The sequence below is a fragment of the Lentzea sp. NPDC003310 genome, assembly GCF_040610935.1.
Lineage (GTDB): Bacteria > Actinomycetota > Actinomycetes > Mycobacteriales > Pseudonocardiaceae > Lentzea.
Map to the genome: position 1 here is coordinate 1 of NZ_JBEXNC010000006.1, position 110,292 is coordinate 110,292.

Consider the following 110,292-nt stretch of genomic DNA (forward strand, 5'->3'; position numbering starts at 1 on the left):
TGACATCCCTACCTGGCTGTGGCCCGCTCTTGGTGCGGCTCGTGATGGGACCCCACCGCCGAGGCGCCCAAACTACGAAACAGGCAGCCGCTCTACGCAACAGGCGTGCCATCTACCCGCCCACAGCGCGGACCCCCTGATCAGATTGCCGGGGTCTGGGGCAGAGCCCCAGGGGAAGCACGCAACAGAAACCCGCCGCACGCAACCCGAGCCAACAACGGAACCGGCGCGTCAGACCAGCCCAAGCGCAGCCGGAGCCTCAGCATCAGACTCGGCGAGGAACTTCGAGCACCGCTCCCACTCCTCGTCCTCCCCAATCTCCCGAGCAGCCCGCGCAAGCGCAGCAAGCGCCCGCAGGAACCCCTGGTTCGGCCGGTGGTTCCACGGCACAGGCCCAAAGCCCTTCCACCCAGCCCGACGCAACTGGTCGAGCCCCCGGTGGTACCCGGTCCGCGCATACGCGTAAGCGGCCACAGGGTCCCCGGCATGCAGCGCACGCTCGGCCAACAACGCCCAAGCCTCGGAGAAGTCCGGATAAGCCCGGACGATCTTGGCGGGATCGGTGCCACCGTCAGCGGCGGCCTGCGCCTCAGGACGTTCGGGAAGACGGGTCGGCTCCGGCCCGAGCAGGTTCTCAACCATGTGGACCATCGTGCCGCATCACCCGGACAAGCTCAGACGAACATCCGCATGACGGTCGCCACCACCGCGAGCATCAGCACGGTGACGAGCACGCCGGCGATGATCCGCTGGCTCCTGGTGGCCTTGTGGCTCTCGGGAATCTGGTTGCTCATGGCCGTGCACCTTGCCGAGACGCGGCACGGAACTTCAACTTCGTTCACTCCATCGTGCACACGAATTGGAAACATCAGGGTAAAACCAGGGGCATTCGCCCTACCTGGACACCTGAGCGCGGCTCATGATGTGCGGATGATCCAGGGGGTAAGGCAGTTCCGGGACCAGTACTGGGAGCGGGGCGCGCCCGGCCGGGAGACACCGGCGGCGCTCACGAAGCAGCTCTACCAGCTGTGGCTCGTCGGTCTCCTGCTCAAGTTGATCGGGTCGTCGTGGGACGTCTCGTGGCACTTCAAGTGGTTGCGCGACGACCTCGCGCCGCCGCACCTGATCAACACGGTCGGCACGGTCATCGTGGTCGGGCTGACGTTGTTCCACACGTTCACCGGGTACGGCGGCGACAAGCTGACGATCCGGTTGATGCAGGTCGGGTCGGGGATCTTCCTGATCGCGCTGCCGATCGACGTCATCAACCACCGGGTCAACGGGCTCGACATCACGAGCTGGAGCGGGTCGCACGCGCTGCTCTACCTCGGCACGGCCGTGATGCTCGCCGGCGCGATCCGCGGCTGGATGAAGCTCTACCCGCAGGGCACCGGCCGCACTCTCGGGCTCGCGGCGTTGTGGTTCTTCTTCCTGGAGAACGTCTGGTTCCCCAACCAGCACCAGGAGTACGGCGTGCGCGCGTTGCAGGCCTACGACAGCGGCCGGCCCGAGGCCGAGCCCATCCTGCTGCAGTTCGCCGCGGACCAGCTCGGCATCCCGGTCGGGCGCGAGGCCGTCGTGAACTTCGCGCTGCCCATCGCGGACTGGGTCTACCCGGTCTGGGGGCTCGTGGCGGCGGCGATCGTGCTGGTCGTCGCGCGGCGGACGATCGCGAAGCCGTGGGCGGCCACGGCCGTCGCCGGCGGGTACGTCGCGTACCGGTGCCTGATCTGGCCGTTGCTGGCCGGGATCGACTTCCCGAAGTCCGCGGTGCCGTTGTTCCTGGTCCTCGTCGGGCTCGCGATCGACGCCGCGCACGCGCTGGACATGCCCACGCCCGCCAAGGCCGTGCTCGGGTCGGCCGCGGTCACCACGGTCGGGTACGTCGGGATCTGGTTCCAGCAGGAGTACCTGTGGGGTCCGCCGATCGCGTTCGCGTCGGCCGCGGTCACGGCCGTGCTGCTGGCGGTGCTGTGGACGGTCGGCGACATGGCGATCCGCCGGCCGCAGGCCCGGCTGCTCGCGTCACGCCTCGAGCTGGGCTGACAACCTGCTGGTGATCCGGCCGAACAGGTCGGACAGCGGCACGCCGACGTCCCGCCCGAACTCGGTCAACCCGTAGGTGACCTGGGGCGGGGTCGTCGGCTCCACCCTGCGCCAGATCAGGCCGTCCTGGACGAGCCCGCGCAACGTCTGGGAGAGCATCTTCTCGCTCACGCCCTGGATGCTGTCGCGCAGTTCGAAGAACCTCAGGTCGTTGCTCTGCAACGAGATCAGCACCCAGATGCCCCACCGGCTGGTGACGTGGTCGACCATCTCACGCGCGGGGCAGTTGGTGTGAAACACGTCATACCGCCCGTTGTTCTCGGGGCGCGTGAACTGAGCTCCGACTGCCATGTCCGGAGCTTACCCAGAGGTACGTCCTTACGAAATGTAAGCCCGGTTCCTAGCGTCGCCTCCACCAACGACGAAGGAGCTGGACATGATCGTGGTGACCGGGGCGACCGGGAACATCGGACGACCCCTCACGAAGGCACTCGCCGAGGCGGGCGAGCAGGTGGTGGCCGTGTCGCGGAACGCCGCCGAGGTGCCGGACGGCGTGCGCCACGTCCAGGCCGACCTCGCCCGGCCGGACACCCTCCCGCTGGACGGCGCGAAGGCGTTGTTCCTGCTGCTGTCCGGCGACCTGCACGCGGTCGGCGCCGGCCCCACCGCGCTGATCGACCGCGCCGCCGCCCAGGGCGTGGGCCGGGTGGTGCTGCTGTCGTCGCTGGGCGTGCGGACCAGGCCGTTCGGCACGACGCGGATCGAGCTGCGCGGGCTGGAGGACGTGCTGCGCGGGTCCGGTCTCGACTGGGCGGTCCTGCGTCCGGGCGGGTTCGCGTCCAACGCGCTGTGGTGGGCCGAGTCGGTCCGCACCCGGCGGACCGTCGCCGCGCCGTTCGGCGACACCGGCGTGCCGATCATCGACCCGGCCGACATCGCCGAGGTCGCGGCCGTCGCCCTGCGCAGCGACCGGAACGGCGTCCTCGAGCTCACCGGGCCGGAGGTGGTCACGCCGCGGCAGCAGGCGGCGGCGATCGCGGACGCGCTCGGCGAACCCGTGCGGTTCCACGAGCTCAGCCGCGCCGAGGCCAAGGCGGGCATGGAGCAGCTGATGCCGGGCGAGCTCGCCGACGACACCCTCGACATCCTCGGCTCGCCGACCGCGGACGAGCTGGTGGTGAGCCCGGACGTCGAGAAGGTCCTCGGCCGCGCCCCGCGCACCTTCGCCGACTGGGTCGCCCGCCACGTCGAGGCGTTCCGCTGACACGACGAAGGCCCCCGGCGGACACCGGGGGCCTTCGCTCGAAGCCGTGGATCAGCCCGCGATCATGCGGCCCGACGACTTGAGGTGCTCGCACGCCTGCGCGATGCGGGCGCCCATGGCCGTCTCGGCGGCCTTGAGGTAGCTGCGCGGGTCGTAGGTCTTCTTGTTGCCGACCTCGCCGTCGATCTTCAGCACGCCGTCGTAGTTCGCGAACATGTGCGCCGCGATCGGGCGGGTGAACGCGTACTGCGTGTCCGTGTCGATGTTCATCTTGATGACGCCGTACGACACGGCCTCGTGGATCTCCTCGAGCAGCGAGCCGGAGCCGCCGTGGAAGACCAGGTCGAACGGCTTCGAGCCGGCCGGGAGGCCGAGCTTCTCCGCCACGACGTCCTGACCCTGCTTGAGGATCTCCGGGCGCAGCTTCACGTTGCCCGGCTTGTAGACGCCGTGCACGTTGCCGAAGGTCGCGGCCAGCAGGTAGCGACCCTTCTCGCCGGCACCGAGCGCGTCGACGGTCTTCAGGTAGTCCTCGGGCGTCGTGTAGAGCTTGTCGTTGATCTCGTTGTCGACGCCGTCCTCCTCGCCACCGACCACGCCGACCTCGATCTCGAGGACGAGCTTGGCCTTGGCCGAGAGGTCGAGCAGCTCGGAGGCGATCTGGAGGTTCTCCTCCAGCGGCACGGCCGAGCCGTCCCACATGTGCGACTGGAAGAGCGGGTTGCCGCCCTTGTCGACGCGCTCCTGGCTGATCGCGATCAGCGGACGCACGTACCCGTCGAGCTTGTCCTTCGGGCAGTGGTCGGTGTGCAGCGCGATGTTCACCGGGTACTTCGCGGCAACGACGTGCGCGTACTCCGCGAGCGCGACGGCACCGGTCACCATGTCCTTGACCTTGGTGCCCGAGGCGAACTCGGCACCGCCGGTCGAGACCTGGATGATGCCGTCGCTCTCAGCCTCGGCGAAGCCGCGCAGAGCCGCGTTGAGCGTCTCCGACGACGTGACGTTGATGGCGGGGTAGGCGAACTCGTTCGCCTTGGCCCGGTCCAGCATCTCCGCGTAGACCTCGGGAGTTGCGATGGGCATCGGTGGTCCTCCTCAGGCGCCCTGAACGGGTGTCAGCCCGCATCCTACGAGTCGGTGTCACGGGGCCGTAACAGTGGCCGCCCTCACAGAGGGATCGATCAAGTACGAGCTGACCAGCCGATCTGCACTACTCGCCGGTAGGGGGATAGTGGAAGGCATGGCAACCGCTGAGTGGAACGGCAAGATCATCGCCTCGAGCGACGACACGGTCGTCGTCGAGGGCAACCACTACTTCCCGCTGGAATCCGTCGACCCGGCCGTGCTGAAGCCGACCGACCACACCTCCCACTGCCCGTGGAAGGGCGACGCGAACTACTACTCGTTGCACGTCGACGGCTCCGAGAACACCAACGCGGCCTGGTACTACGCCGAGCCCAAGGACGCGGCGAAGGAGATCAAGGGCCGCGTGGCGTTCTGGAAGGGCGTCGAGATCAGCGCCTGAGCCCGAGCGCGCCGGCCAGTTCCGCGTAGTGGCCGTTCAGAGACTGGACGGCCACGTGGTCGGCACCCGCGTCGACGTGCGCCTGCAGCTTCGCGGCCACCTGGTCCGGGCTGCCGTGCGCGACCAACGCGTCGATGAGCCGGTCCGAACCCTTCACGTCCTCCTCGGAGAACCCGTACCGGCGCCAGTTGTTCACGTAGTTCGTGAGCGTGAAGTAGAGCGCCAGTTGCTCACGCGCGATGGCCCGTGCGGTTTCCGGGTCCTCCTCGACGACCACGGTGACCTCGGGCGCGAGCAGCTTGTCGCCGAGCGCCTTGCGGGCTTCGGCGGTGTGCTCGACCGGCACGAGGTACGGGTGGGCGCCGGCGGTCCGGTCCGCGGCGAGCTGCAGCACCTTCGGGCCGAGCGCGGCCAGCACGAGCCGGTCGGCCGGCACGTCGAGGCGGTCGAGGTAGCCGACGAGCTTGGCGTACGGCTTCTCGTAGGCCTGGTCGAGCTGCCGGTGGCCGATGCCGACGCCGAGCAGGAACCTGTCGCTCGCCAGCCGGTGGAACTCGGCGGAGACCGCCTCGGGCTCGGTCTGCCAGACGTTGGTGATGCCGGTCGCGACGGTGATCGACTCCGTGGCGTTCAACGCCTGCTCGACCAGGGCGATGTCCGGTGAGGCGCCGATCCAGAAGGCGCTGTAGCCGAGGGCTTCGAGCTCCGCGATCTCACCGATCTTCGGCGCCCACTCGTAGTGCGAACCCCAGACTCCGAACGTTCCCAGCATGCGAACCCCAATCGTCGCGGCGGACTACCTTCGCAGTATGCCGATCTTGAGCACCACGGACCTCGAAATCTCACGCCTCTGTTTGGGTGGCAACGTCTTCGGCTGGACCGCCGACGAGGAGCAGTCGTTCGCCGTGCTCGACGCCTACACGGCGGCGGGCGGGAACTTCCTCGACACCGCCGACGTGTACTCGGCCTGGGGCGAGGGCAACTCCGGCGGCGAGTCGGAGACGATCATTGGCCGGTGGCTGGCCGCGCGCGGCAACCGCGACGACGTCGTGGTCGCCACCAAGGTCGGCATGCTCGCCGGGTTCGACAACCAGCGGCGCGACACCGTGCTGACCGCCGCCGAACGGTCGCTGAAGCGGCTCGGCGTCGACCACGTCGACCTCTACTACGACCACCGCGACGACCCGGGCACGCCGCTGGAGGAGACGCTCGCCGCGTACGACCAGCTCGTCCGCGACGGCAAGGTCCGCTACGTCGCCGCGTCCAACTTCTCCGCCGAACGGCTCGCGCGGGCGCTCGAGATCCAGGAGCGCGAGGGCTTCGCGAAGTTCGTGGCACTGCAGCCCGAGTACAACCTGGTCAGCCGCGCCAAGTTCGAGGGCGACCTGCAGGCGGTCGTCGCCGAGCACGGTCTGGCCACGCTGCCGTACTGGGGTCTCGCGCGCGGCTTCCTGACCGGCAAGTACCGGCCGGGCGTGGAGGTGGACAGCGTGCGGGCAGGCGGCGCGGCGCAGTACCTCGACGAGCACGGCCTGCAGGTCCTCGAAGTGCTCGACGAACTGGCCGAGACGCACTCCACGACCGTCGCCGCGGTGGCCCTCGCGTGGCTCGCGCAGCAGCCGACGGTGGCCGCGCCGATCGCGTCCGCCCGCACGTTGGAGCAGCTCAGCGACCTGCTGCCGGTGCTCACGCTGGAGCTCACCCAGGCAGAGGTGGACCGCCTGAGTGCAATTTAACTTGCCAGTAGCTTACTGGGAGTAGGTTGCGTTACCGTGACGGCATGGACGTCACGGGCAAGGTGGTACTGATCACCGGCGCGGCCAGGGGCATCGGCGCCGAGGTGGCGAGGCAACTGGCCGGGCGAGGGGCTCGTCTCGCGCTCGTCGGGCTGGAGAAGGCCCAGCTCGACGAGGTCGCGCGGGAGACCGGCGGCAAGGCGTGGGAAGCCGATGTCACGGACTGGGACGTGCTCGACCGCGTGATGAGCGAGGTCGCGGACCACTTCGGCGGCATCGACGTCGTGGTGGCGAACGCGGGCATCGCGGCCACCGGGTTCGTGCGCTCGATGGACCCGAAGGCGTTCGAGCGGGTCATCGAGGTCAACCTGCTCGGCGTGTGGCGCACGGTCCGCACGGCGCTGCCGCACCTGATCAAGAGCCGCGGCTACTGCCTGGTCGTCTCGTCGCTCGCGGCGATCGTGCACATCCCCGGCAACGCGGCCTACTCGGCGGCGAAGGCGGGCTGCGAAGCGTTTGCGGACAGCCTGCGCGCCGAGGTCCGGCACCTGGGCGTGGACGTCGGCACGGCGTACTTCTCGTGGATCTCCACGGACATGGTCAACAGCGCCGACGAGCACCCGGTCTTCGGGAAGCTGCGCAAGGGCATGCCGGGCGTGGCCGGCAAGAAGTACCCGGTCCGCAACGTCGGCCGCGCCGTGGTGAAGGGCATCGAGAAGCGGGCGAAGGCGGTCCACGTCCCCGGCTGGGTCGGCGCTCTCAAGTACTTCCGCGCGTTCACGCCGGTGGTCGTGGACCGCCAGGCGGTCGAGGAGATCAAGGCGGCCGACCTCGAGATGGCGAAGTCGGACACGTCGGGGCTGGTCGGGCCGGGCGGTCAGGCCGCTAGTCGGTGATCGCCGCGCCGGAGGCGCGGCCACGTCACAGCCAGGAGCCCATCAAGGCGTTCCACTCGCGGATGCGCCACTCGGCGACGTTCGCGGGCGTGTACGGGTCGGCGGCGATGATCTCCTTCAGCGAGGCCTCGTCCGCCGCCTCGTAGACGATCAACGCGCCCGTGTCGTCCGCGTACGGGCCTGAGGCGAGGACCACGCCCTTCTCGACGAGGGACGCGATGTACTCGCGGTGCTCGGGGCGTACTGCGAGACGCTTCTCACGGTCGGGACCGAACACCAATTCGACTGCAAAGCGGGCCATGGCTCCACCGTAGTGAAGCTGACCGGTACCGTCCTACCTTGTGGTTGGCGAAGAAACCCCGCGCACCGTGCAGGACACCCTGACCAACCTGCGAATCAAGGACGGCGTCGCAGGACCTCCCACAGGGCCGCTCACGCTCGAAGACCTGTACAAGCAGCACCGCATGCGCCTCATCAGGCTCGCGCTGCTGCTCGTGGACGAGCCCGCGACCGCCGAGGACGTGGTCCAGGAGGCCTTCACCGGCCTGCACCGCAACTGGAAGGGCCTGCGCGACGCCCAGGCCGCCGTCGGTTACCTCCGCACGGCCGTGGTCAACGGGTCGCGCAGCGTGCTGCGTCGCCGCAAGACCGCCCGCGACTACACGCCCCCGCACGTCGCGAACGCGCGGTCGGCCGAGTCGCTCGCGATGCTGACCGCGGAGCACCAGGCCGTGGTCAAGGCGTTGCAGCAGCTGCCGCCGCGCCAGCGCGAGGTGCTCGTGCTGCGCTACTACGGCGACCTGTCGGAGGCCGAGATCGCCGAGGCCACCGGCATCTCGAAGGGCACCGTGAAGTCGACGGCCTCGCGCGCGCTCGACGCCCTGCAGAAGATCATGGCGGGCTGAGCGGGCCTGCCGCACGCAGCGGATCACCACCCGTCGTGACGGGTGGTGGTCGAACGCGGGCTCGTCCGGGTCCGCGTCGCCTCGCGTGCCGCCGGTCGGACCGACCACGCCAGGTCACCGAGCCGACCGTCCCAGTAGTGAGGGAACTTCACCGTTTCAGCTGGTGACGCCGTTTTGTCCGGTGCGGGCGGTTTCAGCTCGTAAGACCACGCGCCCAAATCGGTACTTGGTATAGACCAATAGGCCTCCCATGCCGCAGGATCAGATCCCGTGGCACGCAGACACGTGGTAGCCGTCGACATCGGTGGCACCGAGACCAAGGCGGCGCTCGTCACCGGCACCTCGGACGCGGTGGCGGCGGTGAAGCACGCGCGCAGGGCGACGCCCGGCGAGCTGGAGCCCCTCCTCGACGTCATCGCCGAGCTCGTCGAGGAGCTCGGCAACGCCTCCGAGCACGAGATCGACGCCGTGGGGATCGTGGCGCCGGGCATCGTGGACGAGGCGAACGGCGTCGGCGTGTACACGACGAACCTGCCGTGGAGCCGGTTCCCGTTCAGCGCCGTCATGACCGAACGGCTGGGCATCCCCGTCGCGTTCGGGCACGACGTGCGCGCCGCGGGCCTGGCCGAATGCCGCATGGGTGCCGCCAGGGACCTGCGCAACGCGGTGATCATGCCCATCGGCACGGGCATCGCCGGAGCACTGCTGCTGGACGGGAAGATCTTCAGCGGCGACGGCTTCGCGGGTGAGATCGGACATGTGAACGTCGGCCACGGCGTGCCCTGCGCCTGTGGCCAGATCGGCTGCGTGGAGACAGTGGCGTCCTCCGCGGCGATCGCCCGCCGGTACACCGCACGTACCGGCACCCCCGTCCACGGCGCCGCTGAGGTCGCGCGCAGGGTCCGGGACGGGGAGCCAGACGCCGTCGCCGTGTGGCACGAGGCCGTGGACGCGCTCGCCAGGGGGATCCTGGTGTTGGCGACGTTGCTCGGACCGGAAGCCGTGGTGCTCGGCGGTGGGCTCGCGCTGGCAGGAGATCTGCTGGTGGAGCCCCTGAGGGAACGGCTGGACGGCCTGATCGCCTTCCAGCGCCGACCGGAGCTTCTGCTCGCGGCGCTCGGCGACGAGGCGGGCTTCCTCGGCGCGGCGCTGCTGGCCATCGACACGCTGGAGGCGTGATGAGCACGTGGGGTGGACCAGTCGACGTGACCCTGACCGGGGGTCGGGTCGTCACGCCGGGAGGGGTGCTCGAGAACGGGTGGGTGAGCGTCCGCGACGGCAGGATCGCCGCGGTGGGCGAGGGCGCCGCGCCCGACGGCCCGACGACCGACGTCGCCGGCGGCACGATCGTGCCCGGCTTCGTCGACATCCACTGCCACGGCGGTGGCGGTGCCGCGTTCACCAGCAGCGACCCGGCGAAGGTGCGCAAGGCCGCCGCCGCCCACCGCAGGCACGGCACCACGACGGTGCTCGCGTCGCTGGTCACCCGCCCGGTGCCGGAGCTGGCGGACCAGGTCTCCGCGCTCGCCGAGCTCGTCCAGGAGGGCGTGGTCGCGGGCATCCACCTCGAGGGCCCGTTCCTGTCCGCCGCCCGCTGCGGCGCGCACGACCCGGCGATCCTCTGCCCGCCGGAGCAGACGGCGGTGACGAAGCTGCTCGACGCGGGCAAGGGCACCGTCCGCATGATCACCATCGCGCCCGAGCTCGAAGGTGCCGTGAACGCCGTGCGCCAGCTCGTGGACTCGGGCGTCATCGCCGCCATCGGCCACACCGACGCCACCGAGGCGCAGGTCCGCCCCGCCGTGGACGCCGGCGCGTCCGTGGCGACGCACCTGTTCAACGGCATGCGCCCGCTGCACCACCGCGAACCGGGCCCGATCGGCGCGCTGCTGGACGACGAGCGCGTGACCGTCGAACTCATCTGCGACCTGGTCCACCTGCACCCGACGGCGGTCCGCCTCGCCGCACGTCACGCCGGTCTCCAGCGCACCGTCCTCATCACCGACGCCATCGCGGCGGCGAGCGTCGGTGACGGCGTCTACGACATCGGCGGCCTCGAGGTGCGCGTCGTCGACGGCGTGCCGACGTTGGCGGGAGGCGCCTCCCTCGCGGGCAGCACGCTCACGATGGACATGGCGTTCCGCAACGCCGTGAACGCCTGCGGCCTGTCCCTCGTCGAGGCCTCGTACGCCGCCTCCACCCGCGGCGCCGAGCTCCTCGGCCTCGACACCGGCAAGCTCGAGGCGGGCCTCGCCGCGGACATCGTCGTGCTGGATGCAGAATTGAAGCCGCAGGACGTGATGGTCAGGGGCGAGTGGGTCAAGGACTAGGTGCATGGGCGACGATCCGGAACGACTGGTGACCGACGCCCTGCGCGCGCAGGCGACCAGCACAAATGCCGGATTTGTCGCACATGTCCCAATCGCCGACGAGCCCCCCGCACGCATGCCGGTGTGGTGGATCCTGGGCCTCGCGCTGTTGTTGGGCCTGGCTGCGGGCACGGTGGCCGCAGTGATCACGCTGAGCTGACCTGTACCGTTGTCGCCGTGACTGTTGCATTGGGCCCTGACTGGCTGGACCCCACCGTTCTGCTGAACGGGCTCGGCCCGTACATGCTCATCGGGTTGTGCCTCATCATCTTCGCGGAGTGCGGGCTCCTCGTCGGCTTCTTCCTGCCCGGCGACTCGCTGCTGTTCACGGCGGGTCTCTTCGTCGCGGCGGGCACCATCGACACCCCGCTCTGGCTCGTCTGCGTGCTGCTGACGATCTGCGCCTTCGTCGGCAACGTCGTCGGCTACTACATCGGCGCCAAGGCCGGCCCGGCGCTGTTCGCCAAGCCGGAGTCGAAGATCTTCAAGAAGGAGTACGTCGACAAGACGCAGGAGTTCTTCGACAAGTACGGCGCCCGCGCCATCGTGCTCGCGAGGTTCGTGCCGATCGTCCGCACGTTCATCACGGCGATGGCCGGTGTGGGCAAGATGGACCCGAAGAAGTTCTTCACCTACTCCGCCATCGGCGGCGTGGCGTGGGCCGCGGGTCTGACGATCCTCGGCTACTTCCTCGGCCAGGTGTCCTTCATCAAGAACAACCTCGAGATCACGCTGCTCGCCATCGTCTTCCTGTCGATCGTGCCGATCATCATCGAGGTGATCAAGGCGCGCAAGGAGAAGAAGGCGCTGCTCGAGACCGAGGCGGACGACATCACGCAGGTCATGCAGGAGATCCAGGACGACTCGACGCAGATCATCCCCCGCGTCGAACGCTGACCACGCACCACCGAAGGCCCGTCTGCCCCGGCAGGCGGGCCTTTCGCGTCGGGAGGACCGGTATCCGCCGGCGGTCTTGCGGCGGACCCGGCGCCACCCCTAGGTTCGAGTGGTCTGGACCACCGACGAGATCCACCGGGGGCTGCGATGTCGTTGTTCCGCAAGGGATTGGCGGTCGCACTGGCCGCACTTTCCGTCTCAGTTGGTATCAGCGGCACAGCCGAAGCCACACCGGGCAAGATCGTCGGCGCCTACTACGGCAACTGGTTCAGCGGGTCGAAGCCGATCTCGTCCATCCCGACGACCACGCCGATCACGCACCTGTTCTACGCGTTCTCCACCATCGAGAACGGCAAGTGCACGATGACCGCGCCCACCGCGGCCGAGGACTTCGCCGACATCCGCGACCTGAAGAAGCGCAAGCCGAAGCTCAAGGCCCTGATCTCGCTGGGCGGCTGGGGCGCGGGCGGTTTCTCCGACGCCGCACTGACCCCTGCCTCGCGCAAGGTGCTCGTCCAGTCCTGTGTGGACCTCTTCTTCCGCGACGGCACGTTCGACGGCATCGACATCGACTGGGAGTTCCCGGTCCACGGCGGCCCGGTCGAGATCACCGACCGCCCGGAGGACCGGCGCAACATGACGTTGCTGACCAAGGACTTCCGCAAGGCGCTGGGTCACCGCAAGCTCGTCACCGCCGCCCTGCCGGCGGGCCGCCTGCAGACCGACGGCCCGTACGACCCGGCGAAGTCGTTCGAGCTGCGCGAGCTCAGCCAGGTCATGGACTTCATCAACGTCATGACCTACGACCTGGGCACCGGCTTCTCGCCCGTCGCCACGTTCAACGCCGGCTTCCGGCAGGTCGCGAACGACCCGATGCCCGCCGCGGACCGCAGGTGGAACAACGTCGTGGGCGCGATCGACTACTACCAGCGGCACGGAGTCTCGCCGCGCAAGATGGTGCTCGGCGTGCCCTTCTACGGCCGCGGCTTCAACGTCAAGACCGAAGGACCGCAGCACGGGCTCTACCAGCCGTACGACAGCGCGTTCTGGGTCGACGGCTACGACGAGGCGCTGAAGCTCAAGGCCACTCCGGGCTGGCGGGAGTACTGGCACCCGGTCGCGCAGTCGCCGTGGCTGTACAACGCGGCGGAGAAGAAGTTCGTGTCGTACGAGAACCCGCGCTCCATCGGCATCCGCGCGGACTTCGCGAAGTCGCGGGGGCTGCTCGGCACGTTCATGTGGGAGCTCGGGCACGACGACGCCCAGCACTCGCTGCTCACCGCGATGTCCCGTTAGGTGGCGCACGACCAGGACCGCCTCGTGCTGCTGCGCCAGGCCTTGCGCAGCAGGGACGCGTGGCAGGTGGCGGCCGCGCTGAAGTACGTCGGCGAACGGCTGGAGCCCGAACACCGCGCGGCGCTTATGCCCGAGCTCGTCGAGCTCAGCGCCAGCCCGCTCTGGGCGGCCGACGCGCGCCGGGTGCTCGAAAGGATTTGAGTCTCACGCAACGTCAAGGTGTTGGTTGAACAGCATGACCGAGACCACTCGACGTGAACTGCTGGGATGGCTGGCCGGACTCGGGGTGGCGGGCCTGCTCGCGCCCGGCCGGGCCGAGGCCTCGACGGGCGTCACCGCACTGCGCGGCGTGACGCTCGTCGACTCGTCCGGCACCCGGCCGGACACCACCGTCGTGCTGGCGGACAACAGGGTCCTCGCCGTCGGCTCGCGCGACCTGCCCCTGCCGCGCGGCTCGACGTGCCTCGACCTCGCCGGCAAGTTCGTCGTCCCCGGCTTGTGGGACATGCACGTGCACGGCGCGTACCTGGACCGGATCACGTTGCCGCTGTGCCTGGTCAACGGCGTGACGGGCATCCGGGAGATGTGGGGCTTCCCGCCGATCTACGAGCTGCGCGAACGGATCGAGCGCGGCGAGGTGTTCGGGCCTCGGCTCGTCGTCGGGAGCACGATCATCGACGGACCGGGCTCCACCCTGCCCGGCGCCCTGGTCGTCGCCACGCCCGACGAGGGCCGCCAGGCCGTGCGGGACGCGAAGGCGCAGGGCGCGGACTTCGTGAAGGTCTACTCGTACCTGGACCGGCCGACGCTCGCGGCCATCGCGGACGAGTGCGCGCGGCAGGCCATCACGTTCGCCGGCCACTGCTCGAACCACGTGGCGCTGGGCGACGCGAGCGACCTCGGTCAACGCACGTTCGAGCACATGTACGGCCTGCCGCTCGCCACGAGCAGTCGCGAAACCCAGCTGCGCCAGGCGATAGCGGACCTGCCGTTCGACCCGGCGAACTCGTTCGCGTGGTTCAAGCAGGTGCTGGAGTTCGAACGCCAGGCCACGCTCTCGCACAGCCGGAGCAAGGCCGTGCACCTCGCGAAGCGGTTGCGGCGCAACGGTTCCGCGCTGTGCCCGACGATGGTCGCGATGCGCGTGTACGCCAGCCCGGCCGACCGGTTCGCGAACGACCCGCGGCTCAAGTACATGCCGGCGTTCTACCGCGACTACTGGCGGGACGGCCTCACGCAGTGGGTTCCGGTGACACCGCAGGAGATCCGGCAGCAGGCCGACTTCTTCCGCCGCCGCCAGGACCAGGTCGCCGAAATGCACGAGCTCGGCGTCGAGGTCCTGCTCGGCACAGACGCCGGCAACCCGTACTCGTTCTCCGGCTTCTCCGTGCACGACGAACTGGAGCTGCTGGTCGAGGCCGGTCTGTCGACGACGGCGGCGCTGAAGGCGGGCACGCGCGGTGCCGTGATCAAGCCGGGGGCGGAGGCGAACCTCGTCGTGCTGGACGGCAACCCGATCAGGGACATCCGCAACACGCAACGCATCCACACCGTGCTGACCCGAGGGCGCGTCCTCGGACCGGCGGAACGGCAGCGGATGCTCGCGGACGTCGAGAAGGCCGCGCAGGAGCCGTTCCCCGCGGCCGTCCAGACCTGCTGTTAGAACATCGAACCGGGGTTGAACAGGTTCTCCGGGTCCAGTGCTCGCTTGATCTCGCGGTGGACCCGGAGCCCGACCGGCCCGATCTCCTTCGCGAGCCACTCGCGCTTGATCTTGCCGATGCCGTGCTCGCCGGTGACCGTGCCGCCGAGCGAGAGCCCCACGGCCAGGATGTCGTCGAACGCCTTCTGCGCCCGCGCGAACTGGTCGGCGTCGGTGGGGTCGTAGACGATCGTCGGGTGCATGTTGCCGTCGCCCGCGTGGCCGACGACGGCGATCTTGAGGCCGACCTCCTTGGAGATGTCCTCGCAGCCCTGGATGAGCTCGGCGATGCGGGTGCGGGGCACGCACACGTCGTCGGTCAGCCACGAGCCGTAGATCTCCAACGCGGTCAACACCGCCCTTCGTGCCGTGAGCAGGTCACGGCCCTCGTTGACGTCGTGGGTCGCGTAGACGAGGTCGGCCTCCAGGCAGATCTCCTCGATCTTGCGCAGTTCCTCGCGGGCCTGCTCACCGCCCGCGTCGGACTGGCAGATCAGCAGCGCCGCGCAGCCCGGGCCGGCGCCCAGCTCGGTCTTCAGGTACTGCTCGACGGCCTCGATCGACGTGCGGTCCATGATCTCCATCAGCGACGGCACCAGGCCCTCGCGGACGATCCGGCTGACCGCGGCACCCGCGAGGGCGGTGCTTCCGAACGCGGCGACCAGCGTCGCCGGAGCCTGCGGCAGGGGCTTCAACGCCAGCGTGGCCTTGGTGATCACGCCGAGCGTGCCCTCGGAGCCGATGAAGAGCTTGGTGAGGTCGTAGCCCGCGACGCCCTTGACGGTGCGACGGCCGGTGCGCAACACCTCGCCGTCGGCCAGCACGACCTCCAGGCCGAGCACCGAGTCCGTGGTGACGCCGTACTTCACGCAGCACAGGCCACCGGCGTTGGTGGAGAGGTTGCCGCCGATCGTGCACCAGTCGTAGCTGCTCGGGTCCGGCGGGTAGAACAGGCCGTGCTTCTCGACCGCGCCGCGCAGGTCGAGGTTGACCACGCCGGGCTCGACGACGGCGAGGCGGTTGTCCGCGTCGATCTCGACGATCGCGTCCATCTTGGTCGTGACCAGGACGACGCAGCCCTCGATGGCGTTCGCGGCGCCGGACAGGCCGCTGCCCGCGCCGCGCGGGACGATCGGGACCCGGTGCCGTGCACAGGCCCGCACCACCGCCTGGACCTGTTCGGTGTCCATCGGGAACACCACGGCCAACGGGCTGCCGTGCGGCGCCAGCGGCATCATGTCGCGCTGGTAGCTCGCGGTGACGTCGGCGTCGGTGAGGACACCGGAGTCACCCACTGCGGTGCGGAGTTCGGCGAGCAGGGTCTCCATGCCCACCACGCTAGTCCCACGATTTCGGCCGGTGAAGGTGTTCTCGACCGAACGGAGTTCACGCGGTGACCGAGCGTGCTCAACCGAGATTTCGCCCGGCCGTCAGCCCGAAGTCGCCCTGCCGCCCGGACGGCACGACGTAGGCTGGTTCACCGTGGCGCATGCTTTCGCCTCGCTGGAGACCGCCGGACCGGTGGCCGTGTGGGTCATCGTGCTCAGCTTCATCTTCGTCGAGTGCGCTTTCATCTTCGGGCTCTTCCTGCCCGGCGACTCGCTGCTGTTCGCGGCCGGCGTGGTGCTGGCGACGCACAACAGCGAGCTGTCGGCGTGGCTGCTGTCCCTCGCGGCCCTGGTCATCGCCGTCGTCGGCAACCTGGTCGGGTACTACATCGGCCGCGGCACCGGCACGCGCGTGCTCGCGCGCAAGGGCGGCAAGGTGCTGAACCGGCAGAACCTGAAACGCGCGGGCGACTTCCTCGACCGCCGCGGGTTCTGGGCCGTCGTGCTCGCCCGCTGGATCCCGTGGATCCGCACGCTCGCCCCGATGATCGCGGGCGCGGCGCGGATGGACCTGCGGCGGTTCACCCTGGCCACGACCATCGGCGCGATCGCCTGGGTGCCGACGCTGGTGCTGGCCGGCTACTACGGCGCGGGCATCCTCGAGAGCCTGCCGTGGCTCGAGACGGCGGCGATCGTCGTCAGCGTCGGGTTCTTCCTCGGCGGCACCGGCTGGGGCATCTGGCGCTACCGCCAGGAGATGGCGAAGCCGATCGACGAAACGGTCGAAGTCGGCACGAACTGAGGACGGTTCGACCCAAACGATGCTTACCTGATCTCTCACCTGAGAGGGCGGGGAAAAGCATGAGATCCATGGTTCTGCTCGGCGTGCCGGCACTGCTGCTCGCCGTCGTCACCCCAGCGCAGGCTGCGACCCAGCCGGCGTGCGGTGACGAGATCACCACCAGCACCACCCTGACCGCCGACCTGGTCTGCGAGGACGTCGGCCTGGTCGTCGCGACCGACCGGGTCGTGCTGGACCTCGGCGGTCACGCGCTCAGCGGCAAGATCGCGCTGAGCGTCGAGGGGGCGTCCCGCGCGGTCGTGCGCAACGGCTCGATCAACGGCCACCGGACCGGCGGCGTCAGCCTCCGCGGCACGCGCGACCTGGTCTTCGACACCGTCACGCTGTCGGCCGGGATCGATGCCGCCGACGCGCGCGACACGACGTTCCAGCGCGTCCGCCAGACCGGCCGCAGCGCCGAGATGCTGTTCACCGGCTACTCGCAACTGCGGGCGCAGGACTCGGCGTTCGAGGCCTACGCGTTCCGCTGCACCGACCGCTCCACCTGCCGGCTGGTCCGCTCGACCACAACGATCTCGGACTACTTCACCTGCGACGACACCTCGCAGTGGCACGTCACGGGCGGCAAGCTCACCGCGACCTGGATCAGCTGCGCGACGCTCGCGGTCACCGGCGCCGACCTCACCACGTTCCGCGTCACGACCAAGGCGCTCACCATCAGCGATGCCCGCGTGGGCGGCGGGATGATCCTGCAGACGAACACGGCCCGGATCGTCCGCACCCGGTTCTCCGGCGGTCAGGCCGCGCTGATGATCGTCCGGATCGAGGGCGGCACGATCCGGCAGAACACCTTCGCCGACGGGCGCGCCGCCGGGTTGTTCGTCAACGTCGCGACCCCGGCGAAGCTCGCTGTCGAGGCCAACGCGTTCACCGCCAACGGCCACCTGTCCGAACTGGTGGACCTCGGCGGCAACGCGGTGAAGGACGGCGCGCACCTCCACACCGGTGAGGGCTCGTCGGTCGAGGTCACCGGCAACCGCGCCACGGGCAACGCCCGGTACGGGATCTGGGCTCAGCCCTGGGTCGTCGACGACGGCCGCAACACCACGCACGACGACCCGCTGGGCTGCCTGAACGTCGCGTGCATCCCCGTCTAGAGGACCTCGGTGATCAGCAGGTCCGCTGATCCCTTGGACGAGTTCACCATCAGCGCGTTGACGTGATCGGTGCCGTGCAGCACCCGCTCCTCCGCCTCCGACAAGGTGCGCCCGTACCGCAGGTGGCGGTCGATCAGGCGCTGCACGCGCACGTCCTCGTCGATGAACAGGAACCACGCCTCGTCCAGGATGATCCGGACGCGCTTCCACTTGTCGTAGTTGAGCAGCAGGTAGTTGCCCTCGGTCACGACCAGCGGGACGTCCGGGTGCACCGGCACGGCGCACGCGACCGGTTCCTCGATCTCGCGGCGGAACTCCGGCGCGTAGATCATGTCCGGCCCGCACGCCTTGATGCGCCCGAGCAGGTCCACGTAGCCCGGGATGTCGAACGTGTCGGGCGCACCCTTGCGCTCGACCAGCCGCAGCCGTTCGAGCTCGCTCTGCGCGAGGTGGAAGCCGTCCATCTCGACCAGCACGGCCTGGCCGTCGAGGGCCTCGACGAGCCGCCGCGCGAGTGTCGACTTGCCCGAACCGGGTGCACCGCCGATGCCGAGAATCTTGCGCTCACCCTGATCGGTGAGCACTCGAGCCCGTTCTAGCAGCTCGTCGAACCTGACCTGCTGTCCTGCCACCGCGCCAGCCTCTCAACCCAGTCCCCGACCGCACCGACGCGAACGGCGGCCGCCTCCGACGCGAAGCCGATGGCCTCCACCGGTTCCGCTCCCGACGCCAGCGCGAACGCGTAGGCGCCGTGCCAGACGTCGCCGGCACCGTTCGTGTCCTTCACCTCCACCGCGGGCACGGGCAACGCGCCGGCCGAGCCGTTCCGCGACCAGGTGACCGGCTTCGCACCCTGCGTGCGAATGACCAGCGGCACCCCGTAGGAGTGCACCTCGGCCTCGGACCGCTCGAACCCGGCAGCGCAGGCGGCCACGTCCACCAGCGGCAACAGGTGATCGAGGACAGGTTTCCAGCTCCCGGCGTCGAGCACCACAGGCAATCCCAGTGCTTTCGCCTGCCGGGCGACGGGGATCGCGAGTCCTTCGTGGTGTCCGTCCAAGAGAACGACGTCCGCGGCGGCCAGGAGATCGGTCAAATCCGGCGCCTCGACGGGCACCGACGCGTTGCGGGAGACGACCGTGCGCTCCCCATCAGCGTCTCTGACGACGACCATGCTCACCGGCGTCGTGCCTGGCACGGCGGTCACGTGAACGGGATCCAAGGACGTGCGGACGAAGTCGCCCAACGCGTCGGTACCCAAAGAGGTGAGCAGCGAGGCCCGGCCGCCGAGCGCCGCAACCGCCCGTGCCGCGTTCGCCGCCGGACCGCCCGGTGAGAGCTCCGCGCCGAGCGAGCGGATCTTCTGCCCGGGATCCGGGAACTCGTCCACCCGTTGGGTCACGTCGAGAGTTGTGAGCCCGACACACAGCACGGCTGCCATCAGGGCTTCCTCCAAACGGGTATGGTCCCAGGTCATGGTCACCATGCGGGATGTCGCGGCTCTCGCGGGGGTCTCCATCACCACGGTGTCACACGTGATCAACGAGACGAGGCCGGTCGCCGGGGACACGCGCGAGCGCGTCCAGAAGGCGATCGACGAGACCGGGTACACGGGCGACGCCATCGCGCGATCGCTGGTCATGGGCGGCACGAAGTCGCTGGGCCTGGCCGTGTCACTGGTCTCGCACCCGTATTTCGCCGAGCTGATCGCCGCCATCGAGTCGGAAGCGACCCGAAGCGGCTACTCGCTCGTGCTGATCGACACGAGGGACACCCCCGAGTCCGAGCAGGCCGCCGTCAGAATGCTGCGCTCGCGAAGAGTCGACGGGCTGCTGCTCACACCGTCCGCCGGCGGCGGGAGCCTCGTGCTGCCGGAGCTCAAGCGGCTCAACATCCCCACGGTGCTGGTGGACCGGCTGACCGTGGCCAAGGACATCGACCAGGTCGGCCCGGAGAACGTGCAGGCCACGTCCGGTCTGGTGAAGCACCTCGCGGAGCTCGGCCACCGGCGGATCGGCATCGTCTGCGGCAAGGCGGGCGTGGCGACGACCGAGGAGCGGATCCTCGGCTACCGCCTCGGTCTCGGCCGCGCGGGCCTCAAGTGGGACGAGGCCCTGGTCTCGCAGAGCGGCTGGCTCGCGCCGCTGCTCGACCAGGAGGACCCGGCCACCGCCGTCGTCGCCGCCGACCACCTCGTCACGGTCGGCATGCTGCACGAGATGCGCGCCCGCGGCCTGAAGCTGGGCACGGACCTCGCCGTGGTCGCCTACGACGAGGTCGAGTGGGCCACCCTGATCGAACCGCCGCTCACCACCCTCGCCCAGCCGGTCGAGGAGATCGGACGGACCGCGGTGAAGCTGCTGCTCTCCCGCATCGCCGACCCGCAGCGGCCACCGGAGACGATCCGGCTCGCGCCGTCCCTCATGCACAGGCAGTCCTGCGGATGCTGATCCCGGGGCTCGTCTCGGTGACGTTCCGCCGCCTCACCGTCGAGGAGATCGGCGACCTGGCGACGGAGTGCGGGCTGCAGGCCGTGGAGTGGGGCGGCGACGTGCACGTGCCGCCCGGTGACTTCGCGGCGGCCCGCAAGGCCCTCGACACCGGCCTGAAGGTGGCCGCGTACGGGTCGTACTACCGCGCGGGCGTGTCCGATCGCGCCGACCTGGCGCCGGTCCTGGAGACCGCGGCCGAGCTCGACGCGCCGTACGTGCGGGTCTGGGCCGGCACGGCCGGATCGGAGGAGACGCCCGACCGCGCTCCCGTGGTCGAGGCGCTGCAGCACGCCGTGGAGCACGCCGAGGCGATGGGCACGAAGATCGCCCTGGAGTACCACCGGAACACGCTGACGGACACGCTGGACTCGACCGTGCGGCTGCTGGACGAGGTCGACGGCGTGGTGTCGTACTGGCAGCCCAGCGGCGGCCAGGACGTGTTCTCGGCCGTGCACGAGGTGCGGACGCTGGAACCGGTGACGGCGCACGCCTTCTCGTGGGGTCCCGGCGGCTTCCAGGACCGCCTCCCGCTCGCCGAGCGCCGCGACCTGTGGAAGCCGGTGCTGAACGAGCTGGGGCGCGACGGCGTCGACCGCAACGTGCTGCTGGAGTTCGTGCGGGACGACTCGCCCGAGCAGTTCCGCGAGGACGCCAAGGCGTTGCTGGGCTGGCTCAGGTCGTAGCGACGTCGAGTCCGCTGCGTTCGAGCAGGGCGGCCGCCTCCAGGCACATCCAGCCCCCGAGCTGGACGGACAGGTCGCGGCCCTCCGCCTCGTCGGCCGGCATCGTCCACTCGGGGCCGAACAGCGGCCCGCTCACCGCCATCACGCGGTTCGCCCACGCCGCCTCCGCCGACTGCACCACGAGCTCGCGGGCGAGGTCCGCGGCCTCGTGCCGGTCGGGGTCGAGGTCCGGGATCGTCAACGCGGCCTGGGCGAGGTAGCGGGTGAGGATGCCCGCGAACAGGCCGCCGTCACCACCGCCCTGACCCCGGATCACGCCGTTGGTGGCCAGGTCGTCGTGCACGGCGGTGATCGTGCGGGCGGCCTTCTCGATCCACTTGTCCGCCTGGCCGTGCTGCGCGAGCTCAACGCACGCGCCGATGAGAACTCCTTGGCAGTACGTGTAGATGTTCTTCTCGTACTCGCGGATCTCGCCGTTGGGGTGGACGTGCAGGCCGTCCCACGCGAGGCCGTTGCCGGGGTCGACGAGGTGCTCCTCGACCCAGTCCACGATGGACCGGGCGCGGGCGAGGTCGGTCCGTTCGTTCTGGCGGGCCAAGAAGATCGCGGCCGGGCCGTTCGCCGGGACGTTCTTGAAGTCGTCGTTGCGCTTCCACCAGATGCCGCCACCGGCGTGGTCGGTCCAGCCGTCGCGCAGCCGCTCGGCGATCGCGCTCAGGGCCTTCGGCTTCGCGATCCCGACCTCGCGCTCGGCGCGTTGCAGGGCGAGGCCGAGCCACGCGATGTCGTCGTAGAAGTCGTTGGTCCAGCCCAGCACGTTGCGGACCCGGATGCCGCGCACGACCTTGCCGATGGCCGTTTTGCGCAGCTCGTTGGGCGCGCGCAGGTAGCCGTCGATCATGCAGTCCAGCAGGTGGGCCTGCCACCAGTAGTTGAAGCTGGTGTGGATCTTGTCCTTGAAGAGCGGGGGCCACGCCCTCGCCCCGAGGAGCGTGCCCGGCACACCCCAGACCCGCCGCAGGTGCCTGGAGTACACCGCGCGCTCCGCGACGCCCGCGCGCGCCGCCAGCAGTTTCGCGATCGCCACAAGGTCATCGTGCGTGCTTGACCGGTCAAGAAGCTCGGTGAATCGCCCAGTGGTACAGGCCCATGGCCACAGAAGTTGTCAGGTTGTAACTGCTGATCGTCTCCCGCATGGGCAGGCTGACGATCCGGGAGGCCCTAGCGCGCACCTCGTCGGAGATGCCGTGGCGTTCCGAGCCGAACGCCAGCACGGCGTCGTCCGGGATGGGGCCCTTCAACAGGTCACCATCCGCGTCGAACGCGATGAGCTCACCGGAGAAGTCGAGGCTCGTGGCCCTGGCGACCGGCAGCGCGAAGTGCAACCCGGCCGATCCGCGCAGCACGGCGGGGTGCCACGGATCGACGTCACCGGTGGCGATCACGCCACCCGCGTCGAGCCCGGCTGCCACGCGGATGGCCGCACCGAAGTTGCCGAGGTTGCGCGGGTTGTCGAGCAGGACGATCGGAGCTTCGCGGTCGAACGGCAGCTCGGGCCGGTTCGCCAGCCCGGCCACGCCCGTCGGGTGGATGCGCCCCGTCAGGAACCTGCGTTTGAACTGATCCTCGGAGACCTCCTGGGCCGCCGCGAACTGCTCGCAGAGATCCGGTGCGTGCGTCTCCGCGAGGCGGATCGTCGCAGCGAGGTCTGTCGTGGTCAGCTTGTGCACGTCGGCGCCGAAGCGCAGCGCGTGCTTAACAGCGTGAAAGCCTTCGAGCAGCACGGTGACCAGCATAGAAGCCGATCCAGGACACGATCACGATCGTCCCCAGCACCAGCTGGACCAGCGTCGACGAGCTCTCCGGGTACCAGACGCCGTCGATGTAGTGGTCGATGAACCCGGTCTCGAGGACCGGCATCCCGGCCATCTCCCGGAGGTCGTTCTCCCAGGTCGTCAGGGGGCAGACCGTCGGCGTCACGATGCTCAGGACGGCCCACGCGCCCAGGGCGAGGTGCGGGTAGATCACCCAGCGCCACCGCCAGGCGAGGAACCCGCCCACGAGCAGGAACGCCAGCACCGTGAAGTGCAGGAGCATGACCGCTTCGGCGAGCAACCTGGCCATTCGCACCACCCCGTCCTCCAGACTAGGACGGGGTGGCTCGAACCGCTCTGGATAAAACCTCAGGCCAGGCCGAGGTCGTTCAGGTCGAGCAGGTACCGGTACTGCAAGCCCTCGGCCTCGATGGCCTCCTTGGCGCCCGTACCGCGGTCGACGACCGTGGCCACGCCGATGACCTCGGCACCGTGCTCACGCAGCGCCGTGACGGCCGTGAGCACCGAACCACCCGTGGTGGAGGTGTCCTCGACCGCGAGCACGCGCTGGCCCCGCACGTCGATGCCCTCGATCTGCCGCTGCATGCCGTGGGCCTTGCTGGCCTTGCGCACGACGAACGCGTCGAGCACGTCACCGTCGTTCGCCGCGGAGTGCATCATCGCGTAGGCGACGGGGTCCGCGCCGAGGGTCAGGCCGCCGACCGCGACGAAGTCCCAGTCGGACGTGAGCTGGCGGAGGAGCTTGCCGATCAACGGGGCCGCGGCGTGGTGCAGCGTCGCCCGCCGCAGGTCCACGTAGTAGTCGGCTTCCTTGCCGCTCGAGAGGGTCACCTTGCCGTGCACCACGGCCAATTCGCTCACCAGACGAGCGAGTTCCGACTTCGCGTTCGCGTCCAAGACCACTTCAGTTCGCACGGGTCGTCAGCTTCGCACATGCAGGCGGCCGACGCCTCGTACGCTGCATCACCGTGAGCACCCTGTACGTGGAACAGCCGTGGACGTTCTTGAGCCTGTTGGCCCGGCCGCACTACCGCGTGGAGGTGTTCGACGAACGCGACGTGCCGGTCATGGTGGTGCGCGAACGCAGCGGCCCCGGCGTCCAGCGACCGTTGCGGCACACCGGGTTCTCCGGCTGGACGACGTTCGACCTCGACGTGGTCGCACCGAACGGCCAGCCGCTCATGCGCATCGAGAAGGGCTTCGGACGCCGTCCGCACGTGCGCGTGACCACGCCGCAGGGCCAGCTGATCGGAACCATCAAGACGCACGGCGCGTGGCAGCAGTCACTGCACGACGCGACCGGGCAGCAACTCTGCTTCTTCGGTGACGTCGCGCGGATCCAGACCGGTGGCCGCGCCAAGCGGAACGGCTCGCGGGTGCGCCGGGACGTCGTGCAGATCAACCCCGCGGTGACCGAGCCGGTGCGCTCGTTGGCGACCGCCTGCGCGGTCGCCTTCGACGTCGTGCGAGGTACCGGGACCAGCCACACCAGCAGTGGCGGCGTGGACTGGCCCGTCTGACCTGACCTACCAGGCGTCCTTGCGGAAAACGCTCGGGCCGTCATCATCGTCGTCAGGCGGAGGCGTGGGCGTTCCCGAGGCGACGACGTCGGCGGGATCCTGACCTTCTTCGAGCGCCTGGTAGGCGCGCTGCAGGTCGGGCACGCCGACGGCGAGTGCCTGTTGCACACCGGGATCGTGGATGGCCCGTCCGGCGGCGACGTCGGCCCACGACAGCTCGCCGGCGTCCACCCGCCGTTGCAGGTCCTTGAGCTCCTGCGGTGCCTTCGGCGACTTCGCGAACCGCTCGATCTCGGCGAGGTCCTGTTCGGACAGTCCACGCGAACGACGCTGCACCTGGGACGCGGCCGTCGCGACCTTGCCGAGGTCGTCGACCCTGGAGTCGACCTCGGAGAAGAGCGCCTGCAGGCGTGCCTGGTCGTAGGGGAACGTCACTGGCCACCGCCCGAAGGCGCCGGGGCCGGTGCGGGAGCCGGTGCGCCACCGCCGGCACCACCACCGCTGCCGGTGCTCGGCGTGCTGTACCGGCCGGAGGCGGCGGAGCCCGCCTTGCCGAGGCCGTAGGCGCCGAGGCCGACACCGATCGCGCCGGACTTGGCCGCGGCCACGCCGTTGTCGTACTTCTGCTTGCCGTCCTGCACGCCGTCGACGACGTCCAGCGCGTCGTTCACGTCCCGGACGTCCTTGAGCTTCATCAGCGCCGTGCCCATCGCCACGATGCCGTCGACCATGCCCTTGACGCCCTCGATCAGCGTCATGATCGACTGGATGATCTTGCGGATGGCGTCGACGATCTGGATCGCGTCGTAGACCATCCACACCGCGCGGCCCCAGCCGACGACCGGGATCACCGCGGTCATCGCCGCTTCGAGCAGCATGGTGCAGAGCTTGTCGAGCAGGAACAGCGCGACCTTCGTGGCCGAGCGGCACGCCGACGCCATCGACTGGAACTTGTTGCCGATGATCCGGGCGACCTGGGAGTCCGCCTCGATCGCGATGACCCACATGGTGTCCATGCGGCGCTCGAACGCGGAAGCGGCCGCGCCGTCCCAGTGCGGGCCGAGTTGGCCGACGCCGTCACCGACGTTGTGCCGCACGGAGTCCAGCGCCTTGGCGACCTGGTCCCACGCGTTGGCGTTGGCGTCGATCTTCTCGAAGTCGCCGACCAGCGGGCTGATCAGCGACTCGATCAGGTTCTCGCCGGTGACCTTCTCGTAGATCCAGTTGACGCCCTGCAGCTTCCACCCGGCCGCTTCGATGAGCTCCTTGGTGGTCTGCCGGCCGGGACGGTTCTCGGCGGCCGCGTTGAGCGCGACCGACGGGTCCTGGACGTCCGCGTACGCCGTGGTCATCGGCCCCCCTCGGCCCTCTGCAGCAGCTGGATGCCGTGGAGGTCGACCTTCTCGTAGGAGTCGGCCGTCTGCCGCAGCGCCTCGGCGTCCTTGGTCATCATCTTGTTCGCGAAGTCCAACGTCTCCCCGTACAGGCTCGCGACGCCGGTCACGACGGGGTGCAGCAACGTCAGCAGGCCGGTGAACCCGCTGGTGTCACCGCCCTTGGAGATCGCGTGGTCCTTGATGGTCAGGAAGTGCCGGGCGTTGCGGTCCAGCAGCTCGCTGTACCCGCGCAGCTCGTCCGGTTCGACCTTGAACTGTTCGCTCACGACGGCTCGGACGCGGCGTTCGGCCGAACGGTTCCGATCAGGTGCGGCCGCGGCCGCCCGCGAACCGCGACGCCATCCGGCGCACGAGCGCCCGCGGCAGCACCTTCGTGATCGTCACGATGGCCTTGTACTGCAGGCCGGGGATGGACAGCGGCTTGCCGCGGCGCAGGTCGCGCAGTCCTTCGTGGACCAGCTTGTCGATGTCGACGTAGAGCCAGCCCGGCGTCTTGGACATGTCGATGTTCGCGCGCTTGTGGAACTCGGTCCGCACGAAACCGGGGGCCAGCGCCATGATCCGCACGCCGGTGCCCTCGGCGGCGAGAGCGGAGCCCTCGGAGAACGCCGTCACCCACGCCTTGTCGGCGCTGTAGCTGGTGCCGCGGCCGGGCAGGAAGCTCGCCACGCTCGACACGTTGATCACGTCGCCCTTGCCGCGCGCGATCATGGCCGGGACGGCGGCCCGGCACAGGCGCAGCACGGTGGTGACGTTGACGTCCAGCTGGGACTGCAGCTTCTCGACGTCGGTGGCGTAGAGCTCACCGCTGTTCGCGAAGCCCGCGTTGTTGACCAGCAGGTCCACGGCCTGCTCCGCCAGCCTCTTCTCGACCTTCAGGCGGTCCTCGTGGTCGCTGAGGTCGGCAGGCAGGACGTCGACGTTCACGCCGTGGCGGTCGTGCAGCTGCTTCGCGAGCTCTTCGAGTGCGGACGCGGTGCGCGCGACCAGCACGAGGTCGTATCCCTCTGCCGCGAGCCTGCGGGCGAAGGCGGCCCCGATCCCGACGGTCGATCCGGTCACCAGTGCGGTTGGCATACCGCCGCACGGTAGTCGGAAAAGCGCCGGGGTCGAAGGCCGCCGATGATCACACTTCGTGCTTCGCCGGGCGGCGGAGCACGAACAGGCGCAGCGCGAGGCCGGACACGACCATCGCGACCCCGCCGAACAGCAACCACCCGACCGACGCACCGGTGTTGGCCAGCGTCACTACGGACGCCGTGCCGGCGACGGCAACAGGTGCAACTGCCTTTCCTCCGTACATCGTGGATCCCTTCCGGGGGTTCGGGGACACGACGGTCTTGCTGCACGGACTATCTGAATCACGCCCTGATGTTTTACACGGAGCGAAGTGTGATGTGGGTCACAGCACTTTGGATGCGGTCTGGAATAGTGCTGGTTGGAGTGCGACGAGCGACGGTACATACACCGCCTGATCACCGAACGTGACGTAAGTCGACGGCATCCAGGCGTGGCCGGTGGCTCTACGGATGTGGTCGAGCACACGCCGCGTTCGGCCGTTCGGAAGACAAAAAAGCCGCCGCCGGAGCATCCGGCGGCGGCGTTCGCGAGTGTCGGGTCAGGTCTGCTTGCGACCGAACGACGGGCGGTAGACCTCGCCGCCCTCGTCCTCCTCGGCCGCCGGCTCCTCGCGCTCGGACGGGTCCGGGTCGAACGGGTCGATGACGTCCGCGAGCTCACCGACGTCGCGCAGCAGCCGCTCCAGGCGGGCGGGCGACGAGTTCGGCGGCGCGGCGGCCAGCACCCAGTCGTTCTCCATCCAGACGACCGTGACGTCGCCACCGATCTCCTCGGCGGCGTCGATCAGGTCCGGCGTGATGACCTTGCGGGCGGCCGGCACGTCCGTGACGAACGCGTACCGCGAGCCCACCGGCCCGAGCAGGTCCGGCATCGGCATCTTGTCGTTGTCGCGCTGGAACGGCACGGTCGACAGCCACAGCTCGATCACCACCGACAGCGCCCTGCGGCAGCGCACGCCGACCAGCACGGAGTTGACCTTGCCGCCGGTCTCGTGGTCGAGCACGTAGACCTGCCTGCGGCCGTCCGCGGTGAAGGTGGAGCCCGCGACGACGTCACGGGCGAGGCCCGTGCCGTAGTACGCGATGGCCCCGGCTTCCCACCGGGTCGGCAGCACGTGGTCTGTCTCCTCGAACTGCCAGCCGCGCAGGGCAGCCCAACGGCGCCGTTCACGATTACGCGCGGTTCGTTGCGCCCGGTCGGTCGCGAGCAGGGCGAACCCCGCCACGCCCGCCACCGCGGCGACGGTGAACCAGACCCACGCCGGTATGCCCACAGCTGAAGCGTAGTGGGTCGGAGGCGTGGAACGAAGATCACTTCCGCGCGTCGTGACCGGGACGTGCCTTTCCTCAGGTCAAGACGCCGCACGAGTGCGGCACAGCGAGTCCACCGCCTCCTGGCTCCGGACGTCCGCCGCGCGGTAGATCACCAGCAGCTGGTCGGGGTCCTGCTGCGGGGTGAGCGTCTCGAACCGCAGGGCGATCTCCCCGGCCAGCGGGTGCCGCAGCACCTTGGCGCCGCGGGCGTTGAGCCGCACGTCCCGCGCGGCCCACAGCCGGGCGAACTCCTCGTCGCTCCCGACGCACTCGGCGATCAGCCCGGCCAGCACCCGGTCCTGCGGGTGCGCGGCCCACGCGGCCCGCAGGTGGGCGACCCCTTCCCGGACGACGCGGTCGCGGTCGACGTAGAACTCGCGGATCTCCGGGTGCAGCAGGCACAGCCAGATCGCGTTGCGCCGCCGCACCGGCAGCGTGGCGAAGTCCAGCAGCACCGCCGCCATCTCGTCGTTCCACGCGAGGATGTCGAACCGGTGGTTCATCACCATGGCGGGCCGCGGCGACAGGTCGGCCACCAGCTGCACCAGCGAGGGCGACGCCCGGACGGCTGCTCTCCTCCCGGTGCTGGGACGGGCGAGACCGGAGAGGTAGGCGCGTTCGTCGGAGTTCAGGCGCAACGCGCCGGCCAGCGCGTCCACCACGTCCGCCGACGGCCGCAGCCCGCGGGCCTGCTCCAGCCGCACGACGTAGTCGACGCTGATCCCGGCCAGCTCGGCGACGTCCTCCCGGCGCAGGCCGGGCGTCCGGCGGCGGCGCGGCAGGCCGAAGTCCGCCGGGTCGAGTCGCTCCCGCCTGCTCCTCAGGAACGCGGCCAGCTCCTGCGGCACGTCGGTGACCATGGCCGTTCCAACAGTCCGGGTAGGACCCGTGTTCCCAGGAAGCCGCTTCCCTTACCCCCGGCGCGTCCGGCTCGCAGGCTGGCTCCCGACCACGAACCACGGGAGAGAACACGATGTCGCTCGACACCTATCGGCTGCTCGGCCGTTCCGGACTGCGGGTGTCCCCGCTGGCACTGGGCACGGCGACCTTCGGCAACGAGTGGGGCTGGGGCTCCTCGCCCGACGACGCGCGACGGTTGTTCGAGATCTACCTGGAGCGCGGCGGCAACTTCGTCGACACGGCCGCCTCCTACGGCGGTTCCGAGGAGTTGCTGGGCTCCCTGATCGGCGACCGGCGCGAGCAGCTGGTGCTGTCCACGAAGTACTCCACCCTGCGCACCCCCGGCGACCCGAACTCCGGCGGCGCGCACCGCAAGAACCTGTTCGCGTCCGTGGAGACCAGCCTGCGCCGCCTGCGCACCGACCGCGTGGACCTGCTGTACCTGCACGTCTGGGACTTCGCGACGCCGTTCGAGGAGGTCCTGCGCGGCCTCGACGACCTGGTCCGGCAGGGCAAGGTGCTGCACGTCGGCATGTCCAACACGCCGGCCTGGGAGATCTCCCGCATGCAGGCCGTCGCCGACCTGCGCGGCTGGTCCCCGCTCGCCGCGCTGCAGATCGAGTACAGCCTGATCAACCGTGGCGCGGACCGCGACCTGCTCCCGATGGCCCGAGCGCTGGGGCTGGGCGTGTCGCCGTACTCGCCGCTGGGCGGCGGGGTGCTGTCCGGCAAGTACTCCGGCCCCGCCGAGCCCGGCAGCACCCGCCGGAGCTTCAACGCCGGGCTGGGCATGGTCACCGACCGCACGCTCGCGATCGCCGACGTCCTGCGTTCGGTGGCGGAGGAGTCGGGCCGGACGTCGGCGCAGGTGGCGCTGGCGTGGAACCTCCACCGGCCCGGCGTGACGGCGCCCGTCGTCGGGGCGCGCACGCCGGAGCAGTTGCTGGGGAACCTGGAGGCGGTGGAGGTGGTGCTCACCGACGAGCAGGTGGCGCGGCTCGACGAGGTCAGCGCCGTCGAGCTCGGTTATCCGCACGACCTGCTGGCCAGCGACCACATCCGCGCGGTGACCTCGGGCGAGTTGAAGGTCGAGAGCCGGTGACGGGTGAGGGGGATCCGCACGGATCCCCCTCACCTCGGCTCACGCGGTGCGGCCCACGATCAGGCCGCTGTTGTCGTCCAGCACGTCGACCCGCACGGTGTCGCCGTCCCGCACCTCACCGGCCAGCAGCTCCTTGGCGAGCTGGTCGCCGATCGCCGACTGCACGAGCCGCCGCAGCGGCCGGGCGCCGTAGATCGGGTCGAAACCGTTGAGCGCCAACCAGTCGCGGGCCGCCGTCGTGACGTCGAGCGTCAGCCTGCGGGCCGCGAGCCGGTCCGCCAGGCGGGCGATCTGGATGTCCACGATGGACGTGAGCTCCTCGGTGGCGAGCGCGTGGAACACCACGACGTCGTCCAGCCGGTTCAGGAACTCCGGCTTGAAGTGCCGCTGCACGACCGCCAGCACGGCGTCCTTGCGCTCGGCGTCGGTCAGCGTCGGGTTCACGATGTTCTGCGAACCCAGGTTCGACGTGAGGACCAGGATCGTGTTGCGGAAGTCGACCGTGCGGCCCTGGCCGTCGGTCAGGCGACCGTCGTCGAGGACCTGCAGCAGCACGTCGAACACGTCCGGGTGCGCCTTCTCGACCTCGTCCAGCAACACGACGGAGTACGGGCGGCGGCGGACCGACTCGGTGAGCTGGCCGCCCTGGTCGTAGCCGACGTAGCCGGGAGGGGCACCGACCAGGCGGGCCACCGAGTGCTTCTCGGAGTACTCGCTCATGTCGATGCGGATCATCGCCCGCTCGTCGTCGAACAGGAACGCCGCCAACGCCTTCGCGAGCTCCGTCTTGCCGACGCCGGTGGGGCCGAGGAACAGGAACGAGCCGGTCGGGCGGTCCGGGTCGGCGACCCCGGCGCGCGTCCTGCGCACCGCGTCCGACACGACGCGCACGGCCTCGGCCTGGCCGACGACGCGACGGCCGAGCTCGTCCTCCATCCGCAGCAGCTTGGCGGTCTCGCCCTCCAGCAGGCGGCCTGCCGGGATGCCGGTCCACGCCGACACCACGTCCGCGACGTCGTCGGGGCCGACCTCCTCCTTGAGCATCGCGGCGTCCTGTGTGGACTCCGCGGCGACCGCGAGTTCCTTCTCCAGCTGGGGGATCCGGCCGTAGCGCAGTTCGGCGGCACGACCGAGGTCGCCGTCGCGCTCGGCCCGTTCGGACTCGCCGCGCAACGACTCCAGCTGCTCCTTCAGCCCGCGCACGCGGTCGATGGAGCCCTTCTCGTTCTGCCACCGGGCCGTGAGCGCCGACAGTTCCTCGCGCTTCTCCGCGAGTTCGGCGCGCAGGGCGTGCAGCCGTTCGACCGAGGCCGCGTCGGACTCCTTGGCGAGCGCCATCTCCTCGATCTCGAGGCGCCGCACGGCACGTTCGACGGTGTCGATCTCGACGGGCCGCGAGTCGATCTCCATGCGCAGCCGGGACGCGGCCTCGTCGACGAGGTCGATGGCCTTGTCCGGCAGAAAGCGCGCGGTGATGTAGCGGTCCGACAACGTGGAGGCGGCGACGAGAGCGGCGTCCGTGATGCGCACGCCGTGGTGCACCTCGTAGCGCTCCTTGAGCCCGCGCAGGATGCCGACCGTGTCCTCCACCGACGGCTCGCCGACCAGCACCTGCTGGAAGCGGCGTTCCAGGGCGGCGTCCTTCTCGATGTGCTCGCGGTACTCGTCCAGGGTCGTGGCACCGACCATGCGCAGCTCACCGCGGGCGAGCATCGGCTTGATCATGTTGCCGGCGTCCATCGCCGACTCACCGGTCGCACCGGCACCGACGATGGTGTGCAGCTCGTCGATGAACGTGATGACCTGCCCGGCCGAGTCGGTGATCTCCTTCAGCACGGCCTTGAGCCGCTCCTCGAACTCACCGCGGTACTTCGCGCCCGCGACCATCGAGCCGAGGTCCAGGGACACGACCCTCTTGCCGCGCAACGACTCCGGCACGTCACCGGCCACGACGCGCTGCGCCAGGCCCTCGACGATCGCCGTCTTGCCGACACCGGGCTCGCCGATCAGCACGGGGTTGTTCTTGGTGCGCCGCGACAGCACCTGCACGACCCGGCGGATCTCGGCGTCACGGCCGATCACGGGGTCGAGCTCGCCCTTGCGCGCACGTTCGGTCAGGTCGACGCCGTACTTCTCCAGCGCCTTGTAGGTGCCCTCGGGATCTGCCGACGTCACCCGAGCCGACCCGCGCACCCTCGCGAACGCCTCCGTCAGCGCGTCCGGCGTCGCACCGTGGCGCCGCAGCAGGTCAGCCACCTGACCACCGTGCTGCGCGAGCCCCACGAGCAGGTGCTCGGTGGACACGTACTCGTCGCCCATCTCGGTCGCGAGCTCCTGCGCCTTGTTCAGCACCCGCACGGCGTCGCGCGACAGCTGTGGAGCGGACACGGTCGACCCGGAGGCGCTCGGCAGCGAGCGGGAGAGCTGCTCCAGCTCCTTGCGCACCTGCGCCGGGTCGGCGCCCACCGCTTCGAGCAACGGCGCGGTCAACCCGTCCGTCTGCGCCAGCAGGGCACTGAGCAGGTGCACGGAACCCACGTCCGGGTTCCCGTTCAGCGTCGCGGCCTGGACCGCCGCGGAAACGGCCTGCTGCGTCTTGGTCGTCGGGTTGAAAGCGTCCATTCCTCCACCTCGTGGTCAGCCTCCAGCACGGAGCATCATCCCGCACAACGTCAGAAAAGTTGAGCGTGTTCCGCTCAACCTTGAAATCGCTCCAGATCACACGCGGACTAGGCGATGATCGGCCCCATGACGTCCATCATCCACAGCATCACGATCGACACGCGGAACTCGTACGAGATGGCCTCGTGGTGGAGCAAGGTCCTGGACCTGCCGATCCACCCCGACGACAACCCCGGCGACCCGGAGTGCCTGATCGAGCTGCCGAACGGCATCCGCTACCTGTTCATCGACGTGCCGGAGGGCAAGGACCTCAAGAACCGGCTGCACCTCGACCTGCAGCCGGTCGGCAACACCCGCGACGAGGAGGTGGAGCGCCTCGTCGGCATCGGCGCGACGGTCTTCGACGATCAGCGCAGGCCGGACGGCACCGGCTGGGTCACGATGCGCGACCCGGAGGGCAACGAGTTCTGCGTGGAACGCAGCGCATCCGAACGAGCAGCGACGTCCTGACCAGCGTCACTCGAAAGCACCAACAGCTTGTCCACAGCGGGCACCGAGTTGTCCACAATCCGCTGTTCAGTATCCACAGGTGAATCAAGCTCAGTGGCGACCGTCTGTGCACCAGAACCCGTTGGGGTGACAACTTCGTCGTCCACGGAGTCCCGCAGCGGCTGCTCCTTGATCAGCAACACCGCGATGACCGTGAACACCGCGAGACCAGCGGCGATGAGGAACAACTCACCCATCGCGTCGCCGTAGGAGTCCCGCACCACTGGGGAGAGGGAACCGCGGTCGAGCGTCTTCGTGCTCACCTGGGCGGCCAGCACGGCCCCGAGCACCGAGACGCCGGCCGTCCCGCCCAGCGACCGCAGGAACGTGGCCGTGGAACTGGCGGCCCCGAGGTCGGCCATCCCGACCCCGTTCTGCACGGCCAGCACCAGGTTCTGCATGGTCAGCCCCACCCCGACCCCGACCAGCGCCAGGTAGGCCCCCATCAGCACGAGGTTGGTCCGGTGGTCGATCGTCCCGAGCAGCGCCAACCCGGCGACCAGCGAGAACGCTCCCCACACGAGGTAGCTCTTCCACCGCCCGCTCTTGGCGATCAACTGCCCGCTCACCGTCGACGAGATGCTCAGCCCGAGCACCAGCGGCACCGTCAACAGCCCGGCCTTGGTCGGCGAGAACCCGCGCGCGATCTGGAAGTACTGCCCCATGAACACCGAGGCCCCGAACATCGCCGTACCGACAGCGACCCCACCGAGCATCGCGAGCACCACGGTCCGGTTCCGGAACAGGTGCAACGGGATGACCGGCGCACTGGCCCGCCGCTCCACGAAGTAAGCGCCGATGATCGCCACCAACGCCCCACCCACGAACAGCGCGCTCTCGCGGCTGACCCAGGCGAAGTCCTTCCCGGCGAACGACACCCACATCAACACCAGGCTCACCCCACCGGTGATCAACGTGGCCCCGAGGTAGTCGATCTTCACGTGCTGCTTCTTGACCGGCAGGTGCAGCGTCTTGTGCAAGACGGCCAGCGCCACCAGCGCCAACGGCACGCAGACGAAGAAGCACCACCGCCACCCTGGCCAGTCCACGAGGAACCCACCGACGAGCGGCCCGCCGACGGTCCCGGCGGAGATCACCATGCCGGTGTACCCGCTGTACCGCCCGCGCTCCCGAGGACTGAGCAGCGCACCGACGACGACCTGCCCCAGCGCCTGCACCCCACCCATCCCGAGCCCCTGCACGACCCGGAACCCGATGAGCTGCTCCATGTTCTGGCTGAACCCGGACAACACGGACCCGACGACGAACAACACGATCGCCGCCTGCAGCAACTTCTTCTTGTCGAACAGGTCAGCGAGCTTCCCCCACAACGGCGTGCTGGCCGTGGACGCCAGCAACATCGCCGTGATGACCCACGTGTACTGGGTCTGCGTGCCCTTGAGCTCGGCCAGGATCGTCGGGAGAGCGTTCGAGACGATGGTGGAACTCAGGATCGCGACGAGAAGCGCCACCCAGATACCGGACAGCGCTTCGAGGATCTCCCGATGAGACGAGGGCCGACTCAAACCGGCACACCTCCAGCAATTAGTTGATGTCATACAACTATATCTGGAGATAGTTAGCTAGGCCAACTAATCCGGCGACTGATAGGTCACACCAAGTCAGACTCCGCCGAGCAACTCAAGCCGAGGTCGGAGCAGATCCGAGAAGCCCGCCCCACAGCGAAGCCGAAGGCGAGCCGTCCTTACCAAGCGACCCAGGCGGTGGGGTCCCATCACGAGTCGCGCCATAGCTCTTGCTGCAGCCAGGAGGGGATGTCAAACGGGCACGCTTTTCGCCCGTTTGACATCCCCTCCTGGCTGTGGCCCGCTCTTGGCTCGGCTCGTGATGGGACCCCACCGCCAACGCAACCTTCTAAGCAACGGGCAGCCGCTCTACGCAACAGGCGTGCCATCTACCCGCCCACAGCGCGGACCCCCTGATCAGATTGCCGGGGTCTGGGGCAGAGCCCCAGGGGAAGCACGCAACGCAAGGTCGCCGCACGCAAGGTGACCACGATGCAAGGTCGCGACTCGCAAGGCGACACGAGCCAGGTCGCGACAAGCCGCTCACCCCTCAAAGGCTCCCCGCAACGCCCCAGCCACGTCCCCCTCGACCACCCACCCGGACCGCCCCTCCGGCCAAGCGAGAAAAGGATCGTCCTCCCACTGCGGAACCACGTGAAAGTGCAGATGGGCGACACTCTGCCCAGACCCGGGCCCAGAAGCGTTCAACACGCACACCCCGGAAGCCCCCAGAGCGGCCTGAGCAGCCAGAGCCACCCGCCGCACCATCCCCATCGCAGCAGCCAGCACGTCCCCAGCCGCGTCCTGCACCCCCACGCAGTGCACCCGAGGCACCACCAGCGTGTGCCCAGGAGCCAGCGAACTCCCCGGCAAAGGCAGGAAGGCCACGACGTCCGTCTCCTGCGCCACCCACTGAGCGGGCAGGTCACCGGACATCAGCGAGCAGAACACACACCCGTCAGCCACAGCCGTCAGCTGTCGGCCCGCCCGGCCCGCCCGGCCTTGGCCTCGAAGAAGTCCCCACCCTTCCGCCGAACGTCATCCGTCCCCCAGTCCCGGATCCGATCAACGGGAACCATCCGCGGGATGTGCTTCCGGCAGTGGATGTAGGCCTCCCGAACCGTCACCACCACCCACCGCTCGACCTTCCGGTCGTCCTCCGACACCAACCCGGCGAACTCCTCGAACGGAGCGATCCGGGCAGACCCGTTCACGTGCAGCCCGATCAGGTCCTCCGTGAAGTCCACCATCAGCATCCCGACGTGCGGGTTCTCCATGATGTTCCCCAAAGAAGCCATCACCCCGTTCCCCCGGTACTCGGGGTAGACGAGGGTCCGCGAGTCGAGCGCCCGGAGGAACCCGGCCGGCCCCGCACGCAGCGAGGAGTCGCACTCGCCGTCGGCGTCGGCGGTCGAGATGAACGCCATCTCCATCTTGGCGACGAACCCCATCATCAGCGGGTTGAGGTGGTCCAGCACCTGGTCCTGGTAGAAGCGCGTAGCGCGATCGGTCGTCTCCAGGGCACATTGGAGGAAGTGCTCACCTCGTGAGCCAGGCAGCTCCACACGGTCGGGTGAGGTGGTTTCAGTCAGCTCAGGCAGGGACACGCGCCCAACCCAAGCACGCAAGCGCGCAACCCGGTACAGACGGATCCTCACATTCACACTGTTGCGGTAACAACTAAACACGTAGAGTGACGATGCTTCGCTCGAAGGTGGCATCAAGGAGTCAAAGGGCCCGATCAGGGGTTAGTGTCCACTCTGTCGGGGGACGGATGCTTGACGAGTAACGACAGCGCCCCAGCCGGCGCTACTCAGAAACACCCAATGAGAACGTGGAGACTGCGCGCGGACCATGACTGCGAACGCTGTGCTGAGCCCCATCCCAACCCCGCCACACCGGGAGCCTCCACCCGGCGTCACCGCGATGGTGCGCATGATCCGGGAGAGCTTCGCGGTGGTGGAACCGCACGCCGAAGAAGTGGCGAAGTTCTTCTACGGCATGCTCTTCTCGCTCTCGCCCGCCACACGCGAGATGTTCCCCGCGAACATGGAGGTGCAACGCAGCCGCCTGCTGCGCGCCCTCGTGCACGTGGTGCAGATGGTCGACCGCCCGGACGACCTCATCCCCTTCCTCCGTCAGCTGGGTCGTGACCACCGCAAGTTCGGTGTCATCAACGTCCACTACGAGGCGGTCGGGACGGCACTGCTGTCCGCGGTGAAGAAGTTCTCCGGCGCCGCCTGGACGCCCAAGGTCGAGATGGCGTGGGCCGAGGCCTACACCCTCATGGCCAGGGCGATGCAGGAGGCGGCCGACGCCGACAGCGGCCCCGCCTACTGGCACGCGACGGTGCTCGAGCACCAGCGCGTCTCGTGGGACCTCGCCGTCGTGCGCCTGCAGCCGGACCACCCGGTGAGCTACAAGGCCGGTCAGTACGTCAGCGTGGAGACCCCGCAGCGCAAGCGCCTGTGGCGGTACTTCTCGCCGGCGAACGCACCGCGCGAGGACGGCGTCATCGAGTTCCACATCCGGTCCGTGGACGGCGGCTGGGTGTCCCGCTCGGTGGTCGGCCACACGCAGGCCGGTGACACGTGGCGCATCGGACCGCCCATGGGACGTCTGTCGGTCGACCGCACGGCCGGCAAGGACATCCTGATGGTGGCCGGCGGCACCGGTGTCGCGCCGATGCACGCGATCATCGACGAGCTGTCGCAGTACGGCGAGAACCCGCGCGTGCACCTCTTCTACGGTGGCCGCACCCGCGAGGACCTCTACGACCTCGACAACCTGCAGCGCATCGCGACCACGAACCCGTGGCTCACGGTCGTGCCGGTGCTGGAGTCGGACCCCGGCGTACGCGGTGTCGAGCAGGGCAGCCTCGCCGACGTGGTCACCCGCTACGGCGCGTGGGAAGAGCGCGACGTCCTGGTCTGCGGCAGCCCCGCCATGATCAGGTCGACGGTCTCCCGCATGCTGGTCGCCGGAACGCCGCTCGACCGGATCAAGTACGACCCGTTCACGCTGGACTAAACTCGGCACGTCGAAAGCGACTGGCGTGCCGAGGGTGGAACTGACCACCGGGAAGCGACGGCCGAGCGCACCGAACGCCTGGGTGCCCGGCACGGAGTGATGCCGTGCTGCGCGAAGTCGATCCCGAGATCGCCACCCTGATCCAGGCCGAGGAACGCCGTCAGGCCAGCAAGCTGCGCATGATCGCGTCCGAGAACGACGTGTCGGCCGCCGTGCTTGAGGCAACAGGCTCGGTGCTGACCAACAAGTACTCCGAGGGCTACCCCGGCAAGCGGTACTACGAGGGCCAGCAGGTCATCGACCAGGTCGAGCAGCTCGCCATCGACCGGGCGAAGTCGCTGTTCGGCGTGGACCACGCGAACGTCCAGCCGCTGTCCGGCGCCCCGGCGAACCTCGCCGTGTACCTCGCGTTCCTGCAGCCCGGCGACACCGTGATGGGCATGTCGCTGCCGATGGGCGGCCACCTGACGCACGGCTGGAGCGTGTCCGCGACCGGCAAGTGGTTCAACGCGGTCCAGTACGAGGTCCGCAAGGACACCGGCGTCGTCGACCTCGACGAGGTCCGTGCGCTCGCCCTCGCCGAACGCCCGAAGGTGATCTTCTGCGGCGGCACGGCCATCCCGCGCACGATCGACTTCCCCGCGTTCGCCGAGATCGCGAACGAGGTCGGCGCGCTCCTGGTGGCCGACATCGCGCACATCGCGGGCCTGGTCGCGGGTGGTGCCCACCCGTCGCCCGTCGGGCACGCGCCGGTCATCACCACGACCACGCACAAGACGCTCCGGGGTCCGAGGGGCGCCATGATCCTGTGCGACGCCGACCACGCGAAGGCGATCGATCGCGCCGTTTTCCCCGGTCTGCAGGGCGGCCCGCACGACCACACGACGGCCGCTATCGCCGTGGCGCTGCACGAGGCGTCGCAGCCGGAGTTCCGCGAGTACGCCCACACGATCGTCAAGAACGCGAAGGCGCTCGCCGACGCCCTGCTGGACCGCGGCTTCGACCTGGTCTCCGGCGGCACCGACAACCACCTGGTGCTGATCGACCTGACGTCCAAGCTGATCGGTGGCAAGCCGGCCGCGCGGGCGCTGGACCGGGCGGGCATCGAGCTGAACTACAACGCCGTCCCGTTCGACACCCGCAAGCCGTTCGACCCGTCCGGCATCCGCCTCGGCACGGCCGGCGTCACCACCCGCGGCCTGAAGCCGGAGCAGATGCCGTTGATCGCGGACTGGATCGACCGCGCGATCGCCGCCCACGACGACGAGCAGGCGCTGGACCGCATCGCCGCCGAGGTCGGCGAACTACTCGGCGCTCTCTAGCCCCGCCACCGCCGCACGCACGTCGCCGAGCGTCCGGCGGGCGACTTCCGCGAAGTCCCCGCCGGTCGGCAGCCAGCGCTCGTAGGCGCGGTCGAACGCCAGCACGCCGAGTTCGGCGGCCACCGCGGCCTCCAGTTCCGGCAGCCCGCGCCGCTTGAGCGCGTCCGTCATCGCGACCGCGAAGCCGACCATCTTCAACGCGGCCCGCTCGCGCAGCTCGTCGTTGCTCGCGATCACCTCGAGCCGCTGCGGCCCGTGCGCCCGCCGTTCGTCGGTGAACGTCACGGCGGTCGCCACCAGCGCCGCCTCCACGACGTCGAACGGCAGCGCGTCCGCAGGAGCCTCCGCGATCGCCGACGTCATCAGCTCAGCCAGCACGTCCTGCCCGCCGAACAGCACCTCGCGCTTGTCCCGGAAGTGCCGGAAGAACGTGCTCTTCGTGAGGCCCGCGCGCTCGGCGATCTGCGCGACCGCGGTGTTCTCGTACCCCTGCTCGCCGAACAGGTCGAGTGCGGCGCGCACCAACCGCTCCCGCGCGTCCGGCTCCCATCGACCCATGACGCACATCCTAAGTGATGCGACTTGGTCCCATCACTCTGCTACGGTTGATGAGACCAAGTCCCATCACTTCGAAGGACACGCACATGAAGGTCTTCGTCACGGGAGCCAGCGGCCACGTCGGCTCCGCCCTGGTCCCGGAACTGCTGAACAACGGTCATGAGGTCGTCGGCCTGGCCCGCTCCGACGCGTCGGCCGCGAAGCTCGAAGCCCAGGGCGTCACCGTGCGGCGCGGCGACCTGGACGACCTCGACGGCCTGCGCAAGGGCGCGGCCGAGGCGGACGCCGTGATCCACCTGGCGTTCAAGCACGAGGAGATGTACGCCGGCGACTACCAGGGCGCGTCGGAGGCCGACCTCGCCGTGGTCCACGCGTTCCTGGACGAGCTGGCGGGTACCGGCAAGGCCCTGGTCGGCACCGGCGGCACGCTGTCGTACTCGGGCCTCGGCCGCACGGCCACCGAGGAGGAGCGGATCCCCAGCGAGGGCCCGCGCGGCGCCGCCCGCAACGCGATCCTCGACGCGACCGGCCTCCGCGGCTCGGTCGTGGTGCTGCCGCCGACCGTCCACAGTGAACTGGACACGGCGGGCTTCATCCCGATCCTGGTCAGGACCGCCCGCGCCACGGGCGTCTCCGGCTACCCCGGTGACGGCACGAACCGCTGGTCAGCCGGGCACACGCGGGACGCGGCGCGGCTCTACCGGCTCGCGGCGGAGAAGGCGCCGGCGGGGTCGGTGCTGCACGCGGTCGGCGAGGAGGCCATCACGATGCGGGAGATCGCCGAGGTCATCGGCCGGAAGCTGGGCGTGCCGACCGAGAGCATCCCGGCGGAACGCGCGCAGGAGCACTTCGGGCCGTTGGCGTTCATGGTGTCGCGGGACGCGCCGACCTCAGCCGAGCGCACGAAGGCGTTGCTGGGCTGGGAACCGAAGGAGCCCGGCCTCCTGGAGGACCTGGAGTCCGGGTTCTACTTCGACGAGAGGTGAGCTTCGAGCTCGGCGTGCGCGTCGGAGAGCGCGCCGCTGGGATCAGGCTCCGTCAGCGCCATGCCTTCCAGCACGGCAAGGGTTTCCGGTGTGCGGGACCACTCGGTCAACGGGCCGGCCTTCGGCCCCTCGCGCACCAGGCCGGCCAACGCGACGGGCGTGCCGAGGAAGTAGTCGTGCAGGGCCGCCCGCACGCCCGGCTCGTCCTCCGCGTAGGCCTCGGACACCAGGCGCAGCCAGAAGAAGTCGGCGTCGAGGTCACCGGCCGCGATCAGCTCCAGCACCCGCGGCAGCAGGTACCGCACGAACGCCTCGTCCCCGATCGTCCCGGACTTCAGCCAGAACTCGCCGAGGTGCTCGGAAGTCAACTGGCGCAACGGAACGGTCGTGAACGGCTCCACGCTCGCCGCGTCCACGCAGTGGTCGCAGAAGTCGACCACACGGGGACGCGGCGTCGCGAAGACGTCGTACAGGCGCTCGATCATTTGCGGGGCTTGGGCTTCCAGACGACGAGGGCGGTCTCCTGCCTGATCGGCACGAGGTCACGACGGTAGGAGGCGTGCACCGCGGCGGCCGTCGAATCGGCCGCCGCCAACGCTTGTGCCAGCTCCTGCTGGAGTTCTACAACCCGCGATCGCAGGGCGTCCACCTGGTTTTCCAGGTCGATGATCCGCTTGATGCCGGCGAGGTTCACGCCCTCGTCCTGCGAGAGGCGCTGGACCTCGCGCAGCAGCACGATGTCGCGCATCGAGTAGCGGCGGCCGCCACCGGACGTGCGGCCCGGCGACACCAGGCCCATGCGGTCGTAGGACCGCAGCGTCTGGGCGTGCAGGCCCGACAGCTGGGCCGCCACCGAGATCACGAAGAACGGCGTGTCCTCATCGGTCCCGGGAGGGAACGGAAAACCCACCGAACTCACCGCCCTTCAAGGAGTGCGTTCAAGTCTCCGCGCGGGTCGTGGTCCTCGGTCGCGTCCGCGTAGGCCTCGAGGGCCTTGCGCGCCTCGGACGACAGGTTGTTCGGCACCGCGACCTCCAGGGTGATCAGGAGATCGCCCGCGGACCCGTCCCGCTTCGTGATCCCCTTGCCCCGCGCCCGCAGCACCCGGCCGGAGGCCGTTCCCGCGGGCACCTTCAAAGAGACCTTGCCGTCCAGGGTGGGGACGGTCAACGTGGTTCCGAGCGCGAGCTCGGAGAACGTCATGGGCGCCTTCAGCGTCAGATCGTTGCCCTGGCGGCCGAACACGCTGTGGGGGTTGACGTGCACGCGCACGAACAGGTCGCCGCTCGGACCACCGTTGCGCCCCGGTTCGCCTTGTCCCGCAAGGCGAATCCGCTGTCCGTCGTCGACCCCGGACGGGATCCGGACGGTCAGCGTGCGGGTGCGGGTGCTGACGCCGTCGCCACCGCACTCGGGGCACGGGTCGTCGATGATCTTGCCGGTGCCGCGGCAGTCGCGGCACGGCTCGCTGAACGCGAACGCGCCCTGCGACCGCGTGACGAGGCCGGAACCCGAGCAGGTGGCGCAGGTGTGCGGCGTGGTGCCGGGCTTCGCGCCGGACCCGTTGCACGTCGTGCAGGCGGCGGGGGACGAGAGGCGCAACGGCACCGTCGCCCCCTGCACCGCCTCGGTGAAGTCGATGCGGACGTCGGTCTCGACGTCCTCGCCGCGGCGCGGGCGCGTCGGCGAACCGGCCGTCCCGCCACCGCGCCGGTTGAACAGGCCGCCGAGCAGGTCGCCCAGGCCGCCGCCACCGGTGCCCTGCGCGGCACGGCCGAACAGGTCGTTGACGTCGAACCCGCCGGAGCCGAAGCCACCGGAGCCGGGGAACCCTCCGCCCGCGAACAGCCGGCGGGCCTCGTCGTACTGCTTGCGCTTGGCCGGGTCCGACAGCACGCCGTAGGCCTCGGAGACCGCCTTGAAGCGGGCCTCCGCCTTGGCGTCACCGGGGTTCGCGTCGGGGTGCAGCTCGCGGGCGAGCTTGCGGTAGGACTTCTTGATCTCGTCCGCGGACGCCTCTGAGGAGACGCCCAGCTCGCGGTAGAAGTCCTTTTCGATCCAGTCCCTCTGACTCACCGGACGTCTCCTCCTTCCCTTAGAGGGATTTGCTCAGGCTTCCTCGGACGGCGCGGCGGGCTCGTGGTCGGTCACCGCGACGAGCGCGGGCCGCACGGGCTTGTCGCCGAACCGGTAGCCGCGCCGCAGCACGGCGGTGACGGTCGGGCCCTCGACGTCCGGGGACGTACTGTGCTGCACGGCCTCGTGCACCGACGGGTCGAACGCCTCGCCCTCGTGCGCGAACGGCTCGAGGCCGCTCTTCTGCAGCGTGGACACGAGCTTGTCCGCCACGGCCTTGAACGCACCGGTCAGGTCGCCGTGCGCGGCGGCCCGCTCGATGTCGTCCAGCACCGGGAGGAGCTCGGTGACGACGGACGCCTTCGCGTTGTTGATCACCGCTTCCCGGTCGCGTTCCACCCGCTTGCGGTAGTTCGCGTACTCGGCGGTGAGCCGCTGGAGGTCCGCGGTGCGCTCGTCGAGCTGGGTCTTCAGCTCGGCGGCGACCTCGTCCACGACCTCCGCGACCAGGGGTTCGTCAGCCGGAGCAGCGCCTTCCTCCGGTGCCGCGTGGGCCGGCGGCCGGACCTCGCCCGTTTCGGGGTCGATCCGGCGCCGGTCGTTCACGACGACCTGAGGCTGCTCCTCGTCAGGGGCGGCATGCCTCGGTTCGGTCACTTCTTCTCGTCCTCGTCCACGATCTCGGCGTCGACGACGTCGTCGTCCTTCTTGGCGCCCGCACCCGCGGCACCCGGAGCCTCGGCACCGGGGGCCTCGGCGCCGGCGGCACCGGGGGCGTTCGCGTAGATCGCCTGGCCGATGGCCTGCGACTCGGTCGCGAGCTTCTCCACCGCGGCCTTGATGGCGGCGATGTCGGTGCCCTTGAGCGCCTCGTTCGCCTCGGCGATCGCGGCGTTGACCTTGTCCTTGATCTCGGCCGGGAGCTTGTCGTCGTTCTCCTTGACGACCTTCTCCGTCTGGTAGACGAGCGTCTCGGCCTGGTTGCGGACCTCGGCCTCCTCGCGGCGGCGCTTGTCCTCCTCCGCGTGGGCCTCGGCGTCCTTCACCATGCGGTCGATGTCGTCCTTCGGCAGCGCGGAGCCACCGGTGATCGTCATCGACTGCTCCTTGCCGGTGCCCAGGTCCTTCGCCGACACGTGGACGATGCCGTTCGCGTCGATGTCGAAGGTGACCTCGATCTGCGGCACGCCACGCGGGGCGGGCGGCAGGCCGGTCAGCTCGAACATGCCGAGCTTCTTGTTGTGCGCCGCGATCTCGCGCTCGCCCTGGAAGACCTGGATCTGCACGGACGGCTGGTTGTCGTCGGCCGTCGTGAAGGTCTCGGAGCGCTTCGTCGGGATCGTGGTGTTGCGCTCGATCAGCTTGGTCATGATGCCGCCCTTGGTCTCGATGCCGAGGGACAGCGGGGTGACGTCGAGCAGCAGGACGTCCTTGACCTCGCCCTTGAGGACACCGGCCTGCAGGGCGGCGCCGACGGCGACGACCTCGTCCGGGTTCACGCCCTTGTTGGGCTCGCGGCCGCCGGTCAGCTCCTTGACGAGCTCCGCGACGGCGGGCATGCGGGTCGAGCCACCGACGAGCACGACGTGGTCGATGTCGCCGACGGAGACGCCGGCGTCCTTGATCACGTTGTTGAACGGCGCACGGGTGCGCTCGAGCAGGTCGTTGGTGATGCGCTGGAACTCGGCGCGCGACAGCGTCTCGTCGAGGAACAGCGGGTTCTTGTCCGCGTCGACCGTGATGTACGGCAGGTTGATCGACGCCTGCGACGAGCTGGACAGCTCGATCTTGGCCTTCTCCGCAGCCTCACGGATGCGCTGGAGGGCCATCTTGTCCTTGGTCAGGTCGATGCCGTTCGCCTGCTTGAAGCGCTCGACCAGCCAGTCGACGACGCGCTGGTCCCAGTCGTCGCCACCGAGGTGGTTGTCACCGGAGGTCGCGCGGACCTCGACGACGCCGTCGCCGAGCTCGAGCAGTGAGACGTCGAACGTGCCGCCACCGAGGTCGAAGACCAGGATGGTCTGCTCCTTCTCGCCCTTGTCGAGGCCGTACGCCAGAGCGGCGGAGGTCGGCTCGTTGACGATGCGGAGCACGTTGAGACCCGCGATCTGGCCGGCCTCCTTGGTGGCCTGGCGCTGCGCGTCCTCGAAGTAGGCGGGGACGGTGATGACCGCGTCGGTGATCTCTTCGCCCAGGTACGCCTCGGCGTCGCGCTTGAGCTTCATCAGCACGCGCGCGCTGATCTCCTGCGAGGTGTACTTCTTGCCGTCGATCTCGTCGGTCTGCCAGGTCGTGCCGACGTGGCGCTTGACCGAGCGGATCGTGCGGTCGACGTTGGTGACGGCCTGGTTCTTCGCGGGCTGACCCACGAGCACCTCGCCGTTCTTGGCGAACGCGACGATGGACGGGGTCGTCCTCGAGCCCTCCGAGTTGGCGATGACCGTCGGCTCACCGCCCTCGAGAACGGCGACGACGGAGTTGGTCGTCCCCAAGTCGATGCCGACTGCACGCGCCATTGGAGTTCCTTCCGCTAGTACTTGTTGAGCGTTGCTGGCTCAAGTTTGCCATCCGCTCAAACCTGAGCCTACCCGACTCAAGCTTCCTGACTGGCTCAACGGCCGAAGATGTCCCGTTGTTCCCTCACAACGCACTGAGGGCCACCCCTTGTGGAGTGGCCCTCGACACAGCGCGCAGGCTCAGATGCCCACGACCCGGATGTCCCCCGACCCGGTGTTCAGCTTGAGCTCGGTCTTCGCGACCGGATCGGTGGGCACGTTGATCATGCGTTCACCGCTGCCCGACTCCCCGATGATCCGGAACGGACCACCGGGGATCCTCAGGTTGATGTCGCCCGACCCGGAGTTCGCCCGCACCGGCCGCTCCGAGAGGAGCGTCAGCGAGACGTTGCCCGAGGACGCGTCGGCCACGATGTCGTTGCCGATGCCGGTACCCACGATGTCCCCGGAGTGGGTGACGAGCATCGACTTGCCCTTGATCAGGTCGAGCACCAGGTTGCCGGAGCCGACCTCCACCGTCACGCCGCCGTCGATCCGCCCCGCCGCGAAGTTGCCCGATCCCGAGGTGGCGCGGACGTCCCCCTTGACGTCCCTGACCGTGATGTCCCCGGACCCGGTGCGGTAGTCGACCGCGGCGAGGCCCTCGAAGACCGCGTCCCCCGACCCGGTCTCGCCCTGCACGGCGACCGCGGCGTCGGGCACCAGGACCTCGTAGTTGATCTCGCAGTCGTCGCCGCAGCCGTCCAGCACCAGCACGTCCCCCTCGACGCGGTGCTGGACGCCCGACGGCTTGTTGTTCTTCCGGTGCTCCACTCTGCGGTGGATCTTCGTCTCGGTCAGCCCCTGCTGGTACCGGATCGTCACGTCCCCCGAGTGGCCGTCGTGGTCGCCCCCGCGCACCTTCACTGTCGTGTACTTCTCGTCGACGACGTGGTCGTCGGAGAACTCGTACTTCTCGATGCGGATGCCACAGCCGGCCGACGCCGCGAGCACCGCCCCCGCCACCAACGTCACCAGCGCCGTCCTCATCATGAGCACAAAACTAGAGGTGGCGAGGCTGGGGGACACGGCAGTTGGCCCCCGAAGCGGGGGTGGGGCTGGCCCTACCCACGCCGGTTCGGCGGGAGTCCGGCGGAGAAGAACCACCGAAAGAGGTGGACCCGCCGCCGATCGGGTGCGCCGGAACGACGAACCGGCCGAATACCGTTGCAGGCTCGAATTCGAGGGATTCCCGGAATGCGAGGACGGATTCATGGCGGCACTCTCCCGGCGTTCCGTGCTGAAAGGCCTCGCGGCGGTGACCGGAACGGGCCTGTTCACGTCACCGACGGCGAGAGCACTTCCCCGAACGCTGAGCCGCACCCGCGACCTGCGCCCCGGGGTCCAGCTCCTGCCGGCCGGGCTGCCGGCGCCGACGCACCTCGGCGTCAGCGGTGGTCCCGCCCGGCTGCGGACCCGCACGGCGGCGGGGTGGGGCCGGTGGCGCACCCTGGACGGGTGCGGCGGCGGCCGTGACGCCGACGGACGTCCGGCCTCGCTCACCGCGTTGCCCGCCGGGGTTCTCGAGTACGAACTGGACCTGCCCGCGGCCGCGAGGGTGTCGGAGCTCGACGTCGTGAGCGGCCCGGCCGGCGAGCGGGTCGCCCCCGTCGCGGTCGAGGCGCCCTACCCCTACCTGCCCCGGCACGTCTGGGGAGCGGACGAGAGCCTGCGGTTCACGGAGAACGGCGAGGACCGCTACCCCCAGGAGCACTTCCCGGTCCAGGCGCTGACGGTGCACCACACGGCGCTCACCGCCTCGTCCGACCCGGCCGCCGACCTGCGCGCCATCTACTACGACCACACCGTCAGCCGGGGCTGGGGCGACATCGGCTACCACCTGCTGATCGACCCGGCCGGGCAGGTGTACGAGGGCCGCTACACGGGAGAGGACGACGTCCCGGTGTTCGCCGGGAGGAGGTCCGACGGCCGCCCGCACGTGGTCAGCGCTGCCCACGTCGGCGGCTTCAACGCCGGCAACATCGGCGTCTGCCTGCTCGGCGACCTCACCTCCGGCATCCCGTCGGACGCCGCGCGACGATCGCTGGTCACCGTTCTCGCCGCCCTGGTCGAGGAGTGCGGTCTCGACCCCCTCGGCCGCACCGAGTACGTCAACCCCGTCGGCGGCGCGACCAAAGCGGTCGACACCATTTCCGGGCATCGGGACTGGAACTCCACGCAGTGCCCCGGAAACTCCTTCTACCCCTACCTCCCGGACGTTCGCGCCCAGGTCGCCAAGGCCCGCTGAGCTTCAGACCAGGTCTTCGAGGACCGCGCGCAATGCCGGGGCCGTGCGCGCCGGGTCGTTGAGGAACCGGGTGGACGCCAGCACGTGCGCGGGCGCGATGCGTTCCCACAGCAGGCCGTCGACGGGCACCTCGGCGATGTGCAGCTCGACGCTCTGCGCCCACCGGCCGATGCGCGACTCGATGCCGCGCAGCACGTCCCCGATGGGCAGCGCGGCCGGGCTCTGCACCCGGTGCAGCTGCTCGATGCCGGGCTTGAGGGCGAGCACGGCGGCGCGGCTGGCCGGCCTCGTCAGCAACGCCGGGGCGTCCTCGGGCGTCGGGGACTCGGCGCCGCGGGTGCACGCGTCCAGCGCGTCCGCCCACCAGCCGGGCCACTCGGCGGTCACGGCGGCGCGGTCGGTGCCGAGCGGCACCTGCACCGGTAACGACGGGTCCAGGCCCGGCACGTGCGGCTCGACGTCGACCGACAACGCCAGCGAGTCGCGCACGTAGAGCGCGGCGAGCAGCCCCAGGCTGACCCCGTGGCTGATGCCGGACACCTCTCGCGCGAACTTCATGACCTCATTCTTCCCGCGCGGCGGCCGGGGAATCGTCGCGGCCGCAGATCAAGAAGGACACGATTGGCTCCAACTCGGCCTCGTTCGGAGCAACGTCGGCGATCAGGCCCTGCATCAGCAGGCCGTCGATGGCCGCGAGGAACGCCCGGAACGCCACCGGGTCCGCGGGCTTCGCGACCTCGGTGGCCAGGTCGAGCCACCGGCGCGCGGCGGGCTTGAGCTCGGGACGGCGGCCCGCCAGCAGGTAGAGCTCGTACTCGGCGAGCGTGCGGCCGCGGTTCTCGTCGACGGCCTTCGCGAGGCTGCGCGCGATCTCCCGGGGCGTGCCGCTGGCGATGATCTTCAGGACGTCGTCGCACATCGCCTCGGCCGACCACAGCAGCGTGGCGATCAGCAGGTCGTCGAGCGTCGCGAAGTAGTAGGTGGGCGCCGTGGTCGGTACGCCCGCCTCCCGCGCCACGCTGCGGTGGGTCACGCCCGCGACGCCGTCGCGTTCGATGACGCGCAGCGTGGCCTCGACGATGGCGCGCCGCTTCTTCTCGCCGCGCGCCTTGCGCCCGTCGACCTTCTGGATGTCAGCTACCGCGGTCAGTGCGTCCTCCCGAGTTCGAGCGTCACCACACCCCCGATGATCAGAGCCAGACCGACGACCATCGTGGGGTTGAGGGTCTCACCGAGGAACTTCCAGCCGATCAGCGCCACGGCTGCGACACCGATGGCGGACCACACGGCGTAGGCGACGCCGACGGGCATACCCAACTTCAACGCGCGCGAAAGTGCCGTGAAGGCGATGGCGTACCCCGCCACGACGACCACAGAGGGCCACAGTCGGGTGAAACCCTCGGACAGTTTCAGCGACACCGTGGCGGCGATCTCCGCCGCGATGGCTGCTGCGAGATACACGTATAACACGGCGACCCCCGGCCTGCTCAGAACTACTACTTGAACGATTGTTCCATAAGTTTTTGATCAACATCCGGATACTTGACCGGTACGCGAGGAGACACCGGCCACGTCCAAGTGGTTACTGAGTAGTAACCTGGCCTAGACTCCCGCCATGACCCTCCAGCTGGTTCTCGGACTCGTCGCCGTGGCGGTGAGCGTCGTCGCCTGGGGCGTGTTCGTCGCCGCCGTGCTGAAGCAGATCAAGATCATCCGGCTCGGCCAGCCCGACGGCACCCGCATGGGCCCGTTCGTGCCGCGCATGAAGACGATGATCGTCGAGTTCGTCGCGCACACCAGAATGGCGAAGTTCCGCTCGGTCGCCCCGTGGCACTGGATGGTGATGTGGGGCTTCCTCATCGGCTCCGCGGTGCTGTTCGAGGCGTACGGCGAGGTGTTCGACCCGCACTTCCACTGGCCGATCATCGGCACATGGTCGGTCTGGCTGCTGCTGATCGAGCTGCTGGGTCTCGGCACCGTCGTCGGTGGTGTGGCCCTCGCGGTCATCCGCCAGCGCAACCACCCGCGCCGCGCCGACCGGGTCTCCCGCTTCCAGGGGTCGGACTTCAAGTCCGCGTACTTCGTCGAGGCCGTCGTCATCATCGAGGGCATCGGCATCCTGCTGGTGAAGGCGTTCAAGCAGTCGAGCGGCCTCGAGTCGGCCCCGCTGTGGACGTCGTTCGTGACGCAGCCGCTCGCGCAGATCCTGCCGTCCGCGCCCATCTGGGTGTCGGTGATGGCGCTGGTCAAGCTGCTGAGCGGCATGATCTGGCTGATCGTGGTCGGCCGGAACCTCACGATGGGCGTCGCCTGGCACCGGTTCTCGGCGTTCTTCAACATCTACTTCAAGCGCGAGGACGACGGTGGCGTCGCGCTGGGCGCGCTGAAGCCGATGATGTCGGGCGGCAAGGTCCTGGACCTGGAGGAGGCCGACCCGGACAAGGACGTGTTCGGCGTCGGCAAGGTCGAGGACTTCAGCTGGAAGGGCTGGCTCGACTTCTCCACCTGCACCGAGTGCGGCCGCTGCCAGTCGCAGTGCCCCGCCTGGAACACCGGCAAGCCGTTGTCGCCCAAGCTGGTCATCACGCAGCTGCGCGACCACGCGTACGCCAAGGCGCCATACCTGCTGGCCGGCGGCTCGAAGGACATGGCCGGTGACGAGGTCGGCCTGACCGAGGACAAGTACGAGGACTACAAGAAGCGCCTCGAGTCCATCGACGTGCTGGCGATGGCCGAGGCCGAGCGCCCGCTGATCGGCGGCCCGGACGAGCTGGGCGTCATCGACCCCGAGGTGTTGTGGTCCTGCACCACGTGCGGCGCGTGCGTGGAGCAGTGCCCCGTGGACATCGAGCACGTCGACCACATCGTCGACATGCGCCGCTACCAGGTGCTGATCGAGTCGAACTTCCCGACCGAGCTCGGCGGCATGTTCAAGAACCTGGAGAACAAGGGCAACCCGTGGGGCCAGAACGCCAAGGACCGCCTGGCGTGGACCGAGGGCCTCGAGTTCGAGGTGCCGGTGTTCGACGGCGAGCTGGGCGACGCGGAGTACCTGTTCTGGGTCGGCTGCGCCGGCGCGTTCGAGGACCGCGCGAAGAAGACCACGCGTGCCGTCGCCGAACTGCTGCACACCGCGGACGTGAAGTACACGGTGCTCGGCCCGGAGGAGACCTGCACCGGTGACCCGGCCCGCCGCGCCGGCAACGAGTTCCTGTTCCAGATGCTCGCGCAGCAGAACGTCGAGGTGCTCAACTCGGTGTTCGAGGACCGGCCCGCCGGTCAGCGCAAGATCGTCGTGACGTGTGCGCACTGCTTCAACACGCTGGCCAACGAGTACCCGTCGGTCGGCGGCACGTACGAGGTCGTGCACCACACGCAGCTGCTCAACAAGCTGGTCCGCGAACGCCGCCTGGTGCCGGTCGCACCGGTCACCGAGGACGTCACGTACCACGACCCGTGCTACCTGGGCCGCCACAACAAGGTCTACGAAGCACCGCGCGAGCTCATCGGGGCGTCGGGCGCGAAGCTGCGCGAGATGCCGCGCCACGAAGAGCGGTCCATGTGCTGTGGTGCCGGTGGCGCGCGCATGTGGATGGAGGAGCGGATCGGCAAGCGCATCAACCTCGACCGCGTGGACGAGGCCCTCGGCACCGCACCGTCGAAGATCGCGACGGGCTGCCCGTTCTGCCGCGTGATGCTGACCGACGGCGTCACCGCGCGTCAGTCCGACGGCCAGGCCGGTGCGCACGTCGAGGTCGTGGACGTGGCGCAGATGCTGCTGGAGTCCGTCCGCCGCGGCACGGAGAAGAAGGACACGCCGACCGACGAGGTCCCGACCGGCACGCCGCTGCCGGACGAGGACAAGGCGAAGGCGTAGCCGCAACAAGCGGAAAGGCCCTCGGTCCGTTGTGGACCGAGGGCCTTTCTCGTTGGTACGACTAGTCCTTGTCGGTGACCTTGTCGTAGATCACGTCCAGCACCCAGCCGGTCAGGGCGACGATGATCGCGCCCCAGAACGCGGGCCAGAAGCCGTCGACGCGGAACGGCAGGTCGAGCTGCTCGGCCAGCCACCCGGTGAGCATGAACAGCAGCGCGTTCACCACGAGCCCGATGAGGCCGAGGGTCAGCAGGTAGAACAGGCAGCCGAAGAACTTCACGAGCGGCTTCACGATCGCGTTGACCAGGCCGAAGATCACCGCGACGCCGATCAGCGTGAGGATTCTCGAGCCGGTGGAGCCCTCGCCCAGGTCGATGCCGGGGAGGGCGGTCGACACCCAGACCGCCACGGCAGTCAGCAGCACATGCACCAAGATGCCCATGCCGCAGACTAACCGTGGCGAGTCCTCAGTGGTCAGGACCGGCGGCGGCGCGCCACGAAGAACGCGCTCACACCGGCCGCGAGCAGCAGCGCGCCGAGACCGAGGAAGCCGAGCGGCGAGGCGCCGGTGGACGCGAGGCCGGACTTGCTCCCGGCCTGCGCCACGGCCTGCGTGGTGGTGGTCGTGACCGGCGCGGTCGTGGTCGTCGTCGTGGTCGGCGCGGTGGTCTCGCCCGCCTTCTCGACGACCTTGATCGGGGTGCTGACGACGTTGTTCGTCGGGTCGACGTCCTGGAAGCCCTCGGGGACGAAGCGCACCATCGCGTGCACCTCGTCGTACCGGACGTCGTTCAGCTCGATCTTCAGCGTGATCTCGCCCTGCTTGCCGGGGAGGATCCGGTCCATGAAGGTCAAGACGTCGTCGTCCTCCACGAACACGTGGGGGCTGTGCGACAGGAGCTTCCCGGCGAACGAGCCCAGGACGACGGTCGGCGCCAGCGCGATGTTGCCCTTGTTGGCCACCGTCAGCTTCAGGTCGATCTGGTCGCCGACGGTGTAGGTCTCCTTGACCGGCGTGATCATGGAGGCCAGTGCGAAGTCGGCCTTGGCCTCGACGTAGCGCAGGTCGACCTGGAGCCGGCGGCTCGCCGGGTCGCCCACCGCGCGCGTGCCGGTCAGCCAGTCGATGTCGGTGGCGGACTTCGGTTCCGCGAGCACGAGGCGGCTCTTCCTCAGGTCCGGCGCGGTGATCGTCAGGTCGCCGAGCGGGAGGTCGAGCACGTAGGCGCCGTTCGCGTCGGCCTCGGTCTCCGCGGTGAAGTTGAGGTTCGCCCGCGTGAGCCCGCTGACCTTGACCTTGCCGGTGTGCGTCTTCTCGTCGGCCTGCTTCACGCCGTCACCGTTCGAGTCGACGAAGGTGAGGCCGCTCAGGAACGTGCCGGTGAACGCGAAGTCGGCGTGCGCGTCGTCTTCCGACACGATCAGCTCGGTGCGCTCGGCGGTGTAGGCGCCGAGGTCTACGGTGATCGAGTACCGCGGGCCCTTCCCCAGCTCGACGTGGTAGCGACCGCCGCGGTTGGCGTGCGAGTCCCACACGATCTGGCGGGTCTCCAGGTTCCGCACCTGCATGCGGGTGTCCGCGCGCAGGGTCTCGCCCTCGTCGAACTTGCCGTTGCCGTTGCGGTCGAGGAAGTTCGCACCCTCGATGGTGATCGTCTCGTTCGCCGCCGCGGCCGAGGTGGCCGCGACGGGCAGCGCGAGAACAGCCGTCATCGTGACGGCGAAGAGCTTCTTCACTTGTCCCCCAGGAACTTTCTTCTTCAGGAGCGGCGACGGCGCGCGAAGAAGAACGCGCTGGTGCCCGCCGCGAGCAGCAGTGCGCCGAGGGCCAGGAAGCCCAGCGGGGACGCACCGGTCGACGCGAGGCCGGACTTGTTGCCCGCCTGCGCCACGGCCTGCGTGGTGGTGGTCGTGACCGGCGCGGCGGTGGTGGTCGTCGTGGTCGGGGCGGTGGTCTCCGCACCCTTCTCGACGACCTTCGCGGCGATCTGCAGGAGGTTGTCGGTGGTGTCGACGTCCTTCAACCCGCGCATCTCGTTGAACACGACCAGCATGAACGCGGTGAAGATGGTGCCGGTGGCGGTGAACGTCAGCTCGACCTCCTCCGTCGCACCGGGAACGATCCGGTGCTTCAGCTCGAACTGCGTGCCGCTTTCGGCCTCGAGGTTGTCGCTGTGGCGCAACACCTTCGCGTGGAACTGGCCCAGTCCGATCGTCGGCAGGACCGGTGCGTTGCCGGTGTTGACGAGCTGCACCTTCGCGGTGATCTGCTCGCCGACGAGGTAGGTGTCCTTGGCCGGCACGAGCGCACCCTTGACGGTGATGTTCGCCGCTGCGGTGATGTAGCGCAGGTCGACCTGCTCGGTCTGCGCGGTGAGCTTGCGGGTGTAGGTGGCCCAGTCGATGTCCTTGGCGGCATTGGGCTTGCCGAGGACGAGACCGTCGCCGTTGAGCAACGGCGCCGTGAGCGTGACGTCGCCGAGTTCCAGGTCGAACCGGTAGGCACCGTTCGCGCCCGCGGTCCTGGTGATGTCGATCGGCGAACCGTCCCTGGCGGTGCCCGTGACCCTGATCCCCTGCGTGACGGCGTTCTCGTCCGCCTGCTTGGTGCCATCACCGTTGGCGTCGACGTACGCGATACCCGTGACGACCTGGCCGACCAGCGCGAAGTCGCCCGCGGTCACCGTCTCGGACGTGGTGTACGAGCTCTTGGCGGTCGTGTAGTTGACGACGTCGAGGGTCTCCACCTTGTACGTGGACTTCTTCAGCTTCTGGACCCGGTACATGCCGCTGGGGCCCACCGGGAGGTCCGTCGTGAACCCGTCGTCGCCGGTGATCCGGACACCGGGCCCGCCGACTCGGACGCCGTCCCCCTCGTCGAAGACGCCGTTGCCGTTGCGGTCGACGAAGACCCGGCCGGTGATGCTGATGGTCTCGTCCTGCGCGAGAGCGGGTGTGCCCGTCGCGGTCAGCACGAGGGCAGCCGTCGTCGCGACGGCGAAGGTGTTGCGCACTGATTCCCCCAGTGTCCGAATTACTCCATTTAGGACATCGGAACACCGGGGGTCAGCGTTGCGTGTTCTAGGTCACTCCGACAGCGGATAGCCACCCATCTCGCACCCCTCCCTCTCGTGCCATTTAGCACGATATCGGATAGTACGAGTTCGTAGCAATTACTCCTTGCTGTCGAGGGCGAGCCGGGTGCGACGGTGGGCCGGACCGAGCTCGCCGGACAGGACCTCCATCACCTGGCGCAGCAGCTCGCGCAGGTTCTCCAGGTCGGCGCCGGGCAGCGCGGTGAAGAGGTCGCGCTCCCGTTCCGCCTGGCCCGCCACGATCTGCAGGAAGATCTCGCGGCCCGCGTCGGTCAGCGTCGCGGGCAACGACCGCCGGTCGCTCGGGTCGAGCTCCCGGACCACCAGACCCGCCTTCTCCAACCGGTCGAGGCGGCTCGTGATCGTGGTGGCCGGGCTCAGCGTGCCGTTGGCGAGCTGCTTCGGCGTGAGCCGGTGCGGCGGCCCGATCCAGAACAACCGGGCGAGGATCTCGTAGTCCGCGCGGTTCAGCCCGTGCGGCGCCGCGATCTCCGTGGCGAGGAAGTCGAGGTACTTGCTGATCTGGTGCACCCGGTCGACCACACCTTCGACCACCGGATCGATCGCCGGCACCATGGCCCTCCACGCTTCGACCTCGGCATCGGTGTCGTCCGCACCACGCTCGCCCATGTCGAGATGGTAGTTCCGTCAGCCGATGACGGAGACGTACCCGTGCGCGACGTTGTTCCTCGGGTCGGAGTCGCCCTCGATGTCGGCCGGAACGGCGAACTCCACGCTCAGGTCACCCGGCCCCGTCGCGACGAAGGTGGCCAGCGCGTACTGCGCGCCCGCACTGGGAGCGACCGCGCCGAGCAACGTGCTCGCCTCGTTGTCCCAGATGTGGTGGACGGCACCGGAGATGCTCTCCAGCCGCAACCCGGCGCCCCAGCGGGCGTCGAGCTGGATCTGGTCCGCGACGTTGCCGATGTTGCCGTAGAACACCTTGAACGTGACGCGCTCGCCGACCGCGATCGTCGTCCGGTCCGCTTCGACGACGCCGACGCTCTTGTTGTGGTCGGCCTTGCGGTAACCGGCGTCCACGCGCTGCCGCGAACCGTGCTGGACCACGACGGAGTGCTTGCCGCTCTGCAGCCAGTCGACGTCGGAGTCGACGCCGGGCTTGGTGAGCCCGTGCCCGAACGGCCTGGCGAACTCGATCTCGTAGGTGCCGTCCGCGAGCCCGGTGAACCGGTACCGGCCGTGCGCGTCGGTGGTGGCGTTGGCGGGCTTGCCGGGCAGGCCGACCAGCACACCCGCCATCGGCGGCTCGCCGGCCTGGCGGACGCCGTCCTCGTTGACGTCGAGCCAGATCTCGCCGTTGATGGTGTTGGGCCGCTCGGCGAACGCCGGCGAACAGGCGAGCAGAACGGACGCGGCCGCGAAGAGGCCGATGGTGAACTTGTGCATTTCTCCCCCAGGAGATCGGTGTTCCGAAGCTCTCCCCAGAGCCTCCGGAGGTAGATCGCCCGAGGAGGCACATCCGGTTGCCGCCGGTGACCGGATCGTGATCCTGGCGGGGCCGGGAAACGCAGAACGGCCCGCGTCTCTCCCGGACGCGGGCCGTTCCGTCTTACCCCCTGGTGATCAGCGTCCCCCCGGTGCAGATCCCGCCCTTAAGACACCGCAGGGGTTGCCGATGTTGCCCCAGCCCCCGAATGTCACTCGAATGCAGTAGTGAACGGGTGCCGCGCGCCCTGCGGCCTAGGCTGATCGACATGAGCGAGAAGCCGCAGGGCTCGGGCGAAAGCACGCTGACCGTCGTCCTCGCACTGCTGGTCAACCTGGCCATAGCGGTCATGAAGGCCATTGCGGGCATAGTGACCGGATCGGCCGCGATCCTCTCCGAAGCCGCGCACTCGGTGGCCGACACGTTCACCGAGGGACTCCTGCTCACCGCGCTGCGCCGTTCGGACCGACCGGCCGACCGCCGCCACCCGTTCGGCTACGGCAAGGAGCGCTACTTCTGGTCGCTGCTGGCCGCGGTCTCGATCTTCGCCTCGGGCGCGGTGTTCGCGTTCTACGAGGGCTTCCGCACGGTGTTCGGCGAGCCGGAGGAGCAGACGAGGCCGCTGGTCGGCTACATCGTGCTGGGCCTCGCCTTCGTGCTGGAGTCGATCTCGTGGACGCAGGCGTTCCGCCAGGTCCGCTCCGAGTCGGCCGCCCACGGCCGCGGGTTCTGGGACTACCTGCGCGTCTCCGACGACCCGACCGTGAAGACGGTCTTCCTGGAGGACTCGGCCGCGCTGACCGGCCTGCTGCTCGCGTTCGCGGGCCTCGGCCTGCACCAGCTGACCGGCTCGTCGATCTGGGACGGCCTCGCGTCACTGGCGATCGGCGCACTGCTGGCGGTCGTCGCCTACGTGCTGGCGCGCACCAACCGCGGCCTGCTGATCGGCCGGCAGGCGGACCCGGTGGTGGTGAAGGCGATCTGGCGGCGGCTCGGCGAGGTGGCCGAGGTCGACGCCGTCGTGGACGTGCTGACGATGCTCATCGGCACCGACCGCGTGCTGCTGTGCGCCCGCCTCGACTTCGACGACGCGTTGACCGCGCACCAGCTGGAGGACGCGTGCGTGCGGATCTCCGCGGAGCTGCGGGCGGAGTTCCCGGACCTGGACGAGATCTTCCTCGAACCCGTGCCGCGCACCGATCCGGAACTGCGCCGGCGGGTGCTGGAGCGGTACGGCGACCTCGGCTAGCGCCGCGTGTCGGTCTGGTGGAAGTTCAGGTGGGCGCGGCTCGGCGTCGGCCCCCGCTGCCCCTGGTACCGGCTGCCCGCCTGCTTCGAGCCGTACGGGTGCTCCGCCGGGCTGCTGAGCTTGAACAGGCAGAGCTGCCCGATCTTCATGCCGGGGTGCAGCGTGATGGGCAGGTTCGCGACGTTCGACAGCTCCAGAGTGATGTGGCCGGAGAAGCCGGGGTCGATGAAGCCCGCGGTCGAGTGCGTGAGCAGGCCGAGGCGGCCGAGGCTGGACTTGCCCTCGAGACGGCCCGCCAGGTCGTCCGGCAGCGTCACCATCTCGTAGGTGCTGCCGAGCACGAACTCGCCGGGGTGCAGCACGAACGGCTCGCCCTCGGGCGCCTCGATGAGGCTCGTCAGGTCGTCCTGCTGCTGCGCGGGGTCGATGTGGGTGTACCTGGTGTTGTTGAAGACCCGGAAGAACCGGTCCAGCCGCACGTCGATGCTCGACGGCTGGAGCATCTCGACGTCGAACGGGTCGAGGACGAGACGGCCGGACTCGACCTCTTTGCGCAGATCCTGGTCACTCAGCAGCACGCGGACAGGCTAACCGAAGACGGGGCCACCGCTCGCGTGGCCGCTCTGTGTATGATCGGCGACGAGCTTGCTCCTGCGGGTGTAGTTCATTGGTAGAACGACAGCTTCCCAAGCTGTAGAGGCGGGTTCGATTCCCGTCACCCGCTCCACGCCGGAGGCCCCGGCGAGTCACCTCGACTCGCCGGGGCCTTCGCTTTTGTCGGCACCGGCACGTACCGCGACGTCACGCCCTGTTTTCGCGCTCCGGCCGAATCATTTATCGCGCATGAAATGCTGGCCGCGTGCCGTGGAATGCTTCACTCGATGGAGTGATGCCTGACCCGGATTCGTGGTTTCGGCGGGTAAGAAGTAGCCCTGGCGGTCGCTCTTTCGATTCGAGTTCCGCACTCGATCGGATGATCTTAACCGCCAGTCAGTCCCGCTCTGTAAGTCCGAATTAACCCGGAGTCACCCCTGAGACGCGACAATCGAGCCGCATTCGACGTTCTCGCGCAGGCCCTGGCGCAGTGTCATGCGGATCGAATCACCGGCGCTTTGCGCATCGTGGGCAATGCGGGTGGTCTGTTCCATTTGCGCGACGGCGTGGTGGTCTCCGCGGAAAGTCCCGGTTCGCCCGGGGCCGAGGTGTTGTTGCTGAGTTCGGGCCGGATCGAGGAGGGGGACTGGACCGCGGCTCTGGTGGAGAGCGTCGAGACGCGGTCCCTGCCGGCGGCACTGGTCGCCAGGGGGATCGTCGGCGCCACCGAGCTCCAGGGCCTGGTGCTGGCCGCCGTGCACGACGGGGCGTTCGCCGCGGCCGTGGGCGAGATCGAGCGGTACGTCGTCGACGAGCGCATCGATCCGCCGCTGCTGCCTGCGGACGAGGGGTTGAGACCCGACGTGCTGCTGGCGGAGACCGCGCGCCGGCTGGACGCGCTCGCGTCGTCCTCGCTGTCGCCGTACCGGGACCGGGTGGTGCCCGCTCGCGGCAGGCAGCCGGCCGGGCTGGGGGCGGAGCGGCGGGAGATCCTCGCGCACGCCACCGGACGGCGCACCGCGCGGGACCTGGCGTTCGCGCTGGGGCGGAGTCTGCACCCCGTCACCGTCGAGATCGCCCACATGCTCGCCGACGGACTGCTGGAGATCGCTCCGGCCGCTACGTCGTTCAAGTGCACGCATTGGGGGTTGGCCGCACTGCGTCCACGAGTGGAAATCAAACCGGATACCCAAGTCTCCCTGAGGTCGTCGGAGGTGTGATGTTTGTCCTGAGCGGTTCTACATTTCCGATTCTGAAGGGGAGTGAATTGGACTACGACGCTCTGAGCGCCGAACTGCGAAAACTTCGCGAAAATGTCGCCGGAGTGACCGACACGGTCATCGCCGCGTCCGACGGCATCCCCATCGTGGCCGACGTGGCGAAGAACATCGACCCGGCGCACATCTCGGCGCTGGCCGCCGCCGACCTCGGCATCGCACGTCAGGCGGCCGAGGTGATCGGCCTGGGCACGCTCAGCCAGACCGTTGTGTTCGGCAGCGAGGGCTACATGGCCGTGTACGCCATCGGCAGGTTGTCATTGATGGTCGTGCTCGGGGACAAGGGGCTGAACCTCGGCCGTCTCCTGCACGAGACCCGCCCCGTGATCGAGCGAGTCGGCGTGATCCTTTCCTCGTAGAAGCACCAGTGCGAAAAATGGTCGCTGCCCATGCCCACGCTTGGTTCACGACTCTCGGCAATGTTCTCGTCCGCCTGGAGACACGTCCGCACACGACCGAGCGACGGCAATTCGGATGAGCCGTCCCGCTCACCAGTCGACACAGAAAAGTGGAGTTTGATGAACATCGATACCGCGTTGAAAGAAGCCATGTCCATCTCCGGCGCTGTCGGTGTCGCGCTGGTCGACTACGACAGCGGAATGTCGCTCGGCACGAGCGGCGGAGGCGACTGGCTGAACCTCGAGATCGCGGCCGCCGGCAACACCGAGGTCATTCGCTCCAAACTCCGGGTGATGCAGTCGCTCGGCCTGAGCGACAGCATCGAGGACATCCTCATCACCCTGCACCGGCAGTACCACCTGATCCGCTTGATGAGCGGCGTGAAGAACAGGGGATCGCTGTTCCTGTACCTCGTCCTGGAAAGGGACAACGCGAACCTCGCGCTGGCCCGCCACCAGCTCAGGCGAATCGAAACCGACCTGATCGTCTAGGCCGCCGCAGGAAATGCCGATCGTCCTCACTCTCGGAGGACGATCGGCATTTCCTGCTGCTCGTCAGTCGACCGGAAGACCCCACGGCCGGCGGTCCAGTTCCACCCAGCCACCACCGCGTGCGAGCGCAGCGCGCACACCCGCAACGTGCTCGGCGAACGACGCCAAGTCCCCGTGCAGCAGTTCGGCGCGCTCGACGTCCAACGGGTGCGTGTCGTCGTGCCACAGGTCGACCGCGAACGACGCGACGAACGACATCGACTGCAGGAGTTGCAACAGCGCCACGGACGGCCGTGCCGTCTCCGCGAGGTACGCGAGCCGGATCTCCTCGCACACGGCCAGCAGCGACCGCACCTGGCGGATGGCGTCGGCCGGTGTGCCGTCCCACGAGGGGTCCGGCCAGACGCGATCGCTCAGCTCCAGCCAGAACCGCCAGCCCGTGGCGAGTTCCGCGTCGTCTCCAGGAGACCACTTACCCATGCATCCACTGTGCATGCGGGAGGGGGAAGAGTCTCGCGACGATGACGCACGCCACGGAACCGATGCGCCACACGGACGTCCTTGGCTCGCGGCGGCGACCCGGTTCGGGTGCGCCGCCGCGAGGACCATGCAGGACGGAAGGCTTACGCCTTCACCTTCTCCGCTTCCGGCTCGTCGGAGTTGAGCGAGTCGAGCAGGATGTCGCGCTCGCGCGACGGCTCCTTCTTCAGGAAGCCGATCGTCAGGTAGAGCACCAGCGAGACCAGCAGCGGCCACGAGACGAGCACGCCCTTGGTCACCCAGGCGGCCTTGCTCATCTGCTCGATGTACAGGAACGCCCACACGCCGAGACCGCCGACGACCGAGGCGATGGCCGCGGTCGAACCGATCCTGCGGAACCACGGCAGCAGGCCGAGCATCAACGGGATGGCGATCGGTCCCATCGTGGCGGCGACCAGGTCGACGACCACCTTGAGCACGAAGCCCTGGCCTCCGGACGCGATGGCGATGATCATGCTGACGCCGATGAAGAGGAACGTCGTGACGCGGGCCAGCACGAGCTGGTTGTCCGCGGAGAACGTCTTCACCTTCTTCCAGATGTGCGGCAGCATGTCGCGGTTGATCACGGCGGCGATGACGTTCGCGTCCGACGACACCATGGCCATCGTGTGCGAGAAGAAGCCGGCCAGGACCAGACCGATCATGCCGGCGGGCAGCATCTGCTTGCCCATCTCGATGTAGGCGTTCTCCGCCTGGGCGCCTTCGAGGCCCGGCACGATCAGCGGTGCGGCCCACATCGGGAAGAACAGCACGAGCGGCCACACGAGCCACAGCGCGGACGAGAGCAGCGCGGACCGCTTGGCCGCGAAGCCGGACGGCGCGGCCATGTAGCGCTGCGCCAGGTTCCACATGCCGCCGTTGTACTCCAGCGTCTTGATCAGGAAGAGCGCCATGAGGAACGTCGAGGTGTACGGGCCGGCGAGCGGGTCGCTGTGGCTCTCGGGGAGCTTGTCCCAGATCGTCACCGGGAAGCCCCAGCCGAGCGTGCCGGCGACGGCGATGAACATCGCGAAGCCCGCGGCCGCCTGGATGATGAACTGGCCGAAGTCGGTGAGCGCGTCGGCCCAGAGGCCGCCGAGCACCGAGTAGACCATCGTGACCAGGCCGATGATGACGATGCCCCAGGTGATCGGGACGCCCGCGAAGCCGCGCAGCAGGATCGCGACGGCCGCCCACTTGGCGGCGATGTCGACGACCTTGAGCAGCGCGCCCGCGTAGGCCATCACCTGCTGGGTGGGCAGGTTGTACCGCTTGGCCAGGTACTCGAGCGGTGACTTGACGTCGTGCTTGGAGCGCAGCCGGTTCCACCGCGGTGCGAACAGGAACGCGCCGATGCCGACGCCGATGCCGATCGTCAGCGACCACCACACGTAGACGGTGAGCCCGAGCCGGTACGCCTCGGAGGCGAACGCCACGAACATGACCGCGCTGTAGCCCGACATGTGGTGGGAGATGCCGGACAGCCACCACGGCATCTTGCCGCCCGCGGTGAAGAAGTCGGCGATGTTCTGGACCCGCCCGCGCGACCAGAGCCCGATCGCGACCATCACGAAGAAATAGCCGACAACCACGATCCAATCGAGGGTGCCCATGTGACCTCCTTGCGTGCACACACGTGTGCCCGCGAGAGCACCAGGCCTCATGGCGGCGGGAACCTGGCACATCCGCACGGGATATGTGACGTAGGTCTTACGAGACTGTTGCCCCGCGGCGGAAGACCTTCGGCCGTCTTGAATCACATTCGTGACCCTTGTTCATAAATATGAACAGTCTGGGCCGAGAATGGTCCCGGTCCCATTTACGGCCCGATTCCGCGTCACACGGACGGAGGACGAACGTCACTCATCCGGATGCACGAACGGAGGTGCTGATGCTCCCGACCGGCCGGCCTGCTCCCGGCGTCGCGCTGATCGACCCTGTACCGCTCTACCGCGAAGGCCTGTCCGCGCTGGTCAGGCGTACTCCCGGCCTGCGCTGGCTCGGGTCGACCGGTGAGGCGAACGCGGCCGTTCGGCTGCACGAGAAGCTGCGCCCCGACGTGCTCCTCATCGACTCCGTGCTCGACCCGCTGGGCCACGTGACCCGTCTGCTGGTCGAGCGCGACCCGACGCTGCTCGTGATCGGACTGGTCCGCGACGCGCACTCGCATGCGAACTACGTCACCACCGCACTGGAGTCCGGTGTCCGCGGTGTCGTGCCGCGCAGCGCCCAGCCGGAGCAGATCGTGCGGGTGATAGCCGAAACCTTCCGTTCACGCGGCTACGTGCACCCCGACCTCCGGCCGAAGGAACGACCGACGCTGTCCCGGCGGGAGTACGAGGTGCTCACGCTGATCGCGGAGGGCCTGGAGAACCAGCAGATCGCGGGCGAACTGGTTGTCTCCGTCGAGACCGTGCGCACCCACGTGAAGGGAATCCTGCGCAAGCTCGGCGCACGCGACCGGACGCACGCGGTCTCGCTCGCCTACCGGTCAGGCCTGCTGATCGGCCGCCCAGCCGTGCTCGAGTAGGCCGAACAACTCCTCGGCCGCCCGCTCGCGGTCCGGCCGTCCGAAGATCACGTCGCGGGACTCCAGCGCGAACCGGGCGAGCCCCGCGCACCGGACGTCGTCCGGCGGCGCCCCGACGTCCTCGGCGATGGCCCTGGCCAGCGCCTTTTCGTGCCGCGTCCACATCGTGCGCTGGTACGCGCGCAGCGCCGGCGTGCTCTCCACCAGCCGGGCGAAGGTCCCGAACAACGGGTGGTCGGCGTGCCCCCTGGCCGCGCCGACGAAGTGCTGCCGCAGCGCCTGCGGGATCGACTGCCCCGCCGGCCGTTCGCGCACGGCCGCGACCAGCGCGGACTCCATCTCCGAGTCCTCGTCGAAGAGCAGCGCCTCCTTGCTCGGGAAGTGCTTGAACAGCGTCGTCACCGACACGTCCGCGCGGTCGGCGACCTCCTTCACGCCCACGTCGTCGAACCCGCGCGCCAGGAAGAGCTCCAGCGCCGCGTCGGCGATCGACTGACGGGTCTGCAGCTTCTTGCGCTCACGGCGGCCGAGTTCGGTCACGGCCGAATCCTACCCTGGGAGTTGAGCCACTTCAAAAGTGTAGTGATTGCACTTTTGTAGTTGATCCGCTTTCATCGATGGCATGAGCACACCACGCATCGCCATCGCGGGAGCCGGCATCGGCGGCCTCACCTGCGCTCGCGTCCTCCAGCTGCACGGCTTCGACGACGTCACGGTCTTCGAGCGGGAGAGCTCGCCGGACGCGCGCCAGCAGGGCGGGACCATCGACCTGCACGCCGACAGCGGCCAGGAGGCCGTCCGCGCCGCCGGGCTGTTCGAGCAATGGCGCGCCCTCGCCCGGTTCGAGGGCCAGGAGCAGCGCAAGGTCGACCACGTCACGGCCGCGCTGGTCGAGCACGAGCCGGCGGAGGGCGACTTCCGGCCGGAGATCGACCGGGGTCAGCTCCGCGGGCTCCTGCTCGACTCGCTCGCGCCGGACACCGTCGCCTGGGGGCTCGGCGCTGCCTCGGCACGGCCGGGCGAGATCACGTTCCTCGACGGCTCGACCGACAGGTTCGACCTGGTCATCGGCGCGGACGGGGCCTGGTCGCGGGTGCGCGGGGCCGTGTCCCCGGCCCAGCCGCACTACACCGGCGTGCTGTTCGTCGAGATCAGGCACGACCACGACGAGGCACTGCTGGAGCTCACCGGCCAGGGCACGATGGTCGCCGACGGCGACGGCCTGATGATCTGGTCGCAGCGCAACAGCGGCGACCAAATCCGCGCGTACGCGTGCATGCGCGCGCGTGAGGACTGGAGGCCGTCGCACGCCGAACTGCTGGACCTGTACGCAGGCTGGCACCCGTCGCTCACGGCGTTCCTCGACGGAGAGCCGATCCACCGGCCGCTCTACTCGTTGCCGGTGCCCCACACCTGGGAGCACACCCCCGGCGTGACACTGCTCGGCGACGCCGCCCACCTGCAGCCCCCGCTGGGCGTCGGCGCGAACCTCGCCATGCAGGACGCGGCCGAACTGGCGCTCGCGATCGCCGAGCACGGTGTCCGAGACGGCGTCCCGGCCTACGAATCGGTCATGCTGCCGCGCGCCGTCAGCTTCGCCGAGCGCACGAACCCCGCGTTGCTCAAGATGGTCCCGGAACGCCCGATACGCGTCTGACCGGCACTCATGCCCGATTCAGGTCACTCGGAGGACTGTCTACTTCGCCACCAGTGGGTGGTCGGCCTTGCCGGGGTTACTGTCGAGTAATACTCTGTTGTTACCGGTCAGTAGGCGACCCCGCCGCGACCCTGAGGAGTGAGCTGACGAGATGGGCCACTACAAGAGCAACGTCCGGGATCTCGAGTTCAACCTGTTCGAGGTCTTCAACGTGCAGGACCACCTCGGCACGGGGCCGTTCGAGCAGTCCGACGAGGACACCGCGCGCGGCGTTCTGGCCGAGATGAAGACCCTGGCGGAGGGTCCGCTCGCGGACTCGTTCGCCGACGCGGACCGCAACCCGCCGAAGTACGACCCGACGACCTTCTCGGCCACGCTGCCGGAGTCGCTCAAGAAGTCGTACAAGGCCGTGTGGGACGGCGAGTGGTACCGCATGTTCCTGCCCGAGTCCCTCGGCGGCTTCGGCACCCCGCCCTCCGTGGCGTGGGCCGCGTCCGAGCTGATCCTCGGCGCCAACCCGCCGATCTACATGTACCTCGCGGGCCCGAGCTTCGCGACGGTCGTCTACAACAACGGCACCGAGCGCGACCAGCACTGGGCGCAGCTGATGATCGACCGCGGCTGGGGCGCCACGATGGTGCTGACCGAGCCGGACGCCGGTTCCGACGTCGGTGCCGGTCGCACCAAGGCCATCAAGCAGGACGACGGCTCCTGGCACATCGAGGGCGTGAAGCGCTTCATCACCTCGGCCGACCAGGACCTGACCGAGAACATCATGCACATGGTGCTCGCGCGTCCCGAGGGCGAAGGCGTCGAGTCGAAGCCGGGCACCAAGGGCCTGTCGCTGTTCCTCGTGCCGAAGTTCCACTTCGACCCGCAGACCGGTGAGCTGGGCGAGCGCAACGGCGCCTTCGTCACCAACGTCGAGCACAAGATGGGCATCAAGGCGTCCACGACGTGCGAGCTGACGTTCGGCCAGCACGGCACGCCCGCCCAGGGCTGGCTGCTGGGCGAGGTGCACGACGGCATCGCGCAGATGTTCGACGTCATCGAGTACGCCCGCATGATGGTCGGCACGAAGGCCATCGCGACGCTGTCGACCGGCTACCTGAACGCGCTGTCCTACGCCAAGGAGCGCGTCCAGTCCGCCGACCTCACGCGCATGACGGACAAGACCGCCCCGCGCGTCACCATCACCAACCACCCGGACGTCCGCCGCAGCCTGATGCTGCAGAAGGCGTACGCCGAGGGCCTGCGCGCCGTGTACCTCTACACCGCGACGTTCCAGGACAAGGTGATGCTCGGCGGCGACGACGCCAAGCTCGCGGCCCAGGTCAACGACCTGCTGCTGCCGATCGTCAAGGGCGTCGGCTCGGAGCGCGCGTACGAGCAGCTCGCGCAGTCGCTGCAGACGCTCGGTGGTTCGGGCTTCCTGCAGGAGTACCCGATCGAGCAGTACATCCGCGACTCGAAGATCGACTCGCTGTACGAGGGCACCACGGCCATCCAGTCGCTGGACTTCTTCTTCCGGAAGATCATCCGCGACAAGGGCCAGGCGCTCGCGTTCATCAACGGCGAGATCCAGTCCTTCCTGGACAACGAGGGCGGCAACGGTCGCCTGAAGGAGGAGCGCGCGCTCCTCAAGCAGGGTCTCGAGGACCTGCAGGGCATGCTCGGCGCCCTGGTCGGCTTCCTGACCTCGTCGCAGGAGGACGTCCGCAACCTCTACAAGGTCGGCCAGAACTCGGTCCGCCTGCTGATGACCGCGGGTGACGTGCTCGTCGGCTGGCTGCTGCTGCGCCAGGCCGAGGTCGCGCTGCAGAAGCTCGGCGGCACGGTGTCGGCCAAGGACAAGGCGTTCTACGAGGGCAAGGTCGCCGTGGCGTCGTTCTTCGCGAAGAACGTGCTGCCGGAGCTCACCGCCCGCCGCAAGATCACCGAGTCCACCGACAACTCGCTGATGGACATCGACGAGAACGTCTTCTAGGACGCTCTCGCAGGACTACGGGTCCTCACACCTCCTGCCCGAGGTGTGAGGACCCGTTTTTCGTGCGCTCACAGGGAAAGCAGCACCGGTCCGACGGCGGCGCCGACGTTCAACGCGGCCGTCGCGTAGGAACCGGCCATCGTGGGCGCCCCCGACGCGTGGTGCAGGACGCGCGCGATCAGCGTGCTGCCGACCAGCACCGCGGCCGTGGCGATGAGTCCGCGAGCCGGCCACCGAAGGTGGCCTCCGAGGAACGAGCCCGCGCCGACCAGCATGAGCGCGACCGGCACCCACCACTCGTCCAGCCCCGCGACGCCGGTGACCACCGGGGCGAGGAACGTGAAGTGGCCGAACGTCACCGCGTTCACCACGACCGCGAGCATGATCACCAGGACGAGCCTCGGCTTGGCGAGCTGCCGCCCCAGCGCGGGTGGCGCGACCCGTTCCGGTGGGACGGGATCCCCGCCAGCACACTGACCGTGGCCGGCACGCAGAGCACGGCCACCGCGAGGAACGTTGCGCGCCAACCGAAAGCGGTGCCGAGCAGCGCACCCCCGGAACCCGGCGTTCGCGAGGGCCGCGAGCACCCTGGACACCAGCAACACCGCGAACTCCGTCGTGACGGCACCGACGACGTGCGCGGCCAGGAAGACGGCGACGAACGCGAACAGGCTCCGGCGCGGCGGCCAGTCGCGGGCGAGCACCGCCATCAGCGGCGCGCCCACGGCCATGCCCGCGGCGAACGCGGAGGTGAGCAGACCGGCGGTGCCGAGGGAGACGCCGGACTCGGCCGCGATCGACGGCAGCAGACCGGCCAGCATGAATTCGGAAGTGCCCATGGCGAACACGGCCAGGGCGAGCAGGTACAGCGAAAAGGGCACGGAGGGACTCCGAGGGCTGAGGGGGTTTTCGGGGCTGACGGCTACACCGCAGACCCGGCCCTGTCCGCCTCAGGAGTCGACATGGACCGCACGCTAGCGTGAGCGACTCACGTCACGCATCTTGATTTCGTTGTCAGTTGACAGGCCTTCGTTCGGAATCAAAGATTGGGCCGTGTTCCTGTACCTGCTGATGACGTGCGCGTTCGCCGGCGTCGTGGCGCTCGCGGCGATCGTGCTGCGACGCCTCAAGAACCGGCAGGTGCGTCAGGACCGGCTGTGGTTCGGCTACCGGCAGCACATGGACGAGCTGCAGGCCTCACCGGAGGCCGAGCTCGCTCGGGTAGCGCAGGTGTCCCAGAAGACGAAGCACGGCGCCAAGGCCGTGATCGTGTGGGAGCGGACGGGAGTCGAGCAGGAGTCGTGGTTCGAGGGCATGAGCCCGAACCCCGGCGACCTCCTGCTGCTGCGAGGCAGCCCCGGCTGGGGTCCGGACACCAGCAGCCCCAACGTCTTCTACGTCGCGCCGGGGCTGGTCCTCTCCTCCATGACGGTGCAGGCCCAGGAGGCCGCGGACCGCCATCACTCCTTGAGAGCGCGCGCCGCCGCGAAGCAGTAGACGCCGAACGCGGCGATGCCGATCGCAACGGCGGTCAGCAGGAACATGCCGTAAGGCTGTGCTGCCAACGTCTTCAGCGCCTTGTCCATGCCGCCGGACTGCTGCGGGTCGGCGTTGATCGCGGCGAGCCCGACGAGCACGCCGATGACGCCGTACGCGCTGCCCTTGCCGATCCAGCCGATCCGGCCGACGGGCTCGATCCACTTGGGCGCCCGGCTCATGTCGAGGTCCTTCTCGAAGGACTTCTTGATGCCCTTGTAGATGATCACGCCGGCGATGCAGAGGATGCCGATCGCCACGGCGCCGACGATGAACTGCCCGCCGGGCCACGAGAGCACCTGCGCGGTGAGTTCCTGCTGCTGCTGGTTCTGGTCACCGCCGCTGCCGGAGCCCGTCGCGTACTTGAAGGCACCGAGGGCGATACCGGTGGCGGTGACGGCACGCGCGGCGGAGCCGATGCGCTTCGAGATGCGCTTGCGCTTCTTGCCGATGTACGTGTAGCCCACGAACGCCAGCAGCAACTGCCACAGCGCGAAGCACACGAGCCCGATGGCGAGCAACCACAGCAACCACGCGCCGCCCTGGGCGATGTCGCTGACCGCACCCTTCGAGTCGGCCTGTTCGGAGTCGCCGAACGCGACCTGGATCGCGAGCCACGCCACCAGGACGTGCACGACCCCGTACAACACCATTCCCGCGCGACCCAGCGTCTGGACGACGGGGTGTCTTCGCGCCTCATGCGCAACAGTGGCCACGAACGGGTGAATACCCGCGCGTGGCCACTGTTGAACCAGCAATTGTGTCAGCCGCCGGGCGGCGGCTCGCACACGATCTTGAACTGCGGATCGTACTTGACGGTCCGCGACTCGCTGCGGGACTGGCCGCTGCGGCGGTCCGTGATCGTGCGGGTGTCGGTCACCGAGAAGCCGGGGGCGCCGTTGCTCGGCGTGCAGCCCGCCTTGTTGACCTTCTTCTCCTGCGGCTGCGTGGGCGCGAAGTCACCGCTGGTGGAGCCGCTGACGTCGTAGTTCTTGGTGCCCCAGAGCTTGATCGTGATCGACGAGCCGGTCCAGATCGTCTGGATGGCCACGCCCGTGTCGTCCGGGTTCGTGAACGAGATGTCGATCAGGCTGTTGCCCGCGCCGTCCATGAACACGGTGGCCTCGCGGCCCTTCGGGTACCGCGTGATCCAGTAGCTGTGCTCGCGGTGGCCCGCGTCCTTCATACCCGCGTAGTAGTACGCGTTGTAGAGCGTGGTCGCGAACTGCGAGATGCCGCCACCGACCGCCATGCCGGGGATGCCGTTCTCGATGATGCCCGCCTCGACGTAGCCCTGCGCGGTGCCGCGCGGACCCGTGTACTTGTTGAGGCTGAAAGTCTCCTTGGGCTTCACGATCGCGCCGTTGACCTTCTCGGCCACGACCCGGATGTTGACGCCGGAGGCGGGGGCGAAGCCACCGGTCGTGAACTCGCCGATGACCTCCTTGATGCCCATCTTGTTCGCCTGCTCGGTCGTGACCTTCGCGGGCGTGTGCTTGTACTCGAACTTGACCTCGCGGGCGTCCGTCTTCTTCAGGGTGTCGAAGTACGGCTGGAGGTTCTTGTCCCAGTCGAGGTCGAGGCCGTCGACCGAGGGCTTGACCGTGGGCTTGCCGCCCTCGAAGACGATCTCGGCGTCCTTGCCCTGCTTGACCGTGTCCTTGAGCTGCGGCGTGGTCACCTCGGCGAGCTTGTCCTTGTTCGGCGTGACGTTCAGCGCGCCACCCTCACCGGGTGCGAAGGCCAGCGTGGACCCGATCTGCTCCGGGGTGAGCGTCGCGTCCTTGCCCTCGCCCTTGATCACGACGGGACCCGACACCGCGGTCTTCACGATGTCGTTGAGCGCCTTCTCGACGCCCTCCTTGGTCGTCTTGACCGGGGTGAAGTCCATCGGGACCTCGACCGGGCTGCCGGACGCCCAGTTCGCGACGACGGCGCCGACGGCCTCCTCGGCCTTGAGCTTCTGGCCGTCGTGCGGCTCGACGGCGACGGGGTTCGCGCCCTCGAACTTGATGGTGCCCTCGATGGGGTCGTGGTCGAGCTTGGGGCGCAGGGCCTCGAGCGCGCTGGAGACCTTCGCGTCGTCGGCCTTGGTCGCGACGCCGACCTCGCGGCTCGTGAAGAACGAGGTGACGCGGGTGAACGGGCTGAGCGGCTGGCTGCCCGCACGCTCGATCGTGCCGTTCCAGTCGAGCTCCAGGCCGGCGGCCTTCGGGTCGAGCTCGGACGTGACGTCGCCCGCCTTGAGCGCGACGGGCTTGCCGAGGCGCGGGCCGATCTCGTCGCGCAACTTCTTCTCTGCCTCGTCGTGGCTCATGCCGCCGACGTCGACGCCCGCCACCAGCACGCCGCGGGGCACGTTGCCGCTGGAGACGAGCATGTCGAGGCCGTAGAGCAGACCGAAGGCGCCGACCACGGCCGCGGCCACGATCAGCGCCTTCTTCTTCGTGTTCTTCGGCTGGGCCTCGTCCTCGCCCGGCTCGATCATCACCGGGCCGTAGACGCCGGAGTCCTCGGGCTGGGGCAGGGGCTGCGGCTCGGGCGGCGTCACCGGCTTCATGTACTCGGTGGCCGCGTCGGCGGCGGGGAAGCCGACGTTGGGCACGGCGGCCGTGACCGTCGGCTCGTTCGCGTCCGGCTCCTCAGACGGCCACGCCTCGGTCGAGGCGTCCACCTGGACCGGCGTGATCTTGGTCGTCTGCTCCGAGGCCGTGCCGCCGGGACCCACCGGAGGCATCGCTCTCGTCTTGTCAGCGTCGTACGGCACAGCTCTCCCCGTTGCCCTGTCTCTCCTGAGGTGGCATATGTGTGTAGCTATCAGGCGCAGATCACGAACCGGCGGCTCATAGGTACAGACCAGTACCGTGCTCGGTGAGCTCCGTCGCAACCGCGTGCAGATCGCGTTCCCTCATCACGAGATACGTGGTGCCCTGCACCTCGACCTCAAGCTGATCTTCCGGGTTGAACATCACCCGGTCGCCGACCTTCACGTGGCGCACGCTGGTACCGACTCCGAACACATCACCCCACGCCAACCGCTTCGCCATCTGGGCCGTAGCGGGGATCACGATGCCTCCGCTGGAACGCCTCTCCCCGTCCTCGGGCGAGATGCGGACCATCACACGGTCGTACAGCATCTGGATCTCGAGCTTGACATCAGGCACCAGCAGAGTCTACGTGCCCTGCTGACCTTCCTCGTCCATGCCGCCCATGAGCAACGGCAGACGGGTAGGTGCATCGGCAACGACTCGAACCGGCACACCCCAGTCCTGCCTGGTCAGACGGCAGACCGGGTGTTCGTCGGCAGGATCGTCACTGCAACTGGCGGCCTGCGCTACGACGTGCAGAACGCCGTTCGTGACCTGATCGTTGATCCGCAACGCGCGTACCAGTTCAGTGCTGATGCCCGCGCCCTCGAGGATCAGCTCCGGAGGCGAGCTGGTGATCTCCAAACGCGTTGAGGGGCCATACCTTTCGTCCAGTTTCGTCCCCTTCGGTGGGGTGAAGACGACGGCCAGTTCGAACGCCCCGGACCCGATGTCGGTCGACGGCCGCTTCACCTCGTGGGCGGCGCCGTCGATCTTCGTGGCCGAAGCGGAGAACCGTTCGAGCCGGTGCGCGGCACTCGCGACGACCACGAGCTCACCGTCCACGACGAGCGCGTCGGACGGCTCGGCGATGTCCGAGGCGATGGTGGTCAGCGTGTTGGTCTCGGGGTCGAAGCGCCGGACCGCGCCGTTGTAGGTGTCGCTGATCGCGACCGAGCGGTCACCGAGGACCGTGACGCCCAGCGGGTGCTGCAACAGCGCCTCGTCCGCGTCACCGTCCTTGTGCCCGAACGCGAACAGCCCCTTGCCGACGACGGTGTGGACCTCGCCGTGCTCCAGGTAGCGCAGCGCGCTGGTCTCGGAGTCGACCATCCACAACCGGTCGCCGTCGGCCGCGAGCCCGGACGTCTGCGCGAAGAAAGCGCCTTCCGCCGGCCCGTCGTTGATGCCTTCGACGGTCGTGCCGGCGAGCCTTTTCACGGTGTTCGAGGCGGGGTCGTAGAAACCCAGCGTGTGGTTGCCGGCCATCGCGATCGCGACACCGCCGTTCCACCACGCGACGTCCCACGGGCTGGTGAGGTCGATCTTGTCGGCGGGCCCGTCGGTCTCGCCGTCGCGCCACTGCTCGCCGGTGCCCGCGAGCGTCGTGACCTCGCCGGTGTCGAGGTCGAGGCCGCGCAGCAGGTGGTTGACCGTGTCGGCGACGACGACGCGGTTGGTGCCGGGGACCAGCGTCAGCCCGGCCGGCTCGGAGAAGGTGGGCTCGAGGCCGTCCTGCCTGCCGCGTGCGCCGGTACCGATGCGGCGGATCAGGGTCTCGCCGTCGGCTTCGAGCTCGACGATGCTGTGGTGGGCGGAGTCGCTGACCAGGATGGTGTTGTTCGGCGTGACGATCGCCTTGGCGGGGAACCGGAGCGTGGTGCTCGCGGGCTCCGGCGCCTGGTACGGACCGCTGCCGCGGTGCAGCGTGCCCTTCTCGTCGTGCTCCTCGACCAGTTCCCTGATGATCGTCCTCAGCGCCTCGACGTGCCCCTCACCAGCGGCGACGTGCACGACGTAGCCCTCGGGATCGATGAGGTTCAGCGTCGGCCACGCCTTGACGGCGTAGTTCTGCCACGTCGTGAGCTCGGGGTCGTCCAGCACCGGGTGGTGCACCTCGTACCGTTCGACGGCGGCCTTCAGCGCGTCGGCGTCGGCCTCGTGGACGAACTTCGGCGAGTGCACCCCGATGGTGACGAGGACGTCCTCGAACTCCTTCTCCAGGGGGCGCAGCTCGTCGAGGACGTGCAGGCAGTTGATGCAGCAGAACGTCCAGAAGTCGAGGAGCACGATCTTGCCGCGCAGGTCCTTCAGGCTGACCGTGGCGTCGCCGGTGTTCAGCCAGCCGCGTCCGACCAGTTCAGGGGCACGGACACGGGCTCGGCGCTTCGCAGTCGTCACGGCCGTATCCAACACTGTGGACGGTCGCGCTGTTCCGCGGTCCATCAGGTGAGAAAGACCGCCCTGTTCGCGGTTCACACTCAGCCGTAACGCTGTGTCAGCGCCACACGATCTTTCAGGCACCACTACTACTGCAGCGTCACCAGCGAAGGTTGGCTCCCGTAATGCGCGAAGCGCGTGCAGAGTTTCTGAAGGACGCGGCAAGCCGCGCACTAAACGACCGTGTTCGCTTGACGGTTCGCCAGCTACTTGCACACTGGGGAGCCAAACGCCGCGGATACTGGATCGTTGAACAGATTGAGCGCGAACTCAAGGAAGCCGGCCTGACAACGACACCTGAATTCACAGACTGCTGGATCGACAACGAGGTTACGCTGGTTCCCATCAGCGTCACGAAGCAGCTTGCGCCGGTCAGCCCCAGCCTCGAAAGCACGGAGATCACAGACCATGCACTACCTGATGTTGCCTTAAGAGTCGATAACCTTCCATCAGCGAACATAAGTGTTATCAGTGTTGCGCCAGACAGCAGTTTGGCTACGGCACAGTCACTCATGATGCGACATGACTTCTCGCAACTAGCCGTCATGTCCGGCTCTCGCAACCTACGCGGGGCAGTGAGCTGGGAGTCGATCGCCCAGGCCCGCATCAGGAATCCTCATGCACCGCTCAGAGAAGCCATCACCAGAGTAGAAACGGTTTACGGACGAGACAACCTGCTGGCCCGCGTGCCACTGATCATGAGTGCCGGATTTGTCTTCGTTCTTTCAAAGGACAAGACAATCCAAGGAATCGTGACCACAGCAGACCTGAGCCAACAATTCGCCGATCTCGCAAACCCTTTCTTTGTACTGGCGGAAATCGAACGAAGGCTTCGCAGAAGAATAAACTCGCAATTCACCTGCGAGGAAATTGCGGCATGCAAGAACCCCAGGGACACTCAACGACAGGTCTCTTCCGCAGACGACCTGACGCTTGGCGAATGTGTCCGCCTGCTAGATGAGCCGAGCCGTTGGGAACAACTCGATTGGAAGCTCGACCGGCAGGTATTCATCGAAGCACTGAACGACGTCCGATCGGTTCGTAACGAAGTCATGCACTTTAGTCCCGACCCATTGGACTCCGGCCAGCTGACGCACCTCGACAACTTCGTCCGGTGGCTGCGCAAGCTGGAGCCGGACGCCTGATCGGCGAGGAGTGTGGCGCTCCACCGGTTCTGCAACCGTCGTGACGCATCCAGAGCTGCGGCTTTCGCCGCAATCAGGTCAGAAGGACCGCCTTCAGGTCGGCCACGCTCTGCCGCCACTGCGGCCCGTACTCGGTCTCGTCCCACAGCTCCAGCAGCTCCGACTCGGGCGTCAGCACGCGGTCGAGCGCCTGCACGGCGAGCGGCCGCAGCTCCGGCGAGAAGGTCGGCAGCGGCTTCTTCGGGGCGTACGAGGTGGTGATCGGGGTGCCTCCGGGGAGCTGCGCGGCGATCAGCGCGGCCGAGGCCACCGCCTTGCAGGCCTCGTAGCTGTCGAGGAAGTCCTCGGTCTCGATCGTCTCGACCAGTGCCTTGCGCACGACGGCTTCGCGTTCGGTCTCCAGTGCGTCGTCCAGGTGGCCGGAGAAGTCCGCGGCCGTGTCGTTGTCGAAGTGTCCGATGTCCCAGGTGCCCATGGCGGCGATCATGACATCCGGCACCGACAATTCACGGCAGCCTGAGTCCCGGCTTCTCGCCCTCGTCGAAGATCGGCGCCACGGTGATCACCGCTTCCGACAGGTCCACCTCACCGCCGAGGAACCTCGCCCCGCGGAACGACACCTCGCCGCCGTTGAAGCCGGCTCCCTCGAACCTCACCTTCCCGGCGCGGAACTCGGCGCCGTCGAACGTCACCCGCGCACCGTTGAAGCTCGCGCCGCCGAACCACACCTCGCCGCCGTTCACGACCATCCCGTCGAACGAGATCCAGCCGGCCGGGAACCGCGCCAGGCTCAGGAAGAACTTCCCGGACGGGAGGTGGATGCCGGAGAAGTCGGCCGAGCGCAGGACCGCGCGGACCAGGTCGAAGTCGTGGCCCCGCCAGCTGACCGGGGCGCCTTCACGCAGGTGGCGGGAGATCACCGACGTGATCGCGAGGCGCACCTCGGACTCCGCGTCGAGGTACCACTCGGACTCCAGCGACGGTTCGTACGGGATGCGCAGGTACGAGCAGAGCACGTCGATGCAGACCTGGCGCTGTTCCGGCCACTCGTCGGCCAGCGACGCCAGCGCGTAGATGCCGGCCAGGCGGACGGTCGGGGCCTCGTTGCCGATCTGGGTGCAGGCCGCGCCGAAGCGTTCGTTGAGCAGTTTGGTGCGTTCGCGGGTCTCGGCGGTCTCGCTGATGCGTTGTTTGCGGTACGCGACGACCAGGGCCACCACGCCGCCGACGCCCGCGACGACGGTCAGCGCGACCTTGATGATGTCGAGCCTGGACGCTGCCGCGGCCGGAAACCCCAGTGCGGCCCAGAGAAGTGCGGCGGACGCCGCAAAGACCGTTAGGCCGATCAGCACCACCAGGCCGATGTGCCGCTTGATCGACCAGAGCAATCCGGAGTCCACCGGCAGAAACTAGCCGCAGAGTCTCGCCCAGCGGGACGGAATTGACCGGAACCGGTTGGTAGCCCTCATCATGGAACGCAGACCGCCCGTCTGAACCTTTTCGCCGTGATCGGCGTAGAGGACGCCGGGAGGTGCGTGATGGTGGAGTACCTGGTGATCGGTGCGGGTCCAGCGGGCTTGCAGATGGGCGGTTTCCTGCACCGGGCGGGTCGCGACTACCTGATCGTCGAGAGCGGGCCGGAGCCGGCGAGCTTCTTCCGTACGTTCCCGCGCCACCGGGTGCTCTCGACGGACGACAACTCGCTGTTCGAGGGCGTGCCGTTCGCGCGCTACAGCAAGAGGTCCTTCCCGAGCGCGGACGACCTGGTGCGCTACCTGGAGGACTTCGCACGCCCGTTGAACATCCGCTACGGCACGACGGTCACCGACGTGGACGCGTACCAGGCGCGGCACGTCATCGTGGCCACCGGCCAGAAGCCCTACCTGCCACGGCTTTCCGGCATCGAGCACGCCGAGACGTACGCGACAGCGAGCACCGATCCGACCGAATACGCCGGCAAGCGGGTGCTGATCGTCGGACGTGGTCCCAGCGCGTTCGAGACGGCCGACAACATCTCGTCCACGGCCCGGCTCACGCACACCGTCGGGCGGGCCGTGCAGCGGATCGTCAAGGACGGCACCGAGTTCGTCGCGACGATCGACGGCACCGGCGAGCTGCGGTACGACCGGGTCATCGCGTGCACCGGGTTCCGCCGGGACACCTCCCTGGACGGTCCCGGCGTGCACGTGCTGTCCGGCGACTCCATCAAGGCGATCCGGCACGCCGCGAGGGCGTTGCACCGGTCGCTCGAGGCCGAGCACCACGGGGTGCCGTGGCCGCACCGCCGGCTGCGCAACCGCCCGGACGCGCTGGCGGCCACGATCGCCACGCGGGCCAGCGAGATCCCGGACGGACTGGCGGACGTCGTTGTCACGCAAGGACAGCACGCGCTGCTCTACGACGAGATGCCGACGACCGAACGCAACGGGTTCGTCGTCACGCGCACGCAGGTGCGGCACTACCGGCGCAACGAACTGCTCGCGGTCGAACGGCGGTTGCACCGCAAGCCGCTGGAGAGGTTCTTCTCCGAGCAGCTCGCGGTGCCCTGCATCTCCTAGACGGGCAAGGTGCGCGCGAGGAACTGCACGGACTCGTCCCACGCGCGGTCGGCGGCGGCGCGGTCGTACCAGGGACCGAGGTGGTTGAGGAACGCGTGGCCGGCGGGCTCCAGGTGGATCTCGGCGCCCTCGTGCTCCTCCACCGCGTCCACGACCGCTTGGTAGCCCGTGATGAACGAGTCCTCGGTGCCGAAGACGAACTGGATCGGGCACGACACCTGGCCCAGCGAGCCGATCTGGTCCGGCACACCCGAGCCGTAGAACGAGACGGCGGTGTCCGGGTCGGAGGCGATGGCGGCGTTGTACGCGAGCGTGCCGCCGAGGCAGAAGCCGAGCACGCCGACGCCGCCGGTGACCTCGGGCAGGCCGCGCAGGTACTGCACGGACTTGACGACGTCCTGCACGGCGAGCGGGAAGTCGAGGTTGCCGACGACCTCCATCGACTTCGCGATGCCCGCCTCGTCGTGCTCGCCGACCCAGCCCGGCTGGAAGCGGTGGAAGAGCTCGGGCACGGCCACGACGTAGCCGAGCGCGGCCAGCTTCTCGGCGATGCCGCGCAGGTACCCGTCCAGGCCGAAGATCTCCTGGATCAGCACGATGCCGGGGCCGGAGCCGGACTCCGGGAGCCAGACCGGCAACGGCATGTCGTCAACTCGATGCGTCATGGATCGATCTTGCCCGAGCGCGGCGGGTCAGCGGCCGACGACCTCCACCGACGTGCCGGTGAGGCGTTCGGCCTCGGTCCACAGCCGGGCGGCGAGCGCCTTGTCGCGCGCGGCCCTCGGCATCGAGGCGGTCGTGGTCGGGCCGACGAGCGCCCAGCGCGGTCCGTAGTAGCCGCCGGCGACCGCTCCGGGGTCGGCCGTCGCGTACAGCAGCGGTTCGGTGCCCTGCTCGACCCCCTGGGAGGGGATGACCCGGTAGCCGATCGACTCGAGGAGACCCGGCTTGCCGCCGTTCAGGTGGGGGCCGGACGTCATGAGGTTGGTGCGGGTGTAGCCGGGGTGCGCGGCGACCGAGAGCAGCGGCCAGCCCTTCTCGGCCGCGAGCTCCGCCAGGTGCACCGTCAGCAGCAGGTCGGCCAGCTTGGAGTGCGCGTACGCCAGCGTGGGGCTGTACCGGCGGCGGGACTGCAGGTCGTCGAGGTCGATCCGCCCGCGGTACGCGGCACCGCTGCTCATCGTCACGACCCTCGGCGCGGGCGCGGCCAGCAGCAGCGGCAGCAGACGGACGGTCAGCGCGAACGGGCCGAGGAAGTTGCTGGCCAGCTGCAGCTCGAAGCCGTCGACGGTCTCGGTCCGGGCGGGCACGTTCATCACGCCCGCGTTGTTGACCAGCGCGTCCACCGGCCTGCCCTCGGCGACCAGGTCCTCCGCGAACGAGCGCACCGACGCCTGGTCGGCGAGGTCGAGCCGGCGGACCTCGACCCGCGCGCCGGGATGCGCGGTGAGGATCTCCGCCCTCGCCTGCTCACCCTTGGCCTCGGTGCGCACAGCGAGGACGACGTCGGCCCCGGCTCCCGCCAGGCGCTTGGCCGCCTCCTTGCCGGTGCCGCTGTTCGCGCCGGTGACGACGATGCGCTTCCCGTGCTGGTCAGGAACCTGGTACATGGCGACCCCTCATTAAGTACTGCCGGTCTCTTATGTAGCCAACATAAAGGACCGTCGGTCTCTTAGTAAAGTACCGGCGGTCTGTAACATGCGTGACATGACTTTCCAGCGAGCGCGCACCGACGAGCAGCGCGGCGAACGGCGGCGGCAGATCCTCGCCACCGCGAGCGCGATGCTCACCGAGGTGCCGGTCGCCGACCTGACCCTCACCGCGCTCAGCCGCCGGGTGTGCCTCGCCAAGGCCAATGTCCTGCGCTACTTCGAGTCGCGGGAGGCGGTGCTGCTCGCACTGCTGGAGGCCGAGGTCGCGGACTGGATCGCCGAGCTGGAGTCCACGCCGGTCTCCGGCAGCGGTTCCGCCAGGGAACGGGGAGACCTGCTGGCCGACGTCCTGGCCACCTCGCTGACACGTCGCCCGGTGCTGTGCGACCTGATCAGCGCCCAGGCCACCGTGCTCGAACGCAACATCTCCGCCGAGACCGCGCTGCAGCACAAACGCGCCGTCCACGGGTACCTGCAGGGGCTCGTCCGGCTCACCGCGCGGCACCTGCCCGAACTGGGCGACGAGGACGCCGCCACCCTGATGCGGACCGTCATGCTGACGGCGGTCGCCGCCTGGCCGGGCAGCCGTCCCCCGCAGGCGGTCCTGGACGCGTACGCCGCCGACCCGGCACTGGCCGTGATGTGCCTCGACTTCACCGACGTCGTGCGGCGCGCCACCGAGGTCACGGCTTCCGGGCTTCTCGCCCGCAGGAGCTAGTCCCTGCCCGATAATCGGCCGATGATCAGGCTGATCGCCACCGACCTCGACGGCACGCTGCTGCAACCGGGCGGGGTGCTGAGCGACCGCACCCGCGCCACGCTCCACGCCGTCGACGCGGACGTCGTGGTGGTCACGGCACGACCGCCGCGGTTCGTGCAGGACCTGGCCCTCACCGGCACCGCGATCTGCTCCAACGGCGCGATGATCTACGACCTGACGAATCGCGAGGTGACGCACGCGCAGACGGTGCCGCTCGACGTGGTGCGGAAGGTGTCCGAGGCGTTGGCCGAGGTGATCCCGAACGTCGGCATCGCCGTCGAGACCGGGCTGGAAGTGCTGTGCGAGCCGGGTTTCCGCGGGTTCGGCCCCAACAATCCACACAGGACACTGGAGCTGCTCGACCACGTCTTCGAGGAGGCGCACCAGGTCGTGCAGATGCTCGCGTGGGCGCCGGACTCCGAGAGCGACCACATGATGGAGGTCGCGCGGGAGGCCGTCGGGCAGCACGTCACGGTCACGCACTCGGGCGGGCTCGGCCTGCTGGAGATCAGCCCGCCGGGCGTCTCGAAGGCCGCCACGCTCGAATCCCTCTGCGCCACCAGGGGAATCGGCAAGCACGAGGTCGTCGCGTTCGGGGACATGCCGAACGACCTGTCGGTGCTCGGCTGGGCCGGCACGGCCTACGCGATGGGCAACGCGCACCCGCTCGTGAAGCAGGCCTGCACGAACCACGCGCCGCCGAACACCGAGGACGGCGTCGCGCAGGTGCTCGAACGGCTCTTCAGGATCTAGGCACCGAGGTGGGTCCCGCCACCTCGGCTCCCAGCTCGGTCACCCGCTGCCGCAACGCGCGGTCGGCCGTCACGACCGTCACCGCGCGTCCGGCCCCCTCGGTGCGCACGACCTCGACGATCGTGTCGTCGCCGTCGCCCGGTGCGGAGACCACGCGCACGTCGTCGACCGAGGACACGTTGCGGGCCTTGCCTTCCACGACCAGGACGACCTCCTCGTCCCGGCCGCGCAGGGCGTCGCGGAGGCGTTCGGCCGCGCCCGCTCTGTCGCGCCACCACCCGTCGGGGACCGACCCCACGACGTTGGCTGCGTCGACCACGAGCAACGGCTTCACGCCTCCAGCGTGCCTCAGCCCCGGCGCGCTCGCAGCGCTTCCAGGGAGTCCGGGCCCTCGTCCACGGCAAGTGCCGCAACGGGAGCGGACTGGACGCCGGCCCAGCGCAGGACGGCGGCCGTGGCGGCGGCGCGCTCCTTCTCGGGCAGCTTCGCGATGTTCGCGCCGTGGTTGCCGCCGGGCACCGTGAACGACAGCGAGTCGCGCGTGCCCCGGCCGAGGCGGAACGGTTCCGCGCTCCACGGGTCGTTCTGACCGTTCACGAACAGCAGCCGCGAGCCCTGGTAGCGCACCCACGTGTCGATGTCGCGCATCGCGGAACGGTCGAAGCGCGGGAACGCGATGTCCGGCGAGACCATCGAGCGCGGCACCGAGGAACCGGGGTAGCGCAGCAGGTCGCGCACGGCCGACTCGTCCGCCTCGGGCCAGCCGAGCTGCGTGCCCGCCTGGTAGTAGTACGCCGTGTAGGGCGCGACGCCCGCGTCGGTGTAGAAGTCCCAGCCGACGGTCGTGTCGATGAACTTCCAGAGGTCGTCCACCGAGGCACCGGCACCGGGCACCAGCGCGCACTGCTCCTGCGTGCCGTACTGCCAGAAGGTGAACGGCGTGTCCAGGACCAGGATGTCCAGCGCCTTGTGGGCGTTGCCGAACTGCTTGTACGTGTAGCCGCGCGCTTCCAGGCGGGCCACGAACTCGTCGCGGTGCTGAAGAACCTGCCGCTGCACGCCTTCGAGGCGGCGGTTGCACGACGGGTCGTTCCCGACCTCGCGGATGAACTTGCCGTAGACGTCGCGGTCGTTCACCACGTCGTTCGGCGCCACGTACGCGATGGTCGCGTCGACGTCGCGCGGGAAGAACCGGCGGTGGTAGATCGACGTCATGCCGCCCTTGCTGGCACCGGTCGAGAGCCACTTCGCGCCGTAGATCTTCTTGAACGCGAGCACGATCCGGTGGTGGTCGTTGGCCGCCTGCCAGATGTTCAGGTCGTCCCAGTCGGCCGGGGCGGGCCGCGACGGCGGGAAGAACCGCTGCTCGACGCTGATCTGGTTGCCGTCGACGAGCCGGGCGGGCTCGGACGGGCTCGGCCCGGAGAGGTTGTAGCCGCTGGTGTGCAGCACCATCGGCTTCGACTCCGCCTTGTGCAGCAACGAGAAGCGCTGCTCGAACGTCGTGCCGCGCGGCTTGCGGTGGTCCGCGGGCTGCTGGATGCCGACGATGAACGTCCGCGCGGTGCCGGACGTCCCTTCGCTGATGATCCGCACACCGGGGATGGCGGCAATGCGGTCCTTGATGTCGGGGGCGGCGGACACCACTGCGGCGGTGGCGGCGACCTGCGCCGATGCCAGGCCGAACGCCAGCAGGGAGCGTACGAGTCTGTTCACCAGGCCACGCTATTGAGCCCGCGCGCCCCACCGGACCGGCCGATCGTCGGGGTTATTCGAAGCTGGCGTAGTACGACGCGGCCATGTCCTTGTCGCCGTGCCCGCCGTCGACGGCGCGCTGAAGCCGTTCGCCGGAGGCCTGTGCGACGTCCAGCCGCACCTTCGCCCGCTGTGCCGCCTCGGCCACCAGCCGGGCGTCCTTCAGCGCGTTCTCGGCGCTGAACGCGGGCTCGAAGGACCGTTCGATGATCGCGCCGCCCTTGGTCTGCAGGTACGGCGTGTCGATCGCGCCGCCGGACACGGCCTCCAGGAACAGCTTCGGGTCGAGCCCGGACGCCTCCGCGAGCGACACGGCCTCCCCGACCGCCGCCGTCAGCGCGAGCACCCAGCTGTTCGCGACGAGTTTCAGCTTCGTGGACGCGCCAGCCTCGCCGACCCACATCGTGCGGGCGCCGATCACGTCGAACACGGGCTGGACGCGGTCGCGCAGTGCCTCGTCACCGGACGCGAGGACGACGAGCTTGCCCTCGGCCGCAGGCTTGGTGCTGCCGAGCACGGGTGCGTCCACGAACTCCAGCCCGAGCGACCGGGCGAGCGCGATGTGGTCCTCCGTCGCCTCGACACCGACGGTGGACGTCTGGATCCACACGGCGTCGTGCGGCAGTGACGGCGCGGCGGCCTGGATGGCGGCGGTGACCGCGGGGCCGTCGTTGAGGACCGTCAGGACGACCTCGGCGCCCTGCACGGCGTCCGCGGGGGAGTCGACGACGGTCGCCCCGTGCGCGGCGAGGGGTTCGGCCTTCGCCCGCGTGCGGTTCCAGACCCGGACGACGTGTCCGGCCGCGGCGAGGTTGGCGGCGATGGGGGCACCCATGAGGCCGGTGCCGAGCACGGCGATCTCCATGACCCCCAGCAAACAAGAAACCTCGCGGTGCTGCCAGGTCGGGGGTCCGACAGCACCGCGAGGTCAACAGTGACATCGGCGGACCGACGTGCGCTGTTACAACGCCAGCCTACTGTGTCGTGGATCACGTTTAACAGACTGAAGCCCCTGGAGCGCGGGAGGTGCTCCAGGGGCTTGCAGGTGGGGAGGCACTCGCGACGGGGCGCCGCGCGAGTGCCGGGTCTTGAAGAGTCAGCGCAGGGTGGTGACCTGAGCCTGGGCGATGGCCATCAGCTCGTGACGCATGGACGGGGTGGTCGCCATGTCGATCGCGCGAGCCACGGCCTTCCGGTTGCGCGCCTCGGCACGACGGGCGCGGAGCTTCGCTGCGAAGTTCATCTCGGTCTGCACTTCCCTCTGTGAGGTCTGTTTGGTTGGTAACCCAAGTATGCACCCGCGTAGGCGTAAAAGCACGCGATTATCCGGTGAGTTGGGGCACACGCCGATGAATCATCGGCAGACAACGTAGACAGCCGGACAACAGCAGGTGGCCGCCGTCACTCCTCCCGACCGAGCAGGAACCTCCCGAAGTGCGGCACGGTGAAGGCGATCTGACCCCGTTCCGCGCTGTAGACCAGGCCTTTCTTGATGAGCGAGTCCCGCGCGGGCGACAGCGACGAGGGCTTGCGGCCGAGGTGGTCGGCGACCTGGGCGGTGTTGACCCCGGCATCCTTTCCGTCGGTCAACTCGGCCATCGACCGGAGATACTCGCGTTCAGCGGGGGTTGCACGCTCGTATCGGGAGCCGAAGAAGCCCACCGCCAGCTCCGCGTCGGCCTCCGGAGCGGCCACCGAGACGTCCAGCGCGGTGATCGGGTCGGCCGGCGCGGCGTCCCAGGCGGCCTTGCCGTAGGCCTGGATGAAGTAGGGGTAACCGCCGGACGCGTCGAAGAGGGCGTCCAGCGCCTCGTCCGTGATGCCCGCGTCCTCGCGTTCGACCGGGGCGAGCACCGCGCGGTCGGCGTCCTCGCGGCTGAGCCGGTCGATCCGGACGTAGCGGAAGAGTCGCTCCGAGTACGACTTGCTGGCGCTCAGCACGGCGGGCAGGTGCGGCAGACCTGCGCCGACCACCACGAGCGGTGCCCCGATCTGCGACAGCTCGTGGCACGCCGCGCACAATGCGCTGATGTCGTCGGGCTTGAGGTCCTGCATCTCGTCGATGAGCAGCGCGACGCCCGTACCGACGTCCTGCGCGAGCTCCGCGACGTCGGTGAACAGCTCGACCAGGTCGATCTCGATGTCGCCGGAGTCGGCCCTGCCGCTCGCCGCCGGCACGTCGATGCCGGGCTGCCAGCGGTCCCGCAGCTTGGCGCCGTCCGGGGCCGCCCTGAGCGCGAACGCCTTGAGGATGCCGAGGATCGACTCGACCCGGTCCGGCGCCCGGTGGCGCACCGCCAGGTCACGGATCGCCCGGTGCAGCGCGGCGCTCAACGGCCTGCGCAGGTCGGCGTCCGGCCGGGCCTCGACCTTGCCCGCGCCCCACCCGCGCTTGACGGCCATCGACCGCAGCTCGCCGAGCAGCACCGTCTTGCCGACGCCCCGCAGCCCGGTCAGCACGAGGCTGCGTTCGGGACGGCCGCGGGCCACGCGTTCGAGCACCACCTCGAACGCGCCGACCTCTTTGTCCCGGCCGGCGAGCTCAGGAGGCCGCTGGCCTGCACCGGGAGCGAACGGGTTGCGCACCGGGTCCATGGCTCGCACCGTATCCGCGTTTCTAGTGCGGGTCCTAGAGACGCGCAGACGAACTCAGGCCCGATTTGGCTGTATTCGTTTATCTAGTGATTGAGCAATAGAGCCTAATAGTTGCGGATGAACCGTGGTGGCGGTTGGCTGGCCCACGTGGCTGAAGTCGTGACGAAGGGGACCGGCGAGGTCGAGCGCACCGCCGACCGCGCCCAGGTGGACGTGACGTTCGAGGCTCTCGGCGCCGAACGCTCCGAGGCGGTGAGCACGCTCAACCAGCGCATCTCCGCGGTCGAGCCGCTGCTCGAGGAGTTCGAGGTGCGGTCGCGGCAGCTGTCCGCGCACGACAACTGGGACAACAACCAGCGCGTCGGCAGCCGCGCCTCCCAGCAGTACGTGATCTGGGTGAAGGACCTGGACCGCCTCGACGCCCTGCTCGCCGAACTCGTGCAGGCGGAACCGTCCTGGATCAACGGCCCGACGTGGACGCTGGTCGACGACACCGAGGCGATCCGTGAGGCGCAACGGGAAGCCGTCGCCGATGCACTGCGACGCGCCGAGGGGTACGCCTCGGCTCTGGGGCGGCGGCTCGGGCCGTTGCTGCGGATCGGTGACACCGACGGTGGGGCGCACTACTCGCCGCGGATGATGAGCGGCGCGGCGTCGTTCGAGATGGCGGGACCGGCCGGGATGGTCGACCAGCTGAACCTGAAGGCGCAGCAGATCACGGTGTCGGCCTCGTGCACGGCGGCGTGGTCGTTGCTCGACTGATGGAGACCGCACTGGTCCTGGGCATCGGCGGGGTGGTCCTGCTGGTCCTGGCCCTCCTCGCGACGTTCGTCCTGCTCGGCCGACGGGTGCGGCGCGGGCGCGCGGAGGGGCGCTACCAGTACCGCGCCAAGCCGAACGGCACCTACGACAACTCGTCCTCGTGCGCGGGCGGCGGCGGGTGACCCCTACTGGCCGTCGAGCGACTCCATCGCGTTGTGCACGGCGACGGCGTCGCGGTCGCCCGGCCGTGCCGTCAGCCACCTCTTAAGCCACTCGACGCGGCGGCGAGCGGCCGCTGCCAGCGTCAACGTTATGTAGGCGCGGCGTTCCCACTCGCGTGCCGACCGCATCGCGTCGGCGGCCGGGCGCCACTCGTCGCGCAGCGTGCCGACGAGGGCGCGCGCCAGGACCGGATCTCTTTCGGGATCAACGCCCATGTCCTGCATCCCACCCCCCAGTGCCGCCGCGCTGCGACACTCTGAGTGTGCATGAGGGACTGTCGTGTTCGGCAAGACTAAATGCGTCACCGTTCCAGAATCGCTGTGATCCCTTGACCTCCGGCGGCGCAAATGGACACGAAACCGCGTCCACTTCCCCTCTGGTGCAACAGCTTCGCGAGCGTCGCCACGATCCGCGCGCCGGTCGCGGCGAACGGGTGGCCTGCCGCGAGCGACGAGCCGTTGACGTTCAGCTTGGACCGGTCGATCTCGCCGAGCTCCTTCTCCCACGCCTTCAACGTCGCGAGGACCTGGGACGCGAATGCCTCGTGCACCTCGTAGAAGTCGAAGTCCTGCAGCGTGAGGCCAGCCTTGTCGAGCATGCGCGGTGCGGCGTGCACGGGCGCCATGAGCAGGCCCTCGTCGCCGCGCACGTAGTCGACGGCGGCGGTCTCGGCGAACGTCAGGTACGCGAGGACCGGCAGGTTGCGTTCACGCGCCCATTCCTCGGTGGCCAGCAGGACCGCGGAGGCGCCGTCGGAGAGCGGGGTCGAGTTGCCGGCGGTCATCGTGTCGCCGAAGACCGGCTTGAGCTTCGCGAGCTTCTCGGCGGTGCTGTCCGGACGGAGGTTCTGGTCGCGGGTCAGGCCGAGGTACGGGGTGACGAGGTCGTCGAAGAAGCCCTCGTCGTACGCGCGGGCGAGGTTCTGGTGGCTGCGCGCGGTCAGGTCGTCCTGGGCCTCGCGGGTGATCTCGTACCGGGCCGCGGTGACGGCGGCGTGCTCCCCCATGGACATGCCGGTGCGCGGTTCGCCGTTGCGCGGCAGGTGCGGGACGACGTGACCGGGCCGCAGCTTCGCGAGCAGGCTGATCTTGCGGGTGCGGTTGAACTCCAGCAGGAGCTTGCGGAAGTTCTCGTTCACGCCGATGGGCGCGTCGCTCGTGGTGTCGACGCCGCCTGCGATGCCCGCGTCGATCTGGCCGAGCGCGATCTTGTTGGCGACGGCGACGATCGCCTGCAGGCCTGTGCCGCACGCCTGCTGGAGGTCGTAGGCGGGCGTCTCGGGACTGAGCCTGCTGCCCAGGACGGACTCGCGGACGAGGTTGAAGTCGCGCGAGTGCTTGAGGACGGCGCCCGCGACCACCTCGCCGAGGCGTTCGCCCTGCAGACCGAACCGGCTGACCAGCCCGTCCAGCACCGCCGTGAACATGTCCTGGTTCGACGCGGTGGCGTACGGGCCGTTCGAGCGGGCGAACGGGATCCGGTTGCCGCCGATGATCGCTACGCGCATGCCGCCATACTACCTACTAGCGGGTAGACTTACTAGCGAGTAGGTTGTGCGACGTGGACAGGTACCAGAAGTTCGCGACGTCGGGGCTGGGGCGCCAGCTCGTGCGCAGGCTCGGCCTGCCGAACCCCCACCCGCTGCGCCGGGACGCCGCCCTGGCGACACCCGTGCTCGTCGGTGGCGCCACCCGGCTGCCCTTCCTGAAGCAGCTGGAAACAGGTCCGGCCCCCTACGGCGCGCTGGTCTTCGACGCGTCGGAGATCTCGACCGTGGGCGACCTCGGGCAGCTCCACGAGTTCTTCCACCCCGCGATCACGCAGCTCGGGCCGTGCGGGCGGGTGGTCGTCATCGGTCGGTCGCCGGACTCCGTGGCGCAGCGGGCGCTCGAAGGGTTCGTGCGCTCGGTCGGCAAGGAACTGCGCCGCGGCGGCACGGCGAACCTCGTGTATGTGGCGGACGGTGCGGAGGACGGGGTCGAGTCGACGCTGCGGTTCCTGCTGTCCGGGCGGTCCGCGTACGTGTCCGGGCAGGTCATCCGCGTGTCCGAGAACTCCGCCACCGGCACGTTGGACGGCAAGGTCGCGCTGGTCACGGGTGCCTCGCGGGGCATCGGCGAGGCGATCGCGGCCACGCTCGCCCGCGACGGCGCGCACGTCGTGTGCCTCGACGTCCCCGCCGCCGGCGACGAGCTGTCGAAGGTGGCGAACTCCGTCAACGGCTCCGCGCTGCAGCTCGACATCACCGGTGATCCCGCTCGGTTGACCTGCTACCTGCTCGAACGGCACGGCGGCGTCGACGTCGTCGTGCACAACGCGGGCATCACGCGCGACAAGACGTTGGCGCGCATGGACTCCTCGCAGTGGAACTCGGTGCTGGAGGTCAACCTCGCCTGCCAGGAGCGGGTGAACGACGCGCTGCTGCACGGCGGCGTGCTGCGCGAGGGCGGGCGGATCGTCGGGGTGTCGTCGATCGCCGGCATCGCGGGCAACGTCGGCCAGACCAACTACGCCACCTCGAAGGCCGGCGTGATCGGGATGGTGCAGACGCTGGCACCCGTTCTCGCCGCGCGCGGCGGCACGATCAACGCCGTGGCACCGGGTTTCATCGAGACGAAGATGACCGCGGCGGTGCCGTTCGCGACGCGCGAGGTCGGGCGGCGGATGAACAGCCTGTCGCAGGGCGGCCTGCCGTCCGACGTCGCGGAGACCGTGGCGTGGTTCGCGTCGCCGGGGTCCGGTGGCGTGAACGGGAACGTCGTGCGGGTCTGCGGCCAGATGCTGCTGGGGGCGTGATGCTGCTGCGCGCTGCCCTCACGTCGTTCCGGCGCGGGGAAACGCTTGCCGCCGCACCGGTCTCGACCACGGTCGACGTGTCGTTGAAGCACCTGGCGGCGTACAACGCGGTGTGCGGTTTCGGGCTGCGCGACGCGCTGCCGCTGACGTACCCGCACGTGCTCGGCTTCCCGTCGCAGATGAAGCTGATGTCCGGCAACGGTTTCCCGTTCCCGCTGCCCGGACTGGTGCACGTCGCGAACCGGATCACGCAGTCGCGGCCGCTGACGCTGGACGAGCCGTTGGAGATCACGGTGTCCGCGCGCGACCTGCGCCCCCACCCGCAGGGCACCCAGGTCGACGTCGTGACGTCGGTGTCCGGCGTCTGGGAGGGCGTGTCGACCTACCTGCGGCGGGGTTCCGGTTCGGCGGGCGCGGGCGAGGAACTGGAGCGACCCACCGGTTCGGCGGTGTGGAAGGTGCCCGCGGACATCGGCCGCCGCTACGGCGCGGTGTCCGGCGACCGCAACCCGATCCACCTGCACCCGTTGGGCGCCAAGGTCTTCGGCTTCCCGCGCGCCATCGCGCACGGGATGTGGACGAAGGCGCGCTGCCTGGCCGCGCTGGAGGGACGGCTGCCCGAGGCCGTGACGGTGGCCGTCCGGTTCAAGAAGCCGCTGTTCATCCCCGGTCGCGTCGAGTTCTCGGCGACCGAGGGCGCGTCCGGCTGGGAGTTCGCCGTGTGGGGCAGGGGTCCCCACCTGCTCGGCTCAACGACGTGACGGTGGATGCCAGACGTTGCCGTCGACCAGGTCGCCGAAGCCCATCCAGACGAGGTTCATGAGGCGGGCGGCGACGACGCCGGCGGGTTCCTCGGGGTGGTCGAGCCACCAGTCCGCGAGCGACTCGCCGGCCCCGACCAGCGCGGCGGCCAGCGACTCCGCCTCGAGCTTGGTCGCGGGCGCCTTCGTCGACTGGGTGAGCAGCGCGGCGACCAGTGACACCGCACGTGCGCGCATGTCCATGAGTTCGACCGCGAACGGTCCGCCCTGGTTGGACGCCTGCCGGTGCAGCACCTGCCAGCTCGCGCGGTTCTCGCCGACGAACCCGAAGAACGCGCGCAGGCCGCTCCACAGCTGCACGTCGGGTTCCTGGTCGGGCTCGACGCCCGTCGCGATGGCCTCCATCATCCGCGTGGCCTCGCGCCGGATGCACGTCGCGAACAGCTCTTCCTTCGAGCCGAGGTAGGCGTAGAGCATCGGCTTGGAGATGCCCGCGACCTCGGAGATCTCGTCCATGGAGGCCGAGTGGAAGCCGAGCCGCGAGAACACGTCGACGGCGGCGTCCATGATCTGCCGCTCACGCACCGCGCGTGGCAAGCGCTTGGCTCGACCTTCTGTGCGCATCACTACCCCTCGGTTCGAAGCCGCAAGATTATCCGATCGGCTTGCCGCTCTATCTACTGGTGAGTAGTCTTACTCGCGAGTAGGTACCAGGAGGTGTGTCAATGACGCTCGACCTCACCACCGAGGCGATCGCGAAGCTCAGCCCGGCCGAGCTGATCAGCACGTTGCGGCAGATCTCGCCGGACGACCCCGCGCTCAAGGACGTGAACATCGACATCATCGCCCGCGGCATCGACCCGAAGAAGCTCGGTCGCGAGGACTTCGCCGCGCTGCTGAACGCCCTGGGCGCACTGGCCGACGGCGGCGCCGACCTCGACCTGTCGAAGATGGACCCGTCGAACTTCGCCCGCATCATCTCGCGCGCCTCGAAGGACCAGATCGAGGCCGTCGTCTCCGATCCCGCGCTGCGCGTGCGCGTGCTGGACGAGGTGTTCCGCCGCATGGAGGTCCACTTCCGCGCGGACCGGGCCGGTGCGACGAAGGCGGTCGTCCACTTCCACGTGCTGGAGGACGTGTACGAGGCGATCATCGAGAACGCCGAGTGCACCATTAACAAGGGCGTGACGCGCGAGGCCCGTGCCATCGTGACGCTGACGCCGGCGGACTTCCTGAAGCTCGCCACCGGCAACGCCTCGGCCCCCGTGCTGTTCATGACGGGCAAGCTGAAGGTGAAGGGGGACCTGGGTTTCGCGGCCGGGTTCATGAGCCTGTTCAACATCCCGAAGGCTTAGGAGACTTCTTGTGGGTGGCTTCTCGCTCGAGCTGAACGAAGACCAGACCGACCTGCGCGACTGGGTGCACGGCTTCGCTCGCGACGTGATCAGGCCGGCGGCCTCCGAGTGGGACGAGCGCGAGGAGACGCCGTGGCCGGTGATCCAGGAGGCGGCGAAGATCGGCCTCTACGGCTTCGAAGCACTCGCGACCTGGTTCGCCGACCCCATCGGCCTCTCGCTGCCCATCGCCACCGAGGAGCTCTTCTGGGGTGACGCGGGCATCGCGCTGTCCCTGATGGGCACCGGCCTCGCCGTCGCGGGCATCTTCGCGGGCGGCGAGCCCGAACAGCTCGCCGAGTGGGTGCCGGAGTGCTTCGGCGACGAGTCGGACCCGAAGCTGGCCGCCTTCTGCGCCTCCGAACCCCAGGCGGGCTCCGACGTCGCCGGTTATCGGACCAGGGCGCGTTACGACGAGGCCACCGACGAGTGGGTGCTGAACGGCCAGAAGGCGTGGGCCACCAACGGCGGCATCGCGAACGTGCACGTGGTCACCGCCGTCGTGGACCCCGCACTGGGCTCCCGCGGCCAGGCCGGCTTCATCGTCCCGCCCGGCACGCCGGGCCTGTCGTCGCCGGGCAAGATCAAGAAGCACGGCATGCGCGCCTCGCACACGGCCGACGTGTTCCTGGACGACGTGCGGGTGCCCGGCCGTTGCGTGCTGGGCGGTCGCGAGCGCCTGGAGGCCCGTCTCGCGCGTGCCCGCGAAGGCCTGAAGGCCGGCGGCCAGGCGGCGATGGCCACGTTCGAGACCACCCGCCCGACCGTGGGCGCGATGGCCGTGGGCGTCGCCCGCGCCGCCTACGACTACGCGCTGGAGTACGCGAAGGACCGCGAGGCGTTCGGACGCAAGATCATCGAGAACCAGTCGATCGCGTTCGACCTCGCGAACATGCGGATGGAGATCGACGCGTCGCGGCTGCTGGTGTGGCGGGCGGCGTGGATGGGGCGCAACAACGTGCCGTTCACCGCGGGTGAGGGGTCGATGTCGAAGCTCAAGGCGTCCGAGGTGTCGGTGTGGGCGACGGAGCGGGCGATCCACATCCTGGGTGGGGCCGGGTACACCCGTGAGCACCCGGTGGAGCGGATGCACCGGGACGCCAAGATCTTCACCATCTTCGAGGGTACGAGCGAGATCCAGCGGCTCGTGGTGTCGCGGATGATCTCGGGCATGCAGATCAGGTAATGCCTTGGGGCGGGCCGGGTTGTGCGCCCCGGCCCGCTATCAGGGGCGTTTGGTACCGTGCTGGACGCCCCGGAGGTCTGGGCGAGCCCCTTCTTGGAGGAACGTCGTGCGCACGTTGACCCATGCCGAGTTCATGGAGATGCGGCGGTTCCCCGCGCTCGACGGTCTCCGCGCCTTCGCGGCCGTCATCGTGGTGGTCTTCCACTTCGGCGGGGCCGAGTGGAAGTGGCTCTCCGGCTGGGTCGGTGTCTACCTGTTCTTCGTGCTGTCCGGGTTCCTGATCACCACGCTGCTGTTGCGCGAACAGGACCTCAAGGGCCGGATCTCGCTCAAGAACTTCTACATCCGGCGCGTCTTCCGGATCATGCCGCCGTACTTCGTGATCTTCGCCTTCATCATGGCGTTCTTCTACCTGCGCGGCGACTTCTTCACGATCCGGTACCCGGAGACGCTGAAGTACTACCTGCCGTTCATGAACGAGTTCCTGCCGGCGGGCATGGCGGGCGCGCCCAACGACTACTTCTCCGGTTCGTGGACGCTCGGCATCGAGCAGAAGTTCTACCTCGTGTGGCCTGCGTTGATGGTCTTCGCGGGTGTCGCGGCGGCGAGGCGGCGCGTCTACATCGCGGTGGGCGCGATGGCGGTGCTCATCGCCTTCATCCCGTTGACGGGCGGCTGGTACACGAGCTACTCGATGACCGCGCTCTACACGTCCACGGTGCACTACGTGGTGCTGCTGGTCGGTGCGTTGCTCGCGATCGTGATGAACAGCAAGCGCCTCTTCGCGTTCGTGCGGCCGTTGACGCACCCGCTCGTCGCGCCGTTGGTGATCGTCGCGTTCGCGGTGTTGCACGTGAACATGGAGTCGTTGTGGCACTCGACGAGCAACGCCGTGGTGCTGCTGCTCGGGTACGCGGTGCTCACGGCGATGTTGATCGTGTCGCTGATGAACCGGAACCCGGTGACGTGGGTGCTGTCGACCGCGCCGGCCCGGTTCGTGGGTGACCGCTCGTACTCGCTCTACCTGTTCCAGGGCATCGCGGCCTTCATGGTGGCGGGGCTGCTGCCGCGCTTCGCCGTCTACGGCACGCTCACCGCGCTCGTGGTGACGCTGGTGTCGTTGCTGCTCGCCGACGTGGTCTACCGCTGGGTCGAGCACCCGGCGATCGAGTTGGGCCGCCGGATCATCGCGCGCCGGTCGAAGAAGCCCGAGCCGGTGAACCCGCCGACCAAGGAAGTGCCGCCGGTTCCGGTCAACGCCTGAGGTGTAGCGGCCCGCCGTTCCCCTGCGCCGGCGGGCCACCGAAAGCGTCACTTCGAGCGGTTATGGACCGGTAAAGGTCCAGATCAGACGGGCAGCGTCAGCACCGAGCCCACGCGCGTCAGCTCGCGGCGGTGCACGGCCAGCAGCACCGTGTCGTCCGGACGGCGGAAGTGCAGCACCACGAAGTTCGGGTGCGGCGGGTCCTGGTCGACGATCAGCTCGACGCGCCCCTCGGCGTCGCTGAAGATGATGCGCTCGTCCCAGATGATCTTCGTGGGACCGAAGAACAGCTCGCCCTCCTGCCACTCACCGTCCACGAAGACGTCGGCGTCGCCGCGCGTGTGGTCCTGGGCGCTCGGCCCGAAGGCCTCGCCGAACACGCTCCCCAGGATCTCGAACAGAGCAGACATGGCGATTCCCCCTTCGTTGTCAAAGGAACGAGCTGGGCGCCCAGCTGGTTCCCGCGGACTGGCGGAGGTCTAGCCGAACGGCTGCCCGGCCTCGCGCAGCCAGGCCCGTTCCCGGGAGTGGTCGGGCATGGCGGGCCAGCCGTTGACCTTCGCGATCAGGACCCAGTACCGCTCGGCACGCGGGTCCGCGAAGTCGGCGAACTCGCGCAGCTTCGCCACGAGGTGCTCGTCGTCCGGCAGACCCAGCGCCTGCGCCCAGTTGGCGTTCACGCGGTCCACGACCTCGCGCGCCTGCGCGGACTCCGGCGCGATGCCGGCGTCGAGCGCCTCACGGGCCTGGGCGATCGCGAAGGTGAACGCCGCCATCTGGTCGTCCCCCTGCGGCGGTCCCATGTCCTCGCCGGCGCGGCGCTTCTCCTCGTGCTGCTGGGACATCCGCTTCACGCTCGCGCGGAAGTCCGGGTCCTGCACGAGCTTCGCGAGCTCGACCCACGCCTCCAACTGCTCGGTCGACGGGTCGTCCGGCAGCTCGATCCGCACGGATCGCATGTGCTGCTCGAACTGCGGGTCCAGTTCGTACGGTCCGAACACCTCCTCGAAGAAGTCGTCGAGGATGCGCTGGCGCTCCTCGTCCGACATGCGTGCCAACTCGTTCATCAGTTCCATCTCCCCTCCTTTGGCGACGGCGCGCAGCACGGCTCGCCTGAGCCGCAAGGTCTTCATCTGCGCGTCGATCGCTTCCGCGTGTGCACGCGCCACGTCGGTCACCGACACCTCGTGGGCCAGCACGCGGCCCGCTGTCGGCAGGTCCACGCCCAGGTCCCTGAGCGTGCGAACGAGTTTCAGCCTCGCCACCGCGTCGGCGTCGTAGGTGCGGTAGCCGCCGGTGGTCCGGTCCGCGGGCGGGATGAGGCCCGAGTCGGAGTAGAACCTGATGGTGCGGACGGTGAGTCCGGTCATCCTGGCGAGCTCGCCGATCTGGTAGCGCGTCACGGGGACAACTGTGCAGTCTCCAGCGACTGGAGAGTCAACTCGAACAACCCAACGGATGGCTGAACAGCGAAAAGCCCCCGCACCGGAGTGCGGGGGCCTTCGAGCGAGCGGACCTCAGTAGGTGATCGCGTTGCCCGGCTCGGCCAGCAACGCGCCGACGTCGGCCAGGAACTGCGAGCCCTGCTGGCCGTCGACCACGCGGTGGTCGAACGACAGCGCGAGCTGGCAGATCTTGCGGACCTTGATCTCGCCGTCGACCACCCACGGCATGTCGCGGATCGCGCCGAGCGCGAGGATCGCGGACTCGCCGGGGTTGAGGATCGGCGTACCGGTGTCGACGCCGAAGACGCCGACGTTGGTGATCGTGATGGTGCCGTTCATCATGTCGGCCGGCGACGTCTTGCCCTCGCGGGCGACCGTGGCGAGCTCGTCCAGCGCGACCGCGAGTTCCTTGAGGGACATGCGGTCGGCGTCGCGGACCTTCGGCACCACCAGGCCGCGCGGCGTGGCGGCCGCGATGCCCAGGTGGACGTAGTCCTTGTAGACGATCTCGTTCGCGGCACTGTCCCACGTCGCGTTGACGTCGGGCGTGCGGCGCGCGGCCAGGATCACGGCCTTGGCGCAGAACGCGAGCGGCGTCAGCTTCACGCCGCGGAACTCCGGCGCGTTCTTGAGCTTCGCGCGCAGCTCCATCATCGGCGTCACGTCGACCGTCAGGAACTCGGTGACGTGCGGTGCGGTGAACGCGCTGTCCACCATCGCCTGCGCGGTCGCCTTGCGGACGCCCTTGATGGGCACCCGGCGTTCGCGCGTGCCGTTGTCCACAAAGGACTGGACGGGAGCAGCGACGGCCGGCGCGGAGACGGCGGTCTCGACGTCCTCGCGCGTGATCACGCCACCGGGGCCGGAGCCCGTGAGCGCGTGCAGGTCGACGCCGAGGTCCTTGGCCAGCTTGCGCACCGGCGGCTTGGCCAGCGGCACGTACCCGCCCGGCGCCTGCACCGGAGCCGCGACCACCACGGGCGCGGGCGCCGGAGGGGCGACGGGAGCCGGAGGAGCCACGACGGCCGCGGCCGGAGCTGCGGCGGGCGCGGAGTCCTTGCGGGCTCGGCGCTTCGCGGCACCGGACTTCGGGCCGTAGCCGACGAGCGTCGCGATGCGCCCGCCCGGCATCTCCTCGCCGATCTTGCCGGACGAGGTGCCGTTCGCCTCCGCCGCAACGGGAGCGGCGGCGGGCGCGGGTGCGGCCGCGCCACCGGGGTCGGTGTCGATCGTGATGATCGGGACGCCGACCTCGACGGTCTGACCGGGCTCAGCGAGGAGCTCGGTCACGACGCCGGCCCACGGGCACGGCAGCTCGACGGCGGCCTTGGCCGTCTCGATCTCGACGATGATCTGGTTGACCGTCACGGTGTCGCCCGGCTTCACGTGCCAGGTGAGGATGTCGGCCTCGGTCAGCCCCTCTGCGGTGTCCGGCAGGGGGAATTGCTTGTACTGCGGCATTTCCGGTGGTCCCCTTACCAGGCGAGAGAGCGGTCGACGGCGTGCAGCACCCGGTCGAGGTCGGGGAGGAACTCCTCCTCGAGCTTCGACGGCGGGTACGGGGTGTCGAAACCGGTCACCCGCAGCACCGGTGCCTGCAAGGAGTAGAAGCACTCCTGCTGGACCTTGGCTGCAATCTCGCTGGCGATCGAGGACTCGGACGGCGCCTCGGACACGACGACCAGACGGCCGGTGCGGCGCACCGAGTCGTAGACCGGCGCGAGGTCGAGCGGCGACAGCGTGCGCAGGTCGATGACCTCCAGCGACGTGCCGTCCTCGGCGGCCGCGTTCGCGGCGTCGAGAGAGGTGCGCACCATCGGGCCGTAGGCCACCAACGTCGCGTCCGTGCCGGAACGCAGCACGCGCGACTCGAACAGCTTGCCGGGCTGGGCCGTGGTGTCGACCTCGCCCTTCTCGTAGTAACGGCGCTTGGGCTCGAAGAACAGCACCGGGTCGTCGCAGTCGATCGCCTGCTGGATCATCCAGTACGCGTCGGCCGGGTTCGAGCACGAGACGACCTTGAGGCCGGCGGTGTGCGCGAAGTACGACTCCGGGGACTCCGAGTGGTGCTCGACCGCACCGATGCCGCCACCGAACGGCACGCGGATCACGATGGGCATCTTGATCTTGCCCTGCGTGCGGTAGTGCAGCTTCGCGACCTGCGACACGATCTGGTCGAAGCCCGGGAAGATGAAGCCGTCGAACTGGATCTCGCACACCGGGCGGTAGCCGCGGATCGCGAGGCCCACGGCGGTGCCGATGATGCCGGACTCCGCGAGCGGCGTGTCGAGCACGCGCTGCTCACCGAAGTCCTTCTGCAGGCCGTCCGTAATTCGGAAGACGCCGCCGAGCTTGCCGATGTCCTCGCCCATCATGATGACCTTGGGGTTGGCTTCCATCGCCGCCCGCAGGCCCAGGTTGAGCGCCTTGGAGATCGTGAGCGTCTGCACCGGGGAAGCCGGGGCAGCGGCCGTGGAACGGTCCATGGTCGGAGCAGCCATCAGTGCTCACCTCCAGCAAAACCCGAGACGTAGTCGAGGAATTCGTCGCGCTGCGCGTCGAGGTTGGGGTTGCCCTCGGCGTAGACGTTGCTGAAGATCCGTTCAGCGGGCGGGTCGGGCATGTTCGTGCAGAACTCGCGCAGCTCCTCGCCCAGCTTGTCGGCGTCGGCCTCCACGCTGTCGAAGAACTCGCTGTCGGCCCACTGCTGGCGCACGAGGTAGACCTTCACACGCTCGATCGGGTCCTTGAGCTTCCACATCTCGAGCTCGTCCGACAGGCGGTAGCGCGTCGGGTCGTCGGACGTGGTGTGCGCGTCCATGCGGTACGTGAACGCCTCGATCAGGATCGGGCCGTTGCCGTGGCGGCACTCGTCGAGCGCCCACTTCGTCACGGCGAGCGTCGCGAGGACGTCGTTGCCGTCGACCCGGATGCCGGGGAAGCCGTAGCCGCGGGCGCGCTGGTACAGCGGCAGGCGCGACTGGCGCTCGGTGGGCTCGGAGATGGCCCACTGGTTGTTCTGGCAGAAGAAGACGAGCGGCGCGTCGTAGACCGCGGCCCACACGAAGCCCTCGTGCACGTCACCCTGGCTGGTCGCGCCGTCGCCGAAGAAGCACATGGTGGCTTCTCCCTCGTCGTCGCCGACCTTGCCGTCGAACTTCTGGCCCATCGCGTAGCCGGCCGCGTTGAGGACCTGGTTGCCGATGACGATCGTGTACGGGTGGAAGCGCTTCTCGACCGGGTCCCACGTGCCCTGGTCGGTGCCGCGGAAGATGCCGAGGAGCTCGGTCGGGTTGATCCCGCGCGTCCACGCGATGCCGTGCTCGCGGTAGCTGGGGAAGGCCATGTCCGTCTGGCGCATCGCGCGGCCGGCGCCGATCTGCGCGGCCTCCTGGCCGAGCAGCGGCACCCAGATGCCGAGCTGGCCCTTGCGCTGCAGGGCGTTGGCCTCGCGGTCGACCCGCCGGATGAGGACCATGTCGCGGTACAGACCGCGCAGCTCCTCCGGCGTGATGTCGATGTCGAAGTCGGGGTGCGTGACGCGCTCACCCTCGGGGGTGAGGAGCTGCACCAGGTCGGCGCCGCCCTCGTCTGTCGCTCGCAAGCCTGCGATCACCTGTTCCGCTGTCGGTTTTGCGGCAGTGGCGGCCGGCGCTGCATCCGGCTCAGGGTGCGTCCATTGCTCAGGGGACGACATGCGCCTTCTCCTCTGTCTTCTCCGACCGCCTGATCGCTCGTGACGACCTCGTGCGGCGACGTCGGCGGTCGCCGCCAACCCTGTGGGGCCGGAGGCAGCCGTCGACGGTGACGGTGGCTTACGACCACATCCTGACACGGCCTCACCCGAGTTGGTGAGACCCGTCCCACTTCGTAACACACGAGTCAACGTTCTGATCAGCAACAACAGTCGGAAGTTCGACCTTTTGTCCTCCGACCGAGCCGTCCGATTACCGGACGGCGGTGTCCCGGTTACCGATCGTTAACTTACTTCGAGGTCTCAGGGAAGAGGCTACGGACGCGGGCGGAGGCGGAGTCGTGACAGGATCGAGAGGTGGACCGCTCAGTTGTGACCAGCACTGTCAGGACGCTCTGGGACGACGACATCGTCCCGAGCCTGTCTCAGCTCGTCGCCGTGCCGGCGATCTCCCCCGCGTTCGACCCAGCCTGGGAAGAACACGGAGAGTTGGCAGCCGCGATCGAGCACGTGCGCGCGTGGATCTCGTCGCGGAACCTGCCGGGAGCCGAGCTCGAAGTCGTCCAACTGGCGGGACGCACGCCGCTCCTGCTCGTCGACGTGCCCGCGTCCGGTAACTCGTCCGACGACACGGTGTTGCTCTACGGACACCTGGACAAGCAGCCGCCGGTGGGCGGCTGGGGCGAGGGCCTCGGCCCGTGGACCCCTGTGCTGCGTGACGGACGTCTCTACGGCCGTGGCGCCGCCGATGACGGTTACTCCGGTTATGCCGCAATCGCCGCTATCGAGGCCGTGCGCGCCGCGGGCGGTTCGCACGCCCGTTGCGTCGTGCTGCTGGAGACGGGCGAGGAGTCGGGTTCGCCCGACCTGCCCGCGTACCTCTCGCACCTTTCGGACCGGCTGGGCCAGGTGGCGCTGGTCGTGTGCCTGGACTCGGGCGGCTCCGACTACGACCGCATGTGGCTGACGACGTCGCTGCGCGGACTCGTGCAGGTCACAGCCACCGTGCGGGTGCTGGAGGGCGGCCTGCACTCGGGCATGGCGTCGGGCATCGTGCCGTCGTCGTTCCGGATCGCCCGCCAGCTGCTGGACCGCATCGAGGACTCGGAGACCGGCGAGATCCTGGTGCCGGAGATGCACGTCGAGATCCCGGCGGGCCGCCTGGCCGAGGTCCGCGAGGCCGTCGAGGCAGCGCCCGGCGCGCTGTGGGACCCGGTCCCGCGCGTCGGCGACCTGCAGCCCGTTTCGCCGGACGAGGTCGAGCTGGCGCTCAACTCCGGGTGGCGGCCGACGCTGTCCGTGACCGGCGCCGAGGGCCTGCCGCTGCCGGACGACGCGGGCAACGTGCTGCGGCCGTACACCTCGCTCGTGCTGTCGTTCCGGCTCCCGCCGACCGCCTCCGCCTCGGCCGCGCTCGAGGCCGTGCGCGCGAAGCTCACCACCGACGTGCCCTACAACGCGACCGTGGAGCTCTCGCGGGTCGAGGCCGCCGACGGCTGGAACGCGCCCGAGCTGGCGCCGTGGCTGTCCGCAGTGCTGGACGAGGCCGGCAAGGAGATCTTCGGGGCGCCGTGGCGGACCGTGTCGCTGGGCGGGTCCATCCCGTTCATGGGGCTGCTGCACGAGGCCTACCCCGCCGCGCAGTTCGTGGTGACCGGGGTGATCGGGCCGGACTCGAACTGCCACGTGCCGGACGAGTGGCTGCACCTGGCGCACGCGGCCCGGGTCACCGAGGCGATCGCCCTGGTGCTGGACGCGCAGTCGAAGCAGAGCTGAACTCCTCCAGCAGGGCCAGACCTGTCGCCGGGTTGCTCCCCGCGTAGCGACGCGCTCTCGCTAGTGCGTTGACCTGCGCGGGGAGGACCTCGGTCAGGTCGTTCGTGAAGTAGTCGCGGACGGCGGCGAGGAACGCGATCCGCGCCGCCGCCCTGTCCGCGAGATCACCGATCGCGGTGTGCTCCTTCGCGTACGAGGCCTGCATGCGTTCCCGCAGGGTGTGCAGGTCAGGATCGGGATCGACGAGCACGCGCAGCAGTTTCGTCACGCCGTCGCGGTCGTCCAGCGCCGTCAGCGCGTCGCTCGTCGTCTTGCACACGCGGTCCAGCTCGTCGGCGACCAGCTTCTCGGTCACGGCCGCCAGCGAGGTGCCGCGCGGTTGCCGGACGATCGCGCGTGCTGAGCGGGTGAGCTGCCGGGCGAGGCCGCCGGAGAACACGTAGGCGAGCGCCACGAACACCTCCGGCAGGCCGTCCACCGACCGGCTGATCAAGCCGCGGGCCAGCTGGAAGTCCAGGTAGTCGACCCGGGCGACCTCGTCGAACGAGCTGTCGAAGACGCTGCGCAGCCCCATGCCCGCCAGTTCGAAGTCGTGCTGGGCCTCGGTGGACACGGACATCAGGTAGTAGCAGCCGGGCACGTCGAAGACGGCCTTGATCTCGTTGAGGAACCTGCGGGCGGACTCTCCCGCGCCGATCCTGTCGATCTCGTCGATGGCGATGAGCACGCGCACCGGCTCCAGCGTGCGGGCGACGTCGCGGACGAACGTGCGGAAGTCGTCCACCACCTCGGGGTACGTAGGCGGCCGACCGGTCAGGCTGGTTGCGCGCTTGTAGGCCAGTTCCGCACCCCGGAACCCGAACTTGCCGCTGGTTTCGCCGGTGAGGGTCTGCACGTAGGCGATGTCCCGGAGACCGCGCTGCGCCGATCTGGCGAGCCGGCCCCGTTCGCCCCGAATTCGGAACCGGCGCCGGGTGATCTCGGGGTCGGCCTCGCGGAGGTGGGCGAGCACCACGTGGCAGGTCCTGGCGTAGAGGTGCAGCACGAACTCGCGCGGCACGTAGTCCACCGGCGCCGCGACCTGCACGCTCAGGCTCGCGGGCTGCCCCTGACTGCGGTAGGCGCCCTGGCAGAAGGCCTTCAGCAGAGCCGTCTTCCCGGACCCGCGCGGGCCGGCGAGCGCGAAGCTGCCCCCGTCCAGGGTGCCGGTCAGTTCGGCCAGCTCCTCGCCGGCCGGCACGGGTTGGTGGCTGATCAGCGACCCTCCGCGCTGCAGGTTCCGCGCGTCGCCGAACGTCAGCTCGGTACCGGGCACGAGCCGGCTGCCGCCCAGTTCGGCTCTGAGCGCGGGCAGCACGCCGTCGGTGAACATCGCCGACCGCCACTCGGCGAGCGCCTGACCGGCTTCGGCCTTCTGGTGCAGGTGGCGGGACGACGGCAGCACGGCGTCGAGCAGGTCGTTCAGGTACGCACCCACGAAGAAGAGCACGATGCCGGCCCCGACCGCGACGAGCCACCCGACCCACTGACCGTCGACGACCACACGAGCACACATGGCGAGCGCGAGGAGGCCGAAGACACCCCAGCTCAGCCGCGCCCACCAGCGCGCGAGGTCCCTGCCCACACCCAAGTACGACATCGCGAACGCCCCCGCGCTCAGTGCCGCGGCCAGCAGCACGTAGTCGCCGAGGGGGAGCGCGGGGTCCCCCGCCCTCGGGTCCGCTTTCACCGCGAACAGCACGAGGAACCACACCCCGACGGGAACCGGAGCGATCAGCATGAAGCGCCACAGGAGGGGAAAGCGCACCGCGGAGAAGATCAGGAACTGGTTGGCGGCGGCGTTGAGCCCGGCGTACCGCTCCTGCTGGGGCCGTGCCGAGGCCACGATCCACGACCGCGCTTGGCGCAGAACCGCCCGCAGGTGCTCACGGTCGCCGGCGGGCTCTCCATGATCTCCTGGCAGCAGCGCCCGCTCCACGGCCTGCTCGAAGACCTCGTCCTCGGTCACCCGTGCATCGTGCGCTCGTTCGGGCACGATCGAAATGCGCCGAACAGGTCACCGTTCCAGCCTCTGTCGAGTGAGCTAGGACTCAACCGAGACGTGGGCCCGACCGCCCGTCCGACCCCGTATCCCACACTGGGCCGATGGGCGAACAAGCGGAACGGGCGCGTCTCGCGGAGTCGGACACACCGACTTCGCCGTGGCGGCTGTGGGGGCCGTACCTGTCGGGTCGCCAGTGGGGCACGGTCCGCGAGGACTACTCGCCCGAGGGTGACGCGTGGGCCTCGTTCCCGTTCGACCACGCCCGGTCCCGCGCCTACCGGTGGGGCGAGGACGGGATCGCCGGCATCTGCGACGTGCACGGGTTCCTGAACTTCGGCCTCGCGCTGTGGAACGGCAAGGACCCGTTCCTCAAGGAGCGGTACTTCGGTCTCACCAACGAAGAGGGCAACCACGGTGAGGACGTCAAGGAGCACTGGTGGGTGACCGACGGGACGCCCACGCACTCCTGGATGCAGGTGGTCTACCGGTACCCGCAGCAGGAGTTCCCGTACGCGCAGCTGCGGGAGATGGCGCGCAACGCCGGGCGGGAGAACCGCGAGCCCGAGCTCAGCGACACCGGGGTGCTCGACGAGAACCGGTTCTTCGACGTCCAGGTGTCTTACGCGAAGGCCGAGACGGACGACATCTGCATCGAGATCAGCGCGACCAACCACGGGCCGGTGGACGCGCCGTTGCACCTGCTGCCCCAGCTCTGGTTCCGCAACACGTGGGCCTGGGGGCGGGACCAGCGGCCGTGTCAGCTCGTCGCGAGCACCACGGCCGGGCGCAGGGTCACGGCCGACCACGGCAACCTCGGCCGGTACACGCTGCACCTCGACGACCGGCCGTCGATGCTCATGACGGACAACGAGAGCAACGAGGTCGCGCTTTTCGGGGCCGAGCGCAATCCCTCGCCGTGGGCCAAGGACGGCATCTGCAACTACGTGGTGCACGGCGACACGGGCGCCTGTCAGGTCGTGGGGCCGGACGACGCCGGTGCGGGCGGCACGAAGTTCGCGGCCTGGTACTCGTTCGACCCCGTGGAACCCGGCGAGACGGTGACGATCCGGCTGCGGCTCATCGGTGGCGACGGGCACCTGGACCCGTTCGGGCCGAGCTTCGAGGAGACCATGCGCGAGCGCAAGGTCGAGGCGGACGAGTTCCACGACGCGATCGCGCCGCAGACCAGCTCCGAGGAGAAGCACGTCCTGAGGCGTGCGCTGGCGGGTCTCATGTGGACGAAGCAGCACTACCGGTTCCGCACGCGCGACTGGCTCGACGGGGACCCGACCAAGCCCGAGGCGCCGTCCAGCAGGAGGACGCCCGAGGCGCGCAACGTGCACTGGCGGCACCTCGACGTCGCCGACGTCATCTCGATGCCGGACGAGTGGGAGTACCCGTGGTTCGCGGCGTGGGACCTCGCGTTCCACACGATCCCGTTCACGCTGGTGGATCCCGCGTTCGCCAAGGAGCAGCTGCTGCTGTTCTGCCGTGAGTGGATGATGCACCCGAACGGCCAGATCCCCGCGTACGAGTGGGAGTTCGGCGACGTGAACCCGCCGGTGCACGCGTGGGCGGCGCTGCAGGTCTACCGCGCGGACGGCAGCCGGGACCGCGGGTTCCTCGCCAAGATCTTCCACAAGCTGCTGCTCAACTTCTCCTGGTGGGTCAACCGCAAGGACGCCGACGGCAGCTACCTGTTCGAGGGCGGGTTCCTCGGCATGGACAACATCGGGCCGGTCAACCGGTCCGAGCCGATGCTCGGCGAGTGGCGGCTGGAGCAGTCCGACGCCACCTCGTGGATGGCCGCGTACAGCCTGCACCTCATGCAGATCGCGCTGGAGCTGGCGCGCGACGACGAGTCCTACGAGGACGTCGCGACCAAGTTCGTCGAGCACTTCCTGTCGATCGCGGAGGCGTTCACGCACTTCGGGTCGCACGGCGGCGGGATCTGGCACGACGAGGACGGCTTCTGCTACGACCGGGTCTCGCGGCGGCGGCCGGACGGCAGCGTCGAGTCCGAGCCGGTGCGCGTGCGGTCGATGGTGGGCCTCATGCCGTTGCTCGCGGGTGCGGTCTTGGAGCCGTGGGTGCTCGAAGAGCTGCACGGGTTCACGAGCCGGTTGGACCACCTGCTCAAGCGCAGGCCCGAGCTGCGGCAGTTCATCACGTTCCACTACGAGCGCGGTGCGTTCGTGTCGTTGCTGGACGAGAGCAAGCTCAAGCGCGTGCTGCACCGGATGCTCGACGAGCAGGAGTTCCTGTCACCGCACGGGATCCGCAGCCTCTCCGCCGCCCACCGCGAGGGCCTGGAGGTCAAGGTCGCGGGCCAGGACCACCGCATGGGCTACGAGCCGGGCGAGTCGCACACGCCGATGTTCGGCGGCAACTCGAACTGGCGCGGACCCGTCTGGCTGCCCACCAACGCGCTGCTGGTGGAGGCGCTGCGCACCCTCTGCGCGTTCCACGACGGCATGTTCCAGGTGGAGATGCCGACGCACTCGGGGCGCTGGGTCACCGCGGGCCAGGTCGCGGACGAGCTCTCCGACCGGCTCGTCGGGCTCTTCCTGCCCGACCACGACGGGCGCCGGCCGTCGGACGGCAAGCGGATCGAGGCGTCCGAATCACCTCTTTGGCGCAAGCACGTCACCTTCAGCGAGTACTTCGACGGTGATACCGGTGAGGGTCTCGGTGCCACGCACCAGACGGGCTGGACCGCTCTCGTGGCCGGTCTGATGGCCGAAAGAACACGCTGACCAGCATCATCGTGATCAAATCCTGATCAAGGAGACACTCGCGTATCGTAATCATTCGTGTGCAATACGTGAAGAAGTTGTGTGATCTGAACCAAAGCACACAAGATTTTGTGATCAAAAGGCCGATTTGACGCAAAATCATTGCAAGGGAGTGGCCTGTAACACGCACGTGCTGTCCACCACGTCACCCGAGTGGCAGGATCCCGTTCACTCGTCCGCGACAGTTACGAGGAGTGACGCAGTGGCTCGTCGACCCAGGCACGTGCTCGCCCTGCTGCCCGCAGCGGCCCTAGCGCTGACCGCGCTCGCCGGTTGCGCGACGAGCACCAACAGCGGTGGAGGCACCACCGACGGTGGCATCAAGCTTGTCAAGGAAGGCAAGCTCGTCACCTGCACGCACCTTTCCTACAAGCCGTTCCAGTACACCGACGGCGACAAGACCGTCGGCTTCGACGTCGACCTGGTGGACCTGATCGCCAAGGACCTCGGTGTCACGCAGGAGATCTTCGACACCCAGTTCGAGACGATCACCTCCGGTGCGAGCTTCAACGCCAACCAGTGCGACCTCGCGGCCGCCGGTATGACGATCAAGGAAGAGCGCAAGCAGGCGATCGACTTCTCCGACCCGTACTTCGAGGCCACGCAGGCGCTGCTGGTCAAGAAGGACTCGCCGATCAAGGCGCTGGCGGACCTCAAGGGCAAGAAGATCGGCGTCCAGCAGGACACCACCGGTGAGATCTACGCCAACGAGAACAAGGCCGCCAACGGCTACGAGGTCATCCAGTTCGAGGACCTCCCGCTGATGGAGACCGCCGTGCGCACCGGCGCCGTCGACGCCGCGATCAACGACAACGGCGTGCTCCTGGACTACGCCAAGGAGTTCCCGGACACCGTCGTGTCGGCCGAGTTCAACACGAACGAGCAGTACGGCATCGGCATCAAGAAGGGCAACACCGCCCTGGCGGAGAAGGTCAACGCCGTTCTGAAGAAGGCCAAGGAGAACGGCGAGTACGACAAGATCTACGAGAAGTGGTTCGGCAAGAAGCCGGAGAAGAAGTAGCGATCTCGAGCTGACGGGGCGGCGGAGGACGCCGCCCCGTTCGCGTTCCGAACCACTTCCGCTAGGAGTCAGACCATGGCGCTGTCCAAGCGCAAGCGGGCCGAGTACTTCCGGTACTCCCAGTACACCCTGCTCGCCGTCATCGCCGTCGTGATCGCGTTCCTCGCCGACTGGGAGCAGATCCGCACGGCGTTCTTCAACTTCAAGACGATGGGGGAGATGTTCCCCAACGTCATCACCATCGCGTTGAAGAACACCCTCATCTACACCGCGCTCGGCTTCGCGTTCGGTCTCGCGCTGGGCCTCGTCCTCGCGCTGATGAAGCTCTCGTCGATCGCGCCGTACCGGTGGATCGCGACCGTCTACATCGAGTTCTTCCGCGGCATCCCGGCTCTGCTGGTGTTCATCGGTCTGGCGTTCGGCGTGCCGCTCGCGTTCCAGATCCAGTTCGACATCTACTCCACGGTCATGCTGGCGCTCGGCATCGTCGGTGCCGCCTACATGGCCGAGACCATCCGCGCCGGCATCCAGGCCGTGCCCAAGGGCCAGGTCGAGGCGGCCCGTTCCCTCGGCATGTCGCAGGGCCGCGCGATGATCACCATCGTGATCCCGCAGGCGTTCCGGATCATCCTGCCGCCGCTGACCAACGAGCTGATCCTGCTCACCAAGGACTCCTCGCTGATCTACATCATCGGTCTCGCGCGCGACCAGTACGAGCTGACGAAGTTCGGCCGGGAGACGCTGAGCCGCAGCCCGTCCCTCACCCCGATCCTCGTCGTCGGCCTGTGCTACCTGATCATCACGTTGCCCCTCGGGTACCTTTCGCGGTACCTGGAGCGCCGCTCCGGCGGGAAGAAGGTGTCCGTCCTGTGAGCGAGATCAGTGTCGAGATCAGCGGCCTGAAGAAGTCGTTCGGCTCGCTGGACGTCCTCAAGGGCATCGACGTCACGGTCAACCGCGGCGACGTGGTCTGCATCATCGGCCCGTCCGGTTCGGGCAAGTCGACGCTGCTGCGCTGCGTGAACCTGCTCGAGGAGCCGAACGCCGGCAAGATCGTCGTCAACGGCGTCGAGCTGACCGACCCGGACGTCGACATCGACCGGGCGCGCACGAAAATCGGCATGGTCTTCCAGTCGTTCAACCTGTTCGCGCACCTCAACGTCCTCGCGAACCTCACGGTGGCGCAGCGCAAGGTGCTCAAGCGCAGCGAGAAGGAGGCGCAGGAGATCGCCCTGCGCAACCTCGACCGGGTCGGCCTGAAGGAGAAGGCCAACTCGATGCCGGCGCAGCTCTCCGGTGGCCAGCAGCAGCGCGTGGCGATCGCCCGCGCCCTCTCGATGGACCCGGACGTGATGCTGTTCGACGAGCCCACCTCGGCGCTCGACCCCGAGCTCGTCGGCGACGTGCTGGGCGTGATGCGCCAGCTCGCCGACGAGGGCATGACGATGCTGGTCGTGACGCACGAGATGCAGTTCGCCCGCGAGGTCGCCGACAAGGTGATCTTCATGGACGGCGGCTACATCGTCGAGGAGGGCCCGGCGGCCGACGTGATCGGCAACCCGCAGGAACCGCGCACCCAGGAGTTCCTGGCCCGCGTGCTCGACCCGACGCACCACGGTCCGAGCGACCCGGTCTAGGCCGCGTGACGAGGGGGAAAGTCACCGCGGCCGAAATCCTGCGGGGACTGCTGGGGGACAACGAGGGTTCTGGTGGTGGCGGGTGGAGGTTGCCTCGGCGCAGGCCGAGCACCCCACCCGTCTACCGCGTGGTGGACAAGACGATCAGCGGCGTCGTCGACCTGCGCGCGGTCGAGGTGCCGTACCTGGTGGAGTTCGAGCGCTGCGGGTTCGAGGCACCGCCGGACCTGCGCCAGGCGAACCTCGCCGGCATCTCGTTCGCCGACTGCGACCTGCCCGGTCTCGAGGCGCGCAACCTGAGCAGCGGCAACGACGTGTCGTTGCTGGACTGCCGCGTGTCGGGCCTGACGGACCTCACCGACGCGGAGATCGCGGGCTCGGTCCTGTTGCGGGAGACCAGGTTCAGCGTGCCGGACGGCCTGTGCGTGCACGCTGACCGGCTGACCGTCGCGGGCGCGTTGCTCGGGTTCGGCATCGTCACCGAGGGCGAGGTGCGGCTCGCCGGCTCGCGCATCGGTGGCAACGTGAACCTCGGCAGTGCCGTGCTGCAGAACCCCGACGGCTTCACGTTCAACGGCAACGGCATGACGGTCGGCGGCAACTTCTTAGGTGCGTTCGTCTCGCACGGCGTGGTGTTCCTGTCCAACGCCCGCATCAGTTCGACGCTCTCGTTGAGCGGCGCGAATCTCTCGCGTTCGTCGGACTTCGAGTCCACCAACGACCCGCACGCCGACCCGTCCTCGACGCTCGTCCTCGACCGCGTGAACGTGTCCGGCGACCTGGAACTCGACCGCGGGTTCGTCAGCAAGGGCGCGGTCCGCGCGGTGAACGCCAAGATCGGCGGCACGTTCTCGCTGGCGGAGGCCGTGCTGGACGCGGTCTCGCCGAACTCGGTCGGCACCGACCCGACCGGTTCGGGACGCGCGTTGCACGTCGACGGCGCGGAGATCGGCGGCGACGTCGTCGGCCGCAAGGTGACGATCAAGGGCCAGCTGCGCATGGTCGACACGCACGTGCGGGGCAGCATCACGCTGGAGCGGGCCACCGTGGACAACCCGGCCGCGGACGCCGTGCTGGCCAACCGCTCCCAGATCGGCAGCAACTTCGTGGTGCGCGAGTCGGACGTCTCCGGCGGGCTGGAGCTGCGCGGCATCACCGTCGGCGCGAACCTCGACCTGCGCGGCAGCCGGTTGGTGCGCCCCGGCAAGTACCGGCACCAGCCGCGCGAGAAGCCGTCGCTCGACATCGGTGGCGCCACGATCGGCCGCGACCTCATCTGCGCACGAGGCGACAAGGAGTTCGTCGCGCACGGCGGCGTGCGCTGCCGTCGCGCGGTGATCGGTCGTATGGCGAACTTCAACGGCGCGGTGCTCGGCTACAAGCTCGACAGCCACGCGTTGAACGCCATGGGCATGCAGGTGCAGGAACTGATGCTCAACGTCGTGTCGCCGCCCAAGGGCCTGGTGACGTTGCGGCAGGCGCGCTGCACGTCGTTGGACGACAACGAGAACTTCTGGAACGCCACGGGGTTCATCGACCTCGACGACTTCCGCTACGACTCTCTCGCGTACCCCATCGACCTGCGCGACGACGACCAGGTGCAGCAACGGCTGCGCTGGCTGCGGCAGGCGATGCGGCGCAGCTACCACCCGCGGCCGTACGACCAGTTCGCCGAGATGCTGACGGCGGCGGGCAACGAGGAGCACGCCTCGACCGTGCTGATCGAGAAGCAACGCCTGCGGTACCGCGCGGTCGCCGAGGGCATGCGGTTCTTCGGTCCGCTGGTGCTGCTGTGGAGCTTCCTGCAGCGGTCGATGGTCGGCTACGGCTACCGGCCGGCGCGGGCGCTGGGGTGGCTGATCGCGGCGTGGGTCGTCGGCAGCCTGTGGTTCCAGTTCAAGGGGCCGCTGGTCGAGATCAACGACGACGACCACCTGCCGTGGAACGCCTGGCTCTACACGATCGACCTGGTGGTGCCGATCGTCGACTTCGGCAACAAGAACCGCTGGCAGACCCCCGGCGCGTCGCAGTGGATCGCGTCCGGGCTGATCGTGACGGGCTGGATCCTCGCGACGACCGTGGCCGCCGGCCTGACGCGGATGCTCAAGCGGTAGATCGCCACCATCGGGGTATTTCGCCGTCTGGTGAACGGTGGTGCGATCGTGCGGTGATCGCCGCCGAGTCCACCGAACTGTTCGTCGGGCCTCGGACCGCACTGCTGCAGGTGGTGCGGCTGACGTCGGACGCTCTGGCCGGGCCGGTGCACGCGCACGTGTCGGGGCCCGGGTTGCACTCGCCGCGGCACGGCGGATCGCTCGCGCCGGGGCCGTTCGGGTACGAGATCGGCGTCGACGTGTCCGAGCACCCGCCCGGCGCCGTGGTGCCCGCGCAGGCCGTCGTGCGGTCGGCCGCCGGCGAGCAGTCGTGCACGTTCTCGCTGGTCGTGGGCTCGCCGGGGTGGACGGTGCACCTCGTCGGGCACGTGGCTGGTGATGCGCCGTTCGCGGCGTTCCGCGCGCACCTCGACCTGGCGCTGACCGATCCCGCCTACCGGTTCGCGGTGACGTCGGTCGAGCTCCTGCAGCCGTACTGGGACATGTTCCCGGAGCACCGCTCGGTGCTGCTGCGGCTGATCGCCGAGGGACGGGTCGAGGTCGTCGGGTCCGAGTCCAATGTGGTCGGTGTGGCGCCGTTGCTGTCCTCGCTGCCGTCCGGGCCTGCGTTGGCGGCGTCGTCGCTGGGCGAGGCCGAACGGGCGGTGTACTCGTCGTTCCTGGACATGCGCGTTGGAGTTCCGGCGCCGCACGTGATGATGCCGGTCGGTGTCTCGCGGGAGGCTCCGAGCCCGTGGGTGACCGCGATCCACCACGAC

At 69.0% G+C, this 110,292-nt stretch carries 116 protein-coding genes, 1 tRNA gene, 2 pseudogenes and 1 riboswitch (1 of these 120 only partly in view); of the genes and pseudogenes, 52 read left to right on the top strand and 67 right to left on the bottom strand.

Annotation, left to right across the window (positions count from 1 at the left end; all coding sequences use genetic code 11):
* Window positions 1-231 precede the first annotated feature (231 nt).
* Window positions 232-651, bottom strand: coding sequence for a DUF3151 domain-containing protein (locus tag ABZX02_RS12560; RefSeq protein ID WP_355297613.1), 420 nt, complete (start codon window positions 649-651; stop codon window positions 232-234).
* A 279-nt stretch (window positions 652-930) separates the two neighbouring features.
* Between ABZX02_RS12560 and ABZX02_RS12565 the strand changes: the two genes are divergently transcribed.
* The gene (locus ABZX02_RS12565) at window positions 931-2,046 is read left to right on the top strand and encodes a hypothetical protein (protein WP_355297614.1); all 1,116 of its coding nucleotides are present in this window, start codon (window positions 931-933) and stop codon (window positions 2,044-2,046) included.
* Here ABZX02_RS12565 and ABZX02_RS12570 read toward each other — a convergent pair.
* Window positions 2,026-2,397 carry a helix-turn-helix domain-containing protein gene (locus tag ABZX02_RS12570; RefSeq protein ID WP_355297616.1) on the bottom strand — a complete coding sequence of 124 codons (372 nt, stop codon included), beginning with the start codon at window positions 2,395-2,397 and terminating at the stop codon, window positions 2,026-2,028. The two genes, ABZX02_RS12565 and ABZX02_RS12570, sit on opposite strands and share 21 nt — an antisense overlap.
* 85 nt (window positions 2,398-2,482) lie before the next feature.
* Between ABZX02_RS12570 and ABZX02_RS12575 the strand changes: the two genes are divergently transcribed.
* Complete coding sequence (locus ABZX02_RS12575; protein ID WP_355297618.1) at window positions 2,483-3,310, top strand: NAD(P)H-binding protein; 828 nt, start codon at window positions 2,483-2,485, stop codon at window positions 3,308-3,310.
* Between the two features lie 51 nt (window positions 3,311-3,361).
* Here the strand turns inward: ABZX02_RS12575 and fbaA are convergent, their stop codons facing one another.
* On the bottom strand, window positions 3,362-4,396 hold the full coding sequence (fbaA, locus tag ABZX02_RS12580) for a class II fructose-bisphosphate aldolase (protein ID WP_355297620.1): 1,035 nt from the start codon (window positions 4,394-4,396) through the stop codon (window positions 3,362-3,364).
* Between the two features lie 157 nt (window positions 4,397-4,553).
* Here fbaA and ABZX02_RS12585 point away from each other — a divergent pair, with 157 nt between their 5' ends.
* Window positions 4,554-4,838, top strand: coding sequence for a DUF427 domain-containing protein (locus tag ABZX02_RS12585; protein WP_355297621.1), 285 nt, complete (start codon window positions 4,554-4,556; stop codon window positions 4,836-4,838).
* On the opposite strand, the gene ABZX02_RS12590 is transcribed toward ABZX02_RS12585, so the two are convergent.
* On the bottom strand, window positions 4,828-5,610 hold the full coding sequence (locus ABZX02_RS12590) for a TIGR03620 family F420-dependent LLM class oxidoreductase (RefSeq protein WP_355297623.1): 783 nt from the start codon (window positions 5,608-5,610) through the stop codon (window positions 4,828-4,830). The two genes, ABZX02_RS12585 and ABZX02_RS12590, sit on opposite strands and share 11 nt — an antisense overlap.
* Window positions 5,611-5,647: 37 nt before the next feature.
* On the opposite strand from ABZX02_RS12590, the gene ABZX02_RS12595 reads away from it, so the two are divergent.
* The gene (locus ABZX02_RS12595) at window positions 5,648-6,574 is read left to right on the top strand and encodes an aldo/keto reductase (RefSeq protein WP_355297624.1); all 927 of its coding nucleotides are present in this window, start codon (window positions 5,648-5,650) and stop codon (window positions 6,572-6,574) included.
* 44 nt (window positions 6,575-6,618) lie between these two features.
* Complete coding sequence (locus ABZX02_RS12600) at window positions 6,619-7,470, top strand: SDR family oxidoreductase (protein WP_355297626.1); 852 nt, start codon at window positions 6,619-6,621, stop codon at window positions 7,468-7,470.
* Window positions 7,471-7,495: 25 nt separating this feature from the next.
* On the opposite strand, the gene ABZX02_RS12605 is transcribed toward ABZX02_RS12600, so the two are convergent.
* Window positions 7,496-7,771, bottom strand: coding sequence for a YciI family protein (locus ABZX02_RS12605; RefSeq protein WP_355297627.1), 276 nt, complete (start codon window positions 7,769-7,771; stop codon window positions 7,496-7,498).
* A gap of 40 nt (window positions 7,772-7,811) precedes the next feature.
* Here ABZX02_RS12605 and ABZX02_RS12610 point away from each other — a divergent pair, with 40 nt between their 5' ends.
* The 8 genes from ABZX02_RS12610 (at window position 7,812) to ABZX02_RS12645 (ending at window position 14,600) form a co-directional block, all read left to right on the top strand.
* Entirely contained in the window at window positions 7,812-8,375 is a 564-nt protein-coding gene (locus ABZX02_RS12610) for a SigE family RNA polymerase sigma factor (RefSeq protein ID WP_030465839.1), read from the top strand.
* 270 nt (window positions 8,376-8,645) lie between these two features.
* Window positions 8,646-9,554 carry an ROK family protein gene (locus tag ABZX02_RS12615; RefSeq protein ID WP_355297629.1) on the top strand — a complete coding sequence of 303 codons (909 nt, stop codon included), beginning with the start codon at window positions 8,646-8,648 and terminating at the stop codon, window positions 9,552-9,554.
* The gene (gene nagA, locus ABZX02_RS12620) at window positions 9,554-10,705 is read left to right on the top strand and encodes an N-acetylglucosamine-6-phosphate deacetylase (protein WP_355297631.1); all 1,152 of its coding nucleotides are present in this window, start codon (window positions 9,554-9,556) and stop codon (window positions 10,703-10,705) included. The genes ABZX02_RS12615 and nagA overlap by 1 nt, the downstream gene beginning before the upstream one ends.
* A 4-nt stretch (window positions 10,706-10,709) precedes the next feature.
* Window positions 10,710-10,904, top strand: coding sequence for a hypothetical protein (locus ABZX02_RS12625; protein WP_355297632.1), 195 nt, complete (start codon window positions 10,710-10,712; stop codon window positions 10,902-10,904).
* A 17-nt stretch (window positions 10,905-10,921) separates the two neighbouring features.
* The gene (locus ABZX02_RS12630) at window positions 10,922-11,641 is read left to right on the top strand and encodes a VTT domain-containing protein (RefSeq protein WP_355297634.1); all 720 of its coding nucleotides are present in this window, start codon (window positions 10,922-10,924) and stop codon (window positions 11,639-11,641) included.
* Between the two features lie 147 nt (window positions 11,642-11,788).
* Complete coding sequence (locus ABZX02_RS12635) at window positions 11,789-12,937, top strand: glycoside hydrolase family 18 protein (protein WP_355297636.1); 1,149 nt, start codon at window positions 11,789-11,791, stop codon at window positions 12,935-12,937.
* Entirely contained in the window at window positions 12,938-13,138 is a 201-nt protein-coding gene (locus ABZX02_RS12640) for a hypothetical protein (RefSeq protein ID WP_355297638.1), read from the top strand.
* A gap of 34 nt (window positions 13,139-13,172) precedes the next feature.
* The gene (locus tag ABZX02_RS12645; protein WP_355297640.1) at window positions 13,173-14,600 is read left to right on the top strand and encodes an amidohydrolase family protein; all 1,428 of its coding nucleotides are present in this window, start codon (window positions 13,173-13,175) and stop codon (window positions 14,598-14,600) included.
* Here the strand turns inward: ABZX02_RS12645 and ABZX02_RS12650 are convergent.
* On the bottom strand, window positions 14,597-15,973 hold the full coding sequence (locus ABZX02_RS12650; protein ID WP_355297642.1) for an FAD-linked oxidase C-terminal domain-containing protein: 1,377 nt from the start codon (window positions 15,971-15,973) through the stop codon (window positions 14,597-14,599). The two genes, ABZX02_RS12645 and ABZX02_RS12650, sit on opposite strands and share 4 nt — an antisense overlap.
* A gap of 148 nt (window positions 15,974-16,121) precedes the next feature.
* On the opposite strand from ABZX02_RS12650, the gene ABZX02_RS12655 reads away from it, so the two are divergent.
* Window positions 16,122-16,769 carry a DedA family protein gene (locus ABZX02_RS12655; protein ID WP_355297643.1) on the top strand — a complete coding sequence of 216 codons (648 nt, stop codon included), beginning with the start codon at window positions 16,122-16,124 and terminating at the stop codon, window positions 16,767-16,769.
* 59 nt (window positions 16,770-16,828) lie between these two features.
* The gene (locus tag ABZX02_RS12660) at window positions 16,829-17,926 is read left to right on the top strand and encodes a right-handed parallel beta-helix repeat-containing protein (RefSeq protein WP_355297645.1); all 1,098 of its coding nucleotides are present in this window, start codon (window positions 16,829-16,831) and stop codon (window positions 17,924-17,926) included.
* On the opposite strand, the gene ABZX02_RS12665 is transcribed toward ABZX02_RS12660, so the two are convergent.
* Together ABZX02_RS12665 and ABZX02_RS12670 are read right to left on the bottom strand one after the other, a co-directional pair.
* A complete protein-coding gene (locus ABZX02_RS12665) occupies window positions 17,923-18,558 on the bottom strand; it encodes a nucleoside/nucleotide kinase family protein (RefSeq protein ID WP_093595565.1) in 636 nt (211 codons plus the stop codon). The two genes, ABZX02_RS12660 and ABZX02_RS12665, sit on opposite strands and share 4 nt — an antisense overlap.
* Window positions 18,522-19,367 carry a PfkB family carbohydrate kinase gene (locus ABZX02_RS12670; protein ID WP_355297647.1) on the bottom strand — a complete coding sequence of 282 codons (846 nt, stop codon included), beginning with the start codon at window positions 19,365-19,367 and terminating at the stop codon, window positions 18,522-18,524. The genes ABZX02_RS12665 and ABZX02_RS12670 overlap by 37 nt, the downstream gene beginning before the upstream one ends.
* 34 nt (window positions 19,368-19,401) lie before the next feature.
* Between ABZX02_RS12670 and ABZX02_RS12675 the strand changes: the two genes are divergently transcribed.
* Window positions 19,402-20,376, top strand: a complete 975-nt coding sequence (locus ABZX02_RS12675; protein ID WP_355297649.1) for a LacI family DNA-binding transcriptional regulator — start codon at window positions 19,402-19,404, stop codon at window positions 20,374-20,376.
* Complete coding sequence (locus ABZX02_RS12680) at window positions 20,370-21,101, top strand: TIM barrel protein (protein ID WP_355297650.1); 732 nt, start codon at window positions 20,370-20,372, stop codon at window positions 21,099-21,101. The genes ABZX02_RS12675 and ABZX02_RS12680 overlap by 7 nt, the downstream gene beginning before the upstream one ends.
* Here ABZX02_RS12680 and ABZX02_RS12685 read toward each other — a convergent pair.
* From ABZX02_RS12685 to pyrE, 4 genes are read right to left on the bottom strand one after another with little or no spacing between them, the layout of a single operon-like run.
* Window positions 21,091-22,188, bottom strand: coding sequence for a glycoside hydrolase family 76 protein (locus ABZX02_RS12685; RefSeq protein WP_355297652.1), 1,098 nt, complete (start codon window positions 22,186-22,188; stop codon window positions 21,091-21,093). The two genes, ABZX02_RS12680 and ABZX02_RS12685, sit on opposite strands and share 11 nt — an antisense overlap.
* A gap of 25 nt (window positions 22,189-22,213) precedes the next feature.
* Window positions 22,214-22,885, bottom strand: coding sequence for a TrmH family RNA methyltransferase (locus ABZX02_RS12690; RefSeq protein WP_355297654.1), 672 nt, complete (start codon window positions 22,883-22,885; stop codon window positions 22,214-22,216).
* A complete protein-coding gene (locus ABZX02_RS12695; RefSeq protein ID WP_355297655.1) occupies window positions 22,857-23,225 on the bottom strand; it encodes a DUF2784 domain-containing protein in 369 nt (122 codons plus the stop codon). The genes ABZX02_RS12690 and ABZX02_RS12695 overlap by 29 nt, the downstream gene beginning before the upstream one ends.
* Window positions 23,226-23,284: 59 nt before the next feature.
* The gene (gene pyrE / locus ABZX02_RS12700) at window positions 23,285-23,833 is read right to left on the bottom strand and encodes an orotate phosphoribosyltransferase (protein WP_329788553.1); all 549 of its coding nucleotides are present in this window, start codon (window positions 23,831-23,833) and stop codon (window positions 23,285-23,287) included.
* Window positions 23,834-23,904: 71 nt separating this feature from the next.
* Between pyrE and ABZX02_RS12705 the strand changes: the two genes are divergently transcribed.
* Window positions 23,905-24,456 carry a hypothetical protein gene (locus ABZX02_RS12705; RefSeq protein ID WP_355297657.1) on the top strand — a complete coding sequence of 184 codons (552 nt, stop codon included), beginning with the start codon at window positions 23,905-23,907 and terminating at the stop codon, window positions 24,454-24,456.
* A 6-nt stretch (window positions 24,457-24,462) separates the two neighbouring features.
* Here ABZX02_RS12705 and ABZX02_RS12710 read toward each other — a convergent pair whose 3' ends face one another.
* The 7 genes from ABZX02_RS12710 to ABZX02_RS12740 all read right to left on the bottom strand — a co-directional run bounded on the left by ABZX02_RS12710 (window position 24,463) and on the right by ABZX02_RS12740 (window position 29,106).
* Window positions 24,463-24,891 carry a hypothetical protein gene (locus tag ABZX02_RS12710; protein ID WP_355297659.1) on the bottom strand — a complete coding sequence of 143 codons (429 nt, stop codon included), beginning with the start codon at window positions 24,889-24,891 and terminating at the stop codon, window positions 24,463-24,465.
* Window positions 24,888-25,808 carry a hypothetical protein gene (locus tag ABZX02_RS12715; protein ID WP_355297661.1) on the bottom strand — a complete coding sequence of 307 codons (921 nt, stop codon included), beginning with the start codon at window positions 25,806-25,808 and terminating at the stop codon, window positions 24,888-24,890. Before ABZX02_RS12715 ends, ABZX02_RS12710 begins: the two co-directional genes overlap by 4 nt.
* Window positions 25,805-26,119: a hypothetical protein gene (locus tag ABZX02_RS12720; RefSeq protein ID WP_355297663.1), complete on the bottom strand. Its 315-nt coding sequence runs from the start codon at window positions 26,117-26,119 to the stop codon at window positions 25,805-25,807. Before ABZX02_RS12720 ends, ABZX02_RS12715 begins: the two co-directional genes overlap by 4 nt.
* Window positions 26,120-26,156: 37 nt before the next feature.
* On the bottom strand, window positions 26,157-26,930 hold the full coding sequence (locus tag ABZX02_RS12725; protein WP_355297665.1) for an SDR family oxidoreductase: 774 nt from the start codon (window positions 26,928-26,930) through the stop codon (window positions 26,157-26,159).
* Between the two features lie 49 nt (window positions 26,931-26,979).
* On the bottom strand, window positions 26,980-27,156 hold the full coding sequence (locus ABZX02_RS12730) for an LPXTG cell wall anchor domain-containing protein (RefSeq protein WP_355297666.1): 177 nt from the start codon (window positions 27,154-27,156) through the stop codon (window positions 26,980-26,982).
* Window positions 27,157-27,471: 315 nt separating this feature from the next.
* Complete coding sequence (locus ABZX02_RS12735) at window positions 27,472-28,206, bottom strand: hypothetical protein (protein WP_355297668.1); 735 nt, start codon at window positions 28,204-28,206, stop codon at window positions 27,472-27,474.
* A 78-nt stretch (window positions 28,207-28,284) separates the two neighbouring features.
* On the bottom strand, window positions 28,285-29,106 hold the full coding sequence (locus tag ABZX02_RS12740) for a helix-turn-helix transcriptional regulator (RefSeq protein WP_355297670.1): 822 nt from the start codon (window positions 29,104-29,106) through the stop codon (window positions 28,285-28,287).
* A 113-nt stretch (window positions 29,107-29,219) separates the two neighbouring features.
* On the opposite strand from ABZX02_RS12740, the gene ABZX02_RS12745 reads away from it, so the two are divergent.
* Window positions 29,220-30,248 (top strand): aldo/keto reductase, encoded by a 1,029-nt coding sequence (locus ABZX02_RS12745; protein WP_355297672.1) that lies wholly within the window; start codon window positions 29,220-29,222, stop codon window positions 30,246-30,248.
* 39 nt (window positions 30,249-30,287) lie between these two features.
* Here the strand turns inward: ABZX02_RS12745 and clpB are convergent, their stop codons facing one another.
* Window positions 30,288-32,870 (bottom strand): ATP-dependent chaperone ClpB, encoded by a 2,583-nt coding sequence (gene clpB / locus ABZX02_RS12750; RefSeq protein WP_355297674.1) that lies wholly within the window; start codon window positions 32,868-32,870, stop codon window positions 30,288-30,290.
* A 126-nt stretch (window positions 32,871-32,996) separates the two neighbouring features.
* On the opposite strand from clpB, the gene ABZX02_RS12755 reads away from it, so the two are divergent.
* Window positions 32,997-33,380, top strand: coding sequence for a VOC family protein (locus ABZX02_RS12755; RefSeq protein WP_355297676.1), 384 nt, complete (start codon window positions 32,997-32,999; stop codon window positions 33,378-33,380).
* Here the strand turns inward: ABZX02_RS12755 and ABZX02_RS12760 are convergent.
* From ABZX02_RS12760 to ABZX02_RS12770, 3 genes are all read right to left on the bottom strand, one after another.
* Window positions 33,278-34,945: an MDR family MFS transporter gene (locus ABZX02_RS12760; protein WP_355297678.1), complete on the bottom strand. Its 1,668-nt coding sequence runs from the start codon at window positions 34,943-34,945 to the stop codon at window positions 33,278-33,280. The two genes, ABZX02_RS12755 and ABZX02_RS12760, sit on opposite strands and share 103 nt — an antisense overlap.
* Window positions 34,946-35,488: 543 nt before the next feature.
* A complete protein-coding gene (locus tag ABZX02_RS12765; protein ID WP_355297680.1) occupies window positions 35,489-35,911 on the bottom strand; it encodes an HIT domain-containing protein in 423 nt (140 codons plus the stop codon).
* Between the two features lie 5 nt (window positions 35,912-35,916).
* Entirely contained in the window at window positions 35,917-36,552 is a 636-nt protein-coding gene (locus ABZX02_RS12770) for a pyridoxamine 5'-phosphate oxidase family protein (RefSeq protein WP_355297681.1), read from the bottom strand.
* A 319-nt stretch (window positions 36,553-36,871) separates the two neighbouring features.
* Here ABZX02_RS12770 and ABZX02_RS12775 point away from each other — a divergent pair, with 319 nt between their 5' ends.
* The gene (locus ABZX02_RS12775) at window positions 36,872-37,975 is read left to right on the top strand and encodes an FAD-binding oxidoreductase (RefSeq protein WP_355297683.1); all 1,104 of its coding nucleotides are present in this window, start codon (window positions 36,872-36,874) and stop codon (window positions 37,973-37,975) included.
* 6 nt (window positions 37,976-37,981) lie between these two features.
* A riboswitch (ZMP/ZTP riboswitch) is annotated at window positions 37,982-38,066 on the top strand.
* 13 nt (window positions 38,067-38,079) lie between these two features.
* The gene (glyA, locus tag ABZX02_RS12780) at window positions 38,080-39,297 is read left to right on the top strand and encodes a serine hydroxymethyltransferase (protein ID WP_355297685.1); all 1,218 of its coding nucleotides are present in this window, start codon (window positions 38,080-38,082) and stop codon (window positions 39,295-39,297) included.
* On the opposite strand, the gene ABZX02_RS12785 is transcribed toward glyA, so the two are convergent.
* Window positions 39,280-39,855, bottom strand: coding sequence for a helix-turn-helix domain-containing protein (locus tag ABZX02_RS12785; protein ID WP_355297687.1), 576 nt, complete (start codon window positions 39,853-39,855; stop codon window positions 39,280-39,282). The two genes, glyA and ABZX02_RS12785, sit on opposite strands and share 18 nt — an antisense overlap.
* An 86-nt stretch (window positions 39,856-39,941) precedes the next feature.
* On the opposite strand from ABZX02_RS12785, the gene ABZX02_RS12790 reads away from it, so the two are divergent.
* Entirely contained in the window at window positions 39,942-40,841 is a 900-nt protein-coding gene (locus ABZX02_RS12790) for an SDR family oxidoreductase (RefSeq protein WP_355297689.1), read from the top strand.
* Here ABZX02_RS12790 and ABZX02_RS12795 read toward each other — a convergent pair.
* From ABZX02_RS12795 to ABZX02_RS12820, 6 genes are all read right to left on the bottom strand, one after another.
* Complete coding sequence (locus ABZX02_RS12795; RefSeq protein ID WP_355297691.1) at window positions 40,823-41,326, bottom strand: hypothetical protein; 504 nt, start codon at window positions 41,324-41,326, stop codon at window positions 40,823-40,825. The two genes, ABZX02_RS12790 and ABZX02_RS12795, sit on opposite strands and share 19 nt — an antisense overlap.
* On the bottom strand, window positions 41,323-41,751 hold the full coding sequence (locus tag ABZX02_RS12800; protein ID WP_285637061.1) for a helix-turn-helix transcriptional regulator: 429 nt from the start codon (window positions 41,749-41,751) through the stop codon (window positions 41,323-41,325). The genes ABZX02_RS12795 and ABZX02_RS12800 overlap by 4 nt, the downstream gene beginning before the upstream one ends.
* A gap of 5 nt (window positions 41,752-41,756) precedes the next feature.
* Entirely contained in the window at window positions 41,757-42,917 is a 1,161-nt protein-coding gene (gene dnaJ / locus ABZX02_RS12805; protein WP_355297693.1) for a molecular chaperone DnaJ, read from the bottom strand.
* Between the two features lie 33 nt (window positions 42,918-42,950).
* The gene (grpE, locus tag ABZX02_RS12810) at window positions 42,951-43,574 is read right to left on the bottom strand and encodes a nucleotide exchange factor GrpE (protein WP_355297695.1); all 624 of its coding nucleotides are present in this window, start codon (window positions 43,572-43,574) and stop codon (window positions 42,951-42,953) included.
* Window positions 43,571-45,433, bottom strand: a complete 1,863-nt coding sequence (dnaK, locus tag ABZX02_RS12815; RefSeq protein ID WP_355297697.1) for a molecular chaperone DnaK — start codon at window positions 45,431-45,433, stop codon at window positions 43,571-43,573. Before dnaK ends, grpE begins: the two co-directional genes overlap by 4 nt.
* A 180-nt stretch (window positions 45,434-45,613) precedes the next feature.
* Entirely contained in the window at window positions 45,614-46,465 is an 852-nt protein-coding gene (locus ABZX02_RS12820) for a DUF4097 family beta strand repeat-containing protein (RefSeq protein WP_355297699.1), read from the bottom strand.
* 220 nt (window positions 46,466-46,685) lie between these two features.
* Here ABZX02_RS12820 and ABZX02_RS12825 point away from each other — a divergent pair, with 220 nt between their 5' ends.
* Window positions 46,686-47,720: a peptidoglycan recognition family protein gene (locus tag ABZX02_RS12825; RefSeq protein ID WP_355297701.1), complete on the top strand. Its 1,035-nt coding sequence runs from the start codon at window positions 46,686-46,688 to the stop codon at window positions 47,718-47,720.
* 3 nt (window positions 47,721-47,723) lie between these two features.
* Here ABZX02_RS12825 and ABZX02_RS12830 read toward each other — a convergent pair whose 3' ends face one another.
* Genes ABZX02_RS12830 through ABZX02_RS12840 form a run of 3 tightly spaced genes read right to left on the bottom strand, consistent with a single transcriptional unit; the run spans window position 47,724 to window position 49,190 of the window.
* Window positions 47,724-48,278 carry a hypothetical protein gene (locus ABZX02_RS12830; RefSeq protein WP_355297703.1) on the bottom strand — a complete coding sequence of 185 codons (555 nt, stop codon included), beginning with the start codon at window positions 48,276-48,278 and terminating at the stop codon, window positions 47,724-47,726.
* 4 nt (window positions 48,279-48,282) lie between these two features.
* Entirely contained in the window at window positions 48,283-48,870 is a 588-nt protein-coding gene (locus ABZX02_RS12835) for a TetR family transcriptional regulator (protein WP_355298393.1), read from the bottom strand.
* A complete protein-coding gene (locus tag ABZX02_RS12840; RefSeq protein WP_355297704.1) occupies window positions 48,867-49,190 on the bottom strand; it encodes a multidrug efflux SMR transporter in 324 nt (107 codons plus the stop codon). The genes ABZX02_RS12835 and ABZX02_RS12840 overlap by 4 nt, the downstream gene beginning before the upstream one ends.
* A gap of 145 nt (window positions 49,191-49,335) precedes the next feature.
* Here ABZX02_RS12840 and ABZX02_RS12845 point away from each other — a divergent pair, with 145 nt between their 5' ends.
* Window positions 49,336-51,597: a (Fe-S)-binding protein gene (locus tag ABZX02_RS12845; protein WP_355297706.1), complete on the top strand. Its 2,262-nt coding sequence runs from the start codon at window positions 49,336-49,338 to the stop codon at window positions 51,595-51,597.
* A 61-nt stretch (window positions 51,598-51,658) separates the two neighbouring features.
* Here the strand turns inward: ABZX02_RS12845 and ABZX02_RS12850 are convergent, their stop codons facing one another.
* The 5 genes from ABZX02_RS12850 to ABZX02_RS12870 form a co-directional block, all read right to left on the bottom strand.
* Window positions 51,659-52,039, bottom strand: a complete 381-nt coding sequence (locus ABZX02_RS12850) for a phage holin family protein (RefSeq protein ID WP_355297708.1) — start codon at window positions 52,037-52,039, stop codon at window positions 51,659-51,661.
* Window positions 52,040-52,071: 32 nt separating this feature from the next.
* Window positions 52,072-53,334, bottom strand: a complete 1,263-nt coding sequence (locus ABZX02_RS12855) for a hypothetical protein (protein WP_355297710.1) — start codon at window positions 53,332-53,334, stop codon at window positions 52,072-52,074.
* A gap of 23 nt (window positions 53,335-53,357) precedes the next feature.
* Complete coding sequence (locus ABZX02_RS12860; protein ID WP_355297712.1) at window positions 53,358-54,611, bottom strand: LPXTG cell wall anchor domain-containing protein; 1,254 nt, start codon at window positions 54,609-54,611, stop codon at window positions 53,358-53,360.
* A gap of 159 nt (window positions 54,612-54,770) precedes the next feature.
* Window positions 54,771-55,322, bottom strand: a complete 552-nt coding sequence (locus ABZX02_RS12865; protein WP_355297714.1) for a MarR family transcriptional regulator — start codon at window positions 55,320-55,322, stop codon at window positions 54,771-54,773.
* 18 nt (window positions 55,323-55,340) lie between these two features.
* On the bottom strand, window positions 55,341-56,099 hold the full coding sequence (locus tag ABZX02_RS12870; RefSeq protein ID WP_355297716.1) for an SdrD B-like domain-containing protein: 759 nt from the start codon (window positions 56,097-56,099) through the stop codon (window positions 55,341-55,343).
* A gap of 308 nt (window positions 56,100-56,407) precedes the next feature.
* Between ABZX02_RS12870 and ABZX02_RS12875 the strand changes: the two genes are divergently transcribed.
* Complete coding sequence (locus ABZX02_RS12875; RefSeq protein WP_355297717.1) at window positions 56,408-57,388, top strand: cation diffusion facilitator family transporter; 981 nt, start codon at window positions 56,408-56,410, stop codon at window positions 57,386-57,388.
* On the opposite strand, the gene dcd is transcribed toward ABZX02_RS12875, so the two are convergent.
* Complete coding sequence (gene dcd / locus ABZX02_RS12880; RefSeq protein WP_355297719.1) at window positions 57,385-57,966, bottom strand: dCTP deaminase; 582 nt, start codon at window positions 57,964-57,966, stop codon at window positions 57,385-57,387. The genes ABZX02_RS12875 and dcd overlap by 4 nt on opposite strands.
* A 75-nt stretch (window positions 57,967-58,041) precedes the next feature.
* On the opposite strand from dcd, the gene ABZX02_RS12885 reads away from it, so the two are divergent.
* Window positions 58,042-58,115, top strand: a tRNA-Gly gene (locus ABZX02_RS12885).
* Between the two features lie 298 nt (window positions 58,116-58,413).
* Here the strand turns inward: ABZX02_RS12885 and ABZX02_RS12890 are convergent.
* Window positions 58,414-58,536: a hypothetical protein gene (locus tag ABZX02_RS12890; RefSeq protein WP_355297721.1), complete on the bottom strand. Its 123-nt coding sequence runs from the start codon at window positions 58,534-58,536 to the stop codon at window positions 58,414-58,416.
* Window positions 58,537-58,590: 54 nt separating this feature from the next.
* On the opposite strand from ABZX02_RS12890, the gene ABZX02_RS12895 reads away from it, so the two are divergent.
* The 3 genes from ABZX02_RS12895 to ABZX02_RS12905 all read left to right on the top strand — a co-directional run bounded on the left by ABZX02_RS12895 (window position 58,591) and on the right by ABZX02_RS12905 (window position 60,149).
* Window positions 58,591-59,202: a hypothetical protein gene (locus ABZX02_RS12895; RefSeq protein WP_355297723.1), complete on the top strand. Its 612-nt coding sequence runs from the start codon at window positions 58,591-58,593 to the stop codon at window positions 59,200-59,202.
* Window positions 59,202-59,618, top strand: a complete 417-nt coding sequence (locus ABZX02_RS12900) for a roadblock/LC7 domain-containing protein (protein WP_245983082.1) — start codon at window positions 59,202-59,204, stop codon at window positions 59,616-59,618. The genes ABZX02_RS12895 and ABZX02_RS12900 overlap by 1 nt, the downstream gene beginning before the upstream one ends.
* A 159-nt stretch (window positions 59,619-59,777) precedes the next feature.
* A complete protein-coding gene (locus tag ABZX02_RS12905) occupies window positions 59,778-60,149 on the top strand; it encodes a hypothetical protein (protein ID WP_355297725.1) in 372 nt (123 codons plus the stop codon).
* A gap of 63 nt (window positions 60,150-60,212) precedes the next feature.
* On the opposite strand, the gene ABZX02_RS12910 is transcribed toward ABZX02_RS12905, so the two are convergent.
* Complete coding sequence (locus ABZX02_RS12910; protein ID WP_355297727.1) at window positions 60,213-60,629, bottom strand: hypothetical protein; 417 nt, start codon at window positions 60,627-60,629, stop codon at window positions 60,213-60,215.
* Between the two features lie 143 nt (window positions 60,630-60,772).
* The gene (locus tag ABZX02_RS12915) at window positions 60,773-62,281 is read right to left on the bottom strand and encodes a sodium:solute symporter family protein (protein ID WP_355297729.1); all 1,509 of its coding nucleotides are present in this window, start codon (window positions 62,279-62,281) and stop codon (window positions 60,773-60,775) included.
* A gap of 278 nt (window positions 62,282-62,559) precedes the next feature.
* On the opposite strand from ABZX02_RS12915, the gene ABZX02_RS12920 reads away from it, so the two are divergent.
* Window positions 62,560-63,198 carry a response regulator transcription factor gene (locus tag ABZX02_RS12920; RefSeq protein ID WP_355297731.1) on the top strand — a complete coding sequence of 213 codons (639 nt, stop codon included), beginning with the start codon at window positions 62,560-62,562 and terminating at the stop codon, window positions 63,196-63,198.
* Here ABZX02_RS12920 and ABZX02_RS12925 read toward each other — a convergent pair.
* On the bottom strand, window positions 63,160-63,738 hold the full coding sequence (locus ABZX02_RS12925; protein ID WP_355297733.1) for a TetR family transcriptional regulator: 579 nt from the start codon (window positions 63,736-63,738) through the stop codon (window positions 63,160-63,162). The two genes, ABZX02_RS12920 and ABZX02_RS12925, sit on opposite strands and share 39 nt — an antisense overlap.
* Before the next feature lie 82 nt (window positions 63,739-63,820).
* Between ABZX02_RS12925 and ABZX02_RS12930 the strand changes: the two genes are divergently transcribed.
* Window positions 63,821-64,855, top strand: coding sequence for an FAD-dependent monooxygenase (locus tag ABZX02_RS12930; RefSeq protein WP_355297734.1), 1,035 nt, complete (start codon window positions 63,821-63,823; stop codon window positions 64,853-64,855).
* Window positions 64,856-65,006: 151 nt separating this feature from the next.
* Entirely contained in the window at window positions 65,007-66,842 is a 1,836-nt protein-coding gene (locus ABZX02_RS12935) for an acyl-CoA dehydrogenase (protein WP_355297736.1), read from the top strand.
* Window positions 66,843-66,913: 71 nt separating this feature from the next.
* On the opposite strand, the pseudogene ABZX02_RS12940 reads toward ABZX02_RS12935, so the two are convergent.
* Window positions 66,914-67,135: pseudogene (locus tag ABZX02_RS12940) on the bottom strand (Cmx/CmrA family chloramphenicol efflux MFS transporter); the annotation flags it as partial.
* Window positions 67,136-67,405: 270 nt separating this feature from the next.
* Window positions 67,406-67,723: pseudogene (locus tag ABZX02_RS12945) on the bottom strand (MFS transporter); the annotation flags it as partial.
* A gap of 172 nt (window positions 67,724-67,895) precedes the next feature.
* Between ABZX02_RS12945 and ABZX02_RS12950 the strand changes: the two are divergent.
* Window positions 67,896-68,339: a hypothetical protein gene (locus ABZX02_RS12950; protein WP_355297737.1), complete on the top strand. Its 444-nt coding sequence runs from the start codon at window positions 67,896-67,898 to the stop codon at window positions 68,337-68,339.
* Here ABZX02_RS12950 and ABZX02_RS12955 read toward each other — a convergent pair.
* The 4 genes from ABZX02_RS12955 to ABZX02_RS12970 all read right to left on the bottom strand — a co-directional run bounded on the left by ABZX02_RS12955 (window position 68,303) and on the right by ABZX02_RS12970 (window position 73,411).
* Complete coding sequence (locus tag ABZX02_RS12955) at window positions 68,303-69,031, bottom strand: DUF1206 domain-containing protein (RefSeq protein ID WP_355297739.1); 729 nt, start codon at window positions 69,029-69,031, stop codon at window positions 68,303-68,305. The genes ABZX02_RS12950 and ABZX02_RS12955 overlap by 37 nt on opposite strands.
* Before the next feature lie 110 nt (window positions 69,032-69,141).
* A complete protein-coding gene (locus tag ABZX02_RS12960; protein ID WP_355297741.1) occupies window positions 69,142-71,145 on the bottom strand; it encodes a VanW family protein in 2,004 nt (667 codons plus the stop codon).
* 76 nt (window positions 71,146-71,221) lie between these two features.
* Complete coding sequence (locus ABZX02_RS12965; protein WP_089919073.1) at window positions 71,222-71,515, bottom strand: co-chaperone GroES; 294 nt, start codon at window positions 71,513-71,515, stop codon at window positions 71,222-71,224.
* 36 nt (window positions 71,516-71,551) lie between these two features.
* A complete protein-coding gene (locus ABZX02_RS12970) occupies window positions 71,552-73,411 on the bottom strand; it encodes an NHL domain-containing thioredoxin family protein (RefSeq protein ID WP_355297743.1) in 1,860 nt (619 codons plus the stop codon).
* A gap of 119 nt (window positions 73,412-73,530) precedes the next feature.
* Here ABZX02_RS12970 and ABZX02_RS12975 point away from each other — a divergent pair, with 119 nt between their 5' ends.
* Window positions 73,531-74,550: a CBS domain-containing protein gene (locus ABZX02_RS12975; protein WP_355297745.1), complete on the top strand. Its 1,020-nt coding sequence runs from the start codon at window positions 73,531-73,533 to the stop codon at window positions 74,548-74,550.
* A gap of 73 nt (window positions 74,551-74,623) precedes the next feature.
* Here ABZX02_RS12975 and ABZX02_RS12980 read toward each other — a convergent pair whose 3' ends face one another.
* Window positions 74,624-75,025, bottom strand: coding sequence for a DUF4259 domain-containing protein (locus tag ABZX02_RS12980; protein ID WP_355297747.1), 402 nt, complete (start codon window positions 75,023-75,025; stop codon window positions 74,624-74,626).
* Window positions 75,026-75,056: 31 nt separating this feature from the next.
* The gene (locus tag ABZX02_RS12985) at window positions 75,057-75,950 is read right to left on the bottom strand and encodes a pentapeptide repeat-containing protein (RefSeq protein ID WP_355297749.1); all 894 of its coding nucleotides are present in this window, start codon (window positions 75,948-75,950) and stop codon (window positions 75,057-75,059) included.
* A 105-nt stretch (window positions 75,951-76,055) separates the two neighbouring features.
* Between ABZX02_RS12985 and ABZX02_RS12990 the strand changes: the two genes are divergently transcribed.
* Complete coding sequence (locus ABZX02_RS12990) at window positions 76,056-77,108, top strand: NAD(P)-binding domain-containing protein (RefSeq protein ID WP_355297751.1); 1,053 nt, start codon at window positions 76,056-76,058, stop codon at window positions 77,106-77,108.
* Here ABZX02_RS12990 and ABZX02_RS12995 read toward each other — a convergent pair.
* Window positions 77,105-77,773 carry a dienelactone hydrolase family protein gene (locus ABZX02_RS12995; RefSeq protein WP_355297753.1) on the bottom strand — a complete coding sequence of 223 codons (669 nt, stop codon included), beginning with the start codon at window positions 77,771-77,773 and terminating at the stop codon, window positions 77,105-77,107. The two genes, ABZX02_RS12990 and ABZX02_RS12995, sit on opposite strands and share 4 nt — an antisense overlap.
* Window positions 77,774-77,800: 27 nt before the next feature.
* Window positions 77,801-78,718 carry an SDR family oxidoreductase gene (locus tag ABZX02_RS13000; RefSeq protein WP_355297754.1) on the bottom strand — a complete coding sequence of 306 codons (918 nt, stop codon included), beginning with the start codon at window positions 78,716-78,718 and terminating at the stop codon, window positions 77,801-77,803.
* Window positions 78,719-78,815: 97 nt separating this feature from the next.
* On the opposite strand from ABZX02_RS13000, the gene ABZX02_RS13005 reads away from it, so the two are divergent.
* Both ABZX02_RS13005 and ABZX02_RS13010 read left to right on the top strand, forming a co-directional pair.
* Window positions 78,816-79,478: a TetR/AcrR family transcriptional regulator gene (locus ABZX02_RS13005; protein ID WP_355297756.1), complete on the top strand. Its 663-nt coding sequence runs from the start codon at window positions 78,816-78,818 to the stop codon at window positions 79,476-79,478.
* 21 nt (window positions 79,479-79,499) lie between these two features.
* Window positions 79,500-80,273 (top strand): HAD family hydrolase, encoded by a 774-nt coding sequence (locus ABZX02_RS13010; RefSeq protein WP_355297758.1) that lies wholly within the window; start codon window positions 79,500-79,502, stop codon window positions 80,271-80,273.
* On the opposite strand, the gene ABZX02_RS13015 is transcribed toward ABZX02_RS13010, so the two are convergent.
* From ABZX02_RS13015 to ABZX02_RS13035, 5 genes are all read right to left on the bottom strand, one after another.
* Window positions 80,263-80,607, bottom strand: coding sequence for an NTP pyrophosphohydrolase (locus ABZX02_RS13015; RefSeq protein ID WP_355297760.1), 345 nt, complete (start codon window positions 80,605-80,607; stop codon window positions 80,263-80,265). The genes ABZX02_RS13010 and ABZX02_RS13015 overlap by 11 nt on opposite strands.
* A 14-nt stretch (window positions 80,608-80,621) precedes the next feature.
* Entirely contained in the window at window positions 80,622-81,989 is a 1,368-nt protein-coding gene (locus tag ABZX02_RS13020) for a S28 family serine protease (RefSeq protein ID WP_355297762.1), read from the bottom strand.
* 52 nt (window positions 81,990-82,041) lie between these two features.
* Window positions 82,042-82,893 (bottom strand): NAD(P)-dependent oxidoreductase, encoded by an 852-nt coding sequence (locus ABZX02_RS13025; protein ID WP_355297764.1) that lies wholly within the window; start codon window positions 82,891-82,893, stop codon window positions 82,042-82,044.
* A gap of 231 nt (window positions 82,894-83,124) precedes the next feature.
* Window positions 83,125-83,271, bottom strand: coding sequence for a hypothetical protein (locus tag ABZX02_RS13030; RefSeq protein WP_169746017.1), 147 nt, complete (start codon window positions 83,269-83,271; stop codon window positions 83,125-83,127).
* A 158-nt stretch (window positions 83,272-83,429) separates the two neighbouring features.
* Entirely contained in the window at window positions 83,430-84,623 is a 1,194-nt protein-coding gene (locus ABZX02_RS13035) for an ATP-binding protein (protein WP_355297766.1), read from the bottom strand.
* A 147-nt stretch (window positions 84,624-84,770) separates the two neighbouring features.
* Here ABZX02_RS13035 and ABZX02_RS13040 point away from each other — a divergent pair, with 147 nt between their 5' ends.
* Complete coding sequence (locus tag ABZX02_RS13040) at window positions 84,771-85,385, top strand: SIMPL domain-containing protein (protein WP_355297768.1); 615 nt, start codon at window positions 84,771-84,773, stop codon at window positions 85,383-85,385.
* Window positions 85,385-85,567 carry a hypothetical protein gene (locus tag ABZX02_RS13045; protein WP_355297770.1) on the top strand — a complete coding sequence of 61 codons (183 nt, stop codon included), beginning with the start codon at window positions 85,385-85,387 and terminating at the stop codon, window positions 85,565-85,567. Before ABZX02_RS13040 ends, ABZX02_RS13045 begins: the two co-directional genes overlap by 1 nt.
* Before the next feature lie 3 nt (window positions 85,568-85,570).
* On the opposite strand, the gene ABZX02_RS13050 is transcribed toward ABZX02_RS13045, so the two are convergent.
* A complete protein-coding gene (locus ABZX02_RS13050) occupies window positions 85,571-85,822 on the bottom strand; it encodes a hypothetical protein (protein ID WP_355297771.1) in 252 nt (83 codons plus the stop codon).
* An 86-nt stretch (window positions 85,823-85,908) separates the two neighbouring features.
* The gene (locus ABZX02_RS13055; protein WP_355297773.1) at window positions 85,909-87,114 is read right to left on the bottom strand and encodes an acetyl-CoA C-acetyltransferase; all 1,206 of its coding nucleotides are present in this window, start codon (window positions 87,112-87,114) and stop codon (window positions 85,909-85,911) included.
* A gap of 53 nt (window positions 87,115-87,167) precedes the next feature.
* Between ABZX02_RS13055 and ABZX02_RS13060 the strand changes: the two genes are divergently transcribed.
* Together ABZX02_RS13060 and ABZX02_RS13065 are read left to right on the top strand one after the other, a co-directional pair.
* Complete coding sequence (locus ABZX02_RS13060) at window positions 87,168-88,403, top strand: 3-oxoacyl-ACP reductase (protein ID WP_355297774.1); 1,236 nt, start codon at window positions 87,168-87,170, stop codon at window positions 88,401-88,403.
* Entirely contained in the window at window positions 88,403-89,164 is a 762-nt protein-coding gene (locus ABZX02_RS13065) for a MaoC family dehydratase (RefSeq protein WP_355297776.1), read from the top strand. Before ABZX02_RS13060 ends, ABZX02_RS13065 begins: the two co-directional genes overlap by 1 nt.
* Here the strand turns inward: ABZX02_RS13065 and ABZX02_RS13070 are convergent.
* Window positions 89,153-89,788, bottom strand: coding sequence for a TetR/AcrR family transcriptional regulator (locus ABZX02_RS13070; protein ID WP_089919062.1), 636 nt, complete (start codon window positions 89,786-89,788; stop codon window positions 89,153-89,155). The two genes, ABZX02_RS13065 and ABZX02_RS13070, sit on opposite strands and share 12 nt — an antisense overlap.
* A 101-nt stretch (window positions 89,789-89,889) precedes the next feature.
* Here ABZX02_RS13070 and ABZX02_RS13075 point away from each other — a divergent pair, with 101 nt between their 5' ends.
* The 3 genes from ABZX02_RS13075 (at window position 89,890) to ABZX02_RS13085 (ending at window position 93,008) form a co-directional block, all read left to right on the top strand.
* Window positions 89,890-90,519 (top strand): SCP2 sterol-binding domain-containing protein, encoded by a 630-nt coding sequence (locus ABZX02_RS13075; protein ID WP_355297778.1) that lies wholly within the window; start codon window positions 89,890-89,892, stop codon window positions 90,517-90,519.
* A 10-nt stretch (window positions 90,520-90,529) separates the two neighbouring features.
* Entirely contained in the window at window positions 90,530-91,744 is a 1,215-nt protein-coding gene (locus ABZX02_RS13080; protein WP_355297780.1) for an acyl-CoA dehydrogenase family protein, read from the top strand.
* Window positions 91,745-91,850: 106 nt separating this feature from the next.
* A complete protein-coding gene (locus ABZX02_RS13085) occupies window positions 91,851-93,008 on the top strand; it encodes an acyltransferase (RefSeq protein WP_355297782.1) in 1,158 nt (385 codons plus the stop codon).
* Between the two features lie 83 nt (window positions 93,009-93,091).
* Here ABZX02_RS13085 and ABZX02_RS13090 read toward each other — a convergent pair whose 3' ends face one another.
* The 5 genes from ABZX02_RS13090 to pdhA form a co-directional block, all read right to left on the bottom strand.
* The gene (locus ABZX02_RS13090) at window positions 93,092-93,418 is read right to left on the bottom strand and encodes a hypothetical protein (RefSeq protein WP_355297783.1); all 327 of its coding nucleotides are present in this window, start codon (window positions 93,416-93,418) and stop codon (window positions 93,092-93,094) included.
* A 69-nt stretch (window positions 93,419-93,487) separates the two neighbouring features.
* On the bottom strand, window positions 93,488-94,411 hold the full coding sequence (locus ABZX02_RS13095) for a MerR family transcriptional regulator (RefSeq protein WP_355297785.1): 924 nt from the start codon (window positions 94,409-94,411) through the stop codon (window positions 93,488-93,490).
* A gap of 114 nt (window positions 94,412-94,525) precedes the next feature.
* Window positions 94,526-95,914, bottom strand: a complete 1,389-nt coding sequence (locus ABZX02_RS13100; RefSeq protein ID WP_355297786.1) for a dihydrolipoamide acetyltransferase family protein — start codon at window positions 95,912-95,914, stop codon at window positions 94,526-94,528.
* Window positions 95,915-95,928: 14 nt separating this feature from the next.
* Window positions 95,929-96,954: an alpha-ketoacid dehydrogenase subunit beta gene (locus ABZX02_RS13105; protein WP_355297788.1), complete on the bottom strand. Its 1,026-nt coding sequence runs from the start codon at window positions 96,952-96,954 to the stop codon at window positions 95,929-95,931.
* Window positions 96,954-98,150 carry a pyruvate dehydrogenase (acetyl-transferring) E1 component subunit alpha gene (gene pdhA / locus ABZX02_RS13110; protein WP_355297789.1) on the bottom strand — a complete coding sequence of 399 codons (1,197 nt, stop codon included), beginning with the start codon at window positions 98,148-98,150 and terminating at the stop codon, window positions 96,954-96,956. The genes ABZX02_RS13105 and pdhA overlap by 1 nt, the downstream gene beginning before the upstream one ends.
* 354 nt (window positions 98,151-98,504) lie before the next feature.
* On the opposite strand from pdhA, the gene ABZX02_RS13115 reads away from it, so the two are divergent.
* Complete coding sequence (locus ABZX02_RS13115) at window positions 98,505-99,923, top strand: M20/M25/M40 family metallo-hydrolase (RefSeq protein ID WP_355297791.1); 1,419 nt, start codon at window positions 98,505-98,507, stop codon at window positions 99,921-99,923.
* Here the strand turns inward: ABZX02_RS13115 and ABZX02_RS13120 are convergent.
* A complete protein-coding gene (locus ABZX02_RS13120) occupies window positions 99,874-101,931 on the bottom strand; it encodes a hypothetical protein (RefSeq protein WP_355297792.1) in 2,058 nt (685 codons plus the stop codon). The two genes, ABZX02_RS13115 and ABZX02_RS13120, sit on opposite strands and share 50 nt — an antisense overlap.
* A 137-nt stretch (window positions 101,932-102,068) precedes the next feature.
* On the opposite strand from ABZX02_RS13120, the gene ABZX02_RS13125 reads away from it, so the two are divergent.
* The 6 genes from ABZX02_RS13125 to ABZX02_RS13150 form a co-directional block, all read left to right on the top strand.
* Window positions 102,069-104,723, top strand: a complete 2,655-nt coding sequence (locus ABZX02_RS13125; RefSeq protein ID WP_355297794.1) for a glucosidase — start codon at window positions 102,069-102,071, stop codon at window positions 104,721-104,723.
* Window positions 104,724-104,964: 241 nt separating this feature from the next.
* Complete coding sequence (locus tag ABZX02_RS13130; RefSeq protein WP_355297796.1) at window positions 104,965-105,783, top strand: basic amino acid ABC transporter substrate-binding protein; 819 nt, start codon at window positions 104,965-104,967, stop codon at window positions 105,781-105,783.
* 75 nt (window positions 105,784-105,858) lie between these two features.
* Entirely contained in the window at window positions 105,859-106,656 is a 798-nt protein-coding gene (locus tag ABZX02_RS13135; RefSeq protein WP_355297798.1) for an amino acid ABC transporter permease, read from the top strand.
* On the top strand, window positions 106,653-107,420 hold the full coding sequence (locus ABZX02_RS13140) for an amino acid ABC transporter ATP-binding protein (RefSeq protein ID WP_355297800.1): 768 nt from the start codon (window positions 106,653-106,655) through the stop codon (window positions 107,418-107,420). The genes ABZX02_RS13135 and ABZX02_RS13140 overlap by 4 nt, the downstream gene beginning before the upstream one ends.
* A gap of 5 nt (window positions 107,421-107,425) precedes the next feature.
* Window positions 107,426-109,534 (top strand): hypothetical protein, encoded by a 2,109-nt coding sequence (locus ABZX02_RS13145; protein ID WP_355297801.1) that lies wholly within the window; start codon window positions 107,426-107,428, stop codon window positions 109,532-109,534.
* 53 nt (window positions 109,535-109,587) lie between these two features.
* Window positions 109,588-110,292, top strand: the start of a protein-coding gene (locus ABZX02_RS13150) for an NEW3 domain-containing protein (RefSeq protein WP_355297803.1). The gene runs 1,467 nt beyond the window's last position; 705 of the gene's 2,172 nt are visible here — the first part of the coding sequence; it begins with the start codon at window positions 109,588-109,590; its stop codon lies off the right edge, out of view.

What these genes read in the sequence shown, in the direction of transcription:
- clpB (WP_355297674.1), bottom strand. Translation starts at nt 32,870, where the DNA reads ATGGACGCTTTCAACCCGACGACCAAGACGCAGCAGGCCGTTTCCGCG.
- ABZX02_RS12930 (WP_355297734.1), top strand. Translation starts at nt 63,821, where the DNA reads ATGAGCACACCACGCATCGCCATCGCGGGAGCCGGCATCGGCGGCCTC.
- ABZX02_RS12975 (WP_355297745.1), top strand. Translation starts at nt 73,531, where the DNA reads ATGCGCGAAGCGCGTGCAGAGTTTCTGAAGGACGCGGCAAGCCGCGCA.
- ABZX02_RS12820 (WP_355297699.1), bottom strand. Translation starts at nt 46,465, where the DNA reads ATGATGAGGACGGCGCTGGTGACGTTGGTGGCGGGGGCGGTGCTCGCG.
- ABZX02_RS12570 (WP_355297616.1), bottom strand. Translation starts at nt 2,397, where the DNA reads ATGGCAGTCGGAGCTCAGTTCACGCGCCCCGAGAACAACGGGCGGTAT.
- nagA (WP_355297631.1), top strand. Translation starts at nt 9,554, where the DNA reads ATGAGCACGTGGGGTGGACCAGTCGACGTGACCCTGACCGGGGGTCGG.
- ABZX02_RS12965 (WP_089919073.1), bottom strand. Translation starts at nt 71,515, where the DNA reads ATGCTGTACGACCGTGTGATGGTCCGCATCTCGCCCGAGGACGGGGAG.
- ABZX02_RS12635 (WP_355297636.1), top strand. Translation starts at nt 11,789, where the DNA reads ATGTCGTTGTTCCGCAAGGGATTGGCGGTCGCACTGGCCGCACTTTCC.
- ABZX02_RS13070 (WP_089919062.1), bottom strand. Translation starts at nt 89,788, where the DNA reads ATGCGCACAGAAGGTCGAGCCAAGCGCTTGCCACGCGCGGTGCGTGAG.
- ABZX02_RS13000 (WP_355297754.1), bottom strand. Translation starts at nt 78,718, where the DNA reads ATGTACCAGGTTCCTGACCAGCACGGGAAGCGCATCGTCGTCACCGGC.
- ABZX02_RS12850 (WP_355297708.1), bottom strand. Translation starts at nt 52,039, where the DNA reads ATGGGCATCTTGGTGCATGTGCTGCTGACTGCCGTGGCGGTCTGGGTG.
- ABZX02_RS12725 (WP_355297665.1), bottom strand. Translation starts at nt 26,930, where the DNA reads ATGCCAACCGCACTGGTGACCGGATCGACCGTCGGGATCGGGGCCGCC.
- ABZX02_RS13135 (WP_355297798.1), top strand. Translation starts at nt 105,859, where the DNA reads ATGGCGCTGTCCAAGCGCAAGCGGGCCGAGTACTTCCGGTACTCCCAG.
- ABZX02_RS12745 (WP_355297672.1), top strand. Translation starts at nt 29,220, where the DNA reads ATGTCGCTCGACACCTATCGGCTGCTCGGCCGTTCCGGACTGCGGGTG.
- ABZX02_RS13035 (WP_355297766.1), bottom strand. Translation starts at nt 84,623, where the DNA reads ATGGACCCGGTGCGCAACCCGTTCGCTCCCGGTGCAGGCCAGCGGCCT.
- ABZX02_RS13075 (WP_355297778.1), top strand. Translation starts at nt 89,890, where the DNA reads ATGACGCTCGACCTCACCACCGAGGCGATCGCGAAGCTCAGCCCGGCC.
- ABZX02_RS12625 (WP_355297632.1), top strand. Translation starts at nt 10,710, where the DNA reads ATGGGCGACGATCCGGAACGACTGGTGACCGACGCCCTGCGCGCGCAG.
- ABZX02_RS12590 (WP_355297623.1), bottom strand. Translation starts at nt 5,610, where the DNA reads ATGCTGGGAACGTTCGGAGTCTGGGGTTCGCACTACGAGTGGGCGCCG.
- ABZX02_RS12740 (WP_355297670.1), bottom strand. Translation starts at nt 29,106, where the DNA reads ATGGTCACCGACGTGCCGCAGGAGCTGGCCGCGTTCCTGAGGAGCAGG.
- ABZX02_RS13125 (WP_355297794.1), top strand. Translation starts at nt 102,069, where the DNA reads ATGGGCGAACAAGCGGAACGGGCGCGTCTCGCGGAGTCGGACACACCG.
- ABZX02_RS12920 (WP_355297731.1), top strand. Translation starts at nt 62,560, where the DNA reads ATGCTCCCGACCGGCCGGCCTGCTCCCGGCGTCGCGCTGATCGACCCT.
- ABZX02_RS12865 (WP_355297714.1), bottom strand. Translation starts at nt 55,322, where the DNA reads ATGGGCGAGCGTGGTGCGGACGACACCGATGCCGAGGTCGAAGCGTGG.
- ABZX02_RS13005 (WP_355297756.1), top strand. Translation starts at nt 78,816, where the DNA reads ATGACTTTCCAGCGAGCGCGCACCGACGAGCAGCGCGGCGAACGGCGG.
- pdhA (WP_355297789.1), bottom strand. Translation starts at nt 98,150, where the DNA reads ATGTCGTCCCCTGAGCAATGGACGCACCCTGAGCCGGATGCAGCGCCG.
- ABZX02_RS12675 (WP_355297649.1), top strand. Translation starts at nt 19,402, where the DNA reads ATGGTCACCATGCGGGATGTCGCGGCTCTCGCGGGGGTCTCCATCACC.
- ABZX02_RS13105 (WP_355297788.1), bottom strand. Translation starts at nt 96,954, where the DNA reads ATGGCTGCTCCGACCATGGACCGTTCCACGGCCGCTGCCCCGGCTTCC.
- ABZX02_RS12715 (WP_355297661.1), bottom strand. Translation starts at nt 25,808, where the DNA reads ATGACCACGGCGTACGCGGACGTCCAGGACCCGTCGGTCGCGCTCAAC.
- ABZX02_RS12595 (WP_355297624.1), top strand. Translation starts at nt 5,648, where the DNA reads ATGCCGATCTTGAGCACCACGGACCTCGAAATCTCACGCCTCTGTTTG.
- ABZX02_RS12870 (WP_355297716.1), bottom strand. Translation starts at nt 56,099, where the DNA reads ATGCACAAGTTCACCATCGGCCTCTTCGCGGCCGCGTCCGTTCTGCTC.
- ABZX02_RS12785 (WP_355297687.1), bottom strand. Translation starts at nt 39,855, where the DNA reads ATGGGTCGATGGGAGCCGGACGCGCGGGAGCGGTTGGTGCGCGCCGCA.
- ABZX02_RS12600 (WP_355297626.1), top strand. Translation starts at nt 6,619, where the DNA reads ATGGACGTCACGGGCAAGGTGGTACTGATCACCGGCGCGGCCAGGGGC.
- ABZX02_RS12795 (WP_355297691.1), bottom strand. Translation starts at nt 41,326, where the DNA reads ATGATCGAGCGCCTGTACGACGTCTTCGCGACGCCGCGTCCCCGTGTG.
- ABZX02_RS12680 (WP_355297650.1), top strand. Translation starts at nt 20,370, where the DNA reads ATGCTGATCCCGGGGCTCGTCTCGGTGACGTTCCGCCGCCTCACCGTC.
- ABZX02_RS12995 (WP_355297753.1), bottom strand. Translation starts at nt 77,773, where the DNA reads ATGACGCATCGAGTTGACGACATGCCGTTGCCGGTCTGGCTCCCGGAG.
- ABZX02_RS12845 (WP_355297706.1), top strand. Translation starts at nt 49,336, where the DNA reads ATGACCCTCCAGCTGGTTCTCGGACTCGTCGCCGTGGCGGTGAGCGTC.
- dnaK (WP_355297697.1), bottom strand. Translation starts at nt 45,433, where the DNA reads ATGGCGCGTGCAGTCGGCATCGACTTGGGGACGACCAACTCCGTCGTC.
- ABZX02_RS12825 (WP_355297701.1), top strand. Translation starts at nt 46,686, where the DNA reads ATGGCGGCACTCTCCCGGCGTTCCGTGCTGAAAGGCCTCGCGGCGGTG.
- ABZX02_RS12910 (WP_355297727.1), bottom strand. Translation starts at nt 60,629, where the DNA reads ATGGGTAAGTGGTCTCCTGGAGACGACGCGGAACTCGCCACGGGCTGG.
- ABZX02_RS12670 (WP_355297647.1), bottom strand. Translation starts at nt 19,367, where the DNA reads ATGGCAGCCGTGCTGTGTGTCGGGCTCACAACTCTCGACGTGACCCAA.
- ABZX02_RS12955 (WP_355297739.1), bottom strand. Translation starts at nt 69,031, where the DNA reads ATGGTGTTGTACGGGGTCGTGCACGTCCTGGTGGCGTGGCTCGCGATC.
- ABZX02_RS13025 (WP_355297764.1), bottom strand. Translation starts at nt 82,893, where the DNA reads ATGGAGATCGCCGTGCTCGGCACCGGCCTCATGGGTGCCCCCATCGCC.
- ABZX02_RS12695 (WP_355297655.1), bottom strand. Translation starts at nt 23,225, where the DNA reads ATGGCCAGGTTGCTCGCCGAAGCGGTCATGCTCCTGCACTTCACGGTG.
- ABZX02_RS12560 (WP_355297613.1), bottom strand. Translation starts at nt 651, where the DNA reads ATGGTCCACATGGTTGAGAACCTGCTCGGGCCGGAGCCGACCCGTCTT.
- ABZX02_RS12900 (WP_245983082.1), top strand. Translation starts at nt 59,202, where the DNA reads ATGTTTGTCCTGAGCGGTTCTACATTTCCGATTCTGAAGGGGAGTGAA.
- ABZX02_RS12645 (WP_355297640.1), top strand. Translation starts at nt 13,173, where the DNA reads ATGACCGAGACCACTCGACGTGAACTGCTGGGATGGCTGGCCGGACTC.
- ABZX02_RS12790 (WP_355297689.1), top strand. Translation starts at nt 39,942, where the DNA reads ATGAAGGTCTTCGTCACGGGAGCCAGCGGCCACGTCGGCTCCGCCCTG.
- ABZX02_RS12775 (WP_355297683.1), top strand. Translation starts at nt 36,872, where the DNA reads ATGGTGCGCATGATCCGGGAGAGCTTCGCGGTGGTGGAACCGCACGCC.
- ABZX02_RS12970 (WP_355297743.1), bottom strand. Translation starts at nt 73,411, where the DNA reads ATGGACCGCGGAACAGCGCGACCGTCCACAGTGTTGGATACGGCCGTG.
- ABZX02_RS12830 (WP_355297703.1), bottom strand. Translation starts at nt 48,278, where the DNA reads ATGAAGTTCGCGCGAGAGGTGTCCGGCATCAGCCACGGGGTCAGCCTG.
- ABZX02_RS12915 (WP_355297729.1), bottom strand. Translation starts at nt 62,281, where the DNA reads ATGGGCACCCTCGATTGGATCGTGGTTGTCGGCTATTTCTTCGTGATG.
- ABZX02_RS12565 (WP_355297614.1), top strand. Translation starts at nt 931, where the DNA reads ATGATCCAGGGGGTAAGGCAGTTCCGGGACCAGTACTGGGAGCGGGGC.
- ABZX02_RS13090 (WP_355297783.1), bottom strand. Translation starts at nt 93,418, where the DNA reads ATGTCTGCTCTGTTCGAGATCCTGGGGAGCGTGTTCGGCGAGGCCTTC.
- ABZX02_RS12935 (WP_355297736.1), top strand. Translation starts at nt 65,007, where the DNA reads ATGGGCCACTACAAGAGCAACGTCCGGGATCTCGAGTTCAACCTGTTC.
- ABZX02_RS13100 (WP_355297786.1), bottom strand. Translation starts at nt 95,914, where the DNA reads ATGCCGCAGTACAAGCAATTCCCCCTGCCGGACACCGCAGAGGGGCTG.
- ABZX02_RS12755 (WP_355297676.1), top strand. Translation starts at nt 32,997, where the DNA reads ATGACGTCCATCATCCACAGCATCACGATCGACACGCGGAACTCGTAC.
- ABZX02_RS12890 (WP_355297721.1), bottom strand. Translation starts at nt 58,536, where the DNA reads ATGGAACAGACCACCCGCATTGCCCACGATGCGCAAAGCGCCGGTGAT.
- ABZX02_RS12905 (WP_355297725.1), top strand. Translation starts at nt 59,778, where the DNA reads ATGAACATCGATACCGCGTTGAAAGAAGCCATGTCCATCTCCGGCGCT.
- ABZX02_RS12980 (WP_355297747.1), bottom strand. Translation starts at nt 75,025, where the DNA reads ATGGGCACCTGGGACATCGGACACTTCGACAACGACACGGCCGCGGAC.
- ABZX02_RS13065 (WP_355297776.1), top strand. Translation starts at nt 88,403, where the DNA reads ATGCTGCTGCGCGCTGCCCTCACGTCGTTCCGGCGCGGGGAAACGCTT.
- ABZX02_RS13050 (WP_355297771.1), bottom strand. Translation starts at nt 85,822, where the DNA reads ATGGGCGTTGATCCCGAAAGAGATCCGGTCCTGGCGCGCGCCCTCGTC.
- ABZX02_RS13030 (WP_169746017.1), bottom strand. Translation starts at nt 83,271, where the DNA reads ATGAACTTCGCAGCGAAGCTCCGCGCCCGTCGTGCCGAGGCGCGCAAC.
- ABZX02_RS13010 (WP_355297758.1), top strand. Translation starts at nt 79,500, where the DNA reads ATGATCAGGCTGATCGCCACCGACCTCGACGGCACGCTGCTGCAACCG.
- fbaA (WP_355297620.1), bottom strand. Translation starts at nt 4,396, where the DNA reads ATGCCCATCGCAACTCCCGAGGTCTACGCGGAGATGCTGGACCGGGCC.
- ABZX02_RS12575 (WP_355297618.1), top strand. Translation starts at nt 2,483, where the DNA reads ATGATCGTGGTGACCGGGGCGACCGGGAACATCGGACGACCCCTCACG.
- ABZX02_RS12875 (WP_355297717.1), top strand. Translation starts at nt 56,408, where the DNA reads ATGAGCGAGAAGCCGCAGGGCTCGGGCGAAAGCACGCTGACCGTCGTC.
- ABZX02_RS13055 (WP_355297773.1), bottom strand. Translation starts at nt 87,114, where the DNA reads ATGCGCGTAGCGATCATCGGCGGCAACCGGATCCCGTTCGCCCGCTCG.
- ABZX02_RS12730 (WP_355297666.1), bottom strand. Translation starts at nt 27,156, where the DNA reads ATGTACGGAGGAAAGGCAGTTGCACCTGTTGCCGTCGCCGGCACGGCG.
- ABZX02_RS12585 (WP_355297621.1), top strand. Translation starts at nt 4,554, where the DNA reads ATGGCAACCGCTGAGTGGAACGGCAAGATCATCGCCTCGAGCGACGAC.
- ABZX02_RS12660 (WP_355297645.1), top strand. Translation starts at nt 16,829, where the DNA reads ATGAGATCCATGGTTCTGCTCGGCGTGCCGGCACTGCTGCTCGCCGTC.
- ABZX02_RS13045 (WP_355297770.1), top strand. Translation starts at nt 85,385, where the DNA reads ATGGAGACCGCACTGGTCCTGGGCATCGGCGGGGTGGTCCTGCTGGTC.
- ABZX02_RS12605 (WP_355297627.1), bottom strand. Translation starts at nt 7,771, where the DNA reads ATGGCCCGCTTTGCAGTCGAATTGGTGTTCGGTCCCGACCGTGAGAAG.